The following is a 112,114-nucleotide window of genomic DNA, read 5'->3' on the forward strand; positions in this document are numbered from 1 at the left end:
GCACGCAGAGCAGCTCGAACATCATGGTGGCGCCCACCAGCGCCGTCGCCCCGCCCTGGTCGAACGGCGGCGAAACCTCCACCACATCGGCGCCGATCAGGTTCAACCCCTGCAGCCCGCGGATCATGTGCTGCGCCTCCAGCGTGGTCATGCCACCGATCTCCGGCGTGCCGGTACCGGGCGCGTAGGCCGGGTCGAGCACGTCGACGTCGAAGGTCACGTAGGTCGGCCCCTGCCCCACCACCCGGCGCACTTCGGCCAGCGTGGCGGCAACGCCCAGGTCGGCGAACTCTTCCATGTGGATCACGCGAATGCCTTGCTCAACGGCGAACGCTTCGTCGTCGGCGTCGTAGATCGAACCGCGAATACCGATCTGCACCGTGCGTTTCGGGTCCAGCAGGCCTTCCTCGATGGCACGGCGGAACGGCGTGCCGTGGGTGTAGGGGTTGTCGCCGAAGTAGCGGTCATTGGTGTCGGAGTGGGCGTCGAAGTGCACCATGCCGATGGGTCGCTCGGCGGCCAGCGCGCGGAAGATCGGCAGGGTCACCAGGTGATCGCCGCCCACCGACAGCGGGATGGTGCCGGCGGCGTGGATGCGCCGGTAGAAGCCCTCGATCTGCTTGAGCGAATCGAGCAGGTCGATGGGGTTCACCGGAGCGTCGCCGATGTCGCCGATGCGCAGCAGGTCATAGGGTGCGATATGGCTGACGTGGTGCACCTTGCGCATCAGGCTCGACTGGTTGCGCACCTCGCGCGGCCCGTGACGGGCGCCGGCGCGGTTGGTGGTGCCGCCGTCCCAGGGCACGCCGAGCAGGGCGATGTCCACTTGCGCCGGGTCTTCGAAGATCGGCAGGCGCATGAAGCTGGGGATGCCGGCGAAGCGTGGGATCTGCGCGGCATCCAGGGGTTGCGGGAAGTCATGGGGCATGGGGCGTCTCCTGTCGGATTGAGGTTCAGTCGGCCTGCGCCTGCAGGCTGGCGGCGGGTGCGCCGGCGAGGCTGACCACCACGAAGGTGACCAGGCTGGCGAGCAGGCCGTAGGCAATGGGGGTATTGGCGAGCACGCCGTCGATGGTCATGAAGGCGACCACCACCAGGCAGCCGACCACGATGCTGGCCATGGCTCCGCGTGCGGAAGCACGACGCCACAGCAGGGCGCCGAGGATGGGCACGAGCAGGCCGCCGACCAGCAGGTTGTAGGCGATGCTCAGGGCCCCGATGACGTCGTTCACCAGGCACGCCAGGGCCAGCATCACCACGCCCATCATCAAGGTGAACAGGCGGCTCTCACGCAGGCCGTTGGGCGCGCCAGGGCGCAGGAAGCGCGCATAGATGTCCTCCTGGAACACCGTGGCGGCCGCCAGCAGGCAGCCCGAGGCGGTGGACATGATGGCCGACAGCGCCGCCGCGACCACCAGCCCGCGCAGGCCTGGCTGGAGCACCTGGCGGGTGACTTCGGCGTAGGCGTTTTCCGGCACTGCCAGGTTGGGCAGCAGAACGTGGGCGGCGGCGCCGATCAGTGCACAGGCCAGGCCGTAGAGCATGCAGTAGACGCCCGCGCCGAGGCCGGCGTAGCGCACCACTTTCTCGCTGCGCGCGGTGAACACGCGCTGCCAGATGTCCTGGCCGATCAGCGCGCCGAAGAAGTACAGCAGGAAGTAGGTCAGGATGGTGTCCAGGCCGATGTGGCCGAGATCGAAGAAGCCCGCCGGCAGCACTTCCTGCATGCGCGACAGGCCGCCCGCCTCGTGGATCGACAGCGGCAGCAGCACGGCGAAGATGCCGAGGGTCTTGATCACGAACTGGATGATGTCGGTGAGGGTCAGCGACCACATGCCGCCGATCACCGAATAGACGATGACGATGCCGCCGCCGCAGAGGATCGCCGGGATGCGCGGGATTTCGAAGACCACCTCGGTCACCGAGCCGATGGCAATAGTCGCGGTGACCGCCACCATCAGGTCGTAGGCGACCATCACGATGCCGCCGATCAGCCGCGACGAAGCCTGGTAGCGCTGCTCGAGGATCTGCGTGACGGTGTAGACCTTCAGCCTCGCGATCTGCCGCGAGAACACCAGGCTGAGGACGATGATCCCCAGGCCCAGCATGAACACCAGCCACAAGCCGGACAGCCCGTAGAGGTAACCCAGCTTCACGGTGCCGATGGTGGACGCGCCACCGAGCACCACCGCAGCCATGGTGCCCAGGTAGAGCCCCGGGCCGAGGCGACGCCCCGCGACAAGGAAGTCGTTCTGGTTGCGCGCCTTGCGCATTCCGTACCAGCCCAGGGCAAGCATGCCCAGGGCGTAGACCAGCATGATCAGGTAATCGAGCAGCATGGCGGGGGGCTCCTGTTGTTGTTGTGTGGGAATCAGGCCTTCGCCCCGCCAGCCTGACGCCCCTCGTCCCGCCGACAAATCCCCGAAGCCGGAAGCCAACTTTCGCCGCCACGAAAGTACTGCTCCAGCCCGCATCCACAGGCCTTCAGGCGCCCTTCCGGGCGCCCGAAGCGAAAAACTTCTCCTTCCTCAAGTGCTTGATTCGTATACGTATGTTATCGTTGTAAACACTGTATACAGCGTAAACGGAGCTGTTCAAAAAGTGACCACCGTTGTCTCGTTCCGCGCCGATGATGCCCTCGTGGCGGCGCTGGACCAGCTGGCCCGCGCCACCCACCGGGATCGGCCCTACCACCTGCGCCAGGCGCTGGCGCAGTACCTGGAGCGCCAGAGCTGGCATGTGGCGGCCATTGATGAGGGAGTGGCGGACGCCGATGCCGGCCACCTGCTGGAGCACGCGGCCATCGAAGCCAAGTGGGGCTTGGCGTGAGCCTGCAGTGGACGCACAAGGCCGCCGCCGACCTGGATGCCATCTACGACCACTACGTCGTGCTGATCGGCCCGGAGAAGGCGCTGCGGGCCATCCAGGACATCGTCGAGCAGGTCAGCCCGCTGGCGAACCTGGAGCAAAGCAGCAGCGGTGTGCCCAGCGAGGTGCCCGGCGTGCGCGAATTGCTGGTCGAGCGCTGGCCGTACCAGGCCGCTTTCCGGGTAAAGGGGCGTTCTGTGCAGATTTTGCGCATCGACCGTGTGGATAACTCGGGGTAAAAGTGGCCACATGGTTACAAGATGTTTCAAAGTATTGACTTTGGAGTTTGGTTAAAAAGCATTCAAACGAACTAATGCCAATATCTCTGCCTATTTAGCGACCCTTCTTGAGTCCATGTATTTTCAGTGACCGACAACAGCGATCACGGTCACGAATCCTCAGCGACGCCTGGCTTTTTCCAGGCAACAAAAAACCCGGCCTTGGCCGGGTTTTTTCGTTTTTGCGCTTTTTTCGCCAGCGCTGTCAGGCGGCTTGCCAGTTCACCGGCAGCTGGCCTTCTTTCCAGGCGAAACGGTCGAGGTGGCTGACCACCACGTTCTGCAGGCGCTCGAGGCCTTCCGCATCGGCAGACTCGGCGTCCATCAGCAGCGCCTGCGGGGTCGCGTGCAGACGGCAGGTGCCGAAATCGAAGGGCAGCACGCCACGGTCGTCGGTCAGTTCGACCGGCAGCTTGTGGGCGAAGTGGTTGCACAGGCGCTTGAGGTAGCGCGCGGCATCGGGGGTAGGGACGGTGGCACGGCTCGAAGGCATCTTTTCTCTTCTCCATTTTGGGAGATGACATCCTAGGCGCCGGCAATCCAGGGAAAAACCCGCTATTTTGCCTTTCACTCTTTAGCGGAGCTTCACAATGGACAATCTTCGCGGCATGGCAGTGTTCGCCACCGTAGTCGCGCGCGGCTCCATGGCCGCCGCGGCTGAGGCGCTGGCCATGACACCTTCGGCGGTCAGCCAGCAGATCCGCAAGCTCGAAGCCCACGCCCAGGTCACGTTGCTGCACCGCACAACGCGCAAGCTGACGCTGACCGAGGCCGGCGAAGCCTTTTACCGCAGTTGCGCGCAGATGCTCGCCATCGCCGAGGAGGCCGAGCAGCGCCTGGGCGAATGGCGCGAGGCACCGGTGGGCGAACTGCGCCTGGCCGCGCCGGTGGGCTTCTCCGGCAAACTGATCACCGAGGCGCTGCGTCCGCTGCTGGAGAATCATCGCCAGCTGCGCCTGCAGCTGTTCTTCCACGACGAACAGATCGACCTGATCGAGCAGCGCATCGACCTCGCCATCCGCGTCGGCACGCTGTCCGACTCCAGCCTGGTGGCAAGGCACCTGGCGGAGTGGAACAACGTCATCTGCGCCGCTCCGGCGTACCTGCGGCGCATGCCGGCCATCGACCATCCGCAGCAGCTGCAGGGCGTGGACTGGCTCTCGCTGAACACCGTGGCGCACCAGGCCTACCTGAACTTCAGCGGGCCGGACGGGGAGAGCTGCAAGCTCCGGCTGGAGGCGCGCGTGGCGGCCAACAGCATGATCGCCCTGCGCCAGTTCACCCTCGACGGCCTCGGGGTTTCCGCCCAGCCGGAGCCGGAAGTCCGCGAGGCGCTGGAGGAGGGCAGGCTGGTGCGGCTGCTGCCGGAGTGGACGCTGCCGCCGTTCGGCATCTATGCCGTCACTCCGCGCCGGGATGCCCAGCCGGCCAAGGTGAAGGTCGCCATCGAGGCGCTGCGCCGGCACCTCGGCGGCTCGACCACGCTGCGCTTCCACGCGCCGGTCTGAGGCGCGCTACCATGCCGCTCTGAATACGCCGCCTCGATGATCGGAGTGAACACCACATGGCCCTGAACTGGACCTGCAAGCACCACCGCGACCTGACCAAGGAAGAGCTCTACGCCATCCTGCAGCTGCGCACCGAAGTCTTCGTGGTGGAACAGAAGTGCCCCTACCAGGAAGTCGATGGCCTGGACCTGCTTGGCGACACCTGCCACCTGATGGTGGAAGAGGAGGGCAAGCTGATCGGCTACCTGCGCCTGCTCGACCCGCAACGCCACGACGGCGATGTGGTGATCGGTCGCGTGGTGATCGCCCCGCAGGGCCGCGGCACTGGCCTGGGCCACCAGCTCATGGAGCAGGCGCTGCAGGCCATCGCCCAGCGCTGGCCGGGGCTGCCGGTATACCTCTCGGCCCAGGCGCACCTGCAGGGCTACTACGGTCGCTATGGCTTCACGCCGGTGACCGAGGTCTACCTGGAGGACGATATCCCGCACATCGGCATGCGCCGCGACGCCTGACTCAGGCCGGGTAATGCCGGCCGAGGAAGTCCCCCAGCAGCGCGTTCACCCGCTCCGGCTGCTGGCTCTGGATCCAGTGGCCGCAGTTCTCCAGCACATGCTGTTCGAGGTTGGGCACGTGCTCGGGCATGCGCTGCACGGTGTAGGCCTCAAAACGGCCGACCGGGTCACGGTCACCGATCAGGAACAGCGTCGGCTGCTCGATCTTGCGCCCGGCCAGCGGCTCGGTGCGTTGCCAGCTGCGCTCGAAGTTGCGGTACCAGTTCAGCGCGCCGTGGAAACCCCGGCCCTCGAAGGTCCGCACGTACCACTGGAAGTCCTCTTCGCTGCACCAGGCCGGGTGCGCTGGCGGCGGTAGCAGGCCGTCGAACAGGCGGCCGTCGGGGGACTGATCCGGCGCCAGACGCACGTTGTCACCCAGGAAGTGGCGCAGGCTCAGCGCGATGTCCGCATCCAGCTCGGCCTCGGCACGGCCGGGCTGCTGGAAGTAGAGGATGTAGAAGAACTTGCCGGCAAAGACCTCGCGCATGATCTCCACGGGCGGGCGCTTCGCGCGGCCGGCGAAGGGCACCGAGAGCGTCGCCAGCACCGCCACGCGCTGCGGCTCCAGCAGCGCCAGGTGCCACGCCACCGGCGCGCCCCAGTCATGCCCGACCATCGCCACGCGCTCGTGCCCCAGCGCATCCATGGCGCCCTGGATGTCCGCGCAGAGCGTCAGCACGTCGTAGGCGTCCACCTCAGGCGGCGCGCTGGTCTGGCCGTAGCCGCGCATTTCCGGGACGAACACGCGGTAGCCGGAAGCGGCGAGGGCGCGCATCTGGTGCTGCCAGGAATGCCAGCACTCGGGAAAGCCGTGCAGCATCCACACTGGCTTGCCGTCCGCCGGCCCGCAGCTGTAGAGGCTGAGCTGGATGCCGTTGACCGCCAGCAACTGGTGTTCGAACTCGTTCATGGCGCGCTCTCCCGCAGATGATGAGCTTCACTATGCCAAGCCCGGCGTGCCAGCCGAACCCTATTCACCAGGCGAATGAAGGGGTCTTTCCAGCCGAAAAAACGGCCACCCGGCGAAGCGGCGCTGGAAACGGCGGATAATACCCGGCGCCACTTCCGACCCCACGGCAGAAAGGATTCCCATGAGACGCCAGCCCACCGCCCAGCTCTGCCCGGAACTCGACGCCATCCTGCGGGCCGAACTGCGCGCCGGCAACCAGCTCGGCGAAGGTCCCGTACGCACCGACTGGCCGCAGCCCGGCTCGATCTACGCAGCCCTGCGCGACAGCCTGAGAACGCGCGCGCCGGGCCAATCCGGCCCCGTCCGCCACTCGATCTGCCGCGACCCGCACTACGGCTGGAACGATGAATGCTACTGCGAGGTGCACGGCGACCTGCTGGTCGCGGGAAGCACGCAGCGGCCCTGATTTTGCCTGCCGGGAAGCAACCGGGTGCTCAGCGGCCCCGCCGAAAAGGACTTGCAATCCGACAATAAAAAACAGCATCGTATTCTGCACAGCGAAACATCATTCCGTTAAAACAACGATAAAACGGAGTTCAGCATGTCAGAAGCGGTACAGCTCGAACGCCTGGGCGAGATAGCCCTGGTGACGGTCGACAACCCACCGGTGAACGCCCTCGGACACGCCGTCCGCGCCGGGCTGCTCGCCGCCTTCCAGCAGGCCGAGGCCGATCCGCAGGTACGCGCGGTGGTGCTGGTCTGCGCCGGGCGCACCTTCATGGCCGGCGCCGATATCCGTGAGTTCGGCAAGCCGCCGCAGGCGCCGTCCCTGCCCGAGGTGGTCGATATCCTTGAAGGCGCCAGCAAGCCCAGCGTTGCCGTGATCCACGGCACCGCCCTGGGCGGCGGCCTGGAAGTCGCCCTGGCCTGCCACTACCGCATCGCCCGCCGCGACGCCCAGGTCGGCCTGCCGGAAGTGAAGCTCGGCCTGCTGCCCGGCGCCGGAGGCACCCAGCGCCTGCCGCGTCTCGCGGGTGTGGAAAAAGCCCTCGAGATGATCGTCTCCGGCGCGCCGATCCGCGCGCCGCAGGCCCTCGAATTCAACGTCGTCGACGAACTGTTCGACGGCGAACTGATCGACGCCGGACTCGCCTTCGCCCAGCGCCTGCTGGCGGACGGCAAAGGGCCGCGCCGCACCGGCGAGCGCAACGAGCGCGTGCAGGAAAGCGGCCTCGCCGAGCTGATCGCCCACAAGCGCGGCGAAGTGCAGAAGCGCCTGCCCGGCCAGTTCTCACCGCAGCGCTGCATCGACGCGGTGGAAGCGGCGACGCAATTGCCGCTGCGCGAAGGCCTGGGGCGCGAGCGCGAGCTGTTCATGCAATGCATGGAATCCCCGCAGCGCGCCGCGCTGATCCACGCCTTCTTCGCCGAGCGCGAAGCCGCCAAGGTCGACGGGCTGGCCGCCGACGTGCAGCCACGGGACATCCGGCGCGCCGCGGTCATCGGTGGCGGCACCATGGGTGTCGGCATCGTGCTGTGCTTTGCCAACGCCGGCATCCCGGTGCAACTGCTGGAAGTGAATGACGAAGCCCTGCAACGCGGCCTCGACCGCGCCCGCAGCCTGTACGCCGCCAGTGTGGCGCGCGGCAGCCTGGGCGCTGAAGAGATGGAGCGGCGCCTGGGCCTGATCAGCGGCGTGCTCGACTACGCCGCGCTGGGCGATGCCGACGTGGTGGTCGAAGCCGTCTTCGAAAGCCTGGAGGTGAAGCGCCAGGTCTTCGAACAACTGGACGCCCACTGCAAGCCCGGCGCGATCCTCGCCAGCAACACCTCGTCGCTGGACCTAGACGAGATCGCCGCCTTCACGAAGCGTCCGCAGGACGTGGTCGGCCTGCACTTCTTCAGCCCGGCCAACGTCATGCGCCTGCTCGAAGTGGTGCGCGGCAAGGCCACCTCGGACGCCGTGCTGGCCACCGCCATGCAGCTGGGCAAGCGCCTGAAGAAGGTCTCGGTGGTGGTCGGCGTGTGCGACGGTTTCGTCGGCAACCGCATGATCTTCCAGTACGGCCGCCAGGCCGAGTTCCTCCTGGAGGAGGGCGCCACACCTGCGCAGGTGGACCGCGCACTGCGCAGCTTCGGCATGGCCATGGGGCCGCTGGCGGTACGCGACCTGTCCGGGCTCGACATCAGCCACGCGATCCGCTCGCGCCAGCGGCCGAACCTCAGGCCCGGCCAGACACTGCCCACGGTGCTCGACCACCTGATCGCCGCTGGCATGCTTGGGCAGAAGACCGGCACCGGCTTCTACCAGTACGGCGAGAGCGGCCGCGCCGCTCAGGACAACCCGGCACTGCCGGCCATGCTGGAGCAGGCCGCCGCCGACCGCGGCATCACCCGCGCGCCGGTCGCTGATGAAGAAATAGTCGAGCGCTGCCTCTACGCGCTGATCAACGAGGCCGCCAACATCCTCGACGAAGGCATCGCCCAGCGCGCCAGCGACGTCGATGTGATCTTCCTCAACGGCTACGGCTTCCCCGCCTGGCGCGGCGGCCCGCTGTTCTACGCCGACAGCGTCGGCCTTGCGCAAGTGCTCGAACGAATCCGCGAGTTCCACCAGCGCCTCGGCGCCTGGTGGCAGCCCGCACCGCTGCTCGAACGCCTGGTGGCCGAAGGCCGCCGCTTCGCCGATCTTTGAGGACCCACCATGGACATCCATTTCACCCCTGACGAACTAGCGTTCCGCGATGAAGTCCGCCGCTTCCTCGACAGCCAGCTGCCCAAGGACATCGCCAGCAAGGTGCGCCTGGGCAAACACCTGAACAAGGGCGACCACCAGCGCTGGCAGCGCGTGCTCGCCGAGCAGGGCTGGTACGCCACGCACTGGCCGGAAGCCTTCGGCGGCACCGGCTGGAACGCCGTGCAGAAGCACATCTTCGAAGAGGAATGCGCCGCCTTCGGCGCGCCGCGCACCATCCCCTTCGGCGTCAACATGGTCGCCCCGGTGATCATCAGGTTCGGCACGCCCGAGCAGCAGGCGCACTACCTGCCGCGCATCCTCGACGGCACCGACTGGTGGTGCCAGGGCTACTCCGAGCCGGGCGCCGGCTCCGACCTCGCTTCGCTGAAGACCCGCGCCGTGCGTGACGGCGACCATTACGTGGTGAACGGCCAGAAGACCTGGACCACCCTCGGCCAGCACGCCGACTGGATCTTCTGCCTGGTGCGCACCGACCCCGAGGCGCAGCAACAGCGCGGCATCAGCTTCCTGCTGATCGACATGCAGACCCCCGGCATCACCGTGCGCCCGATCATCACCCTGGACGGCGAGCACGAGGTCAACGAGGTGTTCTTCGACAACGTGCGCGTGCCGGTGGAGAACCTGGTGGGCCGCGAGAATGAAGGCTGGACCTGCGCCAAGTACCTGCTGACCTACGAGCGCACCGGGCTGGCCGGCATCGGCGCGTCGAAGGCGGTGCTCGCGCACCTGAAGCAGGTCGCCAGCCGCGAGCTGTGCGACGGCAAGCCGATGCTCGAAGACCCGCTGTTCCGCGCCCAGGTGGCGGAGGTGGAGATGCAGCTGATGGCCATCGAGATGAGCACCCTGCGCATCCTCGCCGCCGCCCGCGAAGGCGGCGTGCCGGGCGCGGAAAGCTCGATCCTGAAAGTGAAGGGCACCGAGATCCGCCAGGCAATCAGCCACCTGCTGCGCAAGGTGCTCGGCCCCTACGCGCTGCCCTTCATCGAGGACGAATTCGAACTGGGCAGCCAGGCGCTGCATGCGGATTACTCGGCCGCGCCGGCCAGCCAGTATTTCAACCTGCGCAAGCTGTCGATCTTCGGCGGCTCCAACGAAATCCAGAAGAACATCGTCTCCAAGATGATTCTCGAGCTGTGAGGCCAGGACCATGGACTTCAAACTGAGCGAAGAGCAGCAGATGCTGCAGGACACCGCGGCCCGCCTGGTCCGCGACGCTTACCCGTTCGACAAGCGCGAAGGCTTCAGCAAAAGCGCGCTGGGTTACAGCGCCGAATTCTGGCGCCAGCTCGGCGAGCTGGGGCTGACCTCGGTGTCGCTGCCGGAAAGCCATGGCGGCTTTGGCGGCGGCGTAGAGAGCATGCTGGTGCTCACCGAGCTGGGCCGTGGTCTGTGCCTGGAGCCTTACCTGCAATCGGTAGTGCACGGCGGTGGGCTGATCGCCCAGCTGGGCAGCGCCGCGCAGCAGGACCACTGGCTGCCGCGCGTCGCCAGCGGCGAAGCGCAGCTGGCGGTCGCGCTGGAAGAACCGCAGAGCCACTACCAGCTGCACGACGTGCAGACCCGTGCGGAGCAAACCGGTAACGGCTGGAAGCTGAGCGGACGCAAGGCGGTGGTGATCGGCGGGCAGAGCGCCACAGCGATCCTGGTCTCGGCGCGGGTGTCCGGTAATGCGCGGGACGAGGCGGGCATCGGCCTGTTCCTGATCGATCCGCAGCAGGCGGGCGTAAGCCGCCGCGACTACCCGACAGTGGACGGCCAGCGCGCCTGCGAGCTGTTCCTCGACGGCGCCATCGGCGAGGCCATTGGCACGCCGGGCGAGGCGCTACCAGCGCTGCGTTATCAACAGGGCCGCGCCATCGCCGCGCAGTGCGCCGAAGCCCTCGGCAGCCTGCAGGAAGCCTGCGCGCTGACCCTGGACTACCTGAAGACGCGCAAGCAGTTCGGCACCCCCATCGGCAAGTTCCAGGTGCTGCAGCACCGCATGGTGGACATGCGCAGCGAACTGGAACAGGCCACCAGCATGGCGATCCTCGCCGCTTGCGTCGCCGACCAGCCCGACAGCGCCGAGCGCAGCCGCACCCTGGCCGCCGCCAAGTTCATCGTTACCCGCGCGGCGCGCTTCGTGGCCGAGCAGGCGATCCAGCTGCACGGCGGCATCGGCATGACCTGGGAATACGTGCTGGCGCACCACGCCAAGCGCCTGGTGATGCTCAGCCACCAGCTGGGGGACGACGATCATCACCTGAAGGTTTATGCGAGGCTCATGGAAGTCGCGTGAGAGAAACCTCGAAGTGAACCGCCATTGCTCTTGAAGTCTTCCAGAGCGATATCCGAGCACTCCGGACCGCCCCTTTCAGGAGGACTCGTTGAATTGGAGTTTCAGGGGTTGAGCGACATGGATGTCGCGAGAGCCACGATGGGCCAGGGATGGCCCTTCGTGGCGTGCCCCTGAAACTTCGATTCAACGAGGGTATTTTTCGCCTAGGCGAAAAACCGGATGGAGGGGCAAGACCTTTGCCTACTTTGGGTCTTTCCAAAGTGGGTCGCCCGAGGGGGCGAAACAAAATGCTCGCGCGCACGCCGAAGCGACGCGGGAAACAAGGCGTGAAGCTGACACATCGCGGACGGAGTCCGCTCCTACGTGAGCGCATGACGCCGTCGTTCAGATAGAGCACCGAGTCAGCCGCGATGGATATCGCGGAGAAGCTCCGCTCCTACAAAAGCTTGCGGACGATCAGGCCCCGAGGCTCTCGATATCCCGCGCCAGAATCTCCAGCTCATGCGCCAACGACCCGCGCAGCGTTTCCTCGCTGAGCTGGAACGACGGCGCCCCGCAGGTCAGCGCCATCAGCCCGCCGTCGGCCAGGCGCAGCGGTACGCCGGCAGCGCGCACGTTGCGGTCCCAGTCGCCCAGGGACAGGCAGAAACCATGCTGGCGGAACTCCTCGAAGGACGCTTCCAGCGAGGCACGCATGACTGACCAATCGCCTTCGTGGCGCTCCTGCAGGGCTGACAGCAGGTGCTCACGCTCCTGCTCCGGGGTCGCGGCGAGGTACGCGCGGCCGGCAGCGGTGGTCGCCAGTGGCAGGCGCACGCCGGCGTCCATGCGCAGGGAAGTGGCTTCCGGAGGACGGCAGTTTTCCACGTAGATCATCGACAGCCAGTCGCGGCAGGTCAGGCCGACCGTGGTGTTGGTGCGACGGGCGAAGGCGTCCATGTACGGCTTCGCCAGCTGGCGTACGCGCAGGTTGGAGACGTAGGCGTAACCCAGCGCCAGCACGCCGGAATCCAGCTGGTATTTCTCGTGCTGCTGCGAGTAGCAGAGGTAGCCGAGTTGGGTGAGGGTGTAGGTCATACGCGACACCGTCGCCTTGGGCAGGCCGGTGATCCGCGAGATTTCCTGGTTGCCGAGCACCACCGAGCCATGGGTGAAGGCGCGCAGCACATCCAGTCCGCGGGCGAGGGCCTCGACGTACTTGCGGTCCTTGGGGTTGCTGCTGTCTTCGACTTCGTCGCTCATGGGGCCTCGGCGGGGGATTGCAGTTGCGGCGCCACGCGCGGCGCGGGCGAACGATAGCAGATCGCCCAGTCGCCTCGCAGCGGTCCGCGTGTGCTCGTTGCGCCGGGCTAGCCTATCGCATACCATCAATTTCGACACGATGTTTCGCTGTGCAGAACAACAATTCGAATCCAGAGCCACTACAGGCTCGAAAAAGAAACGGAGAAGTCGATGTCTGCTCAACCCTCCGGTCACGTGGCCCGCGAGCTCGCCCGTCACGCCTACCAGAATCTTCACGACCTGCTGCGCGATGCCTGCCGACAATTCCCCCAGCGCCTGGCGTTCTCCTGCGGCGACAGCCACCTGAGCTTCGCCGAGCTGGAGCGCCAGGCCGACGCCTTCGCCCGCTACCTGCGCCACCACGCCGGCCTGCAAGCCGGCGACCGCCTGGCGCTGATGCTGCCCAACTCCCTGCAGTACCCCATTGCCACCTTCGGCGCGCTGAAGGCAGGCGTGGTGCTGGTGAACACCAACCCGCAATACACCGCCAGCGAGCTGCGCCATCAACTGGCCGACTCCGGCGCCAGCGCCGTGCTACTGCTCGACCGCCTGCTGCCGCTGCTGCGCGGCGTGCAGGCTCACAGCGACATCCGCCAGGTGCTGCTGACCTCCATCGACGACATCGAGCGCCCACAGTTCGACAGCGACGAGGCCGACTGCACGCGCTTCCAGCAGGCCCTGCGCCTGGGTGCCGAGGCACCGCCGATGGAGGCCGAGCCGGGCCTGGATCGCCTCGCGCTGCTGCAGTACACCGGCGGCACCACGGGCGTCTCCAAGGGCGCGATGCTCAGCCACCGCTGCCTGATCGCCAACGTCATCCAGACCCTGGAACTGTTCCTGCGCCCCGGCCTGCTGGAGCCGGCCACCGACGTGCGCATCGCGCCGCTGCCGCTCTACCACATCATGGCCTTCGCCACGAACTGCCTGTCCTCGGTGGGCATGGGCCTGCACACGGTGTTCATCCGCGACGGCCGCAACCTCGACGAGATCATCGGCGCGATGCGCCGCTATCCCTTCACCCTGATGAGCGGGATCAACACCCTGTTCGTCGGCCTGATGAACCACCCGGACTTCCCCAGCATCGACTTCAGCCACCTGAAGTGGGTGACCTCCGGCGGCGCGCCGCTGAACCGCGAAGTCGGCCGGCGCTGGGAAGCGCTGACCGGCGCGCCGGTGCGCGAAGGTTTCGGGCTCACCGAGGCCTCGCCGGTGGTCTCCACCGGCACGCTGCTGAGCCCGTACCGCGAGGGCTACGTCGGCCAGGCGCTGGTGGATACCGAGCTGCGCACCGTGGACGAGGAGGGCAACGACACCGGCCCCGACCAGCCCGGCGAACTCTGGCTGCGCGGCCCACAGGTCATGCAGGGCTACTGGCAACGCCCGGAGGAGAGCGCCCAGGTGCTCACCTCCGACGGCTGGCTGAAGACCGGCGACATCGCCGAGCTGGACGCCGACGGCATGCTGAAGATCGTCGACCGCAAGAAGGACATGATCCTGGTCTCGGGCTTCAATGTGTTCCCCAACGAGGTGGAAGACGCGGTGATGCGCCACCCCGGCGTGCGCGAGTGCGTAGCCATCGGCGTGCCGGACGAACGCAAGGGCGAATCGGTGAAGCTGTTCGTCAGCCTCAAGGACGAGACGCTGGCGCCGGCGCAGATCATCGCCCACTGCCGCGAGCACCTCACCGGCTACAAGGTGCCGAGCTTCGTCGAGGTGCTCGACGAGCTGCCCAAGACAAGTGTCGGCAAGCTGCTGCGCCGACAACTGCGTGACCTGGAACTGGCCAAAAGGACCACCGCGTGAGCACAGCGTCTATGGTTGAAGCAGGTGCGCACGACGAGACCCGCAGCATGACCGAGTCCTTCCACCGTATTGGCGTGATCGGCGCCGGGGCCATGGGCCGCGGCATCGCCCAGCTGTTCGCCAGCGCAGGCAGGACGGTACGCCTGTACGACAGCAACCCGCAGACCGTGGAGCAGGCCCTGGCCTTCAACCGCGAGCTGCTGGAGCGCGCGGTGGCCAAGGGCAAGCTCGCCGCGGACGGCCTCGACGCGACGATGCAGCGTTTGCTGCCGACCCACAGCCTGGACGAGCTGGCCGACTGCGACCTGCTGATCGAGGCCATCATCGAGGACCTCGGCGCCAAGCAGGCGCTGCTCGCCGAGCTGGAAAAACGCGTGGCGCCGGATGCCGTGCTGGCAAGCAACACCTCGTCGCTCTCGGTCACCCGCATCGCCGCACGCTGCCAGCACCCGGAGCGGGTCGCCGGCTTCCACTTCTTCAACCCGGTGACGCTGATGCGCATCGTCGAGGTGGTGCGCGGCCAACGCACCAGCGAGTCGGTGGTGCGCCGCCTGAGCCGGCTGGCGGAGCAGGCCGGGCACTACCCGGCGGTGTCGCCGGACAGCCCCGGCTTCATCGTCAATCACGCCGGCCGCGCCTTCAGCACCGAAGCCCTGCGCATCCTCGGCGAAGGCATCGCCAGCCCGGCACAGATCGACCGCATCCTGCGCGACGGCGTGGGCTTTCGCATGGGGCCCTTCGAGCTGCTCGACCTGACCGGCCTGGACGTGTCCCACGCGGTGATGGAGTCGCTCTACCAGCAGTTCTACCAGGACCCGCGCTACACGCCGTCGCCGCTGGCCGCGCAGCGCGTCGCCGGCGGCTTGCTGGGGCGCAAGAGCGGCGAGGGCTTCTACCGCTACCGCGACGGCCAGGCCGTGCGCGAGCCCGAGGAACAGCACGAAACCGTGTTGCTCAATCGCCCGTACTGGCTCGACAGCCAGGACCCGGAGCTGCGCCACCGCGTGGCGGCGATCCTTACCTTGGGCGGCGTGGTGCTGGAGACCGGCGAAGCACCGTCGTCCCGCGCCATCTGCCTGGTCACCCCGCTGGGTGTGGATGCCAGCACGCGCATCGACGCCCTCGGCCTGCCGCCGGAGCGCAGCCTGGCGCTGGAGACCTTCACCGAACTGGACCGCCGCCGCGTGCTGATGCGCCAGCCGGCGCTCGACCCCAAGCTCGAAGCCCAGGCGCGCCAGGCGCTGGGCAGCGACGGCGTGCCGGTGGAAGTGATCAATGATTCGCCCGGCTTCATCAGCCAGCGGGTGGTCGCCGGCATCGTCAACCTCGGCGGCGAGATCGCCCAGCGCGGTATCGCCACACCGGTGACGCTGGACCGCGCGGTGCAACTGGCGCTGGGTTATCCCCTGGGGCCACTGGCCTTCGGCGAGCACTACGGCGCGGCGCGCATCCTCACCATTCTTCAGGGCCTGCAGGTCTGCTACGGCGAGGCGCGCTACCGGCCCAGCCCGTGGCTGCGCCGCCGCGTGCAGCTGGATTTGCCGCTGCACAGCCCGGACAGGGCGGAGTGACGTTCCTCAACCTGCCGGAGCGCGCCATGCGCGCGATCGCGGGCATGGGCTAGACGCCTCCGCCCGTCCTACGCGGAGGCGCCGGCGCTGGGCGATTCGCGAGCAAGCTCGCTCCTACGAAAAGCTGCATCACGCTGGCCTGTAGGAGCGAGCTGGACGCCTGGTTACTGCTCGCGAACGAGCCCCGGCGAAGGACTCACCGGAAGCTGACGAACTCCCCGGCCTTCAACTTCTCCAGCGCCGCCTTGCGCTCTGCCGGCGGCAACACCCCGAGCTTTTCCACCCGTGCATAGAACGCCGGCCAGTTGCCGCCGACCTGGGCGAACAGCGCGGCGAAGGCCGGCACCCACTGGTCGTAGAGGCCGAAGGGCAACAGCTTGGCGTTGTTCAGCGCAGCGTTGACCCAGGCGTCGAAGGGCGCCTTGCCGCCCCAGTCCTCATCGCGCATCCGCGCGTAGTCGCGGCGCAGGCGCTCGAACTCGGCCTGCTTGCCGGCGCGTTTCTCGGCGTCGCTGCTTGGGCTGGCGTAAAGCGCCTGCAGGCGCTCGCGGGTATCGAGCACCAGCTCGGTAAAGCGCTTGCGTTGCTCGGCCAGCAACGGCGCTTCATCCGGCAGATGGCGCGCCTCACGCCAGCGGCGACCGCCCTCGGCCTCGACGAAGGAGGCGTAGGACTCGTTGAACGCCGTATCGCCGGGCAGGTAGAACTTCTGGTGCGCCAGCTCGTGGAAGATCGTCTCGGCCAGGCGCTGGTCGCCCCAGCGCAACATGCTGCTGAGGATCGGGTCGTCGAACCAGCCGAGGGTCGAATAGGCCTCCACGCCACCGACATAGACGTCCAGCCCCTGTTCCTTGAGGCGTTTGGCCTCGGCCTGCGCCCCCTGGTCGCCGTAGTAGCCGCGGTAGGCCACGCAGCCGGCGATGGGGAAGCAGTGGGTCAGCGGCTGCAGCGACAGCTCCGGCGTGGCGAACACGTTCCACACCACGTTGGGCCGGTGGATATCGGCATACAGGCGGTAGCTCTGGTTGTCCGGCAGGCCCAGTTCGGCGCTGGCGAAGGCGCGGGCTTCCTGGGACAGCTCGAGACGCTGGCGCAAGGCGGGGTCGCGGGTCGGGTCGGCGACCACTTCGGCCACAGGCTCGCGGGCGGCGAGCAGGCGCAACTGGCCGTCCGCCAGCTGGCCGTAATACCCGACGGTGGAACAACCGCTCAGCGCCCAGATGGCCAGGCAGGGAACCCAGCGGCACAGGCGGCTGTCGAGTGTCGGGATAAGAAGGCGGAAGGGCATGCGCGGAACATAGCACAGGGCCTGGTCCGCTCGCTGCCGCCCCCTCGACCCAGGAGCCACTCCCGATGCGCGCCCTCCTCATACCTGCCGGCCTGCTCGCCCTGAGCGGCTGTTCGATGCTGATGCCCCAGCCCGACCCGAACCGCGCCTGGGTCGACCTGGACACCAATAGCCAGAGCGACCTGGCGGCCATGGAAGTGGACAACAAGGAATGGTCCAGCACCCGCTACTTCGAGGTCGACCCAGGCTCCCACGAGTTGCGCGTGCGCTTCCAGTTCCAGGTCGAACCGGTGGACATCGGCCCGGTGGACGAGGCGTTGTGGCGCGACTGTGAAATGACAGTGCAGTACAAGGAATTCAGCGCTGGCCAGCGCTATCGCCTGGAGACCGGCAGCATCGGCTTCCGCCCCTGGGCCAAGCTTTACGACGCCCAGGGCGGCGAAATCGCCCGCGGCCGCGAACGGGGCTGCGCCAAGGCCTGAGCGGGGTATGCTGTGGGGTGAATCCATCCCACGGTGAGCCTCCATGCGCCCGCGTCATCTCCCCGGTCTCCTACCCCTGGGCATCGTCCTGCTCGCCGGCTGCGCCAGCCCGCTGCCGGCCCACGACCCGCAGATGGCCTGGATCGACCTCTACACCACGCCAGGCAAGACGCTGATGGCCGAGCGCCTGGATGGCCAGTCGGTGAACGACGGCCGCTTCTACCAGGTGACGCCGGGACGCCACGAGCTGGTGGTGCGCTTCCAGTACGAAGTCTCCAGCGGCGGCGGCATGGGCCAGATGACCGACCCTTCGGAGCTGACCTGCCGGGTCAAGGTGACCTACGACGACTTCGCCGCCGGCCAGCGCTATCGACTGGAGCTGCGCCCGCAATTGCGCAGCGCACTGGCGCTGCTGACGGACGCCGACGGCAAGCTGGTGGCGAAGACGGATTTCCAGGGCGCGGTGCGCTGCGGGCCGTTCTAGATCAAAGGCATTCGCCGCCGCTCTGCTCGGGCTCTCCCTGTAGGACGGGCGGGGGCGCCTAGCCCATGCCCGCGATCGCGCGCATGGCGCGCTCCTGCAATCGAGCACCCGCGCGCAGGACTCAGCCGTCGTTCTTCTGGTAGATGATCCGCCGCTGTCCGTTGTCGCAGGTGCCGACCACCATGTTCGGGTCCTTCACCTCGGACTTGTCCACGATCTCCAGGGTGTAGGAGGTCACCCCGGCGGCCTGGATCTTGGTCTCGATCTCGGCCTTGAGCTCCTCGCAGGGCTTCACCGCCGCCCAGCTCGCGCCGCTCGCCAGCAGTACCGCCACGCCCGTCGCCACGGCCCACTTCATCGTCGTCATCACAGTCCCTCGTCATAGCCCCACGGCGGGGCACCCTATCCTAACGGTGGACCGCAACCGCCGGACAGAGTGCCCCGCAGGCTCATTCGAGGCTGGCGTCGAGGGTGATGCGTGCGTTCAGCACCCGCGAGACCGGGCAGCCGGCCTTGGCCTTGTCGGCGATGGCCTGGAAGGTCTGCGCGTCGGTGCCCGGCACCTTCGCCTTCAGCGTCAGGTGCACAGCGGTGATGGTGAAGCCGTCGGCGAGCTTTTCCAGGCTGACCTCGGCCTTCGTATCGATACTCTCGGCCGTCAGGCCGGCCTCGCCGAGCATCATCGCCAGCGCCATGGAAAAGCAGCCGGCGTGAGCTGCACCGATCAGTTCTTCCGGGTTGGTCCCCGGCGCGTCCTCGAAGCGGGTATTGAAGCCATAAGGCTGGGACTTGAGCGCACCGCTCTCGGTGGAGATCGTGCCCTTGCCGTCCTTCAGACCGCCCTGCCAGTGGGCCGATGCCGATTTCTTCATGTCGCGTCCTCCGCGTGGGTTGCAGTCAGGACTTTCGAGGCCCGTCCGCGCCAGCGGGTTCAGCTTTTTGCAGACCATGAAAAAGGCCGGGCCCCTCGCGGAGCCCGGCCTCGTTTCACATCCAGGCGCTTACTTGGAGTAGACGATTTCCTTGGTGCCGCCTTCGCAGGTGCCGACGACTTGCTTGCCGCCCGCGCTGCCCTTGTCGACGACCTCCAGGCTGTACGAAGCAACGCCCTTGGCCTTGAGCTTCGCATCGATTTCCGACTTCAGCTCTTCGCACGGCTTGCCGGCGGCAAAGACGTTGCCAGCCAGGGCGAAGACCCCCACAGCGATCAGGAACTTCTTCATCGGTAACGCTCCCTCGTCGTTCACAGAAAAGGCCCGAACGGGCCGGAAAACCGGGCTACCCCGGTACGCACGACCACGCGCCTCGCCAACATGGCAGCAGCACGTGACAGAAGAGCCGCGTGACAAACGGCCCTCGACAAACAGGATCGAGCCGCGGGCGATCTAGCTGTTGGCGATGCGGAAACCGACCTTGATGGTCACCTGGTAGTGCCCCACCGCGCCGTTCTCGATGTGTCCGCGGGTGTCCACCACCTCGAACCACTCCAGGAAGTCGATGCTCTTGGCCGCTTCGGCCAGCGCGTTGTTGATCGCATCCTCGATGCTGGTGCGCGAGGAGCCGACCAGCTCGATCTTCTTGTAGGTGTGGTGATTGGACATTGCCTCTCTCCTGGGTCTGGCGGCGCACAGGCAGAATGCCAGCGCGCCCAATGGACAGTAGTAGAGGGGTGGACCGACGGCAAACGGGGCGGTTCAGACTTTACGCCCGGCCGTTCAGCTCCGTCTGCAGCCAGCGCGCCAGGCGTTCGGCGCGCGGGTCTGCACGGCGCTCGGGGACCCACAGTGCCAGCCGCGCCGTGGTTTCAACGAAGCCCCAGGGTGCGGCGAGGCGGCCGGCGGCGAGGTCGTCGGCCACCAGCTGCTGCGGCGCGATGGCCACGCCAAGGCCAGCCACGGCGGCTTCGAGCAGGTAGTAGAGGTGCTCGAAACCCTGGCCGAGCTTCAGCCGCGTCGGCTCCAGGCCATGGCGCGCGGCCCACTCCGGCCAGGCCTGCGGGCGCGAGACGGTGTGCAGCAGCGACTCACCCAGCAGCGCCCCGGCGGGTGCCGCGCGCAGTTGCTCGAAGCGCGGGGAGCGCGGGCTGAGCACCGGGCCGATGCTTTCCACCGCCAGCTCCAGCACGCGCATGTCCGTCGGCCAGGGCGGCGTGGCGAAGCACAGAGTGGCGTCGAGGCCGCCACGGCGCGGGTCGAGATCGCCGTCACTGGCGGAAAGTTGCAGCCGCAGGTCCGGCAGATCACGGTTCAGACGGTCCAGTCGCGGGATGAACCAGCGCGCCAGCAGGCTGCCGGGGCAGCCGAGGACGAAGGGCGCATCGCCGCCGGCCTGGCGGCGCAGTTCGGCGCTGACGCTGCGCAGGCGCTCGAAGGAATCGCTGGCCACCTCGCTCAGGCGAACACCGGCATCGGTGAGTTTTACGCCGCGACCTTCCTTGATGAAAAGGGTCACGCCCAGCTCGTCTTCGAGGAGACGAATCTGCCGACTGATCGCCCCGTGGGTGACGCTCAGCTCGTCAGCCGCTGCGCTCATGCCGCGCAGACGGGCGGCAGCCTCGAAGGCGCGCAGGGCGTTGAGCGGTGGAAGGTCTCGGCTCATGGCGCACTATCCGTGAGTTTTCCTGACAGGTTGCAGCGATCTTATCGCTTTTCCCCGTCATCACACAGCCGTATCCTGAGCAGCACTTGCAGGAGCATCAGCCAACTCGCTGCGCGGTCGACCCGCCAGGGCGGATAACGCTGGCGCGTTAAGCGCCCTACGAAAATTCACGCGGCAGTGCCCAGTGCCTTGCCGCCAAGAGACCCAAGGAGCCTTCCCATGTCCACACTGCGCACCGGTCCAGACGCCAAGGGCCTGTTCGGCCACTTTGGCGGCCAGTACGTCGCCGAGACCCTGATGCCGCTGATCCACGACCTGGCCCGCGAGTACGAGAAGGCCAAGGAAGATCCGGAGTTCCAGAAAGAGCTCGCCTACTTCCAGAGCGACTACGTCGGCCGTCCGAGCCCGCTGTACTTCGCCGAGCGCCTGACCGAGCACTGCGGCGGCGCGAAGATCTACTTGAAGCGCGAAGAGCTGAACCACACCGGCGCGCACAAGATCAACAACTGCATCGGCCAGATCCTGCTGGCCAAGCGCATGGGCAAGAAACGCATCATCGCCGAGACGGGCGCCGGCATGCACGGCGTGGCGACCGCCACCGTGGCCGCGCGCTTTGGCATGGAATGCGTGATCTTCATGGGCACCACCGACATCGATCGCCAGCAGGCCAACGTGTTCCGCATGAAGCTGCTGGGCGCCGAGGTGATCCCGGTCACCGCCGGCACCGGCACCCTGAAGGACGCGATGAACGAAGCGCTGCGCGACTGGGTCACCAACGTGCACAACACCTTCTACCTGATCGGCACCGTGGCCGGCCCGCACCCGTACCCGGCGATGGTCCGCGATTTCCAGGCGGTAATCGGCAAGGAAACCCGTGAGCAGCTGGCCGCGAAGGAAGGCCGCCTGCCCGATTCGCTGGTCGCCTGCATCGGCGGCGGCTCCAACGCCATGGGCCTGTTCCACCCGTTCCTCGATGATGCCAGCGTGCAGATCATCGGCGTCGAAGCCGCCGGCCACGGCATCGAGACCGGCAAGCATGCGGCCAGCCTGAACGGCGGCGTGCCAGGCGTGCTGCACGGCAACCGCACCTTCCTGCTGCAGGACGAGGATGGCCAGATCATCGACGCGCACTCCATTTCCGCCGGCCTGGACTACCCCGGCATCGGCCCGGAACACGCCTGGTTGCATGACATTGGCCGCGTCGAGTACACCTCGATCACCGACCACGAGGCGCTGGAAGCCTTCCACCAGTGCTGCCGCCTGGAAGGCATCATTCCCGCGCTGGAGTCCTCCCACGCGCTGGCCGAGGTCTTCAAGCGCGCGCCGAACCTGCCCAAGGACCACATCATGGTGGTGAACCTGTCCGGTCGTGGCGACAAGGACATGCAGACCGTCATGCACCACATGCAACAGGAGCCGCAAGCATGAGCCGCCTGCAGACCCGCTTCGCCGAACTCAAAGAGCAGAACCGCGCCGCCCTGGTGACCTTCATCACCGCTGGCGATCCGGGCTACTCGACCTCGCTGGACATCCTCAAGGGCCTGCCCGAAGCCGGCGCCGACGTGATCGAGCTGGGCATGCCGTTCACCGACCCGATGGCTGACGGCCCGGCGATCCAGCTGGCCAACATCCGCGCCCTGGGCAACGGCCAGAACCTGGTCAAGACGCTGAAGATGGTCCGCGAATTCCGCCAGGGCAACAGCACCACGCCGCTGGTGCTGATGGGCTACTTCAACCCGATCCACTACTACGGCGTGGACAAGTTCATCGCCGATGCGAAAGAGGCCGGCGTCGACGGCCTGATCGTGGTGGACCTGCCGCCGGAGCACAACGAAGACCTCTGCGACCCGGCCCAGGCCGCCGGCCTGGACTTCATCCGCCTGACCACGCCGACCACCGACGACCAGCGCCTGCCGACCGTGCTCAACGGCAGCTCGGGCTTCGTCTACTACGTCTCGGTGGCCGGCGTGACCGGCGCTGGCGCGGCGACCCTGGACCACGTCGAGGAAGCTGTGGCGCGCCTGCGTCGCCACACCGACCTGCCGGTCTCCATCGGCTTCGGCATCCGCACCCCGGAACACGCGGCGAGCATCGCCCGCCTGGCCGATGGCGTGGTGGTGGGCTCGGCGCTGATCGACAAGATCGCCGAAGCCACCAGCTCCGCCGACGCGGTGCAGAGCGTGCTCGGCCTGTGCCGTCAGTTGGCCGAAGGCGTGCGCAACGCCCGCTGAGGGTTGCCATCAGGCTTTACGTAGGATGGCGTGGAGCGCAGCGATACCCATCGATTCCGTGCGAACACAGCATGGGTATCGCTGCGCTCCACCCATCCTACGAACTGCGTCACCTGGAATATCCGCTCCTGCAGGGAGCACAAAAAAGCCCGGCGAATGCCGGGCTTTTTTTCGTTTCGGGCGAAGCTTATTCCACGCCTTCTTCCTGCGGCTCTTCTTCCGCGCCAGCAGCGCCGCCGCCCAGGCCCAGGCCTTGCGCGGAGCCCATGGCGAAGGCCATGAATTCGGGCACACTCATGTCCTTGCCGTTGAACTTCACCTGGTCGTTGGCGTAGGCCAGCGAGCTGGACAGCGCGTTGCCGTCGAGCACCGCCCACTGCGAGTTCAGGGCCATGCCGCTGAACAGGTCGGTCATGGCATCGGACTGCTGCTTGAGCGCCACCGGATCGACGCTGCCGGCCGCCTCGCCACCCAGCGAACCCTGCAGGGCGACGATGTCGCCGATCACCGCCTTGTCCACTTTCAGGTCGGCCTTGAGCGCGGCCAGGATGCTGCGGGCCATCTCGTCAGGCGTGGCAGCCGCGGCGTCGGGCTTGCGCAGGTCGACCGACAGCGAAGCCTTGGCCACGCCATGGCTGGTCTGCAGCGACAGCTCGTCCAGCGACAGCACCGGCGAGCCTTCCAGCAGGGCCAGGCCGAGGCGCTTGAGCTCCTCTTCCTGCTGCGGGGTCAGCTCGGTGCTTTCCAGGCTGTCCAGCGCCATCTTGTTGTAGGACTCCTTGAAGGTCTTGAGCACGCCTTCGTCGAGGTTGCGCAGGCTCAGGTCGAGCTTCACGCCGCCGATTTCCTGACCCTGCACCACGACCTTGCCGATGCGGTAGGAAACGCTCTGGTCCAGGCCCTTGCCGCCCTGCTTGAGGACTTCCTCGACCACGGCTTCGCGCAGTTCGACTTCCGGCGCGCCCGGCGACTTGATGTTCAGGCTCTTGATGGTGGCGGAGCTGGGGCCCAGGGCGAAGCCATTGGCGTTTTCCTTCTTGTCGCCCTGCAGGCCCAGGTCACGCAGCTGCACGCGCGCCGGCTGGCCGGTGTTCTCGTCGGTGAAATCCAGGTCGACCTCGGCGAGGTTGCCCACGGCGCTCACGTCCTTCTTGTCGCCGGACACACTGAAGGCCAGCTTGATCGGCGACAGGCGCAGCTTGTCGCTGTCCTTGGCGAATTCCAGGGGCGCGGTTTCGACGTTGCCTTCCTGCTTCTGGTCGTAGTGGATGGTCAGGTCGCCAGACAGCGGCGCCTTGCCGCCGGCGGCGGTGAACAACGGGGCGGTGAGTTCGTTCTGCTCGAGGGCGAAGTGACTCTGCGCCATGACCGGCGCCAGCTTGCCGGCCGCCAGGCGCGAGGCCGGGAAGGGGCCGTGTTCCAGGTGGTCGGTGAAGACCAGGGTCTGCGGCTGCTCGCCTTCCTTGCCGGCGAAGGTCAGGTTGTAGCGCGCGGTGCTGGAGAACAGGCCGCGCTGGATGTCCACCAGGGTCAGGTAAGCGCCCAGGCCGGGGGCTTCCTGCTTGAACAGTTCGTTGGCTTCGGTGATGCCGCGGTTCACTTCCTGCTCGACGCGGCTGCCGGTGTACCAGGCGCCGGCAACGGCGGCGCCGACGATGGCAACGGGAATGGCGATGGCCAGGGCGGTCTTTTTCATGCTGAGTCCTTTCAGGTGCGGCCGTACGGGGGACATCCTGTCGACCGTTTATGGGAGTGGGCGGCGGGATGCTAGCAGGCGCACTGCCATCACTCCAGCTTGTCAGCTGGAACCTTTTCACAGCGCCAGCATTGACCGACGGGGCACGGCTGTCAGGATAGAACGCTCCGACTCACCGGAAAGAACTGCCCATGGCCCTGTTGCAAAGCCTCCATCACGTCGCCCTGATCTGCTCGGACTACCCCCGTTCCAAGCACTTCTACACCCAGGTGCTGGGCCTGAAGGTGGTGGCCGAGACCTACCGCACCGCCCGCGACTCCTGGAAGCTGGACCTGGAACTGGGCGACGCGCGGCTGGAGCTGTTTTCCTTCCCCGGCGCACCGACGCGACCGTCCTACCCGGAGGCGCAGGGGCTGCGCCACCTGGCGTTCGCCGTGGACGACCTGGAAAGCGCCGTGGCCCACCTGCAGAGCCACGGCATAGCCTGCGAGCCGATCCGCGACGACGAGCTGACCGGCAAGCGCTTCACCTTCTTCGCCGACCCGGATGACCTGCCGCTGGAGCTTTACGAGCGCTGATGCCTGGCTTCAGGTGCCTGGGCATGCCCTCACCCTAACCCTCTCCCAGAGGGAGAGGGGACTGTCCCGAGCGCTCTGAAAACTCGGTGCTCGCCGACTGACTCCGCCGTATCGCTGCACGCCAAACGGCCCCCTCTCCCTGAGGGAGAGGGCTGGGGTGAGGGGGAAAACCAGCGCACCGATGCAGAACGGGACACGCACTCAGGCCGGTACCGCCTCGCTGCCCAGGGCCCCGCGCAGGCTCGCCAGATCGCGCAGCGGCGGCGCGCCGAACAGGCGGCTGTATTCGCGGCTGAACTGCGACGGACTTTCATAGCCGACACGGTGCCCGGCCACCGCCACCTCCAGTCCTTCCGACAGCATCAGCCGCCGCGCTTCCTGCAGGCGCAGCTGCTTCTGGTACTGCAGCGGGCTGAGCGCGGTCACTTCCTTGAAGCGGTGGTGCAGGGTGGACACGCTGAGGTTCACCTCGCGAGCCAGGTCCTCGATGCGCAGCGACTTGTCATAGTTGCGGTTGAGCCACTCGATGGCGCGGGTGACGCGGTGGGTCTGGCTGTCGGTCATCGCCAGGTCGTGCAGCAGGTGGCCCTGCGGGCCGCGCAGCAGGCGGTAGAGGATTTCGCGGACGAACAGCGGGGCCAACATCTCGATGTCGCGCGGGGTGTCCAGCAGACGCATCAGGCGCAGCAAGGCATCGAGCACGGTGCAATCCAGGCGCTGCAGGTAGATACCTCGGCTGGCCGGGCGCGGCGCGGTGCCGGCAAGGCCGGCCTCGGCGATCAGCCGGGTCAGCTCGCCGGGGTCGATGTCCAGGCGGATGGACAGGTAGGGCCTGTCCGGCGAGGCCTCGATGACCTGGCCGGAGACCGGCAGCGTCACCGACACCACCAGCAGGTTGAGTTCGTCGTAGCGATAGACCTCGCTGCCCAGGCGCACTTCCTTGCAGCCCTGGGCGATCACGCACAGAGCCGGGCGGTAGAGCGTCGGCATACGGCCTTCGTTGGGGCAGTCGCCGCGCGCGACCAGCAGCGAATCGATGGCGGTTTCGAAGAGACCTTCACCCTGGCAGTGGCGCTGGATGATGTCGGCCAGCTCCTGACGGCCGGCGGCGATGGGATCAAAGGCGGGAACGGACTGGGACATGCACAGGACCTCCAGTGGCGGCGCACGAAGCTTACGCCCACGACGCATGCGCGCGTGTGACAGTAAGGCAGCCGCTGGAGGATCAGGCAAGCAATCGGCAGGAATGGACAAGCGATCCCGGCATCGGGTCGCGCACCGTGGCGGTGCAAGGGCCGGAAATGGCGCGGAAACACCCGGTTTCAGACTGCGGCGAATGTCCCGCAGGATCAGGCAAGAAGGTGACAGCATCCGGATAACGCCCGGTGCTGGCCGCGCCGTAAGCTTCCTGTCAGTCGTCCGAGGAGCCACCTCGGGCTTCTTCCTGGAACGCGGAGGACAGGACATGCACTGGCAAACCCCCATCGAACACGAATTGCAGATCCACCCCCGGCTCGGGCACGAGGCGGAACTGGGCGCATTGATCGACAACCTGGTCGACGGCGCCCGCCGCGCGCCGGGATGCCTGCGCTGCCAATTGGTAGCCGGCGAGAACGGCCAGCCGTGGCTGCTACAGGGCAGCTGGAAGGACGAGGAAGCGCTGCTGGACTACTTCGCCACGCCCTCGTTGCAGCTGCTCGGCGAAGTGCTTTTATGCCACTGCCGAAGCCTCAGCGGCGGCATAGTGGAAACCCTCGATCAGGCCACCGGAAAGGTGGCCTGAGTCTTTTCAGGTGGAGAGATTTGGCTAGAGAGCTTTCTGGCTCTGAATTTCCAGGCCCTCAGTACTCCAGGCTCCAGCCCAGGGTGAAGGTACGCCCGCGACCCTGGTAGTCGTACAGATAGGCCGGCCCGTAGGTCGGCGAATAGAACAGCGCGGCGCGCTGGCCCCAGACGGTGCTGTACTGCTTGTCCAGCAGGTTCTGGATACCGGCGCTGAAGGTGCCGAAACCGGTCTTCTGCTCGCCCATCAGGTCGAAGGTGGTGTAGCCGTCGATCTCGTGGTCCGCATCGTCCTTCAGGTTGAAGGCGTGCTGGCCCTGCAGGCGGGCACTGCGGGTGCCGTCGCTCCAGCCGACGAACGCGGTGGACTTGGACAGCGACGCATAGCGCGCATCGCGCTTGATCCAGTCACCGTCGGCATCCTCTTCCTCCGAGCGCACCAGGTGCAGCGTGGAACCGCCCTGCCAGCCACTCTCGAAGTAGCGGGTGACCGCGCCCTCGAAGCCGAAGTCGCGGCTTTTCTGGTCCTGCACGTCGATGGTCAGGGTCGCCTGGTCGGTGGTGATGATCTTGTCCGACCAGATGTAATACACCGCCGCCTGGGTCTGCCACTGCATGTCGCTGTAGCGCCAGCCGGTCTCGACCTGGCGGCTCTTGATGCCGGCCAGCGGGTTGTCGTCCACCGACAGGCCGGCCTTGCCGTAGTACTTGGCCGGATCGGGCAGGTCGAAGCCTTCGCTGTAGTTGGTCCAGACCTGATGGCCGTTCTTGAAGTCGTAGATCGCGCCGAGGTTGAACAGGTTGACCTGGTAGTCGTTGCTGCCGCCGGGCACGCCTTTGAAATCGTCCACCTCCACGTCCATCTTCTGGTGGCGGGCGCCGCCGGAAATGGTCAGGTTGTCGGTGGCCTTCCAGTCCAGCTGGCCGTATACCGACAGGCCGTCGACGATGTAGCTGGGGTAACGCGGCGCACTGCTGGCGGTTTCCAGGTCCAGGCCGCCACTCTCGGAAGACAGGCGCTGGTCGAAGACCTTCTGCTCGGCGTTGAAGCGTTCGTGGTCGAAGTCCACGCCGTAGGTGAACTTCAGCGAATCCCACTGCTTGCTGAAGAGTCCCTTCAGGCCGCTGACCTCGAAGTTCTGCTGCGAGGCGGCGAAGTACACGCCCTTCGAGCCGGTTGGCTTGCCGGTGTTGTAGTAGGGGAAGGGATAGAAGTTGTCGTCTTCCTTGCGGTAGTACGCCTGCAGATAGAAGTCCTGGTCCAGCAGGTTGTTGTGATGGTAGTTGGCATTGAGCAGCACGCGGCGGGTGCGCGGCTCGAGGTCGGTGTCCATGCCGCTGCGGATCTGCGCATCTTCCAGGTCCGAGGGCGCCTGGTACTTCAGGTTGGGAAAGTAGATGCCGGTGCTGCCATCGTTGCCCGAGTCGTAGTACTGCGCCAGCAAGTCGAGGCTCTGCTCATCGGTGAACTGCGCGGTGAGGTTGCCCATCACGTCGACGGTGCGGTTGTACTGCAGGTCGGTCTGGGTGTTGTCGATGAAAATCTGGTTGCCGGCGCCGTCGTAGAAGGCTTCGTTCTTCTCCGCCGAGACGCCCAGGCGGCCGACCACGCTGTCATTGCCACCGCTGATGGATTGCGCGGCGCGGGTCGAGAGGTCGTCGCTGTTGTTAAAGCCACTGCTGGCGCCCAGTTGTGTTTCGAAGCGGGTATCGCCGGCCGCGCCCTTCTTGGTGATGATGTTGATGATGCCGCCGGTGGCGCCGCCGCCGTAGATGGCGCTGGCGCCGGAGAGCACTTCGATGCGCTCGACGTTGAACGGCGAGATGCTGTCGAACTGCCGTGACAGGCCGCGCGAGCTGTTCTGGCTGACGCCGTCGATCATCACCAGCACGTTGCGCCCGCGCATGTTCTGGCCGTAGTTGGTGCGGCCTTCCGGCGCCAGGTCGAGACCGGGGACCAGCTTGCCGACGGCTTCCTTGAGGCTCACGCCGGTGTCCAGCTGCTCGCGCAGCTGGGTCTGGTCCACCACCCAGACGGTGCCAGGAATCGAGCTGATCTCGGTGGGCGTGCGCGCCGCCACGCTGATCTGCATCGGCGCCAGGCTCAAGGCCGCGGAATCGTCCTTCTCGCGCTTGAGCAGCACGGTGCGCTCGTCGGTGAAACGCCAGCTCACGCCGCTGCCGGAAAGCAGCTGGTTCAGCGCCTCCTCGGTGCTGTAGGTGCCGTCCAGCCCTTCGCTCTGCAGGCCCTGGATGTCCTCGGAATTGAACAGCAGGTGCAGCCCGGCCTGGTCGGCGAACTGGGTCAGCGCGCTGTCCAGGCTACGCGGGGCGATGTGCAACTCGACGGCGGCGGAGCCGGCCGCGTGGGCCAGGGGAGCGGCGGCGCCGAGCAGGGAAGCCAGCAACAGCGCGCGGTGCAGCGGGGAAGGACGGTAATGCATGCGGGTGAAATCCGTTCTTGTGTGGGCAGGGTCGCGTAGTGAGAATTTTTCGCGTTCCTGCCTACGACGAAACGGCCGGGCAAACCTTGCAGTGCTAAATGCAAAAAATTTTCATTTTCTTGTGTGAGCGGGCGGGAATCGCTCTCGCAGGGCGAATGAAGCGGCACGCTTCATTCGCCGATACCGCGTGCGCGCGATCGCGGGCATGGCTAGGCGCCCCCGCCCGTCCTACAGGGTGCGGCCGAACTTTCCGGCGGACCGTAGGATGGCGTGGAGCGAAGCGATACCCATCAATCCCGTGCGCGATCAGCATGGGTATCGCTCCGCTCCACCCATCCTACGAAGAGCTATCAGGCCTTCGGGGCGGGGCGGATCAGTACCAGCCAGGGCAGGTGGGTAACGCTCACCGGCTGCAACCGCTCCAGGGTCTTGAGCAGGGCGCCGGGGTCTTGCAGGTCGAAAACGCCGCTGACCTTGTGCTGGCGCAGCGCGCTGTCGGTCAGCACGATGCGGCCGGGCACGTAGCGCTCCAGTTCATCGAGCACCTCGCCCAGCGGACGCTGGTTGAAGATCAGCTTGCCGCGCTGCCAGGCACTGGCGCTGGACAGGTCCAGCGGCTGCACCGGTTCGGGCGCGGCGCTGTCGCGGTAGCTCAGGCGCTCGCCAGCGGAAAGCCGCACCGGCTCGCTGCCGGCGCTGTTCACCTGGACCACCCCTTCGGTCACGTCCACGCGCACCTGCGGCCCGCGGCTGTCGACATCGAAGCGCGTACCCACGGCGCGCACTTCGCCGCCCCTGGCCTCGACGATGAACGGCCGCGACGGGTCCTTGGCCACCTCGAACAACGCCTCGCCGCCATGCAGCCGCAGGCGCCGCTGCTGCGGGCTGAAGTCGACGGACAACGCACTGTCGCTGTTCAGCCAGACGCGGCTGCCGTCGGCCAGCTCCAGCATCCGCCGCTCACCGGTGCGAGTGGCGTAATCGGAGTACAACCCGGCCAGCGGCTCGGGCAGGGCGATGGTCAACGCAACGGCCGCAACGCACGCAGCGGTGGCCAGCGCCAGCAAACGACGGGGGCGCCGCGCGCGCTGGCGATAGCGCTGGGCGCTGCGGGTTTCCGGCAAGGCGCCCCACAGGGCTTCGGCCTCGCGGGCGGCGAGCTCGTGCTCCGCGCTCTGCCCGCGCCAGCGCAGGAAGTCCATGCGCTCGGCGGCCCCGGCGTTGCCCGAATGCAGCTGCACCAGGCGCTCGATGGCCTCGTCGGAAAGGTCCACGCGGCTCATGGCGTGCCCTCCTGACGCTGCGCCCAGTCGCGGCAATGACGCATGGCCTGAACGATGTACTTGCCCACCATGCTCTCGGAGACCCCCAGGCGCTGGGCGATCTGCGCGTGGGTGAGGCCGTCGAGGCGGCTCATCAGCAGCGCCTCGCGGGCGTTCGTGGGCAACTGGTCGAGGGCGGCGTCCAGGTGTTCCAGCGCCTCATGGGCGAGCAGGCGGTGCTCCAGCCCGGACGCGGGATCGCTCAGGTCGTTGGCGGCGGTTTCGTCGACATGCAGCTCCGCCAGCCGGCCCTCGCGGCGCAGGTTGTCGATGGCGATGTTGCCGGCCACCCGGAACAGGTAGGCGCGCGGGTCCTGCACCTCGGTTTCGGCGGGGTGGTCGGCCAGGCGCAGCCAGGTGTCCTGGGCAACGTCGGCCGCGCGCTGGTTGTCCCCCAGCCTGCGGGCGAGGAAGCGCATCAGGTCCGCGTAGTGCGCCTGGAAGCTCTGCAGCAGGGAGGAGGAGGCGAAGCGCCGCATGATGGCCGAAATACCCTGGAAAATCGGCCAACGTCTGTCAGGCCGATACGAAGGGTGGGCAGCATACACCGAATCGAGAATTATTATCGAATGCAAAAAATGTCAGCTCGTGAACTGCGAGAGGTCCAGCGGCCGCACTGCGCCCAGCCACATGGCGTAGTCGCGGTGATCGCGCAGGTCGTTGCCGGTGTTGGGGTGGACGAACACCACCAGGCCGTCACGGTTCAGCGCCAGCCACGGCACCAGGGTGGCGAAGGTGGCGTTGTCGAAAGCCAGCTGGCAGCTCCAGTCCGGGTGCGGGCCGACCGGCCGCTCGTGGACGCGGCCCATTTTCGCGCCGAAGCGGCGCGCGGCCTCCTCACACAGCGCGCGGGCGCGCTCGATGCTGCCAGCGTCGAAATAGACGTGGGCGTGGAAGTCCTGAATCTCGCTCATCGGTCCTGCTCCAGTTCCGCCTGCAGCCAGTCGACGAAACGCTGCACCAGGCGCATCCGCCGTTTGCGCTCGGGCAGCACGGCGTAATAGCCGAAGCGCGACTGCTGCGATCCGGCGATGGGTCGGCACAGTAACCCCTGTTCCAGCAGTTCGTCGACCAGATGCCGCCAGCCGATGGCCACGCCCTGCCCGGCGATGGCCGCCTGCACCAGCAGGGTGTAGTTGTCGAAACGCAGCCCGGCCGGGGCTGGCGCGCCGTCGATGCCCAGCGCGCGATAGACGCCGCCCCAGTCGAACCAGCGGCTGGAAGCCTCGGGCTTGAGGTGCAGCAGCGGCAATTCGGTGAGTGCCTGGGGCGACAGCGGCAGCTCGCGGCCTTCGAGCAGGCGCGGGCTGCACACCGGGAAGACTTCCTCGCTGAACAGGCGCAACGCCTCGCCATGCTTGAAGCGCCCGTCGCCGAAGGCAATGGCCACATCGATGTCGCTGCGCAGGGCAATCGGGCTGCGGTCGCTGCTGATCAGCCCGACGTCCAGCTCCGGATGCGCCTGGCGGAAGCGCGGCAGGCGCGGCATCAGCCAGTACGCGGCGAAGGCGAAGTCGGTAGCGACCTGCAGCACTTCGTGGGGATGTCGCGCGGTGACCGCGGCGATACCGGCGTCGATGCTCTCCAACCCGACCTGAACGTGCTGCTGCAGCACCTGTCCACTTTCGGTGAGGGCAATGCCCCGGTGGATGCGGTCGAACAGGCGCACGGCGAGGAGCTTCTCCAGGCGCTTGATCTGCTGGCTGACCGCCGGCTGGGTGGTGCCCAGCTCGCCGGCGGCGGCGGTGAAGCTGAGCAGCCGCGCGGCGGACTCGAACACGCGCAGCAGTTCCAGCGGCACGCTCATGGCTTGCTCTCGCATAAGCAGGTGTTATCCGAAGCATGCCGCGCCATGCGCTTTACCCCTAATCCAGCAGCCAACAGACTCGTACCGCACAGCATCCCATAACAGCGCCAACAGGATAAGCCCAACGCCATGAAGCGCCAGCGCCCGAACATCCTCTTCATCATGGCCGACCAGATGGCCGCGCCGCTCCTGCCCTTCTACGACGCCCAGTCGCCCATCAAGCTGCCCAACCTCTCGCGCCTCGCCGGTGAAGGCGTGGTCTTCGACTCGGCCTACTGCAACAGCCCGCTCTGCGCGCCCTCGCGCTTCACCCTGGTGAGCGGCCAGCTGCCGACGAAGATCGGCGCCTGGGACAACGCCGCCGACTTTGCCGCCGACATCCCCACCTACGCGCACTACCTGCGCCGCCTCGGCTACCGCACCGCACTGTCGGGCAAGATGCACTTCTGCGGTCCGGACCAGCTGCACGGCTACGAGGAGCGCCTGACCAGCGACATCTACCCCGCCGACTACGGCTGGGCGGTGAACTGGGACGAGCCGGACGTGCGCCCGAGCTGGTACCACAACATGTCCTCGGTACTGCAGGCCGGCCCGTGCGTGCGCACCAACCAGCTCGACTTCGACGAGGAGGTGGTGTTCAAGGCGCGCCAGTACCTCTACGACCACGTGCGCGAACACCCCGAGCAGCCGTTCTGCCTCACCGTGTCCATGACCCACCCGCACGACCCCTACACCATCCCGCGCGAGTACTGGGACCTGTACCGCGACGAGGACATCCCGCTGCCCTCGGTGCAGATCGCCCAGGACGAGCAGGACCCGCACTCCCGGCGCCTGCTCAAGGTGATCGACCTGTGGGGCCAGGAGATGCCCGAAGAGAAGGTGCGCGCCGCCCGCCGCGCCTACTTCGGCGCGTGCAGCTATGTCGACGCGCAGATCGGCGCGCTGCTGCGCACCCTGGAGGATTGCGGCCTGTCCGATGACACCCTGATCGTGTTCTCCGGCGACCACGGCGACATGCTTGGCGAGCGCGGTCTCTGGTACAAGATGCACTGGTTCGAGATGGCCGCCCGCGTGCCGCTGCTGGTGCACGCGCCCAAGCGTTTCGCCGCGCATCGGGTCAGCCAGTCGGTGTCCACCGTCGACCTGCTGCCGACCCTCGTCGAACTGACCGGCGGGCAGGTCGAGCCCGGCGTCGATCTCGACGGCCGCTCACTGCTGCCGCACTTGCAAGGCACTGGCGGCCACGACGAAGTGATCGGCGAATACACCGCCGAAGGCACCGTCAGCCCGCTGATGATGATCCGTCGCGGCGACTTCAAGTTCATCTACTCCGAGCAGGACCCTTGCCTGCTGTTCGACGTCGCCAACGATCCGCGCGAGCTGCAGAACCTCATGGATTCGCCGGCCCACGCCAACCTGGTACGCGACCTGCTGGGTGAAGCCCGCGCGCGCTGGGATGTGCCCGCCATCACCCGGCAGGTACTGGCCAGCCAGCGACGCCGCCGCCTGGTCGCCGACGCGCTGACCCACGGCACGCTGAAAAGCTGGGATCACCAGCCCCTGGTCGACGCCAGCCAGCAGTACATGCGCAACCACATCGACCTCGACGATCTGGAGCGCCGCGCCCGCTATCCGCAACCGAAATAACAACCACAACACGCCGAAGGGGAAGGGAGCATGACCAAGCGCACCGTACGACAAGCATCCGCACTATTGCTGGCCAGCGCACTGGCGCTGGGCGGCCCGCTGGCCCGGGCCGAAGATGAAGCCTGCAGTACGGTGAAGCTGGCCGATCCGGGCTGGACCGACATCGCCGTCACCAATGGCATCGCCGCTTTCCTCCTCGAAGGCCTGGGCTACAAGGTGAAGATCGACACCCTGTCGGTGCCCATCACCTACGGCGGCCTGCGCGACGGCCAGGTCGACGCCTTCCTCGGCAACTGGATGCCGGCGCAACAGGGCTTCCACGACCAGTTCATCGCCAGCCAGCAGGTCACCCAGCTGGCGAAGAACCTGCAGGGCACCGAGTTCACCCTGGCCGTGCCGACCTACGTTTGGAACGCCGGGGTGAAGACCTTCGACGACCTCGACAAGCACGCCGAGCAGTTCAACAGGAAGGTCTACGGCATCGGCTCCGGCGCGCCGGCCAACCAGTCGATCCAGAAAATGATCAGCGGCGACGAGTTCGGCCTGGGCGACTGGAAGCTGGTGGAATCCAGCGAACAGGCGATGCTCGCCGAGGTCGGCCGCGCAGTGAAGCGCGAGCGCTGGGTGGTGTTCCTCGGCTGGACGCCGCACCCGATGAACGTGAAGTACGACATGAAGTACCTCGCCGGCGGCGAGAAGTACTTCGGCAGCACCGGCAGCGTGTTCACCGTGACCCGCAACGGCTACACCGAGCAATGCCCGAACAGCGGCAAGCTGCTGGCCAACCTGTCCTTCGACCTGAAGATGGAGAACGCCATCATGGCCGAAGTGCTGGAAAAGAACGTGAAGAACCCCGACGCGGTGAAAGCCTGGATCAAGGCCAACCCGCAGAGCCTCGACACCTGGCTGCAGGGCGTGAAGACCCGCGACGGCGGCGACGCGCTGGCCGCCGTGAAGGCCAAGCTGTAGGCCGTCGATGGAGCGCCTGATCCGCCTGCTGCCGTTCCTCGCCTGGCTGCCCCAGGTCAGCGCGCGCGACCTGCGCCGCGACCTGGGAGTCGGACTCTCCGGCGCGGTGCTCGCCCTGCCGCAGTCCATGGCCTACGCACTGATCGCCGGACTGCCGGCGGAGTACGGGCTCTACGCGGCGATGCTGCCGGTGCTGATCGCCTGTCTATGGGGTTCGTCGAAACACATGGTCGGCGGGCCGACGGCGGCGATCTCGGTGGTGCTGTTCACCGCCATCGCCCCGCTGGCGCCGCCGGGCAGCGCGCAGTTCATCCAGTACGCGCTGCTACTGACCTTCCTTGCCGGGCTGTTCCAGTGGCTGCTGGGCATGCTGCGTTTCGGCGTGCTGGTGAACTTCGTCTCGCACTCGGTGCTGCTCGGCTTCACCTGTGGCGCCGCACTGGTGATCGTGATCGGCCAGTTGCCGTACCTGCTCGGCATCAGTGCAGCGGGGCAGGCCACCGCGCTGACCAGCGCCGCCGCGCTCTGGTGGAAGCTGCCGCAGTTCCACGGGCCATCGCTGCTGGTGGGACTGTTCAGCCTGGTGCTGAGCCTGATCGTCAAACGCCTGTGGCGGCGCGGGCCGGCATTGCTGGTCGGCCTGCTCGGCGCTGGCGCGCTGGTCTGGGCGATGCCGACGACCTTTGCCGAGGTGGCCAGGGTGGCTGCCTTCCGCAGCGCGCTGCCACCGCTCAGCGCATTGTCGTTCGACCTCTCCGCCATCGCCCAGCTGCTCCCCGCCGCCGTGGCCTGCGGCATGCTCGGGCTGGTCACCAGCCTGTCGATTGCCCGCGCCCTGGCGGCGCGCTCGCACCAGGCGCTGGACGCCAACCAGGAAGTGCGCGCGCAGGGGCTGTCCAACCTGATCGGGCCGTGGCTGTCCGGCACCCTGTCCGCCGGCTCCTTCACCCGTTCCGGACTGAACCAGGATGCCGGGGCACGCACGCCGCTGGCCGGGGTCTTCTCGGCGCTGTGGGTCGCGCTGCTGGCAGTGGCCGGCGCCGGCCTGATCACCCATATCCCGCTGCCGGCGATGGCCGCCGGCATCCTGCTGATCTGCTGGAACCTGATCGATCGCCCCGCGCTGCGCGCACTGTGGAAAGGCAGCCGAGCGGAATCCCTGGTGATGCTGCTGACCCTCGCCGCCACCCTGCTGCTGCCGCTGCAGAACGCCATCTACGCCGGCGTGCTGGCGTCGCTGTTCTTCTACCTCAAGCGCACCTCGCAGCCGCGCGTGCAGCAGTGGGAGAAGGAGGACGAGGCAGTGTTGCGCATCGAAGGCTCGATCTTCTTCGGCGCCTGCGACTACCTGCAGAAACTGATGCAGCACAGCCGTGGCGAACGCCTGGTACTGGACGCCCACCACGTGAACTTCATCGACTTCGCCGGTGCGCAGATGCTCCAGCAGGAAGCCCGCCGTCTGGCCAGCGAAGGCCGCAGCCTGGTGCTGCGCAACGCCCGGCCACGGGTGCGCGCGGAGCTGGAAAGACAGATGGGGAAGGGCGGGGTGTTGCTGGTCGAGGAGTAGGTGTGCGCTTTTGCTTCACACCTTTGGGGTTGGGGTGCCCCGTTACAGGAGCGACCGTCCTTCACCGGATGATTCCGTGCTGGCGCTGTCCCCCTCACCCCAGCCCTCTCCCTCAGGGAGAGGGAGCAAATCGTGCCGGCTGACGCTGTGGTTTCATCCGGCACCGAACGGTCCCCTCTCCCCCTGGGAGAGGGTTAGGGTGAGGGCCGATCCGAGCGCAGGAGTAACCCAGGGGGAGCCCCGATCAGCCCTTGAGCTGACGGCGCAACTCCTCCAGCACCGGCGCCGAATCCGGGCGCACGCCGCGCCACAGCAGGAAGGCTTCCGCCGCCTGCTCGACCAGCATACCCAGCCCGTCGATGCAGCGCGCCGCACCGTGTTCGGCGGCCCAGCGGTTGAAGGCCGTCACGTCCTTGCCGTACATCATGTCGTAGCAGACGGTATGCCCCGGCTTGATCAGCGAAGGATCGATGGGCGGCAGCTCGCCGGCCAGGGAGGCCGAGGTGCCGTTGACGATCAGGTCGAAGGGCTCGGCGCGCAGGTCGAAGGGCTCGGCGCGCAGGTCGAAGCCGCCACCGCTCACCGGGCCCAGGTCCTTGAAGGCTTCCGCCAGCTGTTCGGCCTTGGCCGCCGTGCGGTTGGCAATGACGATGCCGGCCGGCTGCTGGCCGAGGAAGGGTTCGAGGATGCCGCGCACCGCGCCACCGGCGCCCAGCACCAGGATGCGCGCACCACGCAGGACGACGCCGTGGTTCACCGTGAGGTCGCGGGTCAGCCCGGCGCCGTCGGTGTTGTCGCCCAGCAGCCCGCCACCTTCAAGCTTCTTCAGGGTATTCACCGCACCCGCCCGGCGCGCGCGCTCGCTCAGCTCGGTGGCCAGGCGGTAGGCGTCTTCCTTGAACGGCACGGTGACGTTACCACCCAGGCCCTCGGCGAAGAACTCGCGGGCGTTCCCGGCGAAGTCGTCCAGCGGCGCCAGTCGCGTGTCATAGCTCAGCGCCTGGCCGGTCTGCTCGGCGAACAGACGGTGGATCTGCGGCGACTTGCTGTGGCCGATGGGGTTGCCGAAGACGCAGTAGCGGTCCATTCAGAATCCTGGGACAAAAATGGTGGAAAGGCTCGGGATTGCCGGGTTTCTACCAGCGTACCCACCCTGTAGGAGCGGGCCCATGGGGCGCTCCTGCAGGTTCGCGAGAGTTCGACTCAGGCCTGCGCCAGCCAGTCCCGATCGGTGAGGAAGTACTCGGTCAGGCGCGCCTCTTCGCTGCCCGGCTCAGGTTTCCAGTCGTAACCCCAGCGCACCTGCGGCGGCAGCGACATGAGGATCGACTCGGTGCGCCCGCCCGACTGCAGGCCGAACAGGGTGCCGCGGTCGTAGACCAGATTGAACTCGACGTAGCGGCCGCGGCGGAAGGCCTGGAATTCACGTTGCTGCTCGGTGTAGGGGGTGTCCTTGCGCTTGCGCACGATGGGCAGGTAGGCGTCGATATAGGCATCGCCGATGGCACGCAGGAAGGCGAAGCTGGTGTCGAAGTCCCACTGGTTCAGGTCGTCGAAGAACAGGCCGCCGACACCGCGCGGTTCGTTGCGGTGCTTGATGTGGAAGTAGCGGTCGCACCATTCCTTGTAGCGCGGGTAGACGTCCTCGCCGAAGGGCGCACAGGCGTCGCGGGCGACCTGGTGCCAGAGCACACAGTCTTCCTCATGGGCGTAGTAGGGCGTCAGGTCGAAGCCGCCGCCGAACCACCAGACCGCTTCCTCGCCTTCCTTCTCGGCGATGAAGAAGCGCACGTTGGCGTGGGAGGTCGGCACGTGGGGGTTGGTCGGGTGGATCACCAGCGACACGCCCAGCGCCTGGAAGCCGCGCCCGGCGAGTTCCGGACGGTGCGCGCTGGCACTCGGCGGCAAACCGGCGCCGAACACGTGGGAGAAGTTCACGCCGCCCTTCTCGATCAGCGCGCCATCGCCGATCACCCGCGTCCGACCACCACCGCCCGCCGGCCGCTGCCAGGCGTCCTCGACGAAACGAGCGCTGCCGTCCTCGGCTTCGAGTGCGGCGCAGATGCGGTCTTGCAGGTCGAGCAGGTAGGCCTTCACGGCCTCGATGCGGTCGGTCACGAGAATCACCTTGGAGCGGGAAAGCCACGCGTGGCGCGGGCCGGAGCGGAGTTCAGGTACGAAAACGGGGGCAAGCATACCATCGGAGCTGGCAAAGCTGGTCTTGACGCCCGTCATGCGTGCGGCTTGGATGAAAGTCTTTTCCCCGGCGAGGCAGAGCCTCGCGCCCTCAGGAGAGCGACATGGCCAAGCGTGTTCAATTCGCCAAGACCGGCGGCCCGGAAGTCCTCGAAATCGTCGACTACACCCCGGCCGAGCCGGGCCCGAACGAGGTGCGGGTGCGCAACCGCGCCATCGGCCTGAACTTCATCGACACCTACTACCGCAGCGGCCTGTACCCCGCGCCGAGCATGCCCTCCGGGGTCGGCACCGAAGGCGCCGGCGAGGTGGAGGCAGTGGGTAGCGCGGTGACCAACGTGAAGGTCGGCGACCGCGTCGGCTACGCCACCGGCCCGCTGGGCGCCTACAGCGAGCAGCACACGCTGCCGGCGGCCAGCGTGGTGAAGCTGCCGGATGCGATCACCTTCGAGCAGGCCGCCGCGGTCATGCTCAAGGGCCTGACCGTGCAGTACCTGCTGCGCCAGACCTACAACGTGCAGCCGGGCCAGACCATCCTCTGGCATGCGGCGGCCGGCGGCGTCGGGCTGATCGCCTGCCAGTGGGCGAAGGCCATCGGCGCGCACCTGATCGGCACCGTGAGCTCCGCCGCCAAGGCGGAGCTGGCGAAGTCCCACGGCGCCTGGGCAACCATCGACTACAGCCACGAGAACGTGGTCGAGCGCGTGCTCGCACTCACCGACGGCAGGAAGTGCCCGGTGGTCTACGACTCGGTGGGCAAGGACACCTGGCTGACCTCGCTGGACTGCACCGCCCAGCGTGGCCTGGTGGTGAGTTTCGGCAACGCCTCCGGCCCGGTGGACGGGGTAAACCTGGGCATCCTGTCGCAGAAGGGCTCGCTCTACGTCACCCGGCCGACGCTATTCGGCTATGCCAGTACGCCGGAGCGCCTGCAGGCCATGGCCGACGACCTGTTCGGCATGATCACCAGCGGCAAGGTAAAAGTGGAGATCAACCAGCGCTTCGCCCTGGCCGAGGCGGCCAAGGCGCAAACCGAACTGGCGGCGCGGCGCACCACCGGGTCGACCATCCTGCTGCCGTAAGGAATGTATCCGTAGGCAGGACGGGGCCCTTACAGAGTCAGGAGGGCCTGACGGTCTCGCCGGTACGCAGATCGCGGATCAGGCTCGGATTACGGCGCCCGCCCAGGGCGCCCCCGAGCACGCCATCCAGCTCGCCACGGAAATACTGCTCGACGCGCAGGCGGCTGCGCGCGGCAGGGCGGCCGGCGGGGTTGGCAGAGGTGGAGATGAGCGGGCCGGTGAAGCGGCACAGTTCGCGTACCAGCGGGTGGTCGGTGACGCGCAGGGCGACGGTCTCGTGCTCGCCGGTTACCCACTCGGGCAGGCGCCCCTGGTGCGGCACCAGCCAGGTATTCGGACCGGGCCAGCTGTTGGCGAGCTTGTCCTGCCAGGCTTCGGGCAGGTCTTCGAGGAGGAAGTCGAACTGGCGGATGTCGCCGGCCACCACGATCATGCCCTTTTCCACCGGGCGCGCCTTGATCGCCAGCAGGCGGTACACGGCGTCGGCGCTCCACGGGTCGCAGCCCAGGCCCCAGACGGCTTCGGTCGGGTAAGCGATCACACCGCCGTCGCGCACGACCTGGGCCATGCGCTGGGTACGCCAGTTGCTGTACATCGTGAAGTCCTCGGATCTGCGATGCGCGGCAGTTTACGTGCTCAGGGGGCTCGATGCACCCAGACGCCGGCCTCGCAGGCCACCCGCCCGTCCAGCTCCAGCTCGGTGAGTTCCGCCAGCAGCTGCGGCAGCTGCAGGCCGCTGCGCAACGCCAGCTGCTCGCTGCTTTGCGGTGCCGCGCGCAGCAGGTCGACCAGTGGGTGAGGCGGCAAGGCTGGCGCGACCTCTACTGTCGGCGCAGCGTGCGTCCACCCCTGCAAGCCTTCGAGGATGTGCTCGACCGTTTCCACCAGCATCGCTCCCTGGCGGATCAGCTCGTGGCAGCCACGCGCGCCGGGATGATGGATGGAGCCGGGAATCGCATAGACCTCGCGGCCCTGCTCTGCAGCCAGCCGCGCCGTGATCAGCGACCCGCTCGAGGGGCTGGCTTCCACCACCAGGGTGCCCAGTGACAGGCCACTGATGATCCGGTTGCGCCGCGGGAAGTTCGAAGCCTGGGGTGCGGAGTCCAGCGGCAGTTCGGAGATCACCGCGCCGCCCTGCTCGACGATGCGTTTCGCCAGCCCGAGGTGGCGACGCGGGTAGAGGTGCTCCAGGCCCGTGCCCAGCACCGCCACCGTCTTTCCTGCGGCCTCCAGCGCCCCTTCATGGGCTGCGCCGTCGATACCCAGCGCCAGCCCGCTGGTGATCACGAAGCCTCCGCCGGCCAGGCTGCGGGCGAACGCCCGAGCGGTATCCAGCCCCGGCTTGCTGGCCCGGCGACTGCCGACCATCGCCAGTTGCGGGCGTTCCAGCAGCCCCGGATCGCCGGCCAGGAACAACAGTGGCGGTGCATCATCCAGCTCGGCGAGCAGAGCGGGGTAACCGGGGGCGTCCCACATGACCAGATGATGCTCCGGCGCCTCCAGCCAGCGCAGCGCCTGCGCCGCCTGTTCACGGATGGAAGCATCGCGGCGTGGCTCTGCGCAGACGGCGGGCAACCCCAGGGAGCGCCAGGCAGCCGCGGGCGCACTCATCGCGGCGGAAGCCGAGCCGAAGGCCTCCAGCAGGCGGCGAAAGCGCCGGGGGCCCAACTCAGGCAGGCCGTGCAGGCGCAGCCGTGCTTCGAGTTCGGACGGGGGGAGAGTCGGGTCTTGGGGCATGGCGCAGTCCTGGGCGTGGGGCAGACGCCGGACTATGCCGCGCCAGCCGTAGCCCCCGCTGTCGGACCCTTCCGGATCGCGCCCACAAAAAACCCCGCCGGAGCGGGGTTTTCTTCAGGTCATGCGCGCATCATGGATTCTGAACGCGGTCGTTGACCTCGAGCGAACGGGTGGCGGTCAGCACCAGGCCGTAGCTCAGGCGGTTGTAGGTGCGGAAGATCATCACCAGGCCCGAGCGCTCGTCCGGGATCTTCACCATGTCTTCGGTGACGCGGTCGCGCACGGTTTCGCCCAGCTTGTAGATCGCCAGCACGTTGCCTTCGGCCAGACCATCGCGGGCGCCCTTGTCGATGGTCACCACGTCGTACTTGCCGATCTGCGTCACCCCGCGCGGCACATCGATGATGGTGCCCTTGATCGGGGTGCTTGGCTCGCTGGGCATGAAGGTAGACGTGATCGCGCGCTCCTCGGTGGGGAACAGGCGGTCGCCCGAACGGACTTCCTGGGTGGTGCGGGTCAGGTTCAGGGTAGCGATATCGCTTTCCTTCGCCGTGACGTTGGCGCTGCCGACGTCCATGGCGTCGACGCCCAGGACTTCGTTGGTTTCCGGGTCGGTGTAGACCTTGGCCTGGCGGAAGATGCCGTAGCTGCTCTCTTCGGACAGCGAGTTGCCGCGAGCGTAGGCGCGGTCGCCGGCGCCGCTGATCACGCTTTCGGCGTCACCCGCAACCACATAGGGGGCGTTGGCGAATTCGTCAGAGCTGTCGACGATGCGGTTGGACAGCAGGAAGGCGTTGATCTTGTCCAGCGGGATGGTCGGGATCGCCTCGGCGATCGGGGTGCTGCGTACCCGCGGCGACAGCTTGATGGTCCCGCGCGACTCGCCGCGGTTGAGCATCAGGCGTGGCTGGCCGTCGATGTAAGTGAGGCTCAGCACGTCACCCGGATAGATCAGGTGCGGGTTCTGAATCTGCGGATTCACCTGCCAGATTTCCGGCCACTTCCACGGCTTGCTGAGGAACTTGCCGGAGATGTCCCAGAGGGTGTCGCCCTTCACTACGGTATAGCGATCCGGATGGCCTTCCTTGAGCTGCACGGCAGCCTGCGCCACCCCGCCTGCGGCGAGCAGCAGCAGGGCGAGTAGTGTTTTCCTCATGCGGTGAATCCCTTTATTATGTGTACACATGAAACGCCTGGAAGCCGCCCCTACCGCGCTTTCCAGCGTTTTTCGATGCTGCTCAGCATATTAGCAGCCGATTTTGACTTTATTCCACAAGTGCATCACAAACGTATATGGCCATTCTGAACATTCTCGAATTCCCCGATCCGCGCCTGCGGACCATCGCCAAGCCCGTCACGGTCTTCGATGACGCCCTGCGAACGCTGATCGACGACATGTTCGAGACCATGTACGAGGCGCCGGGTATTGGCCTGGCCGCCACGCAGATCAACGTGCACAAGCGCGTCGTGGTGATGGACCTGTCCGAGGACAAGTCCGAACCCCGGGTCTACATCAACCCCGAGTTCGAATTCCTCACCGAGGAAATGGACCAGTACCAGGAAGGCTGCCTGTCGGTGCCCGGCTTCTACGAAAATGTAGACCGTCCGCAGAAAGTGCGGATCAAGGCCCAGGACCGCGATGGCAATCCGTTCGAGGAAGAGGCCGAAGGCCTGCTCGCGGTGTGCATCCAGCACGAGTGCGATCACCTCAACGGCAAGCTGTTCGTCGACTACCTGTCCAACCTCAAGCGCGACCGCATCCGCAAGAAGCTGGAAAAGCAGCACCGGCAACAGGCGTGACCCCATCCCCCAAAGGCTTGCCCCGGCAAGCCTTTTGTTTTTTTGTGAGCCCGATATGAGCCAAGCACTGCGCATCGTTTTCGCCGGCACCCCGGAATTCGCCGCCGAACACCTCAAGGCCCTGCTCGATACTCCCCATGAGATCGTCGCCGTCTACACCCAGCCGGATCGCCCGGCCGGCCGCGGCCAGAAGCTGATGCCCAGCCCGGTCAAGCAGCTCGCCCTGGAGAACGGCCTGCCGGTTCTGCAGCCGCCGACCCTGCGCGACCCCGCCGCCCAGGCCGAATTGGCCGCGCTCAAGCCGGACCTGATGGTGGTGGTGGCCTACGGGCTGATTCTGCCGCAGCTGGTGCTGGATATCCCGCGCCTGGGCTGCATCAACAGCCACGCCTCCCTGCTGCCCCGCTGGCGCGGCGCCGCGCCGATCCAGCGCGCGGTGGAAGCCGGCGACGCCCAGAGCGGCGTGACCGTGATGCAGATGGAAGCGGGCCTGGACACCGGGCCGATGCTGCTCAAGGTCAGCACGCCGATTTCCGCCGATGACACCGGCGGCAGCCTGCATGACCGTCTCGCCGAGCTCGGCCCGAAGGCCGTGGTCGAGGCCATCGCCGGCCTCGCCGCCGGCACGCTCAAGGGCGAGGTGCAGGACGATGCCCTGGCCACCTACGCGCACAAGCTGAACAAGGAAGAGGCGCGCATCGACTGGTTGCGCCCGGCCGACGAGCTGGAGCGCCGCATCCGCGCCTTCACGCCCTGGCCGGTCTGCCACACCACACTCGGCGAAGCCACGCTGAAAGTGCTCGGCGCCAAGCCGGCAGAAGGCAAGGGCGAGCCCGGAAAGATCCTCGACGCCAGCCGCGAAGGTCTGCTGGTCGCCTGCGGTGAAGGCGCGCTGCTGCTGACCCGCCTGCAACTGCCCGGCGGCAAGCCGCTGGCCTTCGCCGACCTGTTCAACAGCCGTCGCGAGCAGTTCGCACCAGGACAGGTGCTGGGCGCATGAGTACCAATCCCCGTCTGGCAGCCGCCCGCGCACTGGCCGCCGTGCTCGCCGGCCGCGCCTCACTGGGCAGCTCGCTGCCGACCCAGCTGGAAAACGTCGAGCCGCGCGACCGTGGCCTGGTGCAGGAGCTGGCCTTCGGCAGCGCCCGCTGGCAGCCGCGCCTGTCCACCCTCGCTGCACGCCTGCTGCAGAAGCCGTTCAAGGCCGGCGACCGTGACGTCGAGGCCCTGCTGCTGGTCGGTCTGTACCAGCTGCTCTACACCCGTATTCCCCCGCACGCGGCGATCGGCGAGACCGTCGGCTGCGCGGACAAGCTGAAGAAGCCCTGGGCCAAGGGCCTGCTCAACGCCGTGCTGCGCCGCGCCCAGCGCGAGAGCGAAAGCCTGCTGGCCGAGGTCGACAAGGACCCGGCCGCGCGCCTGGCGCACCCGCGCTGGCTGCAGAAGGCCCTGAAGAAGTCCTGGCCGGAACAGTTCGAAGCGATCTGCGCCGCCAACAACGCGCACCCGCCAATGACCCTGCGGGTGAACCGCCGCCATGGCAGTCGCGATGACTATCTGGAAGAGCTGAACCGCGTCGGCTTCGAAGCGACCGCCTGCGCGTTCAGCCGCGACGGCATCAATCTTGTGCAGCCGTGCGACGTGCGCGAGCTGCCCGGCTTCGCCGAAGGCCGCGTCAGCGTGCAGGACGAGGCCGCGCAACTGGCTGCCGACCTGCTGGAGCTGGCGCCGAACCAGCGCGTGCTGGACGCCTGCTGCGCCCCCGGCGGCAAGACCTGCCACCTGATGGAAGCCGAGCCGGCGCTGGCTGGCGTGGTTGCCGTGGACCTGGAAGAAAGCCGCCTGGTGCGCGTACGGGAGAACCTTGCCCGCCTGCAGCTTTCGGCCGAACTGTTCGCCGCCGACGCCCGCGATACCGCCAAGTGGTGGGACGGCAAGGCGTTCCAGCGCATCCTGCTGGACGCACCGTGCTCCGCCACCGGTGTGATCCGCCGGCACCCGGACATCAAGCTGACCCGCACCGCCGAGGACATCGAGGCGCTGGCACAGCTGCAAGGCGAACTGCTCGACGCGCTGTGGGCGACCCTCGAAGTCGGCGGCGTGCTGGTCTATGCGACCTGCTCGGTGATGCCGCAGGAGAACAGCGAGCAGATCGCTGCGTTCCTCGGTCGCACCCCCGGTGCCCGCGAGCTGGACCTGCCCGGACCGTGGGGCGTCAAGCAACCCCATGGCCGCCAGCTGCTGCCGCAGGACGGCGGGCATGACGGCTTCTATTATGCCAAGCTCATCAAGATCTCGGCGCGCTAAGCAACACGGGCTGCTGCGCGTCGACGATACGTCGTCAGAGCACGGTTTCGAATGCTCATTTACATTCGTAAACTCCGCTTCCAAACCGCACTCTTCCTAGTCTCGTTCTAGCTCGCAATCCCTCCGTTAAGGAGTCAACAAAGAGCTCTCATGAAAATCATCATCCTCGGTGCCGGCCAGGTCGGCGGCACTCTGGCCGAGCACCTCGCCAGCGAAGCCAACGACATCACGGTCGTCGATACCGACGGCGAACGCCTGCGCGACCTCAACGACCGCCTGGACATCCGCACCGTCCACGGCAAGGCCTCGTTCCCCACCGTGCTGCGCCAGGCCGGCGCCGACGACGCCGACATGCTGGTGGCGGTGACCAACAGCGACGAGGTGAACATGGTGGCCTGCCAGGTCGCCTACACCCTGTTCAACACTCCCACCCGCATCGCCCGCGTGCGCGAGGCGGCGTACCTGACCCGCGCCGGGCTGTTCGACAACGAGGCGATCCCGGTCGACGTGCTGATCAGCCCCGAACAGGTGGTGACCAACTACATCAAGCGCCTGGTGGAGTACCCCGGCGCCCTGCAGGTGATCGACTTCGCCGAGGGCAAGGCACAGCTGGTGGGCATCCGCGCCTACTATGGCGGCCCACTGGTGGGGCAGGAGCTGCGCCAGCTGCGCGAGCACATGCCCAACGCCGATACCCGCGTGGCGGCGATCTACCGGCGCAACCGGCCGATCATTCCCCAGGGCGACACGGTGATCGAGGCCGACGACGAGGTCTTCTTCATTGCCGCCAAGGCCCACATCCGTGCCGTGATGGGCGAGATGCGCCGGCTCGAGGACAGCTACAAGCGGATCATCATCGCCGGCGGAGGCAACATCGGCGAGCGCCTGGCCGAGGCCATCGAGAGCCGCTACCAGGTGAAGATCATCGAGATGAACCCGGCCCGCTGCCGGCACCTGTCCGACAGCCTGGACAGCTCCATCGTGCTGCAGGGCAGCGCCTCGGACCGCGACCTGCTGCTGGAGGAGAACATCGGCGACACCGACCTGTTCCTCGCCCTGACCAACGACGACGAGGCCAACATCATGTCCTCGCTGCTAGCCAAGCGCCTGGGCGCGCGCAAGGTGATGACGCTGATCAACAACCCCGCCTACGTCGACCTGGTGCAGGGCGGCGAGATCGACATCGCCATCAGCCCGCAGCTGGCCACCATCGGCACCCTGCTGACCCACGTGCGTCGCGGCGACATCGAGAGCGTGCACTCCCTGCGCCGCGGCGCCGCCGAAGCCATCGAAGTGGTCGCCCACGGCGACGCCAAGTCGAGCAAGGTGATCGGCCGCAAGATCAACGAGGTGCAGTTGCCACCGGGCACTACGATCGGCGCGGTGATCCGCGACGACGACGTGCTGATCGCCCACGGCGAGACGAAGATCGAATCCGGCGACCACGTGATCCTCTTCGTGGTGGACAAGAAGCGCATCCGCGACGTCGAGCGGCTGTTCCAGGCCGGCCTGACCTTCTTCTGATCCTAGGGTGGGCCACCCTTGGGTGGCCCGCCAGATCAATCCGAGGCGGTTTCAGACAGGTCCTACTGCGCCAACCCGCTTCCCTTGTCACCCTGCGCGGCCTGTTCCAGCTTGCCTGCCTCCGGTCATGCGCTACTCCTCCATCGGTCGAATCCTCGGCGTGCTGCTGATGCTGTTCAGCGCCACGCACCTGCCGCCGCTGCTCGTGGACCTTCATTACGCCGAGCGTTCGTGGCAGCCCTTCGCGCTGTCGTTCCTGGTCACGCTGCTGACCGGCTTCGCCATCTGGTGGCCGTGCCGTCGGCACAAGCAGGATTTGCGCATCCGCGACGGCTACCTGGTGACGGCGCTGTTCTGGATCGTGCTGGGCTCGTTCGGCGCCTTGCCTTTCGCCCTGTCGGACGCGCCGCACATGGGTGTGGTCGATTCGCTGTTCGAGTCCTTCTCCGGCCTCAGCACCACCGGCGCCACCGTGCTCACCGGGCTCGATACGCTGCCCCACGCAATCCTCTACTACCGCCAGCAGCTGCAATGGCTGGGCGGCATGGGCATCGTGGTGCTGGCCGTGGCGGTGATGCCGATGCTGGGCATCGGCGGCATGCAGCTGTACCGCGCGGAAATGCCCGGCCCGTTGAAGGACCACAAGCTCTCGCCGCGCATCGCCGATACCGCCAAGACCCTGTGGTTCCTCTACTGCGGCCTGACCCTGGCCTGCGCGCTGGCCTACTGGGCGGCCGGCATGAACCTGTTCGACGCGGTCGGCCACAGCTTCTCGACCATCGCCATCGGTGGCTTTTCCACCCATGACGCCAGCATCGGTTATTTCGACAGCCCGCTGATCGAGCTGATCTGCATGACCTTCCTGGTGATTTCCGGGATCAACTTCAGCCTGCACTTCCTCGCCTGGCGCCAGCGCAGCCTGCGGCACTACCTGAAGGACACCGAGTGCCGGGCCTACCTCGGCATCCTGCTGGTGCTGTTCCTGATCACCGCGGCGACGCTGATCCTCAAGCACCACTACGACTCGCCGCTGCAGTCGATCCGCTACGCCGCGTTCATGGTGGTTTCGGTAGCGACCACCACCGGCTTCGGCCTGGCCGACTTCAGCAGCTGGCCGACCCTGCTGCCCTACCTGCTGCTCTACAGCACCTTCATCGGCGCCTGCGCCGGCTCCACCGGCGGCGGCATGAAGGTGATGCGCATGCTGCTGGTGTACCGCCAGGGCATGCGCGAATTCCTGCGCCTGCTGCATCCCAACGGGGTGTTCCTGGTGAAGCTGGGGCGGCGCACCGTGCCTGATCGCGTGGTGGAGTCGGTGTGGGCGTTCTTCTCAATCTACCTGCTCACCTTCGTCAGCCTGATGCTGGTGCTGCTGGCGCTGGGCGTGGATCAGCTCACCGCGTTCTCCACGCTTGCTTCCTGCCTGAACAACCTGGGCCCTGCACTGGGCGAGGCCGCAGTGCACTACGGCAGCCTGCCGGCCAGCGCCAAGCTGGTGCTGAGCCTGGCCATGGTGCTGGGGCGACTGGAGGTGTTCTCCCTGCTGATCCTGCTGACGCCCGCCTTCTGGCGCACTTGAATGAGGCACAATGGCGGCCTGCTGACGGAGGCTCGCCATGATCGACTCGCTGGAAAAGATGCTCGCCAAGGGCGTGGACAACTCGCTGCTGCGCTTCGGCCTGGGCAAGGGCTACCTGGACGCCGGCGACGCCGCCAGGGCCGCCGAGCACCTGCGCCGCTGCGTGCAGCAGGACCCGAAGTACTCCGCCGCCTGGAAGCTGCTGGGCAAGGCGCTGCAGACCCAGGGTGACCTGGATGGCGCGCGCACGGCCTGGACCGATGGTCTGGCCGCTGCAAAAGCCCATGGCGACAAGCAGGCGGAGAAGGAAATGACGGTGTTCCTGCGCAAGCTGGATAAGACAAAGGGCGCGTAAGCGCCCTTTTTATCGCCGCCAATTCAAGGCGACAGGGAGCGTAGGAGCGGACTGCGTCCGCGATCGATTGCCGGCCGCTCCGAGCTGGCCGGTGGCACATCGCGGATGAATCCGCTCCTACGAAGAGCCTTTACAGCACCTCCGCAGCCACCGCATCCACCGCCGCCTTGGCGATACCGACGACCTCGTCCGCTTCGGCGCGGGTCAGCACCAGCGGCGGGGCGAAGCCGAGGATGTCGCCGTGGGGCATGGCGCGGGCGATCATGCCGCGTTCCAGGCAGGCCGCCGAAACCTTCGGACCGACTTTCAGGGACGGGTCGAAAGGCTTGCGCGCCTCGCGGTCAGCCATGAACTCCAGCGCCGCCAGCATGCCATCGCCGCGCACCTCGCCCACCAGCGGATGGCCCTCGAAGGTCTGGCGCAGCTGCTGGTTGAGGTAGCCGCCGACTTCCGCCGCATTGGCGGTGATGTTCTCGCGCTCGAGGATGTCCAGGTTGGCCAGCGCCGCCGCCGCACAGATGGGGTGGCCGGAGTAGGTCCAGCCGTGACCCATGGCGCCTTCGCGGCTCGAAGCGCTGTCGATCACGTCCCACACCCTTTCGCCGACTATCACCGCCGACAGCGGCGCATAGGCGCTGGTCAGGCCCTTGGCGGTGGTGATCAAGTCCGGACGCATGCCGTAGCGCTGGCTGCCCATCTTGTCGCCGACGCGGCCAAAGGCGCAGACCACCTCGTCGGCGATCAGCAGCACGTCGTACTTCGCCAGCACCGCCTGGATCGCCTCCCAGTAGCCCTTGGGCGGGACGATGATGCCGCCGGTGCCCATCACCGGTTCGCCGATGAAGGCCGCGACCGTGTCCGGCCCTTCGGCGAGGATCAGGTTCTCCAGTTCCTGGGCGCAGTGACGCACGAAACTGGCTTCGTCCATGCCGGCCGGGGCCTTGTAGAAGTGCGGGCAGAGGGTGTGCTTGACGCCCTCCACCGGCAGGTCGAAGTGCTGGTGGAAGCTCGCCAGCCCGGTGAGGCTGCCAGTGACGATGCCCGAGCCGTGGTAACCGCGCTGGCGCGAGATGATCTTTTTCTTCTGCGGCCGACCCAGCACGTTGTTGTAGTAGCGCACCAGCTTGACCTGGGTCTCGTTGGCGTCGGAGCCGGAGAGTCCGTAGTAGACCTTCTTCATGCCCGCTGGCGCCCAGTCGCGGATGATCCGCGCGGACAGCTCGATGATCGCCTCGGAGGAGTGGCCCACATAGGTGTGGTAGTAGGCCAGCTGCGTAGCCTGCGCATGGATCGCGTCGGCGACTTCGGTGCGGCCGTAGCCGATGTTCACGCAGTACAGCCCGGCGAAGGCGTCGAGCAGCTCGCGGCCCTGGTGGTCGCGGATGCGCACGCCCGAGGCGCCGGTGATGATCCGCCCCGGCAACGCGCCGCTGGCGTGATCGTGGGCGTGTGTCGAGGGGTGCATGAAGTGCGCGCGGTCGTCTTCGAACAGCTTGGCGTAGTCGGTCATGGCGATGGTCTCCCGGTCAGATGGCGCCGTGGTGCAGGGCGAAGTACTTGGTTTCGACGAAGGGCTCGAAGCCCTCGCTGCCGCCTTCGCGGCCCAGGCCAGAAGCCTTCATGCCGCCGAAGGGAATGGGGTGGCCGGTGAACCTGGCGCCGTTGACCGCCACCATGGCGAACTCCAGGCGCCGCATCAGCGGCCAGATGTGATCCAGGCGTTGCCCACAAAGGTAGGCGGCCAGGCCGTACTCGGTGTCGTTGGCCTGCCGGACGGCTTCGTCCAGGTCGTCGTAAGCGCTGATGCCGGCGATGGGGGCGAAGTTTTCCTCGCGCCAGATGCGCATCTGCGGCGTGACATCGGCCAGCACGGTCGGCTGATGGAACCAGCCGCCCAGCGCATGGGGCTCACCGCCGGCAAGCAGGCGCGCGCCCTGGGCGATGGCGTCCTGCACGCGCTCGCAGGTGACGTCTAAGGCGCCCTGGTGCATCAGCGGGCCGATCTGGCTGCGCGAGTCGCTGGCCGGGCCGACGCGCAGCTCGCGCGCGGCGCGGGCGAAGCGCTGCAGGAAGGGTTCGTAGAGTTCGCGGGCAACCAGGATGCGGTTGGCCGCGCAGCAGTCCTGCCCGGAGGTCTGGAACTTGGCGTCGAGGGCGAACTGCACCGCCTGCTCCAGATCGGCATCGGGCAGCACGATGAAGGGCGCGTTGCCGCCCAGTTCCAAGGCGACTTTCTTCACGTCCCGGGCGGCGGCCTGCAGCACGAGTTTCCCCACCCGGGTCGAGCCGGTGAAGCTCACGGCGCGCACGCGGGTGTCGCCGACCAGGGTTTCCATGGCCATCTGCGGCTCGCCCAGCACCACGTTGAACACCCCGGCGGGGAAGCCGGCTTCTTCCGCCAGTTGCGCCAGGGCGAAGGCGGAGTAGGGCGTCTCGTGGGCCGGCTTGACCACCACGGTGCAACCCGCGGCCAGGGCGGCAGCGGCCTTGCGGGTGATCATCGCGCTGGGGAAATTCCACGGTGTGAGCAGGGCGGCGACGCCGACCGGCTCGACCACCGTACCCAGGTGCGCGTTGGGGATGTGACTGGGAATGTTGCGGCCGTTCAGCCGTCGCGCTTCCTCGGCGAACCAGGGAATGAAGCTGGCGGCGTAGTCGATCTCGCCGAGTGCTTCGGCCAGCGGCTTGCCCTGTTCCAGGCTGAGGATCTGCGCGAGGTCCTCGCGATGCTGGCGAATCAGCTCGGCCCAGCGGCGCAGCAGCGCGCCGCGTTCGTCCAGCGTGCGGGCTCGCCAGGCGGGGAAGGCGGCAGCGGCGGCGTCGACTGCGGCGACGATCTGCTCGCGATCGAGCAGCGGCACATGGCCAATGGCTTCGCGGGTAGCGGGGTTGTCGACGGCGATGCTGGTGCCGCTGGCGCTGTGCAGCCAGTGGCCATTCACATAGCAGAGCGACTTGAACAGCAGGGGATGGGCGAAGGACATGGCGGCGGCTCCCGGACGGTTGGCATGGAGACCATGCTAGGGGCCGGAGGCGCGCGGTTTTTTCCTAAGCGGGGGATGGCGGCGGCAAATCTTTTCGCAGTTCTGCCGCCGCTGTTGGGCTTTTTCGGGTGGCGTCAGACGACAGCGGTCTGGCGCCGCAGGTTACGGGTGATGGCGCTGAGCAGCATGCCGTAGAGCGGCACGAAGAGCATCAGCATGACCGCCAGCTTCACACCGTAGTCGACCCAGGCGATCTCCACCCAGTGCTCGGCCATGAAGGCGTTGTCGCTGTGCCAGAAGGCGATGGAGAAGAAGGTGAAGGTGTCCAGCAGGTTGCCGAACAGGGTCGAGACCACCGGGGCGATCCACCACTGGCGCATGCGCCGCAGGCGGTCGAAGACCTGGATGTCGAGGATCTGGCCGAACACGTAGGCCAGGAAGCTGGCCAGGGAAATCCGCGCAACGAAGGTGTTGAATTCGCCCAGGGAAGCGAAGCCTCTGAAGGCGCCTTCCTGGAAGATCACCGAGATCACGTAGGAAGCCAGCAGCGCCGGGATCATCACCCGCGCGATGACCAGCCGTGCCGGGCGCTTGCCGAGCAGGCGGACGGTGAGGTCGGTGGCCAGGAAGATGAACGGGAAGCTGAACGCGCCCCAGGTGGTGTGCCAGCCAAATAGGGTCATTGGCAGCTGCACCAGGTAGTTGCTGGCGATGATGATCAGGATGTGGAACGCGACCAGACCGGCGAGTGCGCCGCGCCTTGCCGCCGGAAGGGATGCCGACATGCTTTGGGCCTTTTTCGTCGATGGGGTGAGGGAACCCATGCCCGGCACCATGCCGAGCGGCGCGCATTGTATACGATCCGGACCTGGAAGTCAGGATTTGTTGCGCAAATTTTGTTCAACCGCCGACGGGCGTTTATGTAGGAGCGAGCTGCCCGTAGGGCGCATAACGCGTCAGCGTTATCCGCCGCATGGATTTCCGCCGGATGGAAACGGCGGATAACCTGTTCCAGGTTATTCGCCTACGAAAGGCTCTACTCCAGCGCCTCGGCGGGGATCGCCGCCTCCTGCGTCTTGATCACCTTGGTGACGATGTAGGTGAAATACCGTTCGATGCCCACGTCCTCCAGCAGCAACTGGTCGATGAAGCGCTGGTAATGGTCGATGTCCCGGGCCTGGATCATCGCGATGTAGTCCACCCCGCCGCCAGTGGCGTAGCAGAAGCCCACCTCGGGCGCCTGCTGCAGGCGCTGCTCGAAGCGCTTCATGTCCTGCGCGGTGTGGCGCGCCAGGGTGATTTCCACCAGCACCTGCTGCTGTTTGAACAATGCCGACCAATCGATCTGCGCGCGGTAGCCCTTGATCAGCCCGGCCTCCTCCAGCTTGCGCACGCGCTCCCAGGCCGGGCTGACCGAGAGGTTGATCGCCTCGGCCAGGCTCGACTTGGTGATGCGCCCATCGCCGGCGAGGATGCGCAGGATCTTCAGGTCATAACGGTCGAGCTTGATCATGGCGGCCTCCCGCACAGTTATCCGAGCACCTCGGCAACCACCGCGAGGGTGTCGCCGCTCTGCACCAGGCCGGGGAAGTGCCGCGCGGCAAGGATGCCGCTGCGCCTGGCGCGGTACTCCACGGGTGCCGCGCCGGTACGCAGCACGTCGTGCACCCGCGCCAGCACTTCGCCGTGTTTGACCCGCTCACCCAGGTCACGGCACATCTCCAGCAGCCCGCCGTGTTCACTGGCGACGAAGCAGTCGCCGTCGGGCATGTCGAGCATCACCGACTGCGCCGGCTCCACGTCGCCGCGCAGGATGCCAGCCTGCACCAGCACGTTGCGCACGCCGCGCCGGGCGATAGCCACGGTGTGCGCGCTGCTGCTACCACCACCACCCAGTTCGGTGGTGACGAACAGCTTGCCCTGCTCCTCGGCGGCGCTGTCGTACATGCCCACCGCGTCCAGTTCCAGCATGCGCATGGAGAAGGGCGCGGCAAAGGCACGCATCAGCGCCTCGCTGGCTTCCTGCTGGGCCTTGTCCGGCAGCACATGGCAGGCGGCGAAGGGCAGGAAGTCGAGGGTGCGGCCGCCGGAATGGATATCCAGCACCACGTCCGCCAGCGGCAGCAGGGTGCGCTGGAAGTAGTCGGCGATCTTCTGCGTCACCGTGCCGTCGGGGCGACCGGGGAAACTGCGGTTGAGGTTGCCGGCGTCGATGGGCGAGGTGCGCTTGCCGGCGAGGAACGCCGGGGTGTTCATGAAGGGTACGATGATCACCCGGCCGCGTATGTCCTCGGCGCGCAGCTCCTGGGCCAGGCGGCTGAGCGCCACCGGGCCCTCGTACTCGTCGCCATGGTTGCCGCCGGTGAGCAGCGCGGTAGGACCATTGCCGTTCTTCACCACGCAGATCGGGATCATCACCGCGCCCCAGGCCGAATCGTCCCGCGAGTACGGCAGCTTGAGGTGGCCGTGCTGCACGCCGTCGCGCAGGAAATCGACGCTGGCGGCGATGGGGTTTTCGCGCAGCGGCTTGTCGAATGCTTGGGTCATCGCCTCACTCCTTCACGAACAGCTGGCGCGGGTAGTCGCAGAAGGTCTCCACGCCGCGCTCGGTGATGAGGATGCTTTCGGTGATCTCCAGGCCCCAGTCGTCCATCCACAGGCCGGGCATGAAATGGAAGGTCATTCCTGGCTCGAGCACGCTGTTGTCGCTCGGGCGCAGGCTCATGGTGCGTTCGCCCCAGTCCGGCGGGTAGCTGATGCCGATGGGGTAGCCGCAGCGGCTGTCCTTGTGGATGCCGAACTTCTCCAGCACGCCGAAGAAGGCGCGGGCGATGTCGCCGGTGGTGTTGCCGGGCTTGGCTGCGTCCAGGCCAGCGGCGATGCCCTCGACCACGGCTTTTTCCGCGTCGAGGAAGTGCTTGGGCGGCTTGCCGAGGAACACCGTGCGCGACAGCGGGCAGTGGTAGCGCCTGTAGCAGCCGGCGATCTCGAAGAAAGTGCCGGCGCCGCGCTCGAAGGGCGTGTCGTCCCAGGTCAGGTGCGGCGCGCTGGCGTCGGCGCCGGTGGGCAGCAAGGGGACGATGGCCGGGTAGTCGCCGCCATGGCCGTCGGCGCCAAGGATACCGGTGCTGTAGATCTCGGCGACCAGCTCGTTCTTGCGCATGCCCGGTTCGATGCGCTCGACGATGTGCGCGTGCATCTTCTCGACGATGCGTGCGGCGACGCGCATGTACTCGATTTCGCGCGACGATTTCACTGCGCGCTGCCAGTTCACCAGCGCGGTGGCGTCAACGAACTTCGCGCTCGGCAGGTTGGCCTGCAGCGAGCGGAAGGCGGCAGCGCTGAAGTAGTAGTTGTCCATCTCCACGCCGATGGCCTTGCCGGCCCAGCCGCGCGCGGCAATGACCTCGCGGGACAGGTAGTCCATCGGATGGCGCTCGGTGGACTGCACGTAGTGGTCGGGGTAGCCGACGATGTTGTCCGCCTGCATGAACACCGTGCGCCGCGCACCGTTGGCGTCCTGGCCGCGACCGAACCAGACCGGCTCGCCTTCCAGCGCCAGCAGCACGCACTGGTGCACATAGAAGGACCAGCCGTCATAGCCGGTGAGCCAGGCCATGTTCGACGGGTCGGTGACCAGCAGCAGTTCGATGCCGCGCTCAAGCATGCTGGCGCGGACCTTGGCGATCCGCTGGGCGTATTCCTCCCGGCTGAAGGGGAGGTTGACGACGATTTCGGACATGCGGAAATCCTCTTGGGGGAATCTGTTTCGGGCTTCATCCGGACAACCCGTGCCTGTGCAATCCCCTCACCCCAGCCCTGGCTGCGCGCCCCGCTCCTGAGGGAGAGGGGGCAGTCCGAGCCGGCTGACATTGCGGCGTCAGCTGGCTCCGATAGGTTCCCTCTCCCGCTTGAGGAGCGGGGCGCGCAGCCAGGGTTAGGGTGAGGGCGCTCTTCCCGCGAAGCGGGACGAAATTTTTTCAGCTGCTGAAGCGGAACCCCTTGCCCATCCGCTGCGCCCGCTGGAAAGCCAGGCCCGCGATGGCGGTGTCCTGTGCGCCGGTGCCGGTGAGGTCGCAGAGAGTGATGTCTTCGGCACGGCGGCGGCCTTCGCGCTGCCCGGCGATGACCTGGCCGAGCTCGGCGAAGTCGGCATCCCGGCTGACGTTGCCGGCCTGCACCGCGTGGTGCAGCTCGCCCAGCACCAGGGTCTGGCTGACGCGGTCGGCGACATAGCAGTCCACTGCCGCCAGGGCGTCGGCGGCGATCTCGTTCTTGTGCTCGGCGTCCGACCCCATGGCGGTGATGTGCAGGCCGGGGCGCAGGTGCTTTTTCTGGATCAGCGGCTCACGGCTGGGCGTGCTGGTGATGGCGATGTCGGCGCCTTCCAGCGCTTCGTCGATGCTGGCGCAGGCGCTGACCGCAATGCCCAGGCTGGCGCTCAGTTCCTGCGCGCAGTGCCGCGCCTTGTCGAGATCCCGCGCCCAGACGCTGGCGGCTTCGATGGGCCGCACCAGGCACAGCGCCTTGAGCTGCAGCCGCGCCTGCTCGCCGGCTCCGATCAGCGCGACCTGCCGCGACTCCTCGCGGGCCAGCCACTTGGCTGCCACCGCGCCGGCGCACGCGGTGCGCACGGCGGTGAGATAGCCGTTGTCCAGCAGCAGCGCGTCGAGCAGGCCGGTGCGCGAGGAGAGCAGCACCATCATGCCGTTGAGACTGGGCAGGCCGAGCTTGGGGTTGTCGAAGAAGCCGGGGCTGACCTTGATGGCGAAGCGCGGCAGGCCGGGCAGGTAGGCGGTTTTCACGTCGACTTCGCCGTTGTGCTCGGGCACGTCCAGGCGAAGGATCGGCGGCATCGCCACCGGCGCGGTGGCGAGCAGGCGGAAGGCCTGTTCGACGGCGTCGAGGCTCTCCCGGTCGATGGCCACGCAGGCGCGCAGGTCGGCTTCGCTGAGCAGGGTGACGTCAGCCATGGGCGGATTCCTCGAGGATTTGCTGGTGTTGTTCGATGGCGATGTTGCGGCCGCTGACGATCACCACCACCGGGCCGACCGGGGCGATCAGGCCGTCCAGCAGGGCGGCGATGCCGACGGCGGCGGCGCCTTCCACCACCTGCCGTTCCTCGCGGTAGGCGTGGCGGATGCCGGCGGCGATGGCGGGCTCGTCGAGCAGGTGCAACTGGTCGCAGTAGTCGCGGGCCAGGGCGAAGGTGTAGCGGTTGTCCAGGCCGATGCCGCCGCCGAGGGAGTCAGCCAGGGTCGGCAGCTCTTCCACTTCCACGGGGTGGCCGGCAGCGAGGCTGGCGGCCATGGCGGCGCCACGGCGCATGCTGATGCCATGCACGCGAATGCTCGGGTCGACGTGCTTGAGTGCCAGCGCCACGCCGCCGAACAGGCCGCCGCCGGAGAGCGGCACCAGCACCTGGCGCACGTCCGGCAGCTGTTCGAGGATTTCCAGACCGAGGGTGCCCTGGCCGGCGATGATCTGCGGATGGTCGAAGGGCGGCAGCAGCGTCGCGCCCTGCTCGCGGGCAATCCGCTCGGCTTCGGCCTGGGCGTCGTCCTGGCTGTGGCCGACGATGCGCACCTCGGCGCCCAGTTCGCGAATCGCCTGGACCTTGTTCGCCGGCACCAATTGGGACAGACAGATGGTGGCGTGCACGCCGAGCACCCGCGCGGCATGGGCCAGCGCCCGGCCGTGGTTGCCGGTGGAGGCGGCGACGACGCCCCTGGCCTTCTGCTCGTCATCGAGCTGGGCTATCGCATTGCTCGCGCCGCGCAGCTTGAAGCTGCCGGTGATCTGCTGCGATTCGAGCTTGAGATACACCGGGGCGCCGAGCAGGCGCGACAGGCTGGGCGAATGCTCCAGCGGCGTCTGCCGCACCAGGCCCTGGATGCGCTGGCGTGCGCGGTACAGCTCGACGGGGGAAATCGGCTCCATCTCGGCCTCCGGGGAATGCAGTGGGGCCGAGTGTAGGGGCGGGTAATTGTCGCGATGAATGTACTAGGACGATGTCGTGGGCGGAGATGTCTATTGTTGCTGCTGGAATCTCATGCCCACCTCCGCTGCGGACTTTGCCCTCACCCTAACCCTCTCCCGGAGGGAGAGGGGACCGCTCGGCGCAGGAGATACACCACGGCATCAGCCGGCACGTACGGCTCCCTCTCCCCCTGGGAGAGGGCTGGGGTGAGGGCGATCCCGAGCACCGAAACTTCCTGTAGGCCGTAGGGCGGATAACGCTGGCCCGGCGTAGGGCTTAGAAATCGTGGATCTTCGGGTACTGCCCGAACAGTTCGCGCATGTCTTCCAGAGCGCTCGCCATGCGCTCGTCGCTGCATTCAGCGCCCATGCACAGGCGCACCGCGCGCGGCCTGGGGGTGCCGCGCACCATGAACGGATCGGGCGGCGTCACGGCAATGTGTCGATGACGCAGCTCGCGCACCAGGCTGTCCAGTTCCCAGTGTTCGGGGATGCCGATCCACGCGCTCAGCGAATGCGGATCACACCCGCGCAGATGCTCGCCGAGGTACTCGCGCACCAGCCCCTGGCGCTTCTCCAGCACTCGGCGCTGCAGGCCGATCAGCGCGGCGGCGTTGCCGTTGTGGATCCAGCGCGCCGCCACTTCCGCCAGCAGCGGCGTGCCCATCCAGCTGTTCACCCGCAGGATGCTCTCGGTGCGCAGCGCCAGCCGTCGCGGCATGGCCAGGTAGCCGATGCGCAGGCCGGTGAGCACGCTCTTGGTGAAGCTGGTGCAGTAGAACGACAGGTCCGGCAGGTAATGGCTGAGCGGCGGCGGGCGGCGCTCGCCGAGCAGCGGGCCGTAGACGTCGTCCTCGATCACATACACGCCATAGCGCTGGGCAATGGCGGCGATCTCGCGGCGGCGCGTGTCGGGCATCAGGCAGGAGGTCGGGTTGTTCAGGTTGGGCGTGCACACCAGCGCGGTGATGCGCTCGTTGGCGCAGAGGTCTTCGAAGTGCTCCGGGTCGATGCCTTGCTTGTCGATCTCCACGCCCTTGAGGGTGAAGCCGAGCACCTGGGAATTGCCGATCACGCCGTGGTCGGTGAGCTGCTCGCAGAGCACCACGTCGTCCGGCCCGGCGAGGGAGGCGAGGGCAAGGAAGATGCCGTGGGCCGCGCCATTGGTGATCAGCACGTCATCGCGCTCACGCTTGAGGCCCAGTTGCGCCAGCCATTTCACCCCGGCGTCGCGGTGCGTATCGAAGCCGGCCACCGGGCGGCAGGCGCGCATCCACGGCTGGTCGGTTTCCTGCGCCAGCTCACGGCAGCTGTCCTGCCACAGGCGGTCGTGCTCGCGGGTGTGGACGATGCTGGCGATGGAGAAGTCCACCAGCGCACGCTCGGGGTGATCGACCATGTAGTGGGCCATGCCCTCGGTCATCCGCCGGGTGACGAAGCTGCCACGGCCGACCTCGCAACGCACCAGGCCCTGGCGCTCCAGTTCCTTGTAGGCGTTGGTCACGGTCTGCACGCTGATGCCCAGGCCATCGGCGACGTGGCGCTGCGGCGGCAGGCGCTGGCCGTCGCTCAGGCGGCCCTGCTCGATGTCGCCGGCAATGGCCTGCACCAGGGTCTTGTACTTGGATTCGCCGACCCGCAGGTCGGCCAGGGCGCGACGCCAGGCTTCCATCTTCAGCGCTCCGTCTGGTCAGGGGTCCAGAGTGACGGACCGGCACACCGGCGGCAATTGTCCTAGTGCAATGTCGACCGTTCCGACCCTTTTGTATGCTCGGGCACAGGACATATAGCCGCGCACCTGTCAGTACATCGGGCAGCACATCGGGCCGCATTGTCAGGCCCGCGCAGAAAAAACCTGCGGATGCGTTCGTCGCGACGGTGGCTTTTTCCCGCCGCGGGGTTGTCGATCAGGAACAGCCGGAAGGCGCCACGGCTTAGTCTGGCGTCGAGCTTGTCGCCGTCGCCGTCGCCATCGACAGCGGCGCAAGAACTTCGGAAGGCCCCACCCGGGGCCCGACCTACAAGAACAACAGTCGTACGACATTGCTACCTGCCATCCATCGCCGCGCGCCCACCGCGTTCGGCAAGCGAAGATCAGGAGATCCGAAGATGAGTACCGCCCCTGTTTTCCTGCGCCGCCTGAGTCTTGCCTGCACCCTGCTGGCCTGCGCCGTCGCCAGCGCTGGCAGCTATGCCGAAACCACCCTGGAACGCATCAAGAGCACCGGCACCGTGCGCATCGGCTACGCCAATGAAGCGCCGTTCGCCTACACCGAGACCTCCGGCAAGGTCACCGGCGAGTCCCCGGAAATCGCCACGCAGATCTTCACGAAAATGGGTGTGAAGAAGATCGAGCCGGTGCTGACCGAATGGGGCGCGCTGATCCCCGGCCTGCGTGCCGGGCGTTTCGACGTCATCGCCGCCGGCATGTACATCACCCCGCCACGCTGCCAGCAGGTGATCTTCACCGACCCGCACTACCAGATTCCCGACTCGCTGCTGGTGAAGAAGGGCAACCCGAAGAACCTGCACAGCTACGCCGACGTGAAGAACAACCCGGACGTGAAGCTTGCGATCATGTCCGGCACCGCCGAGCTGGGTTACGCCCGCGCGGAAGGTGTGGCGGAAGAGCAGATCGTCCAGGTGCCCGACACCACCGCGCAGCTGCAGGCCGTGCGCGCCGGCCGCGCCGACGCCAGCGTCGGCACCGCGCTGACCATGAAGGGCCTCGCGGCGAAAGGCGGCGACTCGGTGGAAGCCATCACCGACTTCAAGGACGACCCGTCGCACATCGGTTACGGCGCCCTTGCCTTCCGCCCGGATGACAAGGACCTGCGCGATGCCGTCAACGCCCAGCTCAAGCAGTGGCTGGGTGGCGCCGAGCACCTGGCGACGGTCAAGCCGTTCGGCTTCGACAAGTCCAACGTCACCAACAAGACCGCCGCCGAACTCTGCAAACAGTGACCGTGCGGGGCGCGTCGCTGGCATAGGGGGCGCCTGCCCGGCCGTTTGGTCGAACCTGTCGCAACGGGATACGTACCATGGGTGAATTGCTTCCTCTGCTGCTGGAGGGCGCCTGGATCACCGTCCAGGTGACCGTCTTCGGCTCCCTGCTGGCGGTCGCCGCCGCCATCATCGCCGCACTCGGCCGGCTCTCGCCGTGGCCGGCGGTGCGCTGGGTGTCCATCGCCTACATCGAGCTGTTCCGCGGCACCTCGCTACTGGTGCAGCTGTTCTGGCTGTACTTCGTGCTGCCGCTGCCGCCGTTCAACCTGGAGATGAGCGCCTACAGCGTGGCGATCATCGGCCTGGGCCTGCACATCGGCGCCTACGGCGCGGAAGTGATGCGCGGCGCCATCGGCTCGGTGCCCAAGGGGCAATACGAAGCCTCGCTGGCGCTGAACATGTCGCCCTTCACGCGCTTCCGCCGGATCATCCTGCCGCAGGCGCTGCTCTGCGCGATCCCGCCCGGCACCAACCTGCTGATCGAGCTGCTGAAGAACACCTCGCTGGTGTCGCTGATCACCCTCTCGGACCTGACCTTCCGAGCCCGCCAGCTGGACCAGGCGACCTTCGAGACCATGAAGATCTTCCTGCTCACCCTGGTGCTGTACTTCGTCATGGCCCAGGTCATCGTCTTCCTCATGCGCCGCCTCGAACGCTGGCTGGGGCACGGCCGAATCCGCGGAGGCCTGTGATGAAATTCTTCGACTGGGACTTCGCCTGGCAGATTCTCCCGCAGCTGCTGCACGCCTCGCTGCGCACCATCGCCATCACCCTGGTGGGCTTCGCCCTGGCGGTGGTGTTCGGCCTGCTGTTCGCCATCGCCCGGCGCAGCCGGCATATCTGGCTGTCGTGGCCGGCGGCCTGGCTGATCGAGTTCATCCGCAGCACACCCTTGTTGATCCAGGTGTACTTCCTGTTCTACGTCCTGCCGACCTACGGGCTGAGCATGACCGCCCTGGTGGCCGGCACCCTCGGCATCGCCCTGCACTACGCCTGCTATACCGCCGAGGTGTACCGCGCCGGCCTCGAAGCGGTGCCACGCGGGCAATGGGAGGCGGTCACCGCGTTGAACTTCTCGCCGTTCAAGGCCTACCGCGAGGTGATCCTGCCCCAGGCCATCCGCCCGGTGCTGCCGGCGCTGGGCAACTACCTGATCGCCATGTTCAAGGACACCCCGGTGCTCTCCGCGATCACCGTGGTGGAAATCATGCAGCAGGCGAAGAACATCGGCTCCGACAGCTTCCGCTACCTGGAACCGATCACCCTGGTCGGGGTGTTCTTCCTGCTCATCTCCATCGGCCTGGCGGGCGTCGTGCGCCAGGTGGAAAAACGTACGGCGCTGCCATGACTGACTCTTCTGGAGGTACTCCGATGTCCGTTCACTCCCTACAGACTGCGCCGCGCGTGGCCAGCCAGGATGCCCCGGCCGCGCGCGCCGAGACGGCCCAGCCGATGGTCAGCTTCCGCAACGTCTGCAAGAGCTACGGCAGCTTCAGCGTGCTCAAGGACCTCAACCTGGAGGTGAAGGCCAACGAGAAGGTCGCCATCATCGGCCCCAGCGGTTCGGGCAAGTCGACCCTGCTGCGCGCACTGATGACCCTGGAAACCATCGACAGCGGTCTGATCGAAGTCGACGGCGAGCCGCTGACCCACCTCAAGCGCAACGAGACCCTGGTGCGCGCGCCGGAGAGCCACGTGCGCAAGGTGCGCAGCAAGATCGGCATGGTGTTCCAGTGCTTCAACCTGTTCCCGCACATGAGCGCGCTGCGCAACGTGATGGAGGCACCGGTGCAGGTGCTCGGCATGCGCCGCATTGAGGCCCGCGAGCGCGCGGTGGAGTTGCTGGAAATGGTCGGCCTGGGCAACAAGCTCGACCACTATCCGTCACAGCTTTCCGGCGGCCAGCAGCAGCGCGTGGCCATTGCCCGCGCGCTGGCGATGCGGCCCAAGGTGATGCTGTTCGACGAGGTGACTTCGGCGCTGGACCCGGAGCTGTGCGGCGAGGTGCTCAACGTGGTGCGCAAGCTGGGCGCCGAGCACAACCTGACCATGCTCATGGTCACCCACCAGATGGGTTTCGCCCGCGAATTCGCCGACCGCGTGTGCTTCTTCCACCAGGGCAGCATCCTCGAGCAGGGCAGCCCGCAGCAGTTCTTCGGCCATCCGCAGCATGAGCGAACGCGGGCCTTCCTGAGTGCGGTGAACGAGGCGAATTGAGCGGCTTGGGCTCTTCGTAGGACCGAGGGGATCAGGCGTTGCCGACGAAGCGGAAGCCCGCGCCCTCGGCGTCGGTGCGCATCACTTCCATCTCCAGGATTGGCGCATCGAAGGGCATGTCCTGCACCTGGCCGGTCACGCGGGTTCCGGCGGGCAGCGCGGCGAGCACTTCATGACGGACGTAGACGCCGCCATCGGACAGATCACGGGTATGGCCGAACACATCACCGAAGCTGGCATGGCTGATCTTGATCCGGCACTTCATCGGGGTACGCGGGTACTGCCTTTGGTTCGACATGGATGGCATCCGTCCTGAATGTCAGCGCACTAATGGGCCTGAAACCCAGGGGTCAGGTCAAGCCAGCAATTGCGCGAGCAGCCAGAGATTGGCGGCGCTGATGACGCAGAACAAGCCCCAGGCCAGCACACGGGTCAGCAGGGAGTTGGCGAACTCGCCCATCAGCGCGCGATCGCTGGTGAAGCGGATCAGCGGCCAGAGCGCGAACGGCAGCTGCAGGCTGAGCACCACCTGGCTGAACACCAGCAGCTTGCCCACCGCCTTGTCGCCCAGCATCACCACGCCGATCAGCGCCGGGATCAGTGCCAGGGCGCGGGTAATCAGGCGGCGTTGCCAGCAGGGAATCTTCATCTGCAGGAAGCCGTCCATGATCACCTGCCCGGCGATGGTGCCGGTGAAGGTGGAACTCTGCCCGGAGGCGAGCAGGGCGACGCCGAAGAGGATCGCCGCAAGGCCGGTGCCCACCAGTGGTTCGAGCAGGCGGTAGGCGTCCTGGATTTCGGTGACGCCGGTGTGGCCAGTCTCGTGGAAGGCCGCGGCGGCGAGGATCAGGATCGCCGCGTTGACCAGCAGCGCGAGGCTCAGCGAAACCACGGTGTCGATGCGTGTAAGACGGATAGCCGCAGCCTTGCCGTTGCTGCCGCTGACCTGCCGCGTCTGCACGATGGAGGAGTGCAGGTAGAGGTTGTGCGGCATCACCGTGGCGCCGAGGATGCCGATCGCCAGGTACAGCGGCTCGCGCTGGGTCACCGCGTCCCAGCTGGGCAGGAAGCCGGCGGCGACGTCGGGCCAGTAGGGCTTGATGAGGATCAGCTCAACCAGGTAGCAGCCGCTGATGGTGACGATCAGGCCGAGCATGATCGCTTCCAGGTGGCGGAAGCGCTGGCCCTTGAGGCCGAGCACGATGAGCGTGTCGAAGGCGGTGAGGATCACCCCGGTGACCAGGTCGACTCCCAGCAGCAGGTGGAAGGCCAGGGCGCAGCCGAGCACTTCGGCGAGGTCCGTGGCGACGATCGAAAGCTCCGCCAACAGCCATTGCAGGCGCGCCGTGCCCAGGCTGTAGCGACTGCGCGAGAGCTGCGCCAGGTCCTGGCCGGTGACGATGCCCAGGCGCATCGCCAGGCACTGCAGGACCATCCCCGCAAGGCTGGAGAGCAGCACCACGAACAGCAGCTGGTAGCCGAAGCCCGAGCCGGCTTCGATGGCGGTGGCCCAGTTGCCCGGGTCCATGTAGCCAATGGAGACCAGCAGGCCGGGGCCGGCGAACTGCAGGATGCGCTTGAACAACGGCGCGCCGGCCGCGACCTGGATGCTGCCTTTGACTTCCGAGGGACAGAACGGCGCAGTGGCGGTAGTCGGCAGGCCGAGCATGGGGAGGGATTCCGGGAGCGTGGGACGTTCAGCCTGACGCCCCTGGCGTCAACAATCCAGGGGCGCCGTGCCTATCGGGTCGATTGAGCCGGGCGTGCTCAGTACCAGCGGGCCTCGCCCTCGGGACGCTTCTTGAAGCGCTTCATGGTCCACATGTACTGGCTGGGATAGGCGCGTACATACTTGGCCAGCTCGCGGCTGAGCGCAGCCACCGACACTTCCATGTCCTTGTCGTACATGTCCGCCGGCGCGGCTTCGAGGATCACCTTGTAGCCGCTGCCATCGGGCAGACGCACGGCGTGGAAGAACACCCCGCGGGCCTTGCCGCGCGAGAGCAGCGAGGGCACGAACTTGCTGGTCAGCGCGGTGGTGCCCAGGTAGGGCACGAACAGGCCCGAGCCGAGGTCCGGTTCCGGGTCGCACGGGATGCCGACACAGCCGCCGTTCTTCACTTCCTTGATCACGCTCTTGATGCCTTCGGGCGTCGAGGGCGCAACGCGGTTGCCCAGTTGCACGCGCTGCTTCTTCAGCAGATCGTCCACCGCCTTGAGCTTGGGCGGGCGGTAGAAAATGATCGGCTTGGCGTAGGAGCAGTAGAAGTGGTTGAGCACTTCCCAGTTGCCCAGGTGGCTGGTGATGCCGACCAGGCCATCGCCGGAGGCCAGCGCTTCTTCCAGCACTTCCATGCCTTCGACTTCGCGGATGTACTGCAGCGACTTCTGCGGCGACCACATCCAGGCGCAGGCGCTCTCGGTCAGCGTGCGGCCGATGTCCATCAGGCTCTGGCCGACGAGCTTCTCCAGTTCAGCCCCGGACAGTTCGGGGAAGCAGTGCGACAGGTTGATCCGCACGATCTCGCGGGACCGGTTGGGCAGTTTCCACATCAGCCAGCCGATGCCGGCGCCCAATGCGCCCACCGCGCGCCACGGCAGCATGGCGAACAACCGCAGGAAGCCCACCACCAGTGCGCCCTTGAATTTCTCCACGGAAAACTCCTTCAAGCAGATGGCGGCCATTGTAGCCGCTCGCGCCGGTAAATCGGGCGCCATCGCGGCTCCACACAATCTCCACCTGGCGAGCACATTGCGCCCACAGCGCGCGCGCAACCTGCGGCCATTCGATCCACTGGCCCGGAGGCCCGCGATGCGTATCCCAACCTTCCTTGCACGGCTGTGCTGCCTGCTGCTGGCGATGAGCGCCAGCCTGGTGGCGCTGGCTGCAGAGGACAGCAGCTCCAGTCCGTACTTCTTCGTCGAGAATGCTGATCCGGCCGTCGATGCCCTGCCGCTCAAGGCGACCCGCGTGGAGGCCCGCGTGCTGGGCAACATCGCCGAGGTGACGGTGACCCAGGAATACCGTAACCAGGGCAAGACGCCGCTGGAAGCACGCTACGTGTTCCCCGCCTCGACCCGCGCCGCCGTCCACGGCATGACCGTCCACCTGGGCGACCGGGTGATCCAGGCGCAGATCCGCGAGAAGCAGAAGGCCAAGGCCGAGTACCAGCAGGCCAAGCAGGATGGCAAGACCGCCGCGCTGCTGGAGCAGGAGCGCGAGAACGTGTTCCTGATGAACGTCGCCAACATCCTTCCCGGCGACGTGGTGCAGGTGGAGTTGCGCTACAGCGAGCTGCTGGTGCCCACCGACGGGCGCTTCCAGTTCGTCTTCCCCACGGTGGTCGGGCCGCGCTACAACGGTCGCGGTGAATCCGGCAGCGGCAAGCAGCAGTGGATCGAGTCGCCGTACCTGCCGGCCGGACAGCCTTCGGCCACGACGTTCGCCTTGCAGGTCGAACTGCTGGCGCCGGTACAGATCGGCGAGATCGCCTCGCCTTCCCATCGCCTGACCATTCAGCGTGACGGCCGGCGCGCCACCGCGCAGATAGCGGCTGACGATGCCACCGCCAGCAACCGCGACTTCATCCTCGATTACCAGCTCGGCGGTGAGTCCGTGCAGAGCGGCCTGCTGTTGTCGCGCGGCGAGCAGGAGAACTTCTTCCTCGCCATGGTCGCCCCGCCGCGCGCGCCGGACGCCCGGCTCATCGTGCCGCGCGACTATGTCTTCGTGGTGGATGTCTCCGGTTCCATGAACGGCTTCCCACTGGACACCACCAAGACCCTGCTGCGCGACCTGATCGGCCGCCTGCGCCCCAGCGACACCTTCAACCTGCTGCTGTTCGCCGGCGACAACCGCAAGCTGGCGGAGCGTTCGCTCCCCGCCACGCCGGAAAACATCCGTCTGGCCATCGAGCTGCTGGACAGCCAGGTCGGCGCCGGCGGCACCGAGCTGATGCCGGCCCTGCGCGAGGCGCTGGCAATGCCCACGGACCCGGAGCGCTCGCGCAGCTTCGTGGTGGTCACCGACGGCTACGTCACCGTCGAGAGCAGCGCCTACAAGCTGGTGCGCGAGAACCTGAGCAAGGCCAACCTGTTCGCCTTCGGCATCGGCAGCGCGGTGAACCGCAGCCTGATCGAAGGACTGGCGCGGGCGGGGCAGGGCGAGCCTTTCGTGGTGACCGATGATGAGCAGGCGAACAAGGCGGCGCAGCGCTTCCGCAAGATGATCGACAGCCCGCTGCTCAAGGGCATCCACGCCCGTTTCGAAGGCCTCGACGTCTACGACGTGGAGCCGCTGCAATTGCCCGACCTGTTCGCCAATCGCCCGCTGGTACTGTTCGGCAAGTGGAAGGGCGCGCCGCGCGGCGAGCTGCGTCTCGACGCCCACGCCGCCGACGGCCCGTTCCAGGTACGGTTGCCGATCAGCACCGGCAACCTCACTGACAGCGGCGGTGCGCTCGCCCACCTGTGGGCACGCCAACGCCTCGCCAGCCTGATGGACCAGGAGGCGCTCGATGGCGGCTTCGAGTTCAGCTCGCAGATTCTCGACCTCGGCCTGAAGTACCAGTTGCTCACGCCCTATACCTCGTTCATCGCCGTCGACCAGCAGGTGCGAAATCCCGACCCGCAGGCGAGCAGGACGGTCGACCAACCGCTGCCGATGCCCCAGGGCGTGAGCAATAACGCCATCGGCAGCACCGTGCCCGGCACGCCGGAACCGGGCGTATGGGCCATGTTGCTGCTGGCCGCGCTGGGGGCCTGGTTCTGGCGGAGGAAGGCCGCATGATCCGCCGCCTGCCCGGCTGGAGCTGGCTGTTGTTCGCCGCACTGGCGGCCTGGCCGAGCTGGCTGTGGGCGGCACGGCGGCTCGGTGATGGCTCGGATGATCCGCTGGGAATCATCGCGCTGGCGGCACTCGGAGTGCTGCTCTGGCGCGACCGTCACAGCCTGCGCACGCAACCGCGCCTGCGCTGGCTGGGTGCGGCAGCGCTGTTGCTGATATCCGGCGCGCTATTCCAGTCGATCCTGCCGCCGCTGCTGCGCGGGCTGCTCTCGGTGTTGGCGCTGCTGCTGGTGATCCTCAGCCTGCGCGCGTCCGGCCAGCCCTGGCTGTCCTGGCTGGGGCTGGGCGTGTTGTCGTTACCGCTGCTGTCTTCGCTGCAGTTCTTCGTCGGTTATCCATTGCGCGTCGTCACTGCCGAGGTCAGCACGTGGTTGCTGCGCCTGGGGAGCTGGACAGTCGAACGGCAGGGCAGTGCGCTACTGGTGGACGGCCAGTGGGTGATGGTCGATGCGCCGTGCTCGGGCATCCAGATGGCCTGGGTCGGCTACTTCACCGCCTGCGCGCTGGCGGCCTGGCTGCGGCTGCCGGATCGCCTGCTGCTGCGCCGCCTGCCGCTGGTGGGACTGCTGGTTCTGGGCGGCAACATCCTGCGCAACACGCTGCTGGTGTGGGGCGAGAGCGGCGCGAGCGGGTTTCCCGGCTGGGCCCATGAGGCGGTCGGGCTACTGGTGTTCGTCGGAGTCTGCGGGATGATTTTCCGGGTGATCGGGCGGCGTGCTTTTGCACTGCCGGCATCGGTGAAAGCAGCGCAGCCTGACGCTTCGACACATTTCACCGGCAGCCTGCTCGGTGCCCTGCTGCTCGCGACGCTCTGGCCGTTGCTGGCGCCGGCGACCTCTGCGTCAGCGGCAGCTCGAGTCGCCCATGAATGGCCGGTGCAGTTCGAAGGTCGAACTTTGCGGCCCCTGGCGCTTTCGCCGGTGGAGCAACGCTTCGCCGCGGACTTTCCCGGCCAGCTCGGCCGTTTTACCGATGGCCAGCGCAGCATCATACTGCGCCAGGTGCTGCGGCCGACGCGCAAGCTGCACCCGGCAGAGGATTGCTTCCGCGCGCTGGGCTATCGCATCGAGCAGACGCAGCTTCGGCAACGGGTTAGCGCGCAGGGCCTGCAACGCTGCTTCGTGGTCGAACGCGAGGGAGTGCGACTGCAGGTCTGCGACTACATCGAGGACGCCATCGGCCAATCCTTCTCCGATACCTCGGCGTGGTACTGGTCGGCACTTTCCGGGCGCTCCACCGGGCCTTGGCAGGCGATCACTGTGGCCAGCCCGCTGCCCTAGGCGCGGGTCAGCTGGGCGTAGCGGTCACAGTCAACGGTGTGGTCCATCACCATGCCGGTGGCCTGCATGAAGGCGTAGCAGATGGTCGGGCCGACGAAATTGAAACCGGCCTTGCGCAGCGCCTTGCTCATGGCCTCGGCCTCGGGTGTCACCGCCGGCACGTCGCCGCGGCCACTGAAGTGGTTGACCTTGGGCTGGCCGCCGACGAAGGACCAGAGGAAGGTCACCGGGTCCTCCAGCTTCAGCCAGGCCTGGGCGTTCTGCCGCGCGGCCTTGAGCTTGGCGAAATTGCGAATGATGCCCGGGTCCTGCATGCGCTCCTCGATTTCCTCGTCGGTCATGCGTGCCAGGCGTTCCGGATCGAAGCCGAACAGTACTTTGCGGTAGCGCTCGCGCTTCTTCAGCACGGTGATCCACGACAGGCCGGCCTGGGCGCCTTCAAGGATGATCATTTCGAACAGTGCGCGGGCGTCGCGCTGGGGCACACCCCACTCGGCATCGTGGTAGGCGATGTACAGCGGGTCGTCGTTACACCAGGAGCAGCGGGACATGGCAGTCAGCCTTCGAAACGGGAAGGTTCTGACTATAGACAAATAGCTGTACAAAAATACAGTCATAGATCCTGTTTTTCCCCCTTCGAGGGCCTACGAACGGTCGCGCAAAAATCGCTGTGAAGCCCAAGCTGCAAGCGTCTTGGGGTATACTGCCGGGTTTTAGTCGCATATCCAGCACAGGTGAAATTCGTGAGCCAGACTACGCCCGCCGTGCCCACCTTCCAGGACCTGATCCTCGCCCTGCAAAAATACTGGGCCGATCAGGGCTGTGTGGTGCTGCAGCCCTACGACATGGAAGTAGGCGCAGGCACCTTCCACACCGCCACCTTCCTCCGCGCCGTGGGCCCGGAAACCTGGAACGCGGCGTACGTGCAACCGAGCCGCCGTCCTACCGACGGCCGCTACGGCGAGAACCCCAACCGCCTGCAGCACTACTACCAGTTCCAGGTGGTCCTCAAGCCCAACCCGGAGAACTTCCAGGAGCTGTACCTGGGCTCGCTGCAGGCCATCGGCATCGACCCGCTGGTGCACGACATCCGTTTCGTCGAGGACAACTGGGAATCGCCGACCCTCGGCGCCTGGGGCCTGGGCTGGGAAATCTGGCTGAACGGCATGGAAGTCACCCAGTTCACCTACTTCCAGCAGGTCGGCGGCATCGAGTGCTACCCGGTCACCGGTGAAATCACCTACGGCCTGGAACGCCTGGCCATGTACATCCAGGGCGTCGACTCGGTCTACGACCTGGTGTGGGCCGACGGCCCATTCGGCAAGGTCACCTACGGCGACGTGTTCCACCAGAATGAAGTGGAGCAGTCGACCTACAACTTCGAACACGCCAACGTCGAGAAGCTGTTCGAGCTGTTCGACTTCTATGAAAGCGAAGCCAACCGCCTGATCGAGCTGCAACTGCCGCTGCCGACCTACGAGATGGTCCTCAAGGCCTCGCACACCTTCAACCTGCTGGACGCCCGCCGCGCCATCTCGGTGACCGAGCGTCAGCGCTACATCCTGCGCGTGCGCACCCTGGCCCGCGCCGTGGCGCAGAGCTACCTGCAGGCCCGCGCCCGCCTCGGCTTCCCGATGGCCACCCCCGCATTGCGTGACGAAGTACTGGCCAAGCTGAAGGAGGCCGAATAATGAGCGCGAAGGATTTCCTCGTCGAACTGGGCACCGAAGAGCTGCCACCCAAGGCGCTGAAAAGCCTCGGTGAAGCCTTCCTGGCCGGCATCGAGAAGGGCCTCAAGGCCGCCGGCCTGACCTACGCCGCCGCGCGCTGCTATGCCGCGCCGCGCCGCCTGGCCGTGCAGATCGACCAGCTCGCCGTGCAGCAGCCGGACCGCACCGTGAACCTCGACGGCCCGCCGCTGCAGGCTGCCTTCGACGCCAACGGCAACCCGACTCAGGCCGCCCTCGGCTTCGCCAAGAAGTGCGGTGTGGACCTGGAGCTGATCGACAAGAGCGGCCCGAAACTCAAGTTCAGCCAGACCATCGCCGGCCAACCGGCCGTAGGTCTGCTGCCGGGCATCGTCGAAGCCTCGCTGAACGAGCTGCCGATTCCCAAGCGCATGCGCTGGGCAGCCCGTCGTGAAGAGTTCGTGCGTCCGACCCAGTGGCTGGTGATGCTGTTCGGCGACGACGTCGTCGACTGCGAGATCCTGACCAAGAAGGCCGGTCGCGAATCCCGCGGCCACCGCTTCCACAACCCGGCCAACGTGCGCATCTCGGCACCGGCCAACTACCTGGAAGACCTGCGCAGCGCCCACGTGCTGGCCGACTTCGCCGAGCGCCGCGAGATCATCTCCAGGCGCGTCGCCGAACTGGCTGCGGAGCAGAAGGGCAGCGCCATCGTCCCGGCCGACCTGCTGGACGAAGTGACCGCGCTGGTCGAGTGGCCGGTGCCGCTGGTGTGCTCCTTTGAGGAGCGCTTCCTCGCGGTGCCGCAGGAAGCCCTGATCACCACCATGCAGGACAACCAGAAGTACTTCTGCCTGCTGGACGCCAACGGCAAGCTGCTGCCGCGCTTCATCACCGTGGCCAACGTCGAGAGCAAGGCACCGGAGCACATCATCTCCGGTAACGAGAAGGTCGTACGCCCGCGCCTGACCGACGCCGAGTTCTTCTTCAAGCAGGACCAGAAGCAACCGCTGGAAGCCTTCAACGCCCGTCTGAAGAACGTGGTGTTCCAGGCCCAGCTGGGCACTGTCTACGAGAAGGCCGAACGGGTTTCCAAACTGGCCGCCTACATCGCCGAGCGCATCGGTGGGGATGCCACCAACGCTGCCCGCGCCGGCATCCTCTCCAAGTGCGACCTGGCCACCGAAATGGTCGGCGAGTTCCCGGAGATGCAGGGCATCGCGGGTTACTACTACGCCACTGCCGGTGGCGAAGCCAAGGACGTCGCCCTGGCGCTGAACGAGCAATACATGCCGCGCGGCGCTGGCGCCGAACTGCCCGGCACCCTGACCGGTGCTGCGGTCGCCGTGGCCGACAAGCTCGACACCCTGGTCGGCATCTTCGGCATCGGCATGCTGCCCACCGGCAGCAAGGACCCGTACGCCCTGCGTCGTGCTGCCCTGGGCGTGCTGCGCATCCTCATCGAGAAGCTACTGGACCTGGACCTGGTCGACGCCATCGGCGTGGCCGTGGCCCAGTACGGCGACAAGGTGAAGGCCGAGGGCCTGTCCGAGCAGGTGCAGGACTTCGTCTTCGACCGCCTGCGCGCCCGTTACGAGGATGAAGGCGTCAACGTAGCCGTGTACCAGGCCGTACGTGCACTCAAGCCGACCGCTCCGCTGGACTTCGACCAGCGCGTGCAGGCGGTACAGGCGTTCCGTCAGCTGCCCGAAGCCGAAGCCCTCGCCGCCGCCAACAAGCGCGTGTCGAACATCCTGGCCAAGGCCGAAGGCGACGTGCCTGCCGCCGTCAACGCCAGCCTGTTCACCGAGGCTGCCGAGAAGGCCCTTGGCAGCGCCGTGGCAGCCGCCGAGAGCGAAGTGGCTCCGCTGGCAGCGGCTCGCGACTATCGCGCCGCCCTGGCCCGTCTGGCGGCCCTGCGCGCGCCGGTGGATGCCTTCTTCGAGGAAGTCCTGGTCAACGCGGACGACAACGCCGTGAAGGCCAACCGCTACGCGCTGCTGGCGAAGCTGCGCGGGTTGTTCCTCGGCGTCGCCGACATCTCGCTGCTGGGTTGATGCCCACCTGAAAGCCGGGAGTTCGCAACGGTTCGCCGTGACGGACTCCCGGCTTTTTCATTTCCGACTTATCGAAAGTGTCTGACTTGCCGAATCACCCATGAAGCTACTGATCCTCGACCGCGACGGTGTCATCAACCAGGACTCCGACGCCTACATCAAATCCCTCGACGAGTGGATTCCAATCCCCAGCGCGATCACCGCCATCGCCCGCCTGAGCAAGGCCGGCTGGACCGTGGCCGTGGCCACCAACCAGTCGGGCATCGCCCGCGGCTATTACGACCTGGCCACCCTGGAGAGCATGCACCAGCGCCTGCGCGAACTGGTGGCAGAGCAGGGCGGTGAACTCGGCGTGGTCGTCTACTGCCCCCACGGCCCCGACGAGGGCTGCGACTGCCGCAAGCCGAAACCCGGTATGCTGCGGCAGATTGCCCAGCACTACGGCGTGGAATTACGCGGCACCTGGTTCGTGGGTGACAGCCGGGGTGACCTGGACGCCGCGCTGGCCGTCGATTGTCAGCCAGTGTTGGTAAAGACCGGCAAAGGCGAGCGAACCCTGACCAAGCCGTTGCCTGAAGGCACGCTGGTATTCGACGATCTGGCGGCAGTAGCCGACCAACTTCTTTCCTGAGGACCCATCTCCCATGTCGATAGTGCAGGCCATCAGAACCGTTCTTTTCTACCTGCTGCTGTCGTTCAGCGCTTTCGTCTGGGGCACCCTGAGCCTGCTCATTGCGCCCTTCCTGCCGTACCGCGCGCGCTACCGCTTCATCGCCCAGGCCTGGTGCAAATTCGCCGTCTGGCTCGCCAGCTGGGTGGTCGGCGTGCGCTACGAACTCAAAGGCGCGGAGAACATCCCCGACCAGCCCTGCGTGATCCTGGCCAAGCACCAGAGCACCTGGGAGACCTTCTTCCTCACCGGCTACTTCGAGCCGCTGGCGCTGGTGCTCAAACGCGAGCTGCTGTTCGTACCTTTCTTCGGCTGGGCGATGGCACTGCTCAAGCCCATCGCCATCAACCGCGAGCAGCCCAAGGTGGCCCTCAAGCAGATCGCCAAGCAGGGCGATGAGTGCCTCAAGAAGGGCGCCTGGGTATTGATCTTCCCCGAAGGCACCCGCGTTCCCACCGGCCAGATCGGCAAGTTCTCCCGCGGCGGCGCCTCCCTGGCGGTCAACGCCAACCTGCCGGTACTGCCGATCGCCCACAACGCGGGCCACTGCTGGCCGAAGAACGGCTGGGCGAAATACCCGGGGACCATCCAGGTGGTAATCGGCCCGGCCATGTACGCCGAAGGGGAGGGCGCACGCGCCATCACCGAGCTCAACCAGCGCGCCGAGAACTGGGTCATCCAGACCCTGCGCGAGATGGGCGAACTGCCGGCCGACGCCACGCCTCAATCGGTGGCCGAGGCGTCCTGACACAGCGCCTTCCCGCAGACAAAAGAAAAGGGCCCCGAAGGGCCCTTTCTTTTTGCCTGTAGGTCAGACGTCCAGGTTGGACACCGCCAGGGCGTTGCTTTCGATGAAGTCGCGGCGCGGCTCCACGGCATCGCCCATCAGGGTGTTGAACAGCTGGTCGGCCGCGATGGCGTCCTCGATGGTTACCTTCAGCATGCGCCGCACGTTCGGGTCCATGGTGGTTTCCCACAGCTGATCCGGGTTCATCTCGCCCAGACCTTTGTATCGCTGGATGCTGTGGCGCTTGGTGCCTTCGGTCATCAGCCAGTCGAGGGCTTCCTTGAAGGTGCTGACCGGCTTCTTGCGCTCGCCCTTCTGTACGTAGGCACCTTCTTCCAGCAGGCTGTTCAGCTTGCTGCCCAACTCGGTGACCGCGCGGTAATCGTTACTGGCGAAGAAGTCGCGGTTGAAGGTGATGTAGCTCGACAGGCCGTGAGCGACCATCTCGACTTCCGGCAGCCACAGGTGACGCTCGCGGTCTTCGCGCAGGCTGACCTTGTACACCAGGCCGGATTTCTCGCTGCTCTTCAGGCGCTCCTGGTACTGATCCAGCCAGCTCTGCATGGCAGCCTGGTCACCCAGTTGCTCGGTTTCGATGCGCGGCAGGTAGACGAAGTGCTCGGTCAGGTCCTGCGGGTACAGACGGGACAGGCGCTTGAGGGTGCGCATGACGGCGCGGTACTCGTTGACCAGCTTTTCCAGCGCCTCGCCGGACAGGCCCGGAGCGCTTTCGTTGACGTGCACGCTGGCCTCCTCAAGGGCCGACTGGGTCATGTACTCATCCATGGCCACGTCGTCCTTGATGTACTGCTCCTGCTTGCCGCGCTTGACCTTGTACAGCGGCGGCTGGGCGATGTAGATGTAGCCGCGCTCGACCAGTTCCGGCAGCTGACGGAAGAAGAAGGTCAGCAGCAGGGTACGGATGTGCGAACCGTCGACGTCAGCATCGGTCATGATGATGATGTTGTGGTAACGCAGCTTGTCGATGTTGTACTCCTCGCGACCGATACCGCAGCCCAGCGCGGTGATCAGCGTGCCGACCTCCTGGGAGGACAGCATCTTGTCGAAGCGAGCCTTCTCGACGTTGAGGATCTTGCCCTTGAGTGGCAGGATCGCCTGGGTCTTGCGGTTACGGCCCTGCTTCGCAGAACCGCCCGCGGAGTCACCTTCCACGATGTACAGTTCGGAGAGGGCGGGGTCCTTCTCCTGGCAGTCGGCGAGCTTGCCCGGCAGGCCGGCGATGTCCAGCGCGCCCTTGCGGCGGGTCATCTCACGGGCCTTGCGCGCAGCCTCACGGGCACGGGCGGCATCGATCATCTTGCCGACTACGGCCTTGGCTTCGTTCGGGTTCTCCAGCAGGAAGTCGGCGAAGTATTTGCCCATTTCCTGTTCCACGGCGGTCTTCACCTCCGAGGAAACCAGCTTGTCCTTGGTCTGCGAGCTGAACTTCGGATCCGGCACCTTCACCGAAATGATCGCGGTCAGGCCTTCGCGGGCATCGTCGCCAGTGGTGGCGATCTTGAACTTCTTCGCCAGGCCTTCCTGCTCGATGTAGTTGTTCAGGTGACGGGTAAGGGCAGAGCGGAAGCCTGCCAGGTGGGTACCACCGTCACGCTGGGGAATGTTGTTGGTGAAGCAGAGAATGTTCTCGTTGAAGCTGTCGTTCCACTGCAGGGCGACTTCCACGCCGACGCCGTCTTCTTCGCGCTGGCAGTTGAAGTGGAAGACCTGGTTCACCGCGGTCTTGTTGGTGTTCAGGTACTCGACGAAGGCGCGCAGGCCACCCTCGTACTTGAACAGCTCTTCCTTGCCGGCACGTTCGTCACGCAGAACGATGCCGACGCCGGAGTTCAGGAACGACAGCTCGCGAATCCGCTTGGCCAGGATGTCCCAGCTGAAGTGGATGTTGTGGAAGGTTTCCGGAGACGGCTTGAAGTGCACCTCGGTACCCGAGCCATCGGTGTCACCCACCGGGCGCAGCGGGAACTGCGGGACGCCGTGGTGGTAGACCTGTTCCCAGACCTTGCCTTCACGGCGAATGGTCAGACGCAGCTCGTGGGAGAGGGCGTTCACCACCGACACACCCACGCCGTGCAGACCACCGGAGACCTTGTAGCTGTTGTCGTCGAACTTACCGCCGGCGTGAAGGACGGTCATGATGACCTCGGCCGCGGAGACCCCTTCTTCCTTGTGGATATCCACCGGAATGCCGCGACCGTTGTCGCGCACGGTGATGGATTCATCGGTGTGAATGGTGATGCTGATCTCGCTGCAGTAGCCCGCCAGCGCTTCGTCGATCGAGTTGTCCACGACCTCGAAGACCATGTGGTGCAGGCCTGTGCCGTCGTCGGTATCACCGATGTACATGCCCGGACGCTTACGTACGGCATCCAGCCCCTTCAGTACCTTGATACTGGAAGAGTCGTAGGTGTTCTCGCTCATTCTTCACTCCCGATGGTAGTGTCCTGAGAGACGCGCCCATGTTCCACGTGGAACATCGACACCGGCGTTTCCGTTTGCCAGCCGTCTTTCAATAAGTGCGGGTCGACGCAGGTGATGAACACCTGACAACCCAGATCCTCGAGAAGCCGGCACAAAGACAACCGATGCTTCTCATCCAATTCGGAGGGGAGGTCATCCACCAGGTACACGCATTGCCCGCGCTTGGCCTGGTTGATCAAGTGCCCCTGGGCGATCCGCAAAGCGCAGACCACCAGTTTCTGTTGGCCACGGGAAAGAATCTCCGCAGCATTGTGTCCCCCCAGACGAATTCTCAGGTCCGCCCGTTGCGGCCCCGCCTGGGTGTGTCCCATCTGCTGATCGCGCAGCAGGCTGGAAGACAGTACTTCACTCAGGTTGCGGTCCTTGTCCCATCCCCGGTAGTAGCTGAGCGTCAGGTCATCGATCTGGATCAGCTCGGCCAGGGTCCGCTCGAATTGAGGCTTGAGAGCCTGGATATAGGACCGTCGATAAGCGTCGATTTCGTCGCTCGCCGCGCACAATTCGCGGTCCCACGCAGCCTGCGAAGCACCGTCCAGTCTACCATGTCGGAGCCACGAGTTCCGCTGCCGCAGGGCCTTCTGCAGCCTCTGCCAGGCGACCATGAAGCGTTGTTCCACGTGGAACACTCCCCAGTCGAGGAACTGCCGGCGAATCTTCGGCGCCCCCTCCAACAGACGGAAGCTATCCGGATTGATCAACTGCAACGGCAAGGTCTCGGCAAGTTGAGCAGCGCTTCGAGCATTCTGCCCGTCGATGCGAATCTGGAACTCGCCCTGACGATCACGTGAAACCCCCAGGCTGCTATCGAAGCCATTGCCCAGGCGAACCTGTCCGAAAACCGTGCAAGCCGGTTCTTCGTACTGGATAACAGGTTGCAGGCGCATGCTGCGGAAGGAGCGGGCGAGACCGAGCAGGTAGATGGCTTCCAGCACGCTGGTCTTGCCGCTGCCGTTTTCGCCGTAGAGGATGTTGATGCGGGGGGAGGGGGAGAAGGTCACCGGGTGCAGGTTGCGCACCGCGGTGACCGAAAGGCGGGTAAGGGACATCGATACGCGTCAGAGGCGCATCGGCATGACGACGTAGGCAGAATCGTCGTTGTCCGCTTCCTGCAGCAGCGCACTGCTGTTGGAGTCGGAGAGAATCATGCGCACCTGCTCGGTCCCCATGACACCCAGGACGTCCAGCAGATAGCTGACGTTGAAGCCGATTTCCAGATTGCCGCCGTTGTAGTCGACCTGCACTTCTTCTTCAGCCTCTTCCTGCTCCGGGTTGTTCGCCTGGATTTTCAGGAGGCCGTTGGAGAGTTGCAAACGGATGCCACGGTACTTCTCGTTAGACAGGATCGCGGTACGGCTGAACGCTTCGCGCAGCACCTGGCGATCACCGATGACCAGCTTGTCACCGCCCTTGGGCAGCACGCGCTCGTAATCCGGGAACTTGCCGTCTACCAGCTTGGAAGTGAAGGTGAACTCGCCGGTGGTTGCACGGATATGGTGCTGGCCGAGGACGATGGACACTCCGCCATCCTGCTCGGTGAGCAGGCGAGCCAGTTCGAGGATGCCCTTACGCGGCACGATCACCTGGTGGCGATCCTGCGCTTCGGGCACGCCGTTGCTCAGCGAGCACATGGCCAGGCGGTGGCCGTCAGTAGCCACTGCACGCAGGGTGCCGCCACCCACTTCCAGCAGCATGCCGTTGAGGTAGTAGCGAACGTCCTGCTGCGCCATGGCGAAGCTGGTGCGATCGATCAGGCGACGCAGCTTGCTCTGCACCAGGCTGAAGGTCAGCGAACCCGGGCCTTCCTCAACAGTGGGGAAGTCGTTGGCCGGCAGGGTGGAAAGGGTGAAGCGGCTGCGGCCGGCCTTCACCAGGAGCTTCTGTTCGTCAACGCGGATGTCGATAACGGCGTCGCTGGGCAGGCTCTTGCAGATGTCCATCAGCTTGCGCGCCGGCACGGTGATTTCGCCCGGCTCGGCAGCGTCTTCCAGGGTGACGCGACCTACCAGCTCGACTTCCAGGTCGGTGCCGGTCAGCGACAGTTGCTGGCCTTCGACAACCAGCAGGACGTTGGAAAGAACCGGCAGCGTCTGGCGGCGCTCGACAACGCCAGCGACCAGTTGCAGGGGTTTCAACAGAGCTTCGCGTTGAATAGTGAAATGCATGGTCTAGTCCCTTGCCTCGTGAGGCTGCGTCAGGTGGTCAGAGTACGCAGCAGGTTCTTGTAGTCCTCGCGGATATCCGCGTCGGATTCCTTGAGTTGAGCGATCTTACGACAGGCATGCAGCACCGTGGTGTGATCCCGACCGCCGAAGGCCACGCCGATCTCCGGCAGGCTGTGGTTGGTCAGTTCCTTGGAGAGTGCCATGGCAACCTGACGCGGACGTGCCACCGAACGCGAACGGCGCTTGGACAGCAGGTCGGCGATCTTGATCTTGTAATACTCGGCGACGGTGCGCTGGATGTTGTCGATGCTGACCAGCTTGTCCTGCAGGGCCAGCAGGTCCTTCAGTGACTCGCGAATCAGCTCGATGGTGATCGGCCGGCCCATGAAGTGGGAGTGGGCGATCACGCGCTTGAGCGCACCTTCCAGCTCACGCACGTTGGAGCGGATGCGCTGGGCGATGAAGAATGCAGCGTCGTGCGGCAGCTCGACCTTGGCCTGCTCGGCCTTCTTCATCAGGATCGCCACGCGGGTTTCCAGCTCCGGCGGCTCCACGGCCACCGTCAGGCCCCAGCCGAAGCGCGACTTCAGGCGCTCTTCCAGGCCTTCGATTTCCTTCGGGTAGCGGTCGCTGGTCAGGATGACCTGCTGGCCGCCTTCGAGCAGGGCGTTGAAGGTGTGGAAGAACTCTTCCTGGGAACGCTCCTTGCGGGCGAAGAACTGGATATCGTCGATCAGCAGTGCATCCACCGAACGGTAGAAGCGCTTGAACTCGTTGATGGCGTTCAGCTGCAGCGCTTTCACCATGTCTGCGACGAAACGCTCCGAATGCAGGTACACGACCTTGGCATTGGGGTTCTTCTTCAGCAGGTGGTTACCCACAGCGTGCATCAGGTGGGTCTTGCCCAGGCCGACGCCGCCATAAAGGAAGAGCGGGTTGTAGCCGTGCTTGAGGTTGTCCGCGACCTGCCAGGCGGCCGCACGGGCCAGCTGGTTGGATTTACCTTCGACAAAGTTCTCGAAGGTGAAGGTGCGGTTGAGGTAGCTGGTGTGCTTGAGCGCACCTTCTACCTGCACGTTGCGCTCGGTGCGCACAGCTGCGGCCGGCATGGCAGCAGCCATCGGATCGATGCCCGGACTGGATTCGTCGAGATCGACGATGGTCTGCACCGGCGCGGCCTGGATAGGCTGCGGCTCGGGCATGGAGAGAGCCACCGGCGCAGGTGCAACCACTGGCGCAGGCGCAGCGGCAACAGGAGCGGGCTGAACATGTACCTGCGGCGTGGGAACCAGGGCAGGGCGTGGAGTGCGGCTGCGGCGGCTGCCAATCAGCAGCGAAATCGCCGGAATCTGGCCATTGCCGCGTTCGCTCAGCAATTCGAGCAGGCGCCCCATGTACTTCTCGTTGACCCAGTCGAGTACGAAGCGGTTGGGTGCGTAGACGCGCAGCTCCTCACCCTCGGCCTCGACCTGCAAAGGTCGGATCCAGGTGTTGAACTGCTGGGACGGCAGCTCGTCGCGCAGAAGCTCCACGCACTGCTGCCAAAGTTCCACGGACACGGATATCCCCCAAAAGAAGTCGCAAAGCGAAACAGGCGGCTATTGTATCCCCGCCGGACCAACTTATCCACAGTTAAGCGCGCCGGGATGCAAGCAAAATCAAGGTGTTAATGATTTTACCGGTGGTCGGGTAATAGCGCCTTAAACCTTGTGGATAACAGCTTGATGGGGCAGGGGATGACCCTGGTGATGGTTCTGTGGAAAAAATCCCTGTGGAAAAATCCGCATTCCATACCCAGCTTTCCAACCGGCTCCGCACAAGCGGCCCACGACTTCCCGACAGGGTTATCATTTCCTCAGAGGCGCTTGTTCAAAGGCTGAAGGACAGTTATGCACAGGCATTCGCCGCCATAAACATAATCATCGCTTCAATCTCTAGAAAAAGAGATTTCCTCCCTTTCTATAGATTTTGTATCGGGGTCTGGTTGGAAATTGACCTGACCGCGCGATTTCACTAGAATCGCCGGTCTCTTTAAACGGGGTCACTGCGACCTCATGTCGTCAAACCCAGGTACCGAATCATGAAACGTACTTTCCAACCCAGCACCCTCAAGCGCGCTCGCGTGCACGGCTTCCGCGCTCGCATGGCCACCAAGAACGGTCGTCAGGTTCTGTCGCGTCGTCGCGCCAAGGGCCGTAAGCGTCTGACCGTCTGATTTGTCTGACACAGGTGGTGAGTCGAGATTTCAGCCGGGATAAACGTCTTCTGACAGCCCGGCAATTCACAGCAGTCTTCGACTCCCCCACCTCCAAGGTTCCCGGCAAGCACATCCTGCTGCTGGCGCGCGAAAACGGTCTCGATCACCCCCGCCTGGGCCTGGTGATCGGCAAGAAGAACGTCAAGCTCGCCGTCGAGCGCAACCGCCTCAAACGCCTTCTCCGTGAATCCTTCCGCCATCACCAGCAGAAGCTGGCCGGCCTGGATATCGTGGTGATCGCGCGCAAGGGCCTCGGCGATCTGGAGAATGAAGAGCTGCACCAGCAGTTCGGAAAACTCTGGAAGCGCCTGTTGCGCAACCGGCCCAGCCCGGAACCTTCGACAGAATCTCCGGGAGTGGCCGACAGTTCCCATGCGTAGACTGGCGCTGTTACTGATCCAGTTTTACCGCTACGCCATCAGTCCCATGATGGGCAGGCACTGTCGTTTCTACCCCAGCTGTTCCTGCTACGCGCAAGAAGCCATTGAAACCCATGGTTTCCTGCGTGGTGGCTGGCTGGCCGCTCGTCGCCTAGGCCGCTGCCACCCCTGGCATCCCGGTGGCTACGATCCGGTACCGCCAGATCCTTCCAAGCCCGCCCCTTCCTCGACGGCCGAGTAACCATGGACATCAAACGTTCAATCCTATTCGTCGCCCTGGCAATCGTGTCCTACGCGCTGGTTCTCCAGTGGAACAAGGACTACGGCCAGCCCGAACTGCCGGCGCAGACCGCGACCTTCAATCAGACTGAAGGCCTGCCGGACACTTCCGTGCCTGCCGGCAATGCGGCCAATGCCGACGTACCCACCACGCAGAACGCCCAGGCCAGCCTGCCCAATGAGCAGAAGCCGGCTGCAGCCAGCGAACAGCTGATCCGCGTGAAGACCGATGTCCTGGACCTGACCATCGACCCGCGCGGCGGCGACGTGATCAAGCTCGGCCTGACCCAGTACCCGCTGCGCCAGGATCGCCCGGACGTACCGTTCCCGCTCTTCGAGCGTGACAACCAGCGCACCTACCTGGCCCAGAGCGGCCTGACCGGCGCCAACGGCCCGGATGCCGCTGCCAGCGGTCGCCCGCTCTACGCCTCGGCCAAACCCGTCTACGAACTGGCCGACGGCCAGGACCAGATGGTGGTCGACCTGACTTATGCACAGGATGGCGTCAGCTACATCAAGCGCTTCACCTTCCACCGCGGTCTGAAAAACGACTGCACCGAGAAGGAAAAGGCACAGAAGAAGCTCGAGTGCATCAACCCCAATGCCTATCAGGTTGGCGTGAGCTACCTGATCGACAACCAGAGCGACAAACCGTGGAACGCTTCGCTGTTCGCCCAGCTCAAGCGTGACGCCAGCGTCGATCCGTCCTCCACCACCGCTACCGGCGTATCGACCTACCTCGGCGCTGCGGTCTGGACCCCTGAAAAGCCCTACGTGAAAGTGTCCATGAAGGACATGGACAAGGAGCAGTTCAAGGAAACCGTTCAGGGTGGCTGGGTAGCCTGGCTGCAGCACTACTTCGTCACCGCCTGGGTTCCCGCCAAGGGCGATACCCACAGCGTGATGACCCGCAAGGACGCCCAGGGCAACTACATCGTCGGCTACACCGGTCCCAACCTGACCGTTGCGCCGGGTGCCAAGGGCGAAACCAGCATGACCCTGTATGCCGGCCCGAAACTGCAGGCGTACCTGAAGGAACTGTCTCCGGGTCTGGAACTGACCGTCGACTACGGCCCGCTGTGGTTCATCGCCCAGCCGATCTTCTGGCTGCTGCAACATATCCACAACCTCGTGGGTAACTGGGGCTGGTCGATCATCTTCCTGACCATCGTCATCAAACTGGCCTTCTTCCCGCTGTCCGCCGCCAGCTACCGCTCCATGGCCCGCATGCGCGCCGTGTCGCCGAAACTGGCTGCCCTGAAGGAACAGCACGGCGACGATCGCCAGAAGATGTCCCAGGCGATGATGGAGCTGTACAAGAAGGAGAAGATCAACCCGCTGGGCGGCTGCCTGCCGATCCTGGTGCAGATGCCGGTCTTCCTCTCCCTGTACTGGGTACTGCTGGAAAGCGTCGAGATGCGCCAGGCCCCGTGGCTGGGCTGGATCGTCGACCTGTCGGTGAAGGATCCGTTCTTCATCCTGCCGATCATCATGGGTGCCACCATGCTGGTTCAGCAGATGCTCAACCCGACTCCGCCGGACCCCATGCAGGCCAAGGTGATGAAGCTGATGCCGATCATCTTCACCTTCTTCTTCCTGTGGTTCCCGGCCGGCCTGGTGCTGTACTGGGTTGTGAACAACTGCCTGTCCATCGCACAGCAGTGGTACATTACCCGTCGGATCGAAGCGGCCGCGAAGAAGGCTTCTGCCTGACATCGCCGCCCGACACCGATCGACAAGACGCCCCCTCGTGGGGCGTTTTGCTATGTGGATAACTTTGCCTTGCCGCGAGCCACGACAACAACCGCGAGACCGCCGACATGAATGCAGCCCGTGAAACCATCGCCGCCGTCGCCACCGCCCAGGGCCGTGGCGGGGTGGGCATCGTCCGTGTCTCCGGTCCTCGTGCGCGCACCATGGCGATCACCCTGAGCGGCCGCGAGCCCCAACCACGCTATGCCCACTACGGGCCTTTCCACGCTGATGATGGCGAGGTCATCGACGAAGGCCTGCTGCTGTACTTCCCCGGCCCGAATTCCTTCACCGGCGAAGACGTGCTGGAGCTGCAGGGCCATGGTGGCCCCGTAGTGATGGACATGCTGCTGCAGCGCTGCCTCGAGCTGGGCGCCCGCCAGGCCCGCCCCGGCGAGTTCAGCGAGCGCGCGTTCCTCAACGACAAGCTCGACCTGGCCCAGGCCGAAGCCATTGCCGACCTCATCGAAGCCAGCTCCGCGCAGGCCGCACGCAACGCCGTGCGCTCACTCCAGGGTGAGTTCTCCAAGCGTGTGCATAACCTCACCGACCAGCTGATCGGCCTGCGCATGTATGTCGAGGCTGCCATCGACTTCCCGGAAGAGGAAATCGACTTCCTCGCCGACGGCCATGTTCTCTCGCAACTGGATGCAGTACGCGCGGAACTCGCCTCGGTGCTGCGCGAGGCAGGTCAGGGAGCGCTGCTGCGTGACGGCATGACGGTAGTCATCGCCGGGCGTCCCAACGCCGGCAAATCCAGCCTGCTGAATGCCCTGGCAGGGCGTGAGGCGGCCATCGTCACCGATATCGCCGGCACCACCCGCGACGTGCTGCGCGAACATATCCACATTGACGGTATGCCGCTGCACATCATCGACACTGCCGGCCTGCGCAGCACCGATGACCATGTGGAAAAAATCGGCGTGGAACGCGCCCTGAAGGCCATCAACGAGGCGGATCGAGTCCTCCTCGTGGTGGATTCCACTGCGCCGGAAGCCAGCGATCCCTTCGCGCTTTGGCCGGAATTCCTCGACAGTCGCCCGGATCCGGCACATGTGACCCTGATTCGCAACAAGGCGGATTTATCCACAGAGAGCATCGGGCTCGAAGAGAGTTCTGACGGCCACGTCACCATCACCTTGTCCGCGCGCTCCGGCAATGGCCTGGAACTGCTGCGCGAGCACCTCAAGGCCTGCATGGGCTTCGAGCAGACCGCAGAGAGCAGTTTCAGCGCGCGCCGGCGCCATCTGGAGGCCCTGCGCCTGGCTGGAGACAGCCTCGAGCACGGCCGCGCACAGCTCACCCTGAGCGGCGCGGGCGAGCTGCTGGCCGAAGACCTGCGTCAGGCCCAGCAAGCCCTGGGCGAGATTACCGGTACCTTCACGCCGGATGACCTGCTGGGACGCATTTTCTCCAGCTTCTGCATCGGCAAGTAATCCACAACGCTGTTTTTCCCTGCCGGTAACGGGTCCATCCCGTCACCGCGCCTCCGGCTGCCCGGCAATCAGCGCCAGGATCAGCTATCCACAGCCATAGACTCCACAGAAGGCCCGATATACGTGGCTTACAGAGCATAAATAGTACATTCCACAGGCCTCCGTGAACCTTGTGGAAAAGTCGCGTACAGATACGTTAACAAACCCTGCCTCATCCAGTGGATAAATCCACCTGTTGATAACAATGCACTTAATCCACAAGCTAGACACGGGAGATCCCCTGCCAACGTACAGAATCGGCACAGGGTTGTTAGGCTCTGAAACCCAGGAGTTACTTGGCCTTGAGTGGGTTATCCACAGAAAACGGCTTCACCATACATAAACACAAGCTCTAAAAAGATTTAAAAAGATTCCTCTCTTTTAATTTCTATAGAGGTGAACAGGACCCGTTGGCTATTTTTTGTTCAGGTGCCTTCAATCGAAAGCCCTTACCCCCTATACTGTCCGGCTCTCTTCTTTCTCCTTGATCAACAGGCACGAGGTGCGTGGTGGATTTCCCTTCCCGTTTTGACGTGATCGTGATCGGCGGCGGCCATGCCGGCACAGAGGCCGCACTAGCGGCCGCACGCATGGGCGTGAAGACGCTGCTGCTCACCCACAATGTGGAAACCCTTGGCCAGATGAGCTGCAACCCCGCCATCGGTGGGATCGGCAAAAGCCATCTGGTAAAGGAAATCGATGCGCTGGGCGGTGCCATGGCACTGGCCACCGATAAAGGCGGCATCCAGTTCCGTGTGCTCAACAGCCGTAAAGGCCCGGCAGTCCGTGCGACCCGAGCCCAGGCTGACCGCGTTCTCTACAAGGCCGCCGTGCGCGAGATCCTGGAGAATCAGCCGAACCTGTGGATATTCCAGCAGGCCTGTGATGACCTGATCGTCGAACAGGATCAGGTGCGCGGCGTAGTGACCCAGATGGGTCTGAAATTCCATGCGGATAACGTCGTACTCACCGCCGGCACTTTCCTCGGTGGACTTATCCACATCGGCCTGGAGAACTACTCAGGCGGCCGCGCAGGTGATCCGCCCTCGATCGCCCTGGCCCGCCGCCTGCGTGAACTGCCGCTGCGTGTTGGCCGCCTGAAGACCGGCACTCCGCCACGCATCGATGGCCGCAGCGTCGATTTCAGCGTGATGACCGAGCAGCCCGGCGATACGCCGATCCCGGTGATGTCCTTCCTGGGCTCCAAGGAGATGCATCCGCGCCAGGTCAGCTGCTGGATCACCCACACCAACGCGCGGACCCACGAGATCATCGCGTCCAACCTCGATCGCTCGCCCATGTACTCCGGCGTTATCGAAGGGGTCGGCCCGCGCTATTGCCCGTCGATCGAAGACAAGATCCATCGCTTCGCCGACAAGGACAGCCATCAGGTCTTCCTCGAACCCGAGGGCCTGACCACCCACGAGCTGTACCCGAACGGCATCTCCACTTCGCTGCCCTTCGATGTGCAACTGGATATCGTCCGCTCGATCCGCGGCATGGAGAACGCGCACATCGTTCGCCCGGGCTACGCCATCGAGTACGACTACTTCGATCCGCGCGACCTGAAGTACAGCCTGGAAACCAAGGTCATCGGTGGTCTGTTCTTCGCTGGCCAGATCAACGGCACCACTGGCTACGAAGAAGCCGGCGCCCAGGGGCTGCTCGCCGGCGCCAACGCCGCGCTGCGCTCGCAAGGCCGTGAAAGCTGGTGCCCGCGTCGCGACGAGGCCTACATCGGTGTACTGGTCGACGACCTGATTACCCTCGGCACCCAGGAGCCGTACCGCATGTTCACGTCGCGCGCCGAGTACCGGCTGATCCTGCGCGAGGACAACGCGGATCTGCGCCTGACCGAGAAAGGCCGCGAACTGGGCCTGATCGACGACGAGCGCTGGGCTGTCTTTGAAGCCAAGCGCGAAGGCATCGAGCGCGAGGAACAGCGCCTGAAGAGCACCTGGGTTCGCCCCAACACGCCGCAGGGCGACGCTATCGCCGAGCGCTTTGGCACTCCGCTGGCTCACGAGTACAACCTGCTGAACCTGCTGGCCCGCCCGGAAATCGACTACCTCAGCCTGGCCGAAGTGACCGGCGCCGGTGCCGAAGACCCGCAGGTCGCAGAACAGGTGGAGATCCGTACCAAGTACGCCGGCTACATCGATCGCCAGCAGGAAGAAATTGCGCGCCTGCGAGCCAGCGAAGATACCCGCCTGCCTGTGGATATCGACTACGCGTCCATCTCCGGGCTGTCCAAGGAGATCCAACTCAAGCTGGGCACCGCACGACCAGAGACTCTCGGTCAGGCCGGGCGCATCCCGGGCGTGACCCCGGCGGCGATCTCCCTGTTGCTGATCCACCTGAAAAAGCGCTCGTCCGGTCGTCAGCTGGAGCAGAGCGCCTGATGTCCCTGGTCACTGCCCGCCACGCCGAAGAACTCGCGCGTGGCATCCAGACGCTCGGCCTGGATATCGACGAAGCCGCCCAGCAGCGCCTGCTGGATTACCTGGCCTTGCTGGCCAAGTGGAACAAGGCCTACAACCTCACCGCCGTGCGCGATGTGGATGAAATGGTCTCCCGCCACCTGCTCGACAGCCTGAGCATCGTCCCGCAGTTCGAAGCTGCCGGTGGCGAGCGCTGGCTGGACGTCGGCAGCGGCGGCGGCATGCCCGGTATCCCGCTGGCCATCCTGTTCCCCGGCAAGTCGCTGACCCTGCTGGACAGCAACGGCAAGAAGACCCGCTTCCTGACCCAGGTGAAGCTGGAGCTCAAGCTCGACAACCTGCAGGTTATCCACAGCCGGGTGGAGGCCTTCCAACCGGAGCTGCCGTTCAATGGCATAGTCTCGCGGGCTTTCAGCAGCCTCGAGGACTTCACCAACTGGACGCGCCACCTGGGGGACACCCAGACCAACTGGCTGGCCATGAAAGGCGTACACCCCAGCGACGAGCTCGCGGCACTCCCGGAAGATTTCCGGGTCGAAGCCGAACGCGCTCTGGCGGTGCCGGGTTGCCAAGGCCAGCGCCATCTGCTGATACTGCGCCGCACTGCATGACGGGGAGTGGGGAAAACCATGGCTAAGGTATTCGCGATCGCCAACCAGAAGGGCGGCGTCGGCAAGACCACGACCTGTATCAACCTCGCGGCATCGCTGGTCGCCACCAAGCGACGCGTGCTGCTGATCGACCTCGATCCACAGGGCAACGCCACCACCGGCAGCGGTGTGGATAAGTTGTCCCTGGACCATTCCATCTACGACGTGCTCACCGGTGAATGCGACCTGGCCCAGGCCATGCAGTTCTCCGAGCACGGCGGCTACCAGCTGCTCCCCGCCAACCGCGACCTCACCGCGGCTGAAGTGGTGCTGCTGGAAATGGACATGAAGGAACATCGTCTGCGCCATGCCCTGGCGCCGATTCGCGAAAACTACGACTTCATCCTCATCGACTGCCCGCCGTCGCTGTCGATGCTGACGGTCAACGCCCTGTCCGCCTCGGACGGCGTGATCATCCCGATGCAGTGCGAGTACTACGCACTGGAGGGCCTGACCGACCTGATGAACAGCATCCAGCGCATCGCCGAGCGGCTGAACCCGGCGCTGAAGATCGAGGGTCTGCTGCGCACCATGTACGACCCGCGCATCAGCCTGACCAACGATGTCAGCGCGCAGTTGCAGGAGCACTTCGGCGACAAGCTCTACACCACCGTGATCCCGCGCAACGTGCGACTGGCCGAGGCACCCAGCTTCGGCATGCCGGCGCTGGTCTACGACAAGCAATCGCGCGGTGCCCTCGCCTACCTGGCGCTGGCCGGCGAGCTGGTGCGCCGTCAGCGCGCCGCCCGCACCACCGCCCCCGCCTAAGAGATTAAGGAACCCGCATGGCCGCCAAGAAACGAGGTCTCGGACGCGGGCTGGATGCCCTGCTCAGTGGCTCCAGCGCCGCTACGTTGCAGGAAGAAGCCGTTCAGGTGGACAGCAAGGAGCTGCAGCACCTGCCGCTGGACCTGATCCAGCGCGGCAAGTACCAGCCCCGTCGCGACATGGACCCGCAGGCCCTCGAAGAACTCGCCCAGTCGATCAAGGTCCAGGGCGTGATGCAGCCGATCGTCGTGCGCCCGATCGACAAGGGCCGCTACGAGATCATCGCCGGTGAACGCCGCTGGCGCGCCAGCCAGCAGGCCGGCCTGGACAAGATCCCGGCCATGGTCCGCGAAGTACCGGACGAAGCCGCCATCGCCATGGCGCTGATCGAAAACATCCAGCGCGAGGACCTCAACCCCATCGAGGAAGCCGCCGCGCTGCAGCGACTGCAGCAGGAATTCCAGCTGACCCAGCAACAGGTCGCCGACGCCGTGGGTAAATCCCGCGTGACCGTGGCCAACCTGCTGCGCCTGATCGCCCTGCCGGAAGAGATCAAGACCCTCCTGTCCCACGGCGACCTGGAAATGGGCCACGCCCGTGCCTTGCTTGGATTGCCCGAAAACAGGCAGGTTGAGGGTGCGCGACATGTTGTCGCACGCGGCTTCACCGTGCGTCAGACTGAAGCATTGGTGCGCCAGTGGCTCAATGCCCCCGAGGAACCTGTCAAAGCGGTCAGGACCGACCCGGACATCAGTCGCCTCGAACAGCGCCTGGCCGAGCGCCTGGGCGCTCCGGTGCAGATTCGCCATGGGCAGAAGGGCAAAGGCCAGTTGGTGATCCGCTACAACTCCCTCGACGAGCTTCAAGGCGTACTCGCCCACATACGTTGATACGAACGTAGCATGTAGGGGTCGTCGGAAATCACTACCTGACGGTTGAACGGGGGGCCTGCAGCCCCCTATACTCTGCGCGCAATTTTGTCGGCACAAAGTATGCCAAGTTATTGATTTGTGACGCCGACGCCAGAGGACTGTGAGCTGAAGATGGAACCCCGCAAGCCCGATCGTTTGCCCTTCCATCAACAACCGGCTTTTCGCCTGTTGCTCGTCCAGCTGGTGGTGCTGCTTATCGGTGCAGCAGTCCTGTGGTTTGCACGGGGATCGGTCGCAGGCTATTCCGGTTTGCTCGGGGGCCTGATTGCGTGGTTGCCGAATCTGTACTTTGCTCGCAAGGCGTTCCGCTACAGCGGCGCGCGTTCTGCCCAGCTGATAGTCCGGTCCTTTTATGCCGGTGAGGCGGGAAAACTGATTTTGACGGCAGTGCTCTTCGCACTGACGTTTGCAGGTGTGAAGCCCCTGGCGCCACTGGCGCTGTTCGGCCTCTACCTGCTGACCCTCGCGGTCAGCTGGTTTGCACCCCTGCTGATGCGAAACACATTTACAAGACCTTAGAGCGATTGAGGCAAACATGGCAGCAGAAAGCGCTTCGGGTTACATCCAGCACCACTTGCAGAACCTGACCCTGGGTCGTCTGCCGGATGGTTCCTGGGGGTTCGCCCACACCGCCGAACAAGCCAAGGAAATGGGCTTCTGGGCATTCCACGTTGATACCCTGGGCTGGTCCGTATTCCTCGGCCTGGTGTTCATCCTTATCTTCCGCATGGCAGCCAAGAAGGCCACCAGCGGTCAACCTGGCGGCCTGCAGAACTTCGTCGAAGTTCTCGTGGAGTTCGTCGACGGCAGCGTGAAGGACACCTTCCACGGCCGTAACCCGCTCATCGCACCGCTGGCGCTGACCGTGTTCGTCTGGATCTTCCTGATGAACCTGATCGACCTGGTGCCCGTGGACTTCCTGCCGCTCGCGGCCCAGGCGGTCACCGGTAACGAGCACCTGTTCTTCCGCGCCGTAGCCACCACCGATCCGAACGCCACCTTCGGCATGTCGATCGCGGTCTTCGCGCTGATCATCTTCTACAGCATCAAGGTCAAGGGCATCGGCGGCTTCCTCGGCGAACTGACCCTGCACCCGTTCCACAGCAGCAACATGGTGGTTCAGATCATCCTGATCCCCGTGAACTTCCTGCTGGAATTCGTGACCCTGATCGCCAAGCCGGTATCCCTGGCACTGCGTCTGTTCGGCAACATGTACGCCGGCGAGCTGATCTTCATCCTGATCGCCGTGATGTTCGGTTCCGGCATCCTCTGGCTGGGCGGCATGGGCGTCGTGCTGAACTGGGCGTGGGCCGTGTTCCACATCCTGATCATCACCCTGCAGGCCTTCATCTTCATGATGCTGACCATCGTCTATCTGTCGATGGCGCACGAAGACAGCCACTGATCCAAAGATTCTGTACGCCCCTTCCCGGATGGGAGGGGGTGAAAGAAGAGCTTCACCACCTTAACTTGCTTCACCTTTAACCAACACGACAAAAAAGTCGGGAGGAAAAATGGAAACTGTAGTTGGACTCACTGCTATCGCCGTTGCTCTGCTGATCGGTCTGGGCGCTCTGGGTACCGCCATCGGCTTCGGCCTGCTGGGCGGCAAGTTCCTGGAAGGCGCTGCTCGCCAGCCGGAAATGGTTCCGATGCTGCAGGTCAAAATGTTCATCGTCGCCGGCCTGCTCGACGCCGTGACCATGATCGGCGTTGGTATCGCTCTGTTCTTCACCTTCGCTAACCCGTTCATTGCTCAGGTTGCCCAGTAATTTCCGCAACGCGGGAATCTGTGACTGAACAACGAACGAGCGAGGTATTGGCGTGAACATTAATGCAACTCTGATCGGCCAGGCCATCGCGTTCGCCATCTTCGTCCTGTTCTGCATGAAGTTCGTATGGCCTCCGGTCATCGCGGCTCTGCACGAGCGTCAGAAGAAGATCGCCGACGGCCTGGACGCTGCCAACCGCGCGGCTCGTGACCTGGAACTGGCTCACGAGAAAGCGGGTCAGCAACTGCGCGAAGCCAAGGCTCAGGCAGCCGAAATCATCGAGCAGGCGAAGAAGAGCGCTAACCAGATCGTTGACGAAGCCCGTGATCAGGCCCGTGGTGAAGGTGATCGCATGATCGCTCAGGCCAAGGCCCAGATCGAACAGGAACTCAACAGCGTCAAAGACGCCCTGCGTGCCCAAGTGGGTGCCCTGGCTGTCTCCGGCGCCGAGAAGATCCTGGGTGCTTCGATCGATGCCAACGCGCAAAAGCAGCTGGTTGATCAACTGGCCGCCGAGATCTAAGCAGAGGGCGATATGGCAGAACTGACCACATTGGCTCGTCCATACGCGAAGGCGGCTTTCGAGTACGCCCAGGCTCATCAGCAACTGGCCGACTGGTCCGCTGCTCTGGGTGTGCTGGCTGCAGTGTCGCGGGACGACACCGTGCGCCAGCTGCTCAAGGAGCCCCAGCTGACCGCGGCAGCCAAGGCTGACGCGCTGATCGACGTGTGTGGCGACAAGCTCAATGCTCCGGCCCAGAACTTCGTCCGGACTGTGGCTGAAAACAAGCGGCTCGACCTCCTGCCGACCATCTTCGTGATGTTCGAGCAGCTCAAGGCCGAGCAGGAAAAGCTGGTCGAGGTCGAGGTCACCAGTGCCTTCGCCCTGGACCAGGAACAGCAGGACAAACTCGCCAAGGCTCTCAGCGCCCGGCTCAGTCGCGAAGTGCGACTTCATGCGTCGGAAGACGCGAGCTTGATCGGCGGCGTGGTAATTCGCGCCGGTGACTTGGTAATCGATGGCTCGGTGCGCGGCAAAATCGCGAAACTGGCCGAAGCGTTGAAATCTTGAGTTTGAAGGGGCAGCGGCATGCAGCAACTCAATCCTTCCGAAATTAGTGAAATCATCAAGGGGCGCATCGAGAAACTCGACGTCGCCTCGCAAGCGCGCAACGAAGGCACCATCGTCAGTGTTTCCGATGGCATCGTGCGCATCTTCGGTCTGGCCGACGTCATGTATGGCGAGATGATCGAATTCCCGGGCGGCGTCTACGGTATGGCGCTGAACCTGGAGCAAGACTCCGTCGGTGCTGTGGTACTGGGTGAATACCAGGACCTCAAAGAAGGCATGAACGCCAAGTGCACCGGCCGCATCCTGGAAGTACCGGTTGGTCCGGAACTGCTGGGTCGCGTTGTCGACGCCCTGGGTAACCCGATCGATGGCAAAGGCCCGATCGATGCCAAGCTGACCGACGCAGTCGAGAAAGTGGCACCGGGCGTGATCTGGCGTAAGTCGGTAGACCAGCCGGTTCAGACCGGTTACAAGTCGGTCGACGCCATGATCCCGGTTGGCCGTGGCCAGCGCGAGCTGATCATCGGTGACCGTCAGATCGGTAAAACCGCTCTGGCCATCGACGCCATCATCAACCAGAAGAACAGCGGCATCCGCTGCGTCTACGTTGCCATCGGTCAGAAGCAATCGACCATCGCCAACGTCGTACGCAAGCTGGAAGAGAACGGCGCCCTGGCCAACACCATCGTGGTCGTTGCCAGTGCTTCGGAATCCGCCGCTCTGCAATACCTGGCTCCGTACTCCGGTTGCACCATGGGCGAATTCTTCCGCGACCGCGGTGAAGATGCCCTGATCGTGTACGACGACCTGTCCAAGCAGGCCGTAGCCTACCGCCAGATCTCCCTGCTGCTGCGCCGTCCGCCGGGCCGCGAAGCTTATCCGGGCGACGTGTTCTATCTCCACAGCCGTCTGCTGGAGCGCGCTTCCCGCGTTTCCGAAGAGTACGTAGAGAAGTTCACCAACGGCGAAGTGAAAGGCAAGACCGGTTCCCTGACCGCCCTGCCGATCATCGAAACCCAGGCTGGCGACGTTTCTGCGTTCGTTCCGACCAACGTGATCTCCATCACCGACGGTCAGATCTTCCTGGAATCCGCAATGTTCAACTCGGGTATCCGTCCGGCCGTCAACGCCGGTATCTCGGTATCCCGTGTGGGTGGCGCGGCCCAGACCAAGATCATCAAGAAGCTGTCCGGTGGTATCCGTACCGCGCTGGCCCAGTACCGTGAACTGGCGGCCTTCGCCCAGTTCGCCTCGGACCTGGACGACGCGACCCGCAAGCAGCTGGAACATGGTCAGCGCGTTACCGAGCTGATGAAGCAGAAGCAATACGCGCCGATGTCCATCGCCGAGATGTCGCTGTCCCTGTATGCCGCCGAGCGTGGCTTCCTGCAGGACGTCGAGATCGCCAAGGTGGGCGCCTTCGAACAAGCGCTGATCGCCTACTTCCAACGTGAGAACGCCGCTCTGCTGGCGAAGATCAACGAGAAGGGTGACTTCAACGACGAAATCGACGCTGGCATCAAGGCCGGCATCGAGAAGTTCAAGGCCACCCAAACCTGGTAAGCCGCAGCGGGGGTCGTTAACGGCCCCCGCCTGCTAAACCGATAGGTGTGAAATGGCAGGCGCAAAAGAGATTCGCAGCAAGATTGCGAGCATCAAAAGCACGCAAAAAATCACCAATGCCATGGAAAAGGTGGCGGTGAGCAAGATGCGCAAGGCACAAATGCGCATGGCGGCCGGCCGTCCCTACGCGGAGCGCATTCGCCAGGTGATCGGCCATCTGGCCAACGCCAACCCGGAATACCGTCACCCGTTCATGGTCGAGCGTGAAGTAAAACGCGTCGGCTACATCGTGGTGAGCTCCGACCGTGGCCTGGCTGGCGGCCTGAACATCAACCTGTTCAAGGCTCTCGTCAAGGACATGAGCGGGCAGCGCGATCGTGGCGCGGAGATCGATCTCTGCGTGATCGGCTCCAAGGGTGCATCCTTCTTCAAGAGCTATGGCGGCAACGTAGTTGCAGCTATCAGCCACCTGGGCGAAGAGCCGTCGATCAATGATCTGATCGGCAGCGTCAAGGTCATGCTGGATGCCTACCTGGAAGGTCGTATCGATCGCCTGTACGTGGTTTCCAACAAGTTCGTCAACACCATGACCCAGAAGCCGACCGTGGAACAGCTGATTCCGCTGGTGGCCGAGGACAATGCCGAGCTGAAGCACCACTGGGACTACCTCTACGAACCCGACGCCAAGGCCCTCCTCGACGGCCTGCTGGTGCGCTACGTGGAATCCCAGGTGTACCAGGCCGTGGTTGAGAACAACGCCTGTGAGCAGGCGGCCCGGATGATTGCAATGAAGAACGCTACCGACAACGCCGGTGATCTGATCAGTGGTCTGCAACTGATCTACAACAAGGCACGTCAGGCGGCGATCACCCAGGAAATCTCGGAAATCGTCGGCGGCGCTGCCGCGGTGTAAGAACAGGTTCAAAATTCAGAGGAACCAGACATGAGTAGCGGACGTATCGTTCAAATCATCGGCGCCGTGATCGACGTGGAATTCCCGCGCGATGCCGTGCCGAGCATCTACGAGGCCCTGAAAGTTCAGGGCGTCGAAACCACCCTGGAAGTTCAGCAGCAGCTGGGCGACGGCGTGGTTCGTTCCATTGCGATGGGTTCCACCGAAGGCCTCAAGCGTGGCCTGAACGTGGAAAGCACCGGTGCAGCCATCTCCGTCCCGGTCGGCACCAAGACCCTGGGCCGCATCATGGACGTGCTGGGCAACCCGATCGACGAAGCCGGTCCCATCGGCGAAGAAGAGCGCTGGGGTATTCACCGCGACGCTCCGTCCTACGCTGACCAGGCTGGCGGCAACGACCTGCTCGAAACCGGCATCAAGGTTATCGACCTGGTCTGCCCGTTCGCCAAGGGCGGTAAAGTCGGTCTGTTCGGTGGTGCCGGTGTAGGCAAGACCGTAAACATGATGGAACTGATCCGTAACATCGCCATGGAGCACAGCGGTTACTCTGTGTTCGCTGGTGTGGGTGAGCGTACCCGTGAGGGTAACGACTTCTACCACGAGATGAAGGATTCCGGCGTACTGGACAAGGTAGCCCTGGTTTACGGCCAGATGAACGAGCCGCCGGGCAACCGTCTGCGCGTTGCACTGACCGGCCTGACCATGGCCGAGAAGTTCCGTGACGAAGGCCGTGACGTACTGCTGTTCATCGACAACATCTACCGTTACACCCTCGCCGGTACCGAAGTATCCGCACTGCTGGGCCGTATGCCTTCGGCAGTAGGTTACCAGCCGACCCTGGCCGAAGAGATGGGCGTTCTGCAAGAGCGCATCACCTCCACCAAGAAAGGCTCGATCACCTCGATCCAGGCCGTCTACGTTCCCGCGGACGACCTGACTGACCCGAGCCCGGCGACCACCTTCGCCCACCTGGACGCCACCGTCGTACTGTCCCGTGACATCGCCTCGCTGGGTATCTACCCGGCAGTTGATCCGCTGGACTCGACTTCCCGTCAGCTGGACCCGCTGGTCATTGGCCAGGATCACTACGACACCGCTCGTGGCGTGCAGTACGTTCTGCAGCGCTACAAGGAGCTGAAGGACATCATCGCGATTCTCGGCATGGACGAACTGTCCGAGTCCGACAAGCTGCTGGTGGCCCGTGCTCGTAAGATCCAGCGCTTCCTGTCCCAGCCGTTCTTCGTGGCTGAAGTATTCACCGGCTCGCCGGGCAAATACGTCTCCCTGAAGGACACCATCGCTGGCTTCAAAGGCATCCTCAACGGCGACTACGATCACCTGCCCGAGCAGGCGTTCTACATGGTCGGCGGCATCGAAGAAGCCATCGAGAAAGCGAAGAAGCTGTAATCCGTGCGCCCGGCAACGGGCGCTTACGTGAGGCAAGGGTATGGCTATTACTGTCCACTGCGACATCGTCAGCGCCGAAGCGGAGATCTTCTCCGGTCTGGTCGAGCTGGTCGTAGCGCACGGCTCCCTGGGCGATCTGGGTATCGCTCCGGGCCACGCGCCGCTGATCACCGAGCTCAAGCCGGGTCCGATCCGCCTGGTGAAGCAGGGTGGCGAGCAGGAGGTGTACTACATCTCCGGTGGCTTCCTCGAAGTACAGCCGAGCATGGTCAAGGTTCTCGCCGACACCGTGATTCGCGCAGGTGACCTCGATGAAGCGGCTGCCCAGACCGCACTGAAGGAAGCTGAAAAGGCTCTGCAAGGTAAAGGTGCAGAGTTCGACTACAGCTCCGCCGCAGCCCGCCTGGCCGAAGCCGCAGCGCAACTGCGCACGGTCCAGCAGGTTCGCAAGAAGTACGGCGGCTAAGCCGCGAAGTCCCCAGGGACTTCAGCGTCAAATAGGAAAAGGGTAGCCTTGGCTACCCTTTTTCTTTTTCTACACCCGGGGTTTCCCCGCTCACCAGGACGGTCCCTCACTCATGTCCCTCGAAATCGTCATTCTTGCCGCTGGCCAGGGCACCCGCATGCGCTCGGCACTGCCGAAGGTCCTGCATCCGGTTGCTGGCAAACCGATGCTCGCCCACGTGATCGATATCGCTCGCGGCCTCAGCCCGACGCGAATCCATGTGGTGATTGGCCATGGTGCCGACCTGGTGCGCGAGCGCCTGCAGGCGGATGACCTGAATTTCGTGATCCAGGAGCAGCAGTTGGGCACCGGCCACGCCGTGGCGCAGGCTGCCCCGTTCCTGAGCGCGGACAATGTGCTGATCCTCTACGGCGATGTGCCGCTGATCGAGCAGCCCACCCTGGAGCGGCTGATGGCCCAGGCCACGCCGGAGCAGCTGGCGTTGCTGACCGTCGAGCTGGAAGACCCCACCGGCTACGGACGCATCATTCGCGATGGCGCGGGCGAAGTTCAGGCCATCGTCGAGCAGAAGGACGCCACTGCCGAGCAGCGCGCCATCCGCGAAGGCAATACCGGCATCCTCGCTGCGCCGCGTGAGCGCCTGCTGGGCTGGCTGTCGCGTCTTTCCAACTCCAACGCCCAGGGCGAGTACTACCTCACCGACGTCATTGCCATGGCAGTCGGCGACGGCCTGCGTGTGGCCACCGCCCAACCCGAGGTGGCGATGGAGACCCAGGGCGCCAACGATCGCCTGCAGCTCTCCGAGCTGGAGCGTTTCTTCCAGCAGCGGGTGGCGCGGCGCCTGATGGCCCAGGGCGTGACGCTGATCGATCCGGCGCGCTTCGACGTGCGGGGTGAAGTCAGCGTCGGCCGCGACGTGAGCATCGACATCAACGTGATCCTCGAAGGCCAGGTGGAGATCGAGGACGACGTACAGATCGGTCCGAACTGCTACATCAAGGACAGCACCTTGCGCCGCGGCGCCATCATCAAGGCCAACTCGCACCTGGAAGGCGCCCACGTCGGCCCCGACAGCGACGTCGGCCCGTTCGCTCGCCTGCGTCCGGGTAGCGTGCTGGAGCGCAAGGTGCATGTGGGTAACTTCGTCGAGCTGAAGAACGCCCACCTGCAGGACGGCGTGAAGGTCGGTCACCTGACTTACCTGGGCGACAGCGAAGTCGGTGCGCGCACCAACATCGGCGCCGGCACCATCACCTGCAACTACGATGGCGCGAACAAATGGCGCACCACCATCGGCGAGGATGTCTTCATCGGCTCCAACAATTCGCTGGTGGCGCCTGTGGATATCGGCACCGGCGCCACGACTGGCGCGGGTTCCACCATCACCGCCGAGGTTCCGGCCGGCACCCTCGGCGTCGGTCGCGCCAAGCAGCGGGTGATCGAGGGCTGGAAGCGCCCGGAAAAGATCAAGAAACCCTGATGCACAAGCCATCGTCCTGTGGGTAAGTTGTTATCCACAGGACGATGGCTCATTCCGTTATTCACAGGCCATCCCGCAAACCGCGGGGTGCCTCGTTCTCGCTGGAGTTTTCCCGGTCATGCTTGGCGTCGCCATCCTGATCTTTCTGATCACCGACCCGTTCGGCAACATCGCGGTATTCCTCGCCGCCCTCAAGTCCGTCCCCGCCGAACGCCGTCTGAAAGTGGCACTGCGCGAGCTGCTGTTCGCCCTGGGCCTGCTGCTGCTGTTCCTCACCCTGGGCGAACACATCCTCACCGGGTTGGGTCTGTCCAAGGAAGCCACCGGCATCGCCGGGGGTATCATCCTCTTCGTGGTCGCCATGCGCCTGATCTTCCCCACCCCCCAGGGCGTGCTGGGCGACATGCCGGACAACGAGCCGCTGTTCGTGCCGCTGGCCACTCCGGCTGTGGCCGGGCCCTCTGCGCTGGCGATGCTGATCACCCTGCGCAGCACCTACACTGGTCCGTTGTGGGAGCTGTATCTCGCGGTGATCCTCGCTTGGGCCGCGACTGCCTTCATCCTGATGCAGGCGGCGTTCCTCCAGCGCTTCCTCGGCCCGCGCGGGCTGATGGCCGTGGAACGCCTGGCCGGTATGCTGCTGATCATGCTCAGCGTGAACATGCTCCTGCAGAACGTGCGCAGCTTCCTGCACATCGCTGCCTGATGCTCTCCTCCTGAGAACCGCCATGATCCTGCGTGTCCTGACCTTCGCCTTGCTCACCACACTGCTTGCCGGCTGCGCCGACAAGGGCCTGCAGATCGATCGCGAGCATGTGTCGAAGAACCAGGACAGCCGCATCCAGTACGTCATCGTCCACTACACCTCGGCCGATCTGCCGCGCTCGCTGGCGCTGCTGACTCACGGTGAGGTGAGCGCGCACTACCTGATCGGTGACAACCCGGCGACCATCTACCAACTGGTGGACGAGAACCGCCGCGCCTGGCACGCCGGCGCCAGCGAATGGCAGGGGCGTACCTGGCTCAATTCCACCTCCATCGGTATCGAGCTGGTGAACCCCGGCTACCGCGATACCCCGAGCGGGAAGATCTGGTATCCCTACCCGGATGCGCAGATCGATGCACTGATTGCCCTGCTGCGGGATATCACCAAGCGCCAGGGCATCACCCCGGAACATATCCTTGGCCACAGCGACATCGCCCCGCAGCGCAAGGTCGACCCCGGTCCGCTATTCCCCTGGAAGAAGCTCGCCGACGCCGGCCTGATCCCCTGGCCTAAGCCGGGCGAGCTGGCACGCCGCCTGATCGAGCTGAACGGCAAGCTGCCGGCTCCTGGCTGGTTCCAGCAGCAGCTGGCGCGCCACGGTTACGCGGTGCCGCTCGATGGGGTGATGGATGAGGAAACCCGCAATGTGATCGCGGCATTCCAGATGCGCTTCCGCCCGGAGCGCTTCGACGGTGAGCCGGACCTGGAAACCGCCGCGCTGTTGCTGGCGGTACCGACCTCTTAAACCGGCAGCAGCAGGTAGAAGCGCGAGCCCTTGCCCTGTTGAGAACGCAGGGCGATGCGCCCGCCGTGCAGTTGCACGATTTCCCGGCATAGCGCCAGGCCAAGTCCGACGCCGCCTTTCTTGCGGCCCACCTGCACGAAGGGTTCGAAGATGCGTCCTTGCTGGCTCAGCGGGATGCCGTCGCCGCTGTCCTCCACCGCAATCGCCACGCGCTCTTCCTGGCAGCGCGCCTGCAGGCGAATGGTGCCGCCATCGGGTGTATGGCGCAGGGCGTTGCCGATCAGGTTGTCCAGCACTCGCTCGATCTGCGTGCGGTCGATATTGATGGCAGGCAGATCCTCGGCGATCTCCAGATCGAGCTCGATTCGCTTGTCTCCGGCCGGCCCGATGAAGCGCTGGTGAGCCTGGCGCAGCAGGTCGCCGACATCGCAAAGCTGTAGCTCGAGCTTCTGGGTGCCGCTCTGGTAGCGCGAGAAATTCAGCAGATCGTTGATCAGCCGCACCAGGCGGTGCATCTCCTCGTCCACGGTGCGCACCAGGTCGCGTTCGCGGGATTCCTCGGGAAACTTCAGGCGCTCGGCGAGCAGGCCGAAGGCCATGTGCATGCCCGTCATGGGCGTGCGCAGCTCGTGGGAAGCACGCAGTACGAAGTCGTTGCGCACGCGCTCGAAGGCCCGCTGCTCAGTGACGTCGCGTACCACCATGACCGCGCCGATGTTGCGTCCGTCGTCGTGGGTGACCGGCGACATGCCCCAGGTCAGCAGCCGACTCTCGCCGCTTACTTCTACCACCAGGTCCTGCGGGGTTTCCTCCAGCAGGTTGCCGCTCAGGACGCGCTGCACGGCCTGGGTCAGCGCCGGGTTGTTGAGCATCGTGCCCAGTTCCTGAGCCTGTGGATCGCTGTGGGAAAACAGCTGGCGCGTGGCCACCGGATTGGCGTGCTCGATGCGGCCGTGACGGTCGAGGATCACCAGGCCGTCGTCGATGCTGTCGAGTACTGCCAGCAGGCGCTTGCGGCCCGAACCCAGCGCCTCGGTATTGCTCGCGCGGTAAAGCCGCAGGGCTTCGGCCATCAGGCCGAAGCGGCGACTCAGGGACGACATCTCGGAGACGCCGGAAACCGGCAGGGTGACGTCGAAATCACCCTGGCCGATCTTGTCTGCGGCCTTGGCCAGCGTCTCGATCGGCGCGCCGAAGCGGCGGGCAATGCTGTGGGCAGTGATGAAGCCGACCACCAGGATGGCGATGCCGATGAGCCCGAGCAGGCCGCTGACCAGCAGGGTGCGGTCGCGTGCCGAGCGTTCGTCGGCGCTGATGTTCTCCATCGCCCCCTGGTGCAACGCCAGCAGGCGATTGCGCAGAACGTCGAGGGTACGGCTGAGGTCGCTGTCCTCCAGCAGTTCCGGGCGCCCCGGACCGGGCGTGTCGGTTGCCTCGATGAACAGCCGGTGAGCATCGGCGATTTCCGTCATGGCCTGACGCTCACTGCTGGTACGCGCCAGAGCCCGCCCCTGCTCGAGCGCCTGGGAGAAGTGCGTGCGGGCCTGCTCCAGGCGTTCCGGGCTGGGCCGCGCGCTGAGTACCTGCACCAGTTCATCGCCCAGCGCCTGGCGCAGACGCTGGCTGACCTCGATGACGTCGAAGTTGCGCTGGATCAGCTGGGCCTGCTCGCGGCCGGTCAGCACCACGCTGAACAGTCCGAGCAGCAGGCCCAGCAGCGCTACCGTGATCAGCGCCGAAATACTCAGGAAGAGTCTCGTGCGCAGCGTCATCGGGATCGGCAGGTTCACAGGCTGTACTGCTTGCGCTTGCGGTAGAGGGTGGAAGCGTCGATCCCCAGGGTCTTGGCGGCCTGGTCGAGGGTGGCGCTGGAGGCCATGACGGCAGCGATGTGGGCTTTCTCCAGTTCCTCCAGGCTCATGGCCTCGCCGATGCGCGGCGCCGAGTTGGTGGTTTGCTCACCGATAGCAAGCTGTTCGACACCGATAAGATCTAGATTGCAGATGATGCTCGCTCTTTCGATCACGTTGCGCAGCTCTCGCACATTCCCCGGCCAGTTATAGCGGCGCAGCAGCGCGCGCGCTTCCTCGGTGAAGCCGCGAGCAGGGCGGCCGTAGTCCTTCACGAAGCGGGCCAGGAAGCGCTCGGCCAGGCCGATGATGTCCTCGGCGCGTTCACGCAGTGGCGGCAGATTCAGCACGATGACGTTCAGACGGTAGAGCAGGTCTTCACGGAAAGTGCCTTGGGCGACCATGCCGGCGAGATCACGGTTGGTGGCGGCGAGGATGCGTACATCGGCGTTGCGGGTCACCGGATCGCCGATCCGCTCGTATTCCTTGTCCTGGATGAAACGCAGCAATTTCGGCTGCAGGATGAGGGGAAAATCGCCGATCTCGTCAAGGAACAGCGTGCCGCCATCCGCCTGGCTGATGCGCCCGAGGGTGTTTTCGGTCGCGCCGGTGAACGCGCCGCGGCAGTGGCCGAAGAGTTCGCTCTCCATCAGCTCGGCGGAGAGGGAAGGGCAGTTGATGGTCACGCAGGACTTCTTCGCCCGCTTGCTCCAGCCGTGGATGGCTCGCGCCAGCTCACCCTTGCCGGAGCCGGATTCGCCGAGGATGAGGATGTTGGCGTCGGTGGCGGCCACCTGCCTGGCCGTCTCCAGCACGGCGGCCATGGCCGGGCTGTGGGATTCGAGCACGTCGCCCTGCTTGCGCATCTCCCCTTCCAGCGCCTCGATGCGGGCGGTGAGCTGGCGCACTTCGAGCTGCTTGGCGGCGGCCAGGCGCAGCTGGTCGGGGCTGCAGGGCTTCACCAGGTAATCCGCAGCGCCGGCCTGCATGGCATCCACGGCGGTGTCCACGGCCGAATGCGCGGTGACTATCACCACGCGCATCCAGGGCGCCTGTACACGCATCTGCGCCAGCACATCCAGGCCGTTGTCGTCGCCCAGCCGCAGGTCGAGGAAGCACAGGTCGAACACCTGGCGCTGCAACAGGTTCTCCGCCTGCTGCGCGCTGCTGGCGGTGGCCACGCTGTAGCCCTCGTCCTCCAGGCAATAGCGGAACGAGCGCAGGATGGCGGACTCGTCATCGACCAGCAGGATCCGGCCTTGCTGTTCAGGCGTTGCGTCCATTCAGCGATTTCCTCGTTGTGTGATTCGTTGTTGTAAGGGGTGCGATTTTTCTTAGTCCAGGGATTTTCGTGCAAGTTGCAAGAATCTTTCGAGTCCTTCGGGCAGGGTGCACAGTCCGGGTTCTGCACAGACCATTCAACACATTGAATTACAAGAATTTTATCCACAAATCGCACTGGCACGGCGCTTGCGAATCCAATGTTGCACCATCGTTTGACGGAGACCGCCATGCCTGACTCGAAGATCCTTGCCCTCGTCCTGGGTTCCGCACTGCTCACCCTGCAACCGCTGGCCAGCCACGCCGCCGAGGCCGGGCTGAGCGCGCAACTGGCCGAAGCACGCCAGGAAGGTTCGATATGGACGGCCATCAACCTCAACCGCGAGCTCAAGCCCTACGCGATCAAGGTGGATGTGGAAAACGGCCGCGCGCAGCTGACCGGCGCCGTGGCCAGTGAAGAACAGAAGGCGCTGGCCGGGCAGATCGCCGGCAGTGTCGAAGGCATCACGGCTGTGGATAACCAGCTGGGGGTCGAGGCTTCGCTGGCTGACGCCCAGAAGGCCGACACCACCAAGGATTCAGGTGTGGTGCAGAAGTGGGACGACGCCACGCTGGCGGCGAAGGTGAAATCCAAGCTGCTGCTGGAGAAACACAGCGAAGGCCTGGATATCAAGGTCACCAGCAAGTCCGGCGCGGTCACCCTCGAAGGCACGGTTGTCAGCGAGGAGGCCAGTCAGCAGGCCGCCCACCTGGCGGCGCAGACCGAAGGCGTCAGCGCTGTGGATAACCGCCTGAAGGTCGATCCGGACGCGTCCTCCACGCAGACATTCGAGAAATCCGTCGGTGATGCCCAGGCCGCCGTGAGCGATGCCTGGATCACCAGCCAGATCAAGGCCGGCATCCTCTCCGCTCATGCGCTGCAGGGGCTGTCCATCGGCGTTTCCACCCGCGACGGCGTGGTCACCCTCAGCGGCCAGGTGCCCAACGCCGACGAACGCCAGCAATTGATTGATTCCGCCCGCAAGACCCGTGGTGTGCGTGAGGTGGACGCCACTGCGCTGAAGGTGGCCGGCCAGGCTGCCTGACTCTTCCACCCTTCCTTTGCAGGAGTACCTGTCATGACTCGAACGACCAGTCAGCTCAATGAACTCATCGAGATTACCCGTGACGGCCAGCGCTTTTACCAGCACGCCATCCAGGAAGTGAAGGATGCCCGGCTGCAGCGGCTGTTCCAATCCATGGCCCAGGCCAAGACCGACGTGATCAACGCCCTGGCCGGCAAGGTCGCCGCCAACCACGACGACCCCGCTACCGGCGGCACGCTGCTGGGCAAGCTGCGTCAGGTCTATGCCGACACCCGCGCGACCCTGGCCAGTGACGAAGGCGCCACCTATGTCGCCCAGCTGGAGGAAACCGAGGACCGCATCCTCCACGCCTTCGAGGACGCCCTGGAGAAAGGCACGCCGGAAACCCAGGCGCTGCTGCGCGCTGAACTGCCCAAGGTACGGGCTTGCCACGACCAGATGAGCCAGCTGAAGCACTCGCTTAAGTGATGCGGTTCACCCGAGCGCAGGGAGGCGCTCCGGCCTCGGGATTGCAAATCGCACGACCCATCCCGGCCCATCGTGCAGGATGCGACAGAAAAGCACCTTGGTACCATATTCAACTTATTGATTTAAAAGGAAAAAATAAGATTCAACAGACTGGCATGCGGCGTGCAATTCCTACTGCAAGACAGTCAACAGAACCACCCGCGACGACGAGAACCGGAAAGGCCAAGGAAACCGCCACAAGGTTCGACAGACAGATCGGCGACGGGCAGGAGAAACGGGATGAACAGCGGAACCAACAGCCAAGTGCAAGTCGCGCGTATCGATGTGTGGAGCCGGATCTTCTTCGCCGGTGCCCTCCTGCTGTTGCTGATCAACCAGGTGCAGCTGCAGATGCAGGTTTCCCAGGCCCAGGCCGCCAGCGCATCGGTCGCCTACGTTCCAGCTGTTTCCAACACCCCTGATTTGTACCGCGAAGCCTCGCGTTATCCACAGGCAGCCCCCGCCCGCAACCAGGCCCAGGTGCTGCAAACGCCGCAGGCGCAAACCCAGGCTCAGGTCCAGCCGATGGTTCGCCCGCAGGGGGGCTGGGTGTTCTGAGCCCATGCTTCTGAATCAACGGCTTTCTGAATCGCTGGCAGGCCACTGGCTTGCCCGACAGGTCCGCAGTGCCCGGAAGCGCCCGGGCGGACACCCCTTCCGGAGACTGCCTTGCGATGACTCCGGAGCAGGTACCCGAAGCGGTGCCGTACCGACAACGAGAAGAGGAGAGACCCCATGCTTAGCTGGGCACTGACATTCCTGATCATCGCCATCATCGCCGCGGTCCTGGGCTTCGGTGGCATCGCCGGCGCCGCGACCAGCATCGCCAAGATCCTGTTCGTGATCTTCCTGGTGCTGTTCATCGTGTCCTTCGTCATGGGCCGTCGCCGGGGTTGACGCCGCGGACCGGTGGAAGTTGAACAAGGAGCGTAGCGATGAGTTTTACCCGCAATCTGCTGCTGACGGCTGTACTGCTCGGCGCCGGGGCCCAGGCCCTGGCCGCCGAGGCGGACAAGGACGCGCAGTACCGCCTGAACGAGCTGGTGGCCAGTGACCCGCAGTACCGCGACACCTGGCAATCGGTGGTCAAGGACGAGAGCCGGCTGCCCGACTGGGTGATGAACCTCAGTGGCACCGCGACGCCGATGCAGGCGGTGGACGAGCAGGGCGACAAGTACCTGGTCGGCGAGTTGTGCGAAGCGCACAACTGCTCCGCCCATCGGCTGTACGTGGCTTTTACCTGGGACAAGGACAAGGCCTACGCGCTTTACGTGAAGGTTCCGGAGAACCTTCCGGCGGACAAGTCGCCGAGCAAGCACGCCAGTTTCCGCTGGCTGGGTGAGCCGGACGATTCGGTGAAACGGATCCTCGACGACCAGCTCAAGAGTGATCCGAACTGGTACTGACCCTACCAGCAGAGAGTTTCCGAGATACGCGTACCCAGAAGGCGTACGCACGGCCAGGGGGCCGGGATGTTCGGGATGCGTCTGGTCCTGAATGACCCAGGGGTACAGGGGGTACCTCCGCATCAAGCGGGCCGGGCCAGGCAAAGCCTCCGGAACCGACGCGGGATTCTCGCGCCGGCTCCGGAGCGCTTCATTTCATGCGGCGGCTGTCATGCAGAAGAGGGCATGCAGCAGCGGGCATGCAGCAGCGGATCATGGCTTGAAGTTGGCCGCGTCGCGCGCCCAGCCATCGAGTACCGGTTTCAGGTCCGTCAGATTCAGGTGAGTGCTGGTGTTCTCCAGTGTCTTGCCAGCGCCCTTGCGCACTACCTTGGCGACCGGTTTGCTGGTCGCGCCATCCAGAGCCTCGAATTCCACGTAGACCTCGGTGTCCTGGTCGCGGGTGCCAATCGCCGTGGTCGTCGCGGCCACCACCAGGGCAATCGGGATCACCTCATAGGCTTTCAGGCCTTCGGTGGAGATGTTCACCCCGGTGATCGCGGTGCGCAGCACCAGGGTGTCGCGATCAGCCTGCTGGACGATGCGGTAACGGCTGCCCAGTTGCAGCTCGACCTGCTTCTTCAGGTAATCGGGGATTTCGTTGAGGGTCTTCTGGTCGATGTTCTCGTTCGGCTTGGGCGGCGGGTAGTAGACCGGCCGCTCGACCAGTACCGAGCTGTAGTTCTGCAGCTTCAGCTCCGGGTCGACCCAGCGCAGCACCGGCTGTCCGCTGGGGGACGTGGCGGGCTTGAGTTGCGAGTAGTCGCCGAGGAAGCCCGAGTACTGCGAGGCGTCCGGTTTCTGGCTGGAGCAGCCGGCCAGCGCCAGGGCGCCAGTGAAAAGCAGGGTGGGTACTACGTAGCGTCGCGTCATAGAGCGTCCTTATTCAGAGTGTCACCGCGTTGTGCTTTCACCACACATTCAACAACCCGTTGCTACCCGGCTGTCGCGGTCATGGCGGCAGGGTATCCGCACGCTCGCTCGAAGCCGGTTGAACTTCACTGATGTCAGTCAATTCGGAGTGCTGTGGAAACGTCTTACAATCACTCGCCGATTCCCGTCGGTTGATTTACCTGACCTGTCGGGAACCAGCCACCGCCACAATGAAGAGCGGAATCCGGCGACTTATCCACAGGAGCGCCCGCATTCCCGCCAGCCTTGCAGTCGAAGGGCCCTTTGCTCGCCCTCGGCCATCCCTGACGGTCTCCGGACGGCGACCGTACATCTGGTAACAAGAAGCCGCGACCCGAACGTCCCGATCTTCCTGACCGATCAATCCGGGCCATTGATGGCCGATTTGCTCCAAGCCTAGACGGCTTTGAACAGCGCTGCGTGACAGGCGTTGAGGAACCTGTGTCATGCAGAAAATCAAGGGTCTCACGACCTGGAACCAAGGTTTCAGATGCCTTTTCCTATGCCGATTGTGCATGGGGTAGGCGTTTCCGGCATTAGACGGGAAAAGGGCGGGTCGGAATCATGCGCCCCTTTTTTCGCTGGCCGTCGGCATCCCGATGGCTCGGCGACCCCGACTTCCACAAGAATCAAGGGTGACTCACTATGGGCAAAGCCAAGCTCAGCCTCGCCTGGCAGATCCTCATCGGCCTGGTACTCGGAATCGCACTGGGCGCCGCGCTCAACCACTTCAGCGCGGAAAAGGCCTGGTGGATCAGCAATATCCTCCAGCCGGCGGGCGACATCTTCATCCGCCTGATCAAGATGATCGTCGTACCGATCGTGATTTCCTCGCTCATCGTCGGCATCGCCGGCATGGGTGATGCGAAGAAACTCGGCCGCATCGGCCTGAAGACCATCATCTATTTCGAAATCATCACCACGGTCGCCATCGTCGTCGGCCTGCTGCTGGCGAATATCTTCCAGCCCGGCGCCGGCATCGACATGAGCACCCTGGGCACTGTGGACATCTCCCAGTACGCGCAGACCGCCAAGGAAGTCGAACACCACCACGCGTTCATCGAGACGATCCTCAACCTGATCCCGTCGAACATCTTCGCGGCCATGGCCCGTGGCGAGATGCTGCCGATCATCTTCTTCTCGGTGATGTTCGGCCTGGGCCTGTCCTCGCTGCCGGCGCCGACCCGCGAGCCGCTGGTGAAGATGTTCCAGGGCGTGGCCGAGGCCATGTTCCGCGTCACCCACATGATCATGCGCTACGCCCCCATCGGCGTGTTCGCGCTGATCGCGGTGACGGTCGCCAACTTCGGCTTCGCCTCGCTGCTGCCGCTGGCCAAGCTGGTGGTCCTGGTGTACTTCGCCATCGCCTTCTTCGCCTTCATGGTGCTGGGCCTGGCCGCACGCCTGTTCGGCTTCTCGATCATCAAGCTGATGCGCATCTTCAAGGACGAGCTGGTCCTGGCCTACTCCACTGCCAGCTCCGAGACCGTGCTGCCGCGCATCATCGAGAAGATGGAAGCCTACGGCGCACCCAAGGCGGTGAGCAGCTTCGTGGTGCCCACCGGCTACTCGTTCAACCTCGATGGCTCGACCCTGTACCAGAGCATCGCGGCGATCTTCATCGCCCAGCTCTACGGCATCGACCTGTCCATCGGCCAGCAGCTGATGCTGGTGCTGACCCTGATGGTCACCTCCAAGGGCATCGCCGGCGTGCCGGGCGTTTCCTTCGTGGTGCTGCTGGCGACCCTGGGCAGCGTGGGCATTCCGCTGGAAGGCCTGGCCTTCATCGCCGGCGTCGACCGCATCATGGACATGGCGCGCACCGCGCTGAATGTGATCGGCAACGCCCTCGCGGTCCTGGTGATCTCCAAGTGGGAAGGCGTGTACGACGCACAGAAAGGCGCCCGCTACTGGGAAGCCATGCGCAACGGCCGTGTCGAACAATTCCTCGAAGGGGAAGGTTCCGACAGCAAAGAAAGCCCGGCCATGCATTGACCTGCAAGGGTTAGCCACAAGGCCCCGGTTTCGTCCGGGGCCTTGTCGTTTCTGGCGTAGGACTGGCCCGTGCCGCTATCATCGCGGCCATTCCAAGGGGGACATCGCATGCTCAACGGCCTGTGGCTGGGCTTTTTCATCGTCGCGGCGGTCACCGCGCTTTCCCGCTGGCTGCTGGGTGGTGAGGCCACCGTGTTCGCCGCCATGGTGGAAAGCCTGTTCGCCATGGCCAAGCTGTCGGTAGAGGTCATGGTGCTGCTGTTCGGCACCCTGACGCTGTGGCTGGGCTTCCTGCGCATCGCCGAGAAGGCCGGGCTGGTGGAGAAGCTCGCGGTGCTGCTCGGCCCGCTGTTCCGTCGCCTGATGCCCGAAGTGCCCGCTGGCCACCCGGTCATCGGCCTGATCACCCTGAACTTCGCCGCCAACGGCCTGGGCCTGGACAACGCCGCTACGCCCATCGGCCTGAAGGCGATGAAGGCGCTGCAGGAGCTCAACCCCGGCAGCACCACCGCGAGCAACGCGCAGATTCTCTTCCTGGTGCTCAACGCCTCGTCGCTGACCCTGCTGCCAGTGACCATCTTCATGTACCGCGCCCAGCAAGGCGCGGTGGACCCGACCCTGGTATTCCTGCCGATCCTGCTGGCGACCAGCGCCTCCACGCTGGTCGGCCTGCTCAGCGTGGCGGTGATGCAGCGCCTGCGCCTGTGGGACCCGGTAGTGCTGGCGTACCTGATTCCCGGCGCGCTGGCGCTGGGTGCCTTCATGGCACTGCTGGCGGGACTGTCCTCCGCCGCGCTGGCGCAGCTGTCCTCGTTGCTGGGCAACCTGACGCTGTTCGGCATCATCATGCTGTTCCTCGTCGTCGGCTGGCTGAAGAAGGTGCCGGTGTACGAAACCTTCGTCGACGGTGCGAAGGAAGGCTTCGACGTCGCCAAGAGCCTGCTGCCCTACCTGGTCGCAATGCTTTGCGCAGTCGGTGTGCTGCGCGCCTCTGGTGCCCTGGAGATGGCGCTGGACGGCATCCGCTGGGTGGTGGAAGGCGTGGGCTGGGACACCCGCTTTGTCGATGCGCTGCCCACCGCCCTGGTCAAGCCATTCTCCGGCAGCGCCGCGCGGGCGATGCTGCTGGAGACCATGCAATCCCATGGCGTGGACAGCTTCCCGGCCCTTGTAGCGGCTACCGTGCAGGGCAGTACCGAGACCACCTTCTACGTGCTCGCCGTGTACTTCGGCGCGGTCGGCATCCAGCGTGCCCGCCATGCCGTGGGCTGCGCGCTGCTGGCGGACCTGGCCGGCGTACTGGCGTCCATCGGCGTCTGCTACTGGTTCTTCGCCTGAAGCGCGTGAGCGGTCTTGCGCACCGACTGGGCCTGGAACAGCAGCCACTCGCGCTGGATCACGCTATAGGGCACGAACACGCTCAGGCGTGACATACCGGCCAGCTCCGGGCGGTTCGCCGGCGGCCGGAAGCCTGCCTGGAAGCCGATGTTGATCCCCAGCACGCTGCCGTCGCTGCCGATCAGCGGCCCGCCGGACATGCCCTTGGCGATGGCCGCGTCGTGCACGCCGTAGCGTTCGCCGCTGGCCGAACCGTCATCGACAAAGGGCACCGGCCAGATCTTGCCCATGCTGCTCATCGGAATCAGCAAAGAACTGCTGCCCAGCGCCGTGACCACCTCGCCAGCGCGGAACTGGCGCCATTGCGGAAGCGCACCGTCAGCCTTGTGCGCGATGAACAGCAGGTCGCAGCCGGTACTGCAGCGATAGGCCTGGTTGCGCAGGAACGGCGTATGAGCGGCGGTCACGGCGTAATCGGCATTCCATTGCACCGCCGAGGCGACGATGAAGCCCGGAATCGGTGGTCCGGAGAGGACGGTGAAGTAGCGCTCCGTCAGGCGGCCATCGGTTTCCGGCGAGACCCAGCCGTTGCAGCCGGCCAGGGAACACAGCAACAAAATTCCCCATAGATTCTTCATGTGAAAGCTCTCCCTTTTTGTGGGAAAGCTAACTTCTAATTAGGGAAATTTCTTATATAAAAATAAGATTCTTACTTGCGATATTTCATTGGGAATTATCTTGAATAATGAAAGTTTCCTACAGTTAATTGTGTAGGAAGTTAAATATGTAAAGGGTCAAGTAACTTATCTATTGATTTGAATATATTTAGAAGAATGAGAGCTCTATCGCTAAACACAGTCTTCCGACGAGCGGTCACGAAGCTTTCGCCAATCTTTCAATTCCAGTAAATATGGGCCTTTCAGCCATTTTCTGATTGTCGAGCCGAGGCTTTTACACATAGGGTTACAAATCAATCGCCCATCCAGTGCCTGCCTGCCGCGGATGGGGATCATCGATTTCCCTGCCGGGAAGTCCCCCGTGTAACAGCCCTGAGTGATGTTCTTATGGCCTCGAACAACTCCAAAGCCAAAGCCGTCTTCCGTGTGGTGAGTGGCAACTTC

General features: G+C 65.4%; 108 protein-coding genes and 1 pseudogene (2 of these 109 cut by a window edge). 65 read left to right on the top strand and 44 right to left on the bottom strand.

Annotated features, from left to right (window positions below; all coding sequences use genetic code 11):
- Positions 1-928: the 5' portion of an agmatinase gene (gene speB, locus IB273_RS29050; protein ID WP_192225617.1), read on the bottom strand. It extends 29 nt beyond the left edge of the window; only the first 928 of its 957 coding nucleotides appear in the window; its start codon is at positions 926-928; its stop codon lies off the left edge, out of view.
- Positions 929-953: 25 nt separating this feature from the next.
- Positions 954-2,339 (bottom strand): sodium:solute symporter, encoded by a 1,386-nt coding sequence (locus tag IB273_RS29055; RefSeq protein WP_192225618.1) that lies wholly within the window; start codon positions 2,337-2,339, stop codon positions 954-956.
- A gap of 262 nt (positions 2,340-2,601) precedes the next feature.
- Here IB273_RS29055 and IB273_RS29060 point away from each other — a divergent pair, with 262 nt between their 5' ends.
- Together IB273_RS29060 and IB273_RS29065 are read left to right on the top strand one after the other, a co-directional pair.
- Complete coding sequence (locus IB273_RS29060; RefSeq protein ID WP_045213580.1) at positions 2,602-2,829, top strand: CopG family ribbon-helix-helix protein; 228 nt, start codon at positions 2,602-2,604, stop codon at positions 2,827-2,829.
- Complete coding sequence (locus tag IB273_RS29065) at positions 2,826-3,107, top strand: type II toxin-antitoxin system RelE/ParE family toxin (RefSeq protein ID WP_081518921.1); 282 nt, start codon at positions 2,826-2,828, stop codon at positions 3,105-3,107. The genes IB273_RS29060 and IB273_RS29065 overlap by 4 nt, the downstream gene beginning before the upstream one ends.
- Positions 3,108-3,351: 244 nt before the next feature.
- Here the strand turns inward: IB273_RS29065 and IB273_RS29070 are convergent, their stop codons facing one another.
- A complete protein-coding gene (locus tag IB273_RS29070; RefSeq protein WP_081518922.1) occupies positions 3,352-3,639 on the bottom strand; it encodes a DUF2218 domain-containing protein in 288 nt (95 codons plus the stop codon).
- 97 nt (positions 3,640-3,736) lie between these two features.
- Here IB273_RS29070 and IB273_RS29075 point away from each other — a divergent pair, with 97 nt between their 5' ends.
- Together IB273_RS29075 and IB273_RS29080 are read left to right on the top strand one after the other, a co-directional pair.
- A complete protein-coding gene (locus IB273_RS29075) occupies positions 3,737-4,654 on the top strand; it encodes a LysR family transcriptional regulator (RefSeq protein WP_192225619.1) in 918 nt (305 codons plus the stop codon).
- 56 nt (positions 4,655-4,710) lie between these two features.
- Positions 4,711-5,166: a GNAT family N-acetyltransferase gene (locus IB273_RS29080; protein WP_192225620.1), complete on the top strand. Its 456-nt coding sequence runs from the start codon at positions 4,711-4,713 to the stop codon at positions 5,164-5,166.
- Position 5,167: 1 nt separating this feature from the next.
- Here the strand turns inward: IB273_RS29080 and IB273_RS29085 are convergent, their stop codons facing one another.
- Positions 5,168-6,118 carry an alpha/beta fold hydrolase gene (locus IB273_RS29085; RefSeq protein WP_192225621.1) on the bottom strand — a complete coding sequence of 317 codons (951 nt, stop codon included), beginning with the start codon at positions 6,116-6,118 and terminating at the stop codon, positions 5,168-5,170.
- A 181-nt stretch (positions 6,119-6,299) separates the two neighbouring features.
- Here IB273_RS29085 and IB273_RS29090 point away from each other — a divergent pair, with 181 nt between their 5' ends.
- The 4 genes from IB273_RS29090 (at position 6,300) to IB273_RS29105 (ending at position 11,154) form a co-directional block, all read left to right on the top strand.
- On the top strand, positions 6,300-6,584 hold the full coding sequence (locus IB273_RS29090) for a hypothetical protein (protein ID WP_151188881.1): 285 nt from the start codon (positions 6,300-6,302) through the stop codon (positions 6,582-6,584).
- Positions 6,585-6,719: 135 nt separating this feature from the next.
- Positions 6,720-8,813: a 3-hydroxyacyl-CoA dehydrogenase NAD-binding domain-containing protein gene (locus tag IB273_RS29095; protein WP_192225622.1), complete on the top strand. Its 2,094-nt coding sequence runs from the start codon at positions 6,720-6,722 to the stop codon at positions 8,811-8,813.
- Between the two features lie 9 nt (positions 8,814-8,822).
- Positions 8,823-10,013, top strand: a complete 1,191-nt coding sequence (locus IB273_RS29100; RefSeq protein WP_192225623.1) for an acyl-CoA dehydrogenase family protein — start codon at positions 8,823-8,825, stop codon at positions 10,011-10,013.
- A 10-nt stretch (positions 10,014-10,023) separates the two neighbouring features.
- Positions 10,024-11,154, top strand: a complete 1,131-nt coding sequence (locus tag IB273_RS29105) for an acyl-CoA dehydrogenase family protein (RefSeq protein ID WP_192225624.1) — start codon at positions 10,024-10,026, stop codon at positions 11,152-11,154.
- Between the two features lie 456 nt (positions 11,155-11,610).
- On the opposite strand, the gene IB273_RS29110 is transcribed toward IB273_RS29105, so the two are convergent.
- On the bottom strand, positions 11,611-12,396 hold the full coding sequence (locus IB273_RS29110) for an IclR family transcriptional regulator (RefSeq protein WP_081518930.1): 786 nt from the start codon (positions 12,394-12,396) through the stop codon (positions 11,611-11,613).
- A gap of 210 nt (positions 12,397-12,606) precedes the next feature.
- Here IB273_RS29110 and IB273_RS29115 point away from each other — a divergent pair, with 210 nt between their 5' ends.
- Together IB273_RS29115 and IB273_RS29120 are read left to right on the top strand one after the other, a co-directional pair.
- On the top strand, positions 12,607-14,238 hold the full coding sequence (locus IB273_RS29115) for an AMP-binding protein (RefSeq protein ID WP_192225625.1): 1,632 nt from the start codon (positions 12,607-12,609) through the stop codon (positions 14,236-14,238).
- 47 nt (positions 14,239-14,285) lie between these two features.
- Positions 14,286-15,809 carry a 3-hydroxyacyl-CoA dehydrogenase gene (locus tag IB273_RS29120; RefSeq protein WP_081519184.1) on the top strand — a complete coding sequence of 508 codons (1,524 nt, stop codon included), beginning with the start codon at positions 14,286-14,288 and terminating at the stop codon, positions 15,807-15,809.
- A 196-nt stretch (positions 15,810-16,005) separates the two neighbouring features.
- On the opposite strand, the gene IB273_RS29125 is transcribed toward IB273_RS29120, so the two are convergent.
- Entirely contained in the window at positions 16,006-17,097 is a 1,092-nt protein-coding gene (locus IB273_RS29125; protein WP_192225626.1) for an aminopeptidase, read from the bottom strand.
- Positions 17,098-17,162: 65 nt separating this feature from the next.
- Here IB273_RS29125 and IB273_RS29130 point away from each other — a divergent pair, with 65 nt between their 5' ends.
- Positions 17,163-17,579, top strand: coding sequence for a hypothetical protein (locus IB273_RS29130; RefSeq protein WP_017517676.1), 417 nt, complete (start codon positions 17,163-17,165; stop codon positions 17,577-17,579).
- A 43-nt stretch (positions 17,580-17,622) separates the two neighbouring features.
- Positions 17,623-18,063, top strand: a complete 441-nt coding sequence (locus IB273_RS29135) for a hypothetical protein (protein WP_192225627.1) — start codon at positions 17,623-17,625, stop codon at positions 18,061-18,063.
- 121 nt (positions 18,064-18,184) lie between these two features.
- Here IB273_RS29135 and IB273_RS29140 read toward each other — a convergent pair whose 3' ends face one another.
- The 5 genes from IB273_RS29140 to IB273_RS29160 all read right to left on the bottom strand — a co-directional run bounded on the left by IB273_RS29140 (position 18,185) and on the right by IB273_RS29160 (position 20,661).
- The gene (locus IB273_RS29140) at positions 18,185-18,421 is read right to left on the bottom strand and encodes a DUF1161 domain-containing protein (RefSeq protein WP_151189763.1); all 237 of its coding nucleotides are present in this window, start codon (positions 18,419-18,421) and stop codon (positions 18,185-18,187) included.
- 91 nt (positions 18,422-18,512) lie between these two features.
- Positions 18,513-18,935, bottom strand: coding sequence for an OsmC family protein (locus tag IB273_RS29145; RefSeq protein WP_151188874.1), 423 nt, complete (start codon positions 18,933-18,935; stop codon positions 18,513-18,515).
- A gap of 129 nt (positions 18,936-19,064) precedes the next feature.
- Positions 19,065-19,286, bottom strand: a complete 222-nt coding sequence (locus IB273_RS29150) for a DUF1161 domain-containing protein (protein ID WP_081518936.1) — start codon at positions 19,284-19,286, stop codon at positions 19,065-19,067.
- Between the two features lie 162 nt (positions 19,287-19,448).
- Positions 19,449-19,664, bottom strand: a complete 216-nt coding sequence (locus IB273_RS29155; protein WP_017518905.1) for a dodecin — start codon at positions 19,662-19,664, stop codon at positions 19,449-19,451.
- A 100-nt stretch (positions 19,665-19,764) separates the two neighbouring features.
- Complete coding sequence (locus tag IB273_RS29160; protein WP_081518937.1) at positions 19,765-20,661, bottom strand: LysR family transcriptional regulator; 897 nt, start codon at positions 20,659-20,661, stop codon at positions 19,765-19,767.
- Positions 20,662-20,880: 219 nt separating this feature from the next.
- On the opposite strand from IB273_RS29160, the gene trpB reads away from it, so the two are divergent.
- Both trpB and trpA read left to right on the top strand, forming a co-directional pair.
- Entirely contained in the window at positions 20,881-22,089 is a 1,209-nt protein-coding gene (gene trpB, locus IB273_RS29165; RefSeq protein ID WP_081518938.1) for a tryptophan synthase subunit beta, read from the top strand.
- Complete coding sequence (gene trpA / locus IB273_RS29170) at positions 22,086-22,892, top strand: tryptophan synthase subunit alpha (protein WP_151188872.1); 807 nt, start codon at positions 22,086-22,088, stop codon at positions 22,890-22,892. The genes trpB and trpA overlap by 4 nt, the downstream gene beginning before the upstream one ends.
- Before the next feature lie 187 nt (positions 22,893-23,079).
- On the opposite strand, the gene IB273_RS29175 is transcribed toward trpA, so the two are convergent.
- Positions 23,080-24,588, bottom strand: a complete 1,509-nt coding sequence (locus tag IB273_RS29175) for a YdgA family protein (protein ID WP_151188871.1) — start codon at positions 24,586-24,588, stop codon at positions 23,080-23,082.
- A gap of 191 nt (positions 24,589-24,779) precedes the next feature.
- On the opposite strand from IB273_RS29175, the gene IB273_RS29180 reads away from it, so the two are divergent.
- A complete protein-coding gene (locus IB273_RS29180; protein ID WP_081518941.1) occupies positions 24,780-25,166 on the top strand; it encodes a VOC family protein in 387 nt (128 codons plus the stop codon).
- Between the two features lie 201 nt (positions 25,167-25,367).
- On the opposite strand, the gene IB273_RS29185 is transcribed toward IB273_RS29180, so the two are convergent.
- On the bottom strand, positions 25,368-26,309 hold the full coding sequence (locus IB273_RS29185; protein WP_081518942.1) for an AraC family transcriptional regulator: 942 nt from the start codon (positions 26,307-26,309) through the stop codon (positions 25,368-25,370).
- Positions 26,310-26,631: 322 nt separating this feature from the next.
- Here IB273_RS29185 and IB273_RS29190 point away from each other — a divergent pair, with 322 nt between their 5' ends.
- The gene (locus IB273_RS29190) at positions 26,632-26,949 is read left to right on the top strand and encodes an antibiotic biosynthesis monooxygenase family protein (protein WP_081518943.1); all 318 of its coding nucleotides are present in this window, start codon (positions 26,632-26,634) and stop codon (positions 26,947-26,949) included.
- A 58-nt stretch (positions 26,950-27,007) separates the two neighbouring features.
- Here IB273_RS29190 and IB273_RS29195 read toward each other — a convergent pair whose 3' ends face one another.
- From IB273_RS29195 to IB273_RS29215, 5 genes are all read right to left on the bottom strand, one after another.
- Positions 27,008-29,392: a TonB-dependent receptor gene (locus IB273_RS29195; RefSeq protein ID WP_192225628.1), complete on the bottom strand. Its 2,385-nt coding sequence runs from the start codon at positions 29,390-29,392 to the stop codon at positions 27,008-27,010.
- Between the two features lie 350 nt (positions 29,393-29,742).
- Positions 29,743-30,675 carry a FecR family protein gene (locus IB273_RS29200; protein WP_192225629.1) on the bottom strand — a complete coding sequence of 311 codons (933 nt, stop codon included), beginning with the start codon at positions 30,673-30,675 and terminating at the stop codon, positions 29,743-29,745.
- Positions 30,672-31,193 (bottom strand): sigma-70 family RNA polymerase sigma factor, encoded by a 522-nt coding sequence (locus tag IB273_RS29205; protein WP_192225630.1) that lies wholly within the window; start codon positions 31,191-31,193, stop codon positions 30,672-30,674. Before IB273_RS29205 ends, IB273_RS29200 begins: the two co-directional genes overlap by 4 nt.
- Positions 31,194-31,295: 102 nt before the next feature.
- On the bottom strand, positions 31,296-31,628 hold the full coding sequence (locus IB273_RS29210) for a DOPA 4,5-dioxygenase family protein (protein WP_151188868.1): 333 nt from the start codon (positions 31,626-31,628) through the stop codon (positions 31,296-31,298).
- Positions 31,625-32,521 (bottom strand): choline sulfate utilization transcriptional regulator, encoded by an 897-nt coding sequence (locus IB273_RS29215; RefSeq protein WP_151188867.1) that lies wholly within the window; start codon positions 32,519-32,521, stop codon positions 31,625-31,627. The genes IB273_RS29210 and IB273_RS29215 overlap by 4 nt, the downstream gene beginning before the upstream one ends.
- A 129-nt stretch (positions 32,522-32,650) precedes the next feature.
- Here IB273_RS29215 and betC point away from each other — a divergent pair, with 129 nt between their 5' ends.
- From betC to IB273_RS29230, 3 genes are read left to right on the top strand one after another with little or no spacing between them, the layout of a single operon-like run.
- Positions 32,651-34,168, top strand: a complete 1,518-nt coding sequence (gene betC / locus IB273_RS29220) for a choline-sulfatase (RefSeq protein WP_192225631.1) — start codon at positions 32,651-32,653, stop codon at positions 34,166-34,168.
- Between the two features lie 30 nt (positions 34,169-34,198).
- Positions 34,199-35,137, top strand: coding sequence for a choline ABC transporter substrate-binding protein (gene choX, locus IB273_RS29225; protein ID WP_192225632.1), 939 nt, complete (start codon positions 34,199-34,201; stop codon positions 35,135-35,137).
- 7 nt (positions 35,138-35,144) lie between these two features.
- Positions 35,145-36,704: a SulP family inorganic anion transporter gene (locus IB273_RS29230; RefSeq protein ID WP_192225633.1), complete on the top strand. Its 1,560-nt coding sequence runs from the start codon at positions 35,145-35,147 to the stop codon at positions 36,702-36,704.
- Positions 36,705-36,948: 244 nt separating this feature from the next.
- Here the strand turns inward: IB273_RS29230 and aroE are convergent, their stop codons facing one another.
- Positions 36,949-37,791, bottom strand: a complete 843-nt coding sequence (gene aroE / locus IB273_RS29235; RefSeq protein WP_192225634.1) for a shikimate dehydrogenase — start codon at positions 37,789-37,791, stop codon at positions 36,949-36,951.
- A 116-nt stretch (positions 37,792-37,907) separates the two neighbouring features.
- Complete coding sequence (hemF, locus tag IB273_RS29240; protein ID WP_081518953.1) at positions 37,908-38,822, bottom strand: oxygen-dependent coproporphyrinogen oxidase; 915 nt, start codon at positions 38,820-38,822, stop codon at positions 37,908-37,910.
- A gap of 182 nt (positions 38,823-39,004) precedes the next feature.
- Between hemF and IB273_RS29245 the strand changes: the two genes are divergently transcribed.
- Positions 39,005-39,982 carry an NADPH:quinone reductase gene (locus IB273_RS29245; protein ID WP_192225635.1) on the top strand — a complete coding sequence of 326 codons (978 nt, stop codon included), beginning with the start codon at positions 39,005-39,007 and terminating at the stop codon, positions 39,980-39,982.
- Between the two features lie 37 nt (positions 39,983-40,019).
- Here the strand turns inward: IB273_RS29245 and IB273_RS29250 are convergent, their stop codons facing one another.
- The 3 genes from IB273_RS29250 to IB273_RS29260 all read right to left on the bottom strand — a co-directional run bounded on the left by IB273_RS29250 (position 40,020) and on the right by IB273_RS29260 (position 42,875).
- Positions 40,020-40,577 (bottom strand): L-threonylcarbamoyladenylate synthase, encoded by a 558-nt coding sequence (locus tag IB273_RS29250; protein WP_081518955.1) that lies wholly within the window; start codon positions 40,575-40,577, stop codon positions 40,020-40,022.
- Positions 40,578-40,618: 41 nt separating this feature from the next.
- Entirely contained in the window at positions 40,619-41,719 is a 1,101-nt protein-coding gene (gene dprA, locus IB273_RS29255) for a DNA-processing protein DprA (protein WP_192225636.1), read from the bottom strand.
- 130 nt (positions 41,720-41,849) lie between these two features.
- Complete coding sequence (locus IB273_RS29260; protein WP_192225637.1) at positions 41,850-42,875, bottom strand: LysM peptidoglycan-binding domain-containing protein; 1,026 nt, start codon at positions 42,873-42,875, stop codon at positions 41,850-41,852.
- A gap of 137 nt (positions 42,876-43,012) precedes the next feature.
- On the opposite strand from IB273_RS29260, the gene def reads away from it, so the two are divergent.
- From def to IB273_RS29290, 6 genes are all read left to right on the top strand, one after another.
- Positions 43,013-43,519 (top strand): peptide deformylase, encoded by a 507-nt coding sequence (gene def, locus IB273_RS29265; protein ID WP_045213670.1) that lies wholly within the window; start codon positions 43,013-43,015, stop codon positions 43,517-43,519.
- 55 nt (positions 43,520-43,574) lie between these two features.
- Entirely contained in the window at positions 43,575-44,519 is a 945-nt protein-coding gene (fmt, locus tag IB273_RS29270) for a methionyl-tRNA formyltransferase (protein WP_192225638.1), read from the top strand.
- Entirely contained in the window at positions 44,516-45,826 is a 1,311-nt protein-coding gene (gene rsmB / locus IB273_RS29275; RefSeq protein ID WP_192225639.1) for a 16S rRNA (cytosine(967)-C(5))-methyltransferase RsmB, read from the top strand. Before fmt ends, rsmB begins: the two co-directional genes overlap by 4 nt.
- A gap of 150 nt (positions 45,827-45,976) precedes the next feature.
- Entirely contained in the window at positions 45,977-47,350 is a 1,374-nt protein-coding gene (gene trkA / locus IB273_RS29280; RefSeq protein ID WP_017518880.1) for a Trk system potassium transporter TrkA, read from the top strand.
- Positions 47,351-47,477: 127 nt separating this feature from the next.
- The gene (locus IB273_RS29285) at positions 47,478-48,929 is read left to right on the top strand and encodes a TrkH family potassium uptake protein (protein ID WP_192225640.1); all 1,452 of its coding nucleotides are present in this window, start codon (positions 47,478-47,480) and stop codon (positions 48,927-48,929) included.
- Positions 48,930-48,966: 37 nt separating this feature from the next.
- On the top strand, positions 48,967-49,284 hold the full coding sequence (locus IB273_RS29290; RefSeq protein ID WP_192225641.1) for a tetratricopeptide repeat protein: 318 nt from the start codon (positions 48,967-48,969) through the stop codon (positions 49,282-49,284).
- A 130-nt stretch (positions 49,285-49,414) separates the two neighbouring features.
- On the opposite strand, the gene IB273_RS29295 is transcribed toward IB273_RS29290, so the two are convergent.
- The 9 genes from IB273_RS29295 to IB273_RS29335 form a co-directional block, all read right to left on the bottom strand.
- Positions 49,415-50,794, bottom strand: coding sequence for an aspartate aminotransferase family protein (locus IB273_RS29295; RefSeq protein WP_192225642.1), 1,380 nt, complete (start codon positions 50,792-50,794; stop codon positions 49,415-49,417).
- A gap of 16 nt (positions 50,795-50,810) precedes the next feature.
- Positions 50,811-52,268 (bottom strand): NAD-dependent succinate-semialdehyde dehydrogenase, encoded by a 1,458-nt coding sequence (locus tag IB273_RS29300; RefSeq protein ID WP_192225643.1) that lies wholly within the window; start codon positions 52,266-52,268, stop codon positions 50,811-50,813.
- A gap of 134 nt (positions 52,269-52,402) precedes the next feature.
- The gene (locus tag IB273_RS29305; RefSeq protein ID WP_192225644.1) at positions 52,403-53,053 is read right to left on the bottom strand and encodes a 7-cyano-7-deazaguanine/7-aminomethyl-7-deazaguanine transporter; all 651 of its coding nucleotides are present in this window, start codon (positions 53,051-53,053) and stop codon (positions 52,403-52,405) included.
- Between the two features lie 251 nt (positions 53,054-53,304).
- Positions 53,305-53,781: an Lrp/AsnC family transcriptional regulator gene (locus tag IB273_RS29310; protein WP_192225645.1), complete on the bottom strand. Its 477-nt coding sequence runs from the start codon at positions 53,779-53,781 to the stop codon at positions 53,305-53,307.
- 17 nt (positions 53,782-53,798) lie between these two features.
- Positions 53,799-54,815, bottom strand: coding sequence for a N(2)-acetyl-L-2,4-diaminobutanoate deacetylase DoeB (gene doeB, locus IB273_RS29315; protein ID WP_192225646.1), 1,017 nt, complete (start codon positions 54,813-54,815; stop codon positions 53,799-53,801).
- A gap of 4 nt (positions 54,816-54,819) precedes the next feature.
- Positions 54,820-56,010 carry an ectoine hydrolase DoeA gene (doeA, locus tag IB273_RS29320; protein WP_192225647.1) on the bottom strand — a complete coding sequence of 397 codons (1,191 nt, stop codon included), beginning with the start codon at positions 56,008-56,010 and terminating at the stop codon, positions 54,820-54,822.
- Between the two features lie 238 nt (positions 56,011-56,248).
- Entirely contained in the window at positions 56,249-57,241 is a 993-nt protein-coding gene (locus IB273_RS29325) for a cyclodeaminase (RefSeq protein WP_192225648.1), read from the bottom strand.
- Positions 57,234-58,208 carry a hydroxyectoine utilization dehydratase EutB gene (gene eutB, locus IB273_RS29330; protein ID WP_192225649.1) on the bottom strand — a complete coding sequence of 325 codons (975 nt, stop codon included), beginning with the start codon at positions 58,206-58,208 and terminating at the stop codon, positions 57,234-57,236. The genes IB273_RS29325 and eutB overlap by 8 nt, the downstream gene beginning before the upstream one ends.
- Before the next feature lie 316 nt (positions 58,209-58,524).
- The gene (locus IB273_RS29335; protein ID WP_192210492.1) at positions 58,525-59,919 is read right to left on the bottom strand and encodes a PLP-dependent aminotransferase family protein; all 1,395 of its coding nucleotides are present in this window, start codon (positions 59,917-59,919) and stop codon (positions 58,525-58,527) included.
- A gap of 437 nt (positions 59,920-60,356) precedes the next feature.
- On the opposite strand from IB273_RS29335, the gene ehuB reads away from it, so the two are divergent.
- The 4 genes from ehuB to ehuA all read left to right on the top strand — a co-directional run bounded on the left by ehuB (position 60,357) and on the right by ehuA (position 63,470).
- On the top strand, positions 60,357-61,211 hold the full coding sequence (ehuB, locus tag IB273_RS29340) for an ectoine/hydroxyectoine ABC transporter substrate-binding protein EhuB (protein ID WP_192225650.1): 855 nt from the start codon (positions 60,357-60,359) through the stop codon (positions 61,209-61,211).
- Positions 61,212-61,288: 77 nt separating this feature from the next.
- Complete coding sequence (gene ehuC, locus IB273_RS29345) at positions 61,289-61,945, top strand: ectoine/hydroxyectoine ABC transporter permease subunit EhuC (RefSeq protein ID WP_138213443.1); 657 nt, start codon at positions 61,289-61,291, stop codon at positions 61,943-61,945.
- A complete protein-coding gene (gene ehuD / locus IB273_RS29350) occupies positions 61,945-62,601 on the top strand; it encodes an ectoine/hydroxyectoine ABC transporter permease subunit EhuD (RefSeq protein WP_081518973.1) in 657 nt (218 codons plus the stop codon). Before ehuC ends, ehuD begins: the two co-directional genes overlap by 1 nt.
- 23 nt (positions 62,602-62,624) lie before the next feature.
- Complete coding sequence (gene ehuA / locus IB273_RS29355; RefSeq protein ID WP_081518974.1) at positions 62,625-63,470, top strand: ectoine/hydroxyectoine ABC transporter ATP-binding protein EhuA; 846 nt, start codon at positions 62,625-62,627, stop codon at positions 63,468-63,470.
- A 31-nt stretch (positions 63,471-63,501) separates the two neighbouring features.
- On the opposite strand, the gene IB273_RS29360 is transcribed toward ehuA, so the two are convergent.
- From IB273_RS29360 to IB273_RS29370, 3 genes are all read right to left on the bottom strand, one after another.
- A complete protein-coding gene (locus IB273_RS29360) occupies positions 63,502-63,768 on the bottom strand; it encodes a PilZ domain-containing protein (protein WP_081518975.1) in 267 nt (88 codons plus the stop codon).
- Positions 63,769-63,825: 57 nt separating this feature from the next.
- Positions 63,826-65,139: an Nramp family divalent metal transporter gene (locus IB273_RS29365; RefSeq protein ID WP_081518976.1), complete on the bottom strand. Its 1,314-nt coding sequence runs from the start codon at positions 65,137-65,139 to the stop codon at positions 63,826-63,828.
- 98 nt (positions 65,140-65,237) lie between these two features.
- Entirely contained in the window at positions 65,238-66,125 is an 888-nt protein-coding gene (locus tag IB273_RS29370) for a lysophospholipid acyltransferase (RefSeq protein ID WP_081519185.1), read from the bottom strand.
- Between the two features lie 157 nt (positions 66,126-66,282).
- Between IB273_RS29370 and IB273_RS29375 the strand changes: the two genes are divergently transcribed.
- Both IB273_RS29375 and xrtQ read left to right on the top strand, forming a co-directional pair.
- Complete coding sequence (locus IB273_RS29375; protein WP_192225651.1) at positions 66,283-68,259, top strand: VIT and vWA domain-containing protein; 1,977 nt, start codon at positions 66,283-66,285, stop codon at positions 68,257-68,259.
- Positions 68,256-69,596, top strand: a complete 1,341-nt coding sequence (gene xrtQ, locus IB273_RS31540) for an exosortase Q (protein WP_225610321.1) — start codon at positions 68,256-68,258, stop codon at positions 69,594-69,596. Before IB273_RS29375 ends, xrtQ begins: the two co-directional genes overlap by 4 nt.
- Here xrtQ and IB273_RS29390 read toward each other — a convergent pair.
- Complete coding sequence (locus IB273_RS29390; RefSeq protein ID WP_192225652.1) at positions 69,593-70,147, bottom strand: DNA-3-methyladenine glycosylase I; 555 nt, start codon at positions 70,145-70,147, stop codon at positions 69,593-69,595. The two genes, xrtQ and IB273_RS29390, sit on opposite strands and share 4 nt — an antisense overlap.
- Positions 70,148-70,339: 192 nt before the next feature.
- Between IB273_RS29390 and glyQ the strand changes: the two genes are divergently transcribed.
- From glyQ to IB273_RS29410, 4 genes are all read left to right on the top strand, one after another.
- Positions 70,340-71,287, top strand: a complete 948-nt coding sequence (gene glyQ, locus IB273_RS29395; protein ID WP_081518980.1) for a glycine--tRNA ligase subunit alpha — start codon at positions 70,340-70,342, stop codon at positions 71,285-71,287.
- Positions 71,287-73,341, top strand: coding sequence for a glycine--tRNA ligase subunit beta (gene glyS, locus IB273_RS29400; RefSeq protein WP_192225653.1), 2,055 nt, complete (start codon positions 71,287-71,289; stop codon positions 73,339-73,341). The genes glyQ and glyS overlap by 1 nt, the downstream gene beginning before the upstream one ends.
- Before the next feature lie 100 nt (positions 73,342-73,441).
- Entirely contained in the window at positions 73,442-73,972 is a 531-nt protein-coding gene (gmhB, locus tag IB273_RS29405) for a D-glycero-beta-D-manno-heptose 1,7-bisphosphate 7-phosphatase (protein WP_081518982.1), read from the top strand.
- A 13-nt stretch (positions 73,973-73,985) separates the two neighbouring features.
- Positions 73,986-74,759, top strand: a complete 774-nt coding sequence (locus IB273_RS29410) for a lysophospholipid acyltransferase family protein (protein ID WP_081518983.1) — start codon at positions 73,986-73,988, stop codon at positions 74,757-74,759.
- Positions 74,760-74,822: 63 nt separating this feature from the next.
- Here IB273_RS29410 and gyrB read toward each other — a convergent pair whose 3' ends face one another.
- The 4 genes and pseudogenes from gyrB to dnaA form a co-directional block, all read right to left on the bottom strand.
- Positions 74,823-77,240 (bottom strand): DNA topoisomerase (ATP-hydrolyzing) subunit B, encoded by a 2,418-nt coding sequence (gene gyrB / locus IB273_RS29415; protein ID WP_081518984.1) that lies wholly within the window; start codon positions 77,238-77,240, stop codon positions 74,823-74,825.
- Between the two features lie 3 nt (positions 77,241-77,243).
- A pseudogene (gene recF, locus IB273_RS29420) lies at positions 77,244-78,346 on the bottom strand (DNA replication/repair protein RecF).
- A 9-nt stretch (positions 78,347-78,355) separates the two neighbouring features.
- Complete coding sequence (gene dnaN, locus IB273_RS29425; protein WP_192225655.1) at positions 78,356-79,462, bottom strand: DNA polymerase III subunit beta; 1,107 nt, start codon at positions 79,460-79,462, stop codon at positions 78,356-78,358.
- 29 nt (positions 79,463-79,491) lie between these two features.
- Positions 79,492-81,021 carry a chromosomal replication initiator protein DnaA gene (gene dnaA / locus IB273_RS29430; RefSeq protein ID WP_081518986.1) on the bottom strand — a complete coding sequence of 510 codons (1,530 nt, stop codon included), beginning with the start codon at positions 81,019-81,021 and terminating at the stop codon, positions 79,492-79,494.
- A 521-nt stretch (positions 81,022-81,542) separates the two neighbouring features.
- On the opposite strand from dnaA, the gene rpmH reads away from it, so the two are divergent.
- From rpmH to IB273_RS29535, 21 genes are all read left to right on the top strand, one after another.
- Complete coding sequence (gene rpmH, locus IB273_RS29435) at positions 81,543-81,677, top strand: 50S ribosomal protein L34 (protein WP_003100258.1); 135 nt, start codon at positions 81,543-81,545, stop codon at positions 81,675-81,677.
- A 14-nt stretch (positions 81,678-81,691) separates the two neighbouring features.
- Positions 81,692-82,099, top strand: a complete 408-nt coding sequence (rnpA, locus tag IB273_RS29440; RefSeq protein ID WP_081518987.1) for a ribonuclease P protein component — start codon at positions 81,692-81,694, stop codon at positions 82,097-82,099.
- Positions 82,092-82,340, top strand: a complete 249-nt coding sequence (gene yidD, locus IB273_RS29445; protein ID WP_015479779.1) for a membrane protein insertion efficiency factor YidD — start codon at positions 82,092-82,094, stop codon at positions 82,338-82,340. Before rnpA ends, yidD begins: the two co-directional genes overlap by 8 nt.
- A gap of 2 nt (positions 82,341-82,342) precedes the next feature.
- On the top strand, positions 82,343-84,091 hold the full coding sequence (yidC, locus tag IB273_RS29450) for a membrane protein insertase YidC (RefSeq protein WP_081518988.1): 1,749 nt from the start codon (positions 82,343-82,345) through the stop codon (positions 84,089-84,091).
- A gap of 107 nt (positions 84,092-84,198) precedes the next feature.
- On the top strand, positions 84,199-85,566 hold the full coding sequence (gene mnmE / locus IB273_RS29455) for a tRNA uridine-5-carboxymethylaminomethyl(34) synthesis GTPase MnmE (RefSeq protein ID WP_192225656.1): 1,368 nt from the start codon (positions 84,199-84,201) through the stop codon (positions 85,564-85,566).
- Positions 85,567-86,114: 548 nt separating this feature from the next.
- Positions 86,115-88,007: a tRNA uridine-5-carboxymethylaminomethyl(34) synthesis enzyme MnmG gene (mnmG, locus tag IB273_RS29460; RefSeq protein WP_081518990.1), complete on the top strand. Its 1,893-nt coding sequence runs from the start codon at positions 86,115-86,117 to the stop codon at positions 88,005-88,007.
- Positions 88,007-88,657: a 16S rRNA (guanine(527)-N(7))-methyltransferase RsmG gene (gene rsmG / locus IB273_RS29465; RefSeq protein WP_192210494.1), complete on the top strand. Its 651-nt coding sequence runs from the start codon at positions 88,007-88,009 to the stop codon at positions 88,655-88,657. Before mnmG ends, rsmG begins: the two co-directional genes overlap by 1 nt.
- Positions 88,658-88,675: 18 nt before the next feature.
- On the top strand, positions 88,676-89,464 hold the full coding sequence (locus IB273_RS29470; RefSeq protein ID WP_024765005.1) for a ParA family protein: 789 nt from the start codon (positions 88,676-88,678) through the stop codon (positions 89,462-89,464).
- A 17-nt stretch (positions 89,465-89,481) separates the two neighbouring features.
- On the top strand, positions 89,482-90,354 hold the full coding sequence (locus tag IB273_RS29475) for a ParB/RepB/Spo0J family partition protein (RefSeq protein ID WP_081518992.1): 873 nt from the start codon (positions 89,482-89,484) through the stop codon (positions 90,352-90,354).
- Between the two features lie 153 nt (positions 90,355-90,507).
- Entirely contained in the window at positions 90,508-90,915 is a 408-nt protein-coding gene (locus IB273_RS29480; RefSeq protein WP_081518993.1) for a F0F1 ATP synthase subunit I, read from the top strand.
- Positions 90,916-90,931: 16 nt separating this feature from the next.
- On the top strand, positions 90,932-91,801 hold the full coding sequence (atpB, locus tag IB273_RS29485) for a F0F1 ATP synthase subunit A (RefSeq protein ID WP_017518843.1): 870 nt from the start codon (positions 90,932-90,934) through the stop codon (positions 91,799-91,801).
- A gap of 109 nt (positions 91,802-91,910) precedes the next feature.
- The gene (gene atpE / locus IB273_RS29490; RefSeq protein ID WP_003457994.1) at positions 91,911-92,168 is read left to right on the top strand and encodes a F0F1 ATP synthase subunit C; all 258 of its coding nucleotides are present in this window, start codon (positions 91,911-91,913) and stop codon (positions 92,166-92,168) included.
- A 52-nt stretch (positions 92,169-92,220) separates the two neighbouring features.
- The gene (locus IB273_RS29495) at positions 92,221-92,691 is read left to right on the top strand and encodes a F0F1 ATP synthase subunit B (protein WP_081518994.1); all 471 of its coding nucleotides are present in this window, start codon (positions 92,221-92,223) and stop codon (positions 92,689-92,691) included.
- A gap of 12 nt (positions 92,692-92,703) precedes the next feature.
- On the top strand, positions 92,704-93,240 hold the full coding sequence (locus IB273_RS29500; protein WP_017518841.1) for a F0F1 ATP synthase subunit delta: 537 nt from the start codon (positions 92,704-92,706) through the stop codon (positions 93,238-93,240).
- An 18-nt stretch (positions 93,241-93,258) separates the two neighbouring features.
- Entirely contained in the window at positions 93,259-94,803 is a 1,545-nt protein-coding gene (gene atpA / locus IB273_RS29505) for a F0F1 ATP synthase subunit alpha (protein ID WP_045213785.1), read from the top strand.
- Between the two features lie 52 nt (positions 94,804-94,855).
- Positions 94,856-95,716 carry a F0F1 ATP synthase subunit gamma gene (atpG, locus tag IB273_RS29510; RefSeq protein WP_017518839.1) on the top strand — a complete coding sequence of 287 codons (861 nt, stop codon included), beginning with the start codon at positions 94,856-94,858 and terminating at the stop codon, positions 95,714-95,716.
- 30 nt (positions 95,717-95,746) lie between these two features.
- Positions 95,747-97,123 (top strand): F0F1 ATP synthase subunit beta, encoded by a 1,377-nt coding sequence (atpD, locus tag IB273_RS29515; protein ID WP_045213787.1) that lies wholly within the window; start codon positions 95,747-95,749, stop codon positions 97,121-97,123.
- Positions 97,124-97,163: 40 nt separating this feature from the next.
- The gene (locus tag IB273_RS29520) at positions 97,164-97,589 is read left to right on the top strand and encodes a F0F1 ATP synthase subunit epsilon (RefSeq protein ID WP_045213789.1); all 426 of its coding nucleotides are present in this window, start codon (positions 97,164-97,166) and stop codon (positions 97,587-97,589) included.
- A gap of 112 nt (positions 97,590-97,701) precedes the next feature.
- Positions 97,702-99,069, top strand: coding sequence for a bifunctional UDP-N-acetylglucosamine diphosphorylase/glucosamine-1-phosphate N-acetyltransferase GlmU (glmU, locus tag IB273_RS29525; RefSeq protein ID WP_192225657.1), 1,368 nt, complete (start codon positions 97,702-97,704; stop codon positions 99,067-99,069).
- A gap of 118 nt (positions 99,070-99,187) precedes the next feature.
- Positions 99,188-99,775, top strand: coding sequence for a MarC family protein (locus tag IB273_RS29530; protein ID WP_017518835.1), 588 nt, complete (start codon positions 99,188-99,190; stop codon positions 99,773-99,775).
- A gap of 22 nt (positions 99,776-99,797) precedes the next feature.
- Positions 99,798-100,580: an N-acetylmuramoyl-L-alanine amidase gene (locus IB273_RS29535; protein WP_192225658.1), complete on the top strand. Its 783-nt coding sequence runs from the start codon at positions 99,798-99,800 to the stop codon at positions 100,578-100,580.
- Here the strand turns inward: IB273_RS29535 and IB273_RS29540 are convergent.
- Positions 100,577-102,364, bottom strand: coding sequence for a KinB sensor domain-containing domain (locus IB273_RS29540; RefSeq protein ID WP_081519186.1), 1,788 nt, complete (start codon positions 102,362-102,364; stop codon positions 100,577-100,579). The genes IB273_RS29535 and IB273_RS29540 overlap by 4 nt on opposite strands.
- A 2-nt stretch (positions 102,365-102,366) precedes the next feature.
- On the bottom strand, positions 102,367-103,713 hold the full coding sequence (gene algB, locus IB273_RS29545) for a sigma-54-dependent response regulator transcription factor AlgB (RefSeq protein WP_192225659.1): 1,347 nt from the start codon (positions 103,711-103,713) through the stop codon (positions 102,367-102,369).
- A 228-nt stretch (positions 103,714-103,941) separates the two neighbouring features.
- Here algB and IB273_RS29550 point away from each other — a divergent pair, with 228 nt between their 5' ends.
- The 5 genes from IB273_RS29550 to IB273_RS29570 all read left to right on the top strand — a co-directional run bounded on the left by IB273_RS29550 (position 103,942) and on the right by IB273_RS29570 (position 106,709).
- Positions 103,942-104,796 carry a BON domain-containing protein gene (locus tag IB273_RS29550; RefSeq protein WP_192225660.1) on the top strand — a complete coding sequence of 285 codons (855 nt, stop codon included), beginning with the start codon at positions 103,942-103,944 and terminating at the stop codon, positions 104,794-104,796.
- Positions 104,797-104,829: 33 nt separating this feature from the next.
- The gene (locus IB273_RS29555; RefSeq protein WP_081518999.1) at positions 104,830-105,264 is read left to right on the top strand and encodes a ferritin-like domain-containing protein; all 435 of its coding nucleotides are present in this window, start codon (positions 104,830-104,832) and stop codon (positions 105,262-105,264) included.
- A 279-nt stretch (positions 105,265-105,543) separates the two neighbouring features.
- Positions 105,544-105,861: a hypothetical protein gene (locus IB273_RS29560; RefSeq protein ID WP_192225661.1), complete on the top strand. Its 318-nt coding sequence runs from the start codon at positions 105,544-105,546 to the stop codon at positions 105,859-105,861.
- A gap of 177 nt (positions 105,862-106,038) precedes the next feature.
- A complete protein-coding gene (locus IB273_RS29565) occupies positions 106,039-106,200 on the top strand; it encodes a DUF1328 domain-containing protein (RefSeq protein ID WP_081519001.1) in 162 nt (53 codons plus the stop codon).
- A 38-nt stretch (positions 106,201-106,238) separates the two neighbouring features.
- Complete coding sequence (locus IB273_RS29570; RefSeq protein ID WP_081519002.1) at positions 106,239-106,709, top strand: inhibitor of vertebrate lysozyme family protein; 471 nt, start codon at positions 106,239-106,241, stop codon at positions 106,707-106,709.
- Between the two features lie 252 nt (positions 106,710-106,961).
- On the opposite strand, the gene IB273_RS29575 is transcribed toward IB273_RS29570, so the two are convergent.
- Positions 106,962-107,621 (bottom strand): DUF3313 domain-containing protein, encoded by a 660-nt coding sequence (locus tag IB273_RS29575; protein WP_192225662.1) that lies wholly within the window; start codon positions 107,619-107,621, stop codon positions 106,962-106,964.
- 684 nt (positions 107,622-108,305) lie between these two features.
- On the opposite strand from IB273_RS29575, the gene gltP reads away from it, so the two are divergent.
- Positions 108,306-109,655: a glutamate/aspartate:proton symporter GltP gene (gltP, locus tag IB273_RS29580; RefSeq protein ID WP_081519004.1), complete on the top strand. Its 1,350-nt coding sequence runs from the start codon at positions 108,306-108,308 to the stop codon at positions 109,653-109,655.
- 108 nt (positions 109,656-109,763) lie between these two features.
- Positions 109,764-110,993, top strand: a complete 1,230-nt coding sequence (locus IB273_RS29585; RefSeq protein WP_081519005.1) for a nucleoside recognition domain-containing protein — start codon at positions 109,764-109,766, stop codon at positions 110,991-110,993.
- Here IB273_RS29585 and IB273_RS29590 read toward each other — a convergent pair.
- Entirely contained in the window at positions 110,975-111,631 is a 657-nt protein-coding gene (locus IB273_RS29590; protein WP_192225663.1) for a S1C family serine protease, read from the bottom strand. The genes IB273_RS29585 and IB273_RS29590 overlap by 19 nt on opposite strands.
- Before the next feature lie 426 nt (positions 111,632-112,057).
- On the opposite strand from IB273_RS29590, the gene IB273_RS29595 reads away from it, so the two are divergent.
- A protein-coding gene (locus IB273_RS29595) for an MFS transporter (protein WP_192225664.1) crosses the window boundary here: on the top strand, positions 112,058-112,114 show its 5' portion. The gene runs 1,233 nt beyond the window's last position; 57 of the gene's 1,290 nt are visible here — the first part of the coding sequence; its start codon is at positions 112,058-112,060; the stop codon falls past the right edge of the window.

The organism is Pseudomonas sp. PDM19 (assembly GCF_014852215.1).
Classification (GTDB): Bacteria; Pseudomonadota; Gammaproteobacteria; order Pseudomonadales; family Pseudomonadaceae; genus Pseudomonas.

Coding starts and splice junctions, on each gene's coding strand:
- IB273_RS29055 (WP_192225618.1), bottom strand. CDS start 2,339: ATGCTGCTCGATTACCTGATCATGCTGGTCTACGCCCTGGGCATGCTT.
- IB273_RS29070 (WP_081518922.1), bottom strand. CDS start 3,639: ATGCCTTCGAGCCGTGCCACCGTCCCTACCCCCGATGCCGCGCGCTAC.
- IB273_RS29075 (WP_192225619.1), top strand. CDS start 3,737: ATGGACAATCTTCGCGGCATGGCAGTGTTCGCCACCGTAGTCGCGCGC.
- IB273_RS29080 (WP_192225620.1), top strand. CDS start 4,711: ATGGCCCTGAACTGGACCTGCAAGCACCACCGCGACCTGACCAAGGAA.
- IB273_RS29085 (WP_192225621.1), bottom strand. CDS start 6,118: ATGAACGAGTTCGAACACCAGTTGCTGGCGGTCAACGGCATCCAGCTC.
- IB273_RS29090 (WP_151188881.1), top strand. CDS start 6,300: ATGAGACGCCAGCCCACCGCCCAGCTCTGCCCGGAACTCGACGCCATC.
- IB273_RS29095 (WP_192225622.1), top strand. CDS start 6,720: ATGTCAGAAGCGGTACAGCTCGAACGCCTGGGCGAGATAGCCCTGGTG.
- IB273_RS29100 (WP_192225623.1), top strand. CDS start 8,823: ATGGACATCCATTTCACCCCTGACGAACTAGCGTTCCGCGATGAAGTC.
- IB273_RS29105 (WP_192225624.1), top strand. CDS start 10,024: ATGGACTTCAAACTGAGCGAAGAGCAGCAGATGCTGCAGGACACCGCG.
- IB273_RS29110 (WP_081518930.1), bottom strand. CDS start 12,396: ATGAGCGACGAAGTCGAAGACAGCAGCAACCCCAAGGACCGCAAGTAC.
- IB273_RS29115 (WP_192225625.1), top strand. CDS start 12,607: ATGTCTGCTCAACCCTCCGGTCACGTGGCCCGCGAGCTCGCCCGTCAC.
- IB273_RS29120 (WP_081519184.1), top strand. CDS start 14,286: ATGACCGAGTCCTTCCACCGTATTGGCGTGATCGGCGCCGGGGCCATG.
- IB273_RS29125 (WP_192225626.1), bottom strand. CDS start 17,097: ATGCCCTTCCGCCTTCTTATCCCGACACTCGACAGCCGCCTGTGCCGC.
- IB273_RS29130 (WP_017517676.1), top strand. CDS start 17,163: ATGCGCGCCCTCCTCATACCTGCCGGCCTGCTCGCCCTGAGCGGCTGT.
- IB273_RS29135 (WP_192225627.1), top strand. CDS start 17,623: ATGCGCCCGCGTCATCTCCCCGGTCTCCTACCCCTGGGCATCGTCCTG.
- IB273_RS29140 (WP_151189763.1), bottom strand. CDS start 18,421: ATGAAGTGGGCCGTGGCGACGGGCGTGGCGGTACTGCTGGCGAGCGGC.
- IB273_RS29145 (WP_151188874.1), bottom strand. CDS start 18,935: ATGAAGAAATCGGCATCGGCCCACTGGCAGGGCGGTCTGAAGGACGGC.
- IB273_RS29150 (WP_081518936.1), bottom strand. CDS start 19,286: ATGAAGAAGTTCCTGATCGCTGTGGGGGTCTTCGCCCTGGCTGGCAAC.
- IB273_RS29155 (WP_017518905.1), bottom strand. CDS start 19,664: ATGTCCAATCACCACACCTACAAGAAGATCGAGCTGGTCGGCTCCTCG.
- IB273_RS29160 (WP_081518937.1), bottom strand. CDS start 20,661: ATGAGCCGAGACCTTCCACCGCTCAACGCCCTGCGCGCCTTCGAGGCT.
- trpB (WP_081518938.1), top strand. CDS start 20,881: ATGTCCACACTGCGCACCGGTCCAGACGCCAAGGGCCTGTTCGGCCAC.
- trpA (WP_151188872.1), top strand. CDS start 22,086: ATGAGCCGCCTGCAGACCCGCTTCGCCGAACTCAAAGAGCAGAACCGC.
- IB273_RS29175 (WP_151188871.1), bottom strand. CDS start 24,588: ATGAAAAAGACCGCCCTGGCCATCGCCATTCCCGTTGCCATCGTCGGC.
- IB273_RS29180 (WP_081518941.1), top strand. CDS start 24,780: ATGGCCCTGTTGCAAAGCCTCCATCACGTCGCCCTGATCTGCTCGGAC.
- IB273_RS29185 (WP_081518942.1), bottom strand. CDS start 26,309: ATGTCCCAGTCCGTTCCCGCCTTTGATCCCATCGCCGCCGGCCGTCAG.
- IB273_RS29190 (WP_081518943.1), top strand. CDS start 26,632: ATGCACTGGCAAACCCCCATCGAACACGAATTGCAGATCCACCCCCGG.
- IB273_RS29195 (WP_192225628.1), bottom strand. CDS start 29,392: ATGCATTACCGTCCTTCCCCGCTGCACCGCGCGCTGTTGCTGGCTTCC.
- IB273_RS29200 (WP_192225629.1), bottom strand. CDS start 30,675: ATGAGCCGCGTGGACCTTTCCGACGAGGCCATCGAGCGCCTGGTGCAG.
- IB273_RS29205 (WP_192225630.1), bottom strand. CDS start 31,193: ATGCGGCGCTTCGCCTCCTCCTCCCTGCTGCAGAGCTTCCAGGCGCAC.
- IB273_RS29210 (WP_151188868.1), bottom strand. CDS start 31,628: ATGAGCGAGATTCAGGACTTCCACGCCCACGTCTATTTCGACGCTGGC.
- IB273_RS29215 (WP_151188867.1), bottom strand. CDS start 32,521: ATGAGCGTGCCGCTGGAACTGCTGCGCGTGTTCGAGTCCGCCGCGCGG.
- betC (WP_192225631.1), top strand. CDS start 32,651: ATGAAGCGCCAGCGCCCGAACATCCTCTTCATCATGGCCGACCAGATG.
- choX (WP_192225632.1), top strand. CDS start 34,199: ATGACCAAGCGCACCGTACGACAAGCATCCGCACTATTGCTGGCCAGC.
- IB273_RS29230 (WP_192225633.1), top strand. CDS start 35,145: ATGGAGCGCCTGATCCGCCTGCTGCCGTTCCTCGCCTGGCTGCCCCAG.
- aroE (WP_192225634.1), bottom strand. CDS start 37,791: ATGGACCGCTACTGCGTCTTCGGCAACCCCATCGGCCACAGCAAGTCG.
- IB273_RS29245 (WP_192225635.1), top strand. CDS start 39,005: ATGGCCAAGCGTGTTCAATTCGCCAAGACCGGCGGCCCGGAAGTCCTC.
- IB273_RS29250 (WP_081518955.1), bottom strand. CDS start 40,577: ATGTACAGCAACTGGCGTACCCAGCGCATGGCCCAGGTCGTGCGCGAC.
- dprA (WP_192225636.1), bottom strand. CDS start 41,719: ATGCCCCAAGACCCGACTCTCCCCCCGTCCGAACTCGAAGCACGGCTG.
- IB273_RS29260 (WP_192225637.1), bottom strand. CDS start 42,875: ATGAGGAAAACACTACTCGCCCTGCTGCTGCTCGCCGCAGGCGGGGTG.
- def (WP_045213670.1), top strand. CDS start 43,013: ATGGCCATTCTGAACATTCTCGAATTCCCCGATCCGCGCCTGCGGACC.
- fmt (WP_192225638.1), top strand. CDS start 43,575: ATGAGCCAAGCACTGCGCATCGTTTTCGCCGGCACCCCGGAATTCGCC.
- rsmB (WP_192225639.1), top strand. CDS start 44,516: ATGAGTACCAATCCCCGTCTGGCAGCCGCCCGCGCACTGGCCGCCGTG.
- trkA (WP_017518880.1), top strand. CDS start 45,977: ATGAAAATCATCATCCTCGGTGCCGGCCAGGTCGGCGGCACTCTGGCC.
- IB273_RS29285 (WP_192225640.1), top strand. CDS start 47,478: ATGCGCTACTCCTCCATCGGTCGAATCCTCGGCGTGCTGCTGATGCTG.
- IB273_RS29290 (WP_192225641.1), top strand. CDS start 48,967: ATGATCGACTCGCTGGAAAAGATGCTCGCCAAGGGCGTGGACAACTCG.
- IB273_RS29295 (WP_192225642.1), bottom strand. CDS start 50,794: ATGACCGACTACGCCAAGCTGTTCGAAGACGACCGCGCGCACTTCATG.
- IB273_RS29300 (WP_192225643.1), bottom strand. CDS start 52,268: ATGTCCTTCGCCCATCCCCTGCTGTTCAAGTCGCTCTGCTATGTGAAT.
- IB273_RS29305 (WP_192225644.1), bottom strand. CDS start 53,053: ATGTCGGCATCCCTTCCGGCGGCAAGGCGCGGCGCACTCGCCGGTCTG.
- IB273_RS29310 (WP_192225645.1), bottom strand. CDS start 53,781: ATGATCAAGCTCGACCGTTATGACCTGAAGATCCTGCGCATCCTCGCC.
- doeB (WP_192225646.1), bottom strand. CDS start 54,815: ATGACCCAAGCATTCGACAAGCCGCTGCGCGAAAACCCCATCGCCGCC.
- doeA (WP_192225647.1), bottom strand. CDS start 56,010: ATGTCCGAAATCGTCGTCAACCTCCCCTTCAGCCGGGAGGAATACGCC.
- IB273_RS29325 (WP_192225648.1), bottom strand. CDS start 57,241: ATGGCTGACGTCACCCTGCTCAGCGAAGCCGACCTGCGCGCCTGCGTG.
- eutB (WP_192225649.1), bottom strand. CDS start 58,208: ATGGAGCCGATTTCCCCCGTCGAGCTGTACCGCGCACGCCAGCGCATC.
- IB273_RS29335 (WP_192210492.1), bottom strand. CDS start 59,919: ATGGAAGCCTGGCGTCGCGCCCTGGCCGACCTGCGGGTCGGCGAATCC.
- ehuB (WP_192225650.1), top strand. CDS start 60,357: ATGAGTACCGCCCCTGTTTTCCTGCGCCGCCTGAGTCTTGCCTGCACC.
- ehuC (WP_138213443.1), top strand. CDS start 61,289: ATGGGTGAATTGCTTCCTCTGCTGCTGGAGGGCGCCTGGATCACCGTC.
- ehuD (WP_081518973.1), top strand. CDS start 61,945: ATGAAATTCTTCGACTGGGACTTCGCCTGGCAGATTCTCCCGCAGCTG.
- ehuA (WP_081518974.1), top strand. CDS start 62,625: ATGTCCGTTCACTCCCTACAGACTGCGCCGCGCGTGGCCAGCCAGGAT.
- IB273_RS29360 (WP_081518975.1), bottom strand. CDS start 63,768: ATGTCGAACCAAAGGCAGTACCCGCGTACCCCGATGAAGTGCCGGATC.
- IB273_RS29365 (WP_081518976.1), bottom strand. CDS start 65,139: ATGCTCGGCCTGCCGACTACCGCCACTGCGCCGTTCTGTCCCTCGGAA.
- IB273_RS29375 (WP_192225651.1), top strand. CDS start 66,283: ATGCGTATCCCAACCTTCCTTGCACGGCTGTGCTGCCTGCTGCTGGCG.
- xrtQ (WP_225610321.1), top strand. CDS start 68,256: ATGATCCGCCGCCTGCCCGGCTGGAGCTGGCTGTTGTTCGCCGCACTG.
- IB273_RS29390 (WP_192225652.1), bottom strand. CDS start 70,147: ATGTCCCGCTGCTCCTGGTGTAACGACGACCCGCTGTACATCGCCTAC.
- glyS (WP_192225653.1), top strand. CDS start 71,287: ATGAGCGCGAAGGATTTCCTCGTCGAACTGGGCACCGAAGAGCTGCCA.
- gmhB (WP_081518982.1), top strand. CDS start 73,442: ATGAAGCTACTGATCCTCGACCGCGACGGTGTCATCAACCAGGACTCC.
- IB273_RS29410 (WP_081518983.1), top strand. CDS start 73,986: ATGTCGATAGTGCAGGCCATCAGAACCGTTCTTTTCTACCTGCTGCTG.
- gyrB (WP_081518984.1), bottom strand. CDS start 77,240: ATGAGCGAGAACACCTACGACTCTTCCAGTATCAAGGTACTGAAGGGG.
- dnaN (WP_192225655.1), bottom strand. CDS start 79,462: ATGCATTTCACTATTCAACGCGAAGCTCTGTTGAAACCCCTGCAACTG.
- rpmH (WP_003100258.1), top strand. CDS start 81,543: ATGAAACGTACTTTCCAACCCAGCACCCTCAAGCGCGCTCGCGTGCAC.
- yidD (WP_015479779.1), top strand. CDS start 82,092: ATGCGTAGACTGGCGCTGTTACTGATCCAGTTTTACCGCTACGCCATC.
- yidC (WP_081518988.1), top strand. CDS start 82,343: ATGGACATCAAACGTTCAATCCTATTCGTCGCCCTGGCAATCGTGTCC.
- mnmE (WP_192225656.1), top strand. CDS start 84,199: ATGAATGCAGCCCGTGAAACCATCGCCGCCGTCGCCACCGCCCAGGGC.
- rsmG (WP_192210494.1), top strand. CDS start 88,007: ATGTCCCTGGTCACTGCCCGCCACGCCGAAGAACTCGCGCGTGGCATC.
- IB273_RS29470 (WP_024765005.1), top strand. CDS start 88,676: ATGGCTAAGGTATTCGCGATCGCCAACCAGAAGGGCGGCGTCGGCAAG.
- IB273_RS29475 (WP_081518992.1), top strand. CDS start 89,482: ATGGCCGCCAAGAAACGAGGTCTCGGACGCGGGCTGGATGCCCTGCTC.
- IB273_RS29480 (WP_081518993.1), top strand. CDS start 90,508: ATGGAACCCCGCAAGCCCGATCGTTTGCCCTTCCATCAACAACCGGCT.
- atpB (WP_017518843.1), top strand. CDS start 90,932: ATGGCAGCAGAAAGCGCTTCGGGTTACATCCAGCACCACTTGCAGAAC.
- atpE (WP_003457994.1), top strand. CDS start 91,911: ATGGAAACTGTAGTTGGACTCACTGCTATCGCCGTTGCTCTGCTGATC.
- IB273_RS29500 (WP_017518841.1), top strand. CDS start 92,704: ATGGCAGAACTGACCACATTGGCTCGTCCATACGCGAAGGCGGCTTTC.
- atpA (WP_045213785.1), top strand. CDS start 93,259: ATGCAGCAACTCAATCCTTCCGAAATTAGTGAAATCATCAAGGGGCGC.
- atpG (WP_017518839.1), top strand. CDS start 94,856: ATGGCAGGCGCAAAAGAGATTCGCAGCAAGATTGCGAGCATCAAAAGC.
- atpD (WP_045213787.1), top strand. CDS start 95,747: ATGAGTAGCGGACGTATCGTTCAAATCATCGGCGCCGTGATCGACGTG.
- IB273_RS29520 (WP_045213789.1), top strand. CDS start 97,164: ATGGCTATTACTGTCCACTGCGACATCGTCAGCGCCGAAGCGGAGATC.
- glmU (WP_192225657.1), top strand. CDS start 97,702: ATGTCCCTCGAAATCGTCATTCTTGCCGCTGGCCAGGGCACCCGCATG.
- IB273_RS29530 (WP_017518835.1), top strand. CDS start 99,188: ATGCTTGGCGTCGCCATCCTGATCTTTCTGATCACCGACCCGTTCGGC.
- IB273_RS29535 (WP_192225658.1), top strand. CDS start 99,798: ATGATCCTGCGTGTCCTGACCTTCGCCTTGCTCACCACACTGCTTGCC.
- algB (WP_192225659.1), bottom strand. CDS start 103,713: ATGGACGCAACGCCTGAACAGCAAGGCCGGATCCTGCTGGTCGATGAC.
- IB273_RS29550 (WP_192225660.1), top strand. CDS start 103,942: ATGCCTGACTCGAAGATCCTTGCCCTCGTCCTGGGTTCCGCACTGCTC.
- IB273_RS29555 (WP_081518999.1), top strand. CDS start 104,830: ATGACTCGAACGACCAGTCAGCTCAATGAACTCATCGAGATTACCCGT.
- IB273_RS29560 (WP_192225661.1), top strand. CDS start 105,544: ATGAACAGCGGAACCAACAGCCAAGTGCAAGTCGCGCGTATCGATGTG.
- IB273_RS29565 (WP_081519001.1), top strand. CDS start 106,039: ATGCTTAGCTGGGCACTGACATTCCTGATCATCGCCATCATCGCCGCG.
- IB273_RS29570 (WP_081519002.1), top strand. CDS start 106,239: ATGAGTTTTACCCGCAATCTGCTGCTGACGGCTGTACTGCTCGGCGCC.
- IB273_RS29575 (WP_192225662.1), bottom strand. CDS start 107,621: ATGACGCGACGCTACGTAGTACCCACCCTGCTTTTCACTGGCGCCCTG.
- gltP (WP_081519004.1), top strand. CDS start 108,306: ATGGGCAAAGCCAAGCTCAGCCTCGCCTGGCAGATCCTCATCGGCCTG.
- IB273_RS29585 (WP_081519005.1), top strand. CDS start 109,764: ATGCTCAACGGCCTGTGGCTGGGCTTTTTCATCGTCGCGGCGGTCACC.
- IB273_RS29590 (WP_192225663.1), bottom strand. CDS start 111,631: ATGAAGAATCTATGGGGAATTTTGTTGCTGTGTTCCCTGGCCGGCTGC.